Source organism: Pseudomonas plecoglossicida NBRC 103162 = DSM 15088 (assembly GCF_000730665.1).
Taxonomy (GTDB): domain Bacteria; phylum Pseudomonadota; class Gammaproteobacteria; order Pseudomonadales; family Pseudomonadaceae; genus Aquipseudomonas; species Aquipseudomonas plecoglossicida.
Window position 1 is genome coordinate 1 of sequence record NZ_BBIV01000025.1, and the last position, 85,488, is coordinate 85,488.

The window sequence follows — 85,488 nt, forward strand, 5'->3', positions numbered from 1 at the left end:
GCTCGCGATGCGCCGCGGGCGGCGCTCGATCTCCCGGACAACCCAAAAACCGCGCCGAGCGCTTCGCGCGTCCACCCTCAAACCGGCAAGCTCTGATACGCCATCTCATCCCCGGGGCTGCGGGCGAACTCGCGCTTGTACTCGCGGCTGAACTGCGAGGTGCTCTGGTAACCCACCCGGTGCGCCGCCTGCGCCACACCCAGACCTTCGCCGATGAGCATCTGCTGCGCCTTGAGCAGCCGCAGGCGCTTGAGGTACTGCATCGGCGCCAGGTCGGTGCAGCGTTTGAAGTGCTCATGAAACGTCGACACGCTCATGTTGGCACGTGCCGCCAGCACCTCGACGCTCAGCGGCTGGCTGTAGTGTTCGCGCAGGTGGGTGAGGGCAGCGGCCGAAATGGTCGATGCCGATCACCGGCGTCACCTGCTGTGCGTCGATGCGTACTACCTGGCCCTTTTCGTGGGGCATGCCGATGCGCGCCAGGAGACTGCCGTCGTCCAGCAGCAGGACCGTGCAGATGCCTTGCCCGTGCTTGTCGAGCAGCGGCACCAAGGGCAGATGGGCGGGCGGCCAGGCCGCGCGGAAAGCCTGGCGTTGCCGATCGTCGACACCCGGGCTGTTGATGGCCTGCAGCGCCTCCTGCCAGGCATCCAGCAGGTGGTCGGTGTGAGGCGCCTGGGGTTCTTCGAGGTCGTCCCAGCCGTGTGCGCTCCCTTGCGCAACATAGCGATTGATGGCCTGGGCATAGGCGATGACAGCCTCCTGCCACTGCTGCTGGGGGTGTTGCTTGTCCATGGGCGGATCGCGCTCCTTGTTCCGCTTGCTGTTCACACAAAGCGCGCATGGTACCCGCAATCAGCCCGTGGTTGTGAGGCCAGGTATTGATGCGTACCATGCCGGCATCCCTTCCAATAACCAAACCGTGCTCAGCGCGGCCGATACTTGGCCTCCTGATGCGCGTCCTTTTGCCATGCCTGCGGAGAACGGAACTCAACCCATGAACGGATCCATCCCCACCGACCTGCCGCCGACCGCAGGAAGCGGCAGCTGGCTGAGCGTGATCGCGCTGGCGCTGGCCGCCTTCATCTTCAACACCACCGAGTTCGTGCCGGTGGCGCTGCTCAGCGACATCGGCCGCAGTTTCGACATGAGCACCGCCCAGGTGGGCCTGATGCTGACCATCTACGCCTGGGTGGTGGCACTGGCCTCGTTGCCGATGATGCTGTTCACGCGCAACGTCGAGCGGCGGCGCCTGCTGTTGTTCGTGTTCCTGGTGTTCATCCTCAGCCACCTGTTGTCGTGGCTGGCGCAGAGCTTCGCCATGCTGCTGCTCAGCCGCATCGGCATCGCCCTGGCGCATGCGGTGTTCTGGGCCATCACCGCCTCGCTGGCGGTACGCGTGGCGCCGCCGGGCCAGCAAGCGAAGGCACTGGGTTTGCTGGCGACCGGCACGACCCTGGCGATGGTGCTGGGTATCCCGCTGGGCCGGGTGGTGGGGGAGGCGCTGGGGTGGCGGGTGACGTTCCTCAGCATCGCCGGCGTGGCGCTGGCCACCATGCTGTGCCTGATGAAGTCGCTGCCGCTGCTGCCGAGCCAGAACTCCGGTTCGCTGCGCAGCCTGCCGATCCTGTTCAAGCGTCCGGCGCTGGTGATCACCTATGCGTTGGTGACTTTGGTGATTACTGCGCAGTTCACCGCCTACAGCTACATCGAGCCGTTCGCCCTGCACGTGGCGCAGATCGGCGGCGAGCGCACCACGCTGGTGCTGCTGCTGTTCGGTGGCGCCGGGGTGTTCGGCTCGCTGTTGTTCAGCCGCTACAGCGAGCGCTTCCCCCATGGTTTCCTGGTGGGCTCGATCGGTTTGTTGGCTGCCTGCATGCTGTTGCTGCTGCCGTTGTCCGGCAACTTCTACGCGTTTGCCGCATTGAGCATGTTCTGGGGGATCGCGATCCTGAGCTTCAGCCTGTCGCTGCAGTCCAAGACCCTGAAGCTGGCATCCGATGCCACGGATGTGGCCATGGCGCTGTTTTCCGGGATCTACAACATCGGGATCGGGGGAGGGGCGTTGCTGGGGAGTATCGTCAGCAGCCAGATGGATGTGGCCAATATCGGCCTGGTCGGCGGCAGCGTGGCGGTGGCCGGGTTGCTGCTGGCAGTGGCCAGTAGCCGGCGCTTTCGTGAGGCGCTGGGTCGTTGACCGACCTCAGCCCAGCAACGCTGCCCAGGCCGACACCAGCAACAGCCCCGCCAAACGCCGGTTGAACCACAGCAACCGCCCCGGCGCCTGCAACCAGCGCGCACTGCCCACCCCAAGCAACGCCCAGGCCGTCATGCACGGCAGTGCGATCAGCAGGAACACCAGCGCCAATTGCCACACCGGCAGCGAGGGCGCGGCGAACACGCCGATCACCGCCACGGCCATCATCCACACTTTCGGGTTCACCACTTGCAGCGACGCCGCGCTGAAGGCATCGAACGGCTTGCCTGCGTCGACATCCAGCGGCTGCCCGGCGCTACGCAGGATGCGCCACGCCAGCCAGCTCAACCACAGCACGCCGGCCCAGCTCATCAACTGCTGGGCCAGCGGATGGCGCAGCAACAACTCGCCAAGGCCGAGCCCGACCAGCAGCACCACCGCTGCCGCTGCCGCTGCGCCACAGCCCAGTCCCTGGCCTGCTGTGCAGTCAGCGGCAGGCGCGGGTCGGGGTTGAGGCGCTTGCGCCAGTGCAGGTGGCGAGTCAGACAACTGATCAAGTCATCGGTGGTGGTTTGCCGGACGATGCGCAATTCCTCGCCATGCACGGCCTGGAAAGCGCGGGCGGTGGCACCGGCCAGTTGCGGGTCATGGTGCAGCGGGTCGGCGATGCTGGGCAGGCTGTCGCTCGGCGCCTGCTCGAACAGCGCGCGCAGTTCGGCCTCCAGTCAGTGTGGCTGCAGATAGAGCGTCGAGTAGGTGAAGCCCTCTTCGGTGGGCGCATGGCCGTCGTGAATGTCACCCGGTTCGAGCGGGAACACATGCCCCGGCGTGCTGCGGTGGCGGACCCGGCGGCAATCGAACTGCTGCACGCCCTGTTCGGTGAAGCCGACCAGGAAGCTGTCGTGCCAGTGCGGGTCGTAGGCATGGCCGACGAAATGCGCACGCACCGACTCGATGCCGGTGACGGCGTCCTGCTTGAGGTCGATCCAGTTGCTCATGACGGCGGGGCTGCAGTTGTACAGGGCAGTTCACCTTACCGCAGAGGGCGCGGTCGGTTTAGTACATTTGTGCAGGCTGCAGGGCGGCAAAGCGTTCGCGCAGCCACAGGTGCAATTGCGAGACTGCAGGCGACAGCTGCTTGCGATGCGGGCAGACCAAGGTCACCGGCGTGAGTTCGCCAGGTTGATCGGCCAGCACCACCTCCAGTTCCCCGGCTGCCACGTTGGCGCTGACATCCAGCCACGACTTGTAGGCGATGCCTTCGCCCAGCAGGGCCCAGCGCCGGACCACATCGGCATCGTCGCTGAACAGCGGGCCGCTGACCTGTACCGTGCGGTTGCCCAGCCGCCATTTGTCATAGATTCGCCCCAACTGCAGGTACAGCAGGCAGGCATGCTGCTGCAGGTCATCCACGTGTTGCGGACGGCCATGGCGCGCCAGGTAGCCGGGCGAGGCCACCAGCACCCGGCGATTCCAGGGGGCCAAGGGCAGGGCGATGTAGTTGGCTTCTTCGTTGAGGCCGTAGCGTATGGCGACATCCACCGGGTCGCGGAACAGGTCGGCCACCTGGTCGGAGAGAAAGAAACGTAACGTCAGGTCAGGGTGCTCTCGGCGAAAATCGCTCAACCACGGCAGCAGGATGTTGCGCCCCAGGTCCGATGGCGCCGACACCTGCAGCGCGCCGCGCAGGGTGCTGTGCGCACCGTGCAGGTTGTCGCGGCCCTGGCGCAGGCTTTCCAGTACGTTCAGCGCAGTCGGCAGGTACAGCTCGCCCTCGGCGGTCAGGCGCAGGCTGCGGGTGGTGCGGGCGAACAGGCGCACATCCAGGTCGCGTTCCAGGCGTTTGATCGCGGCGGCGACTTGCCCGGGCAGCAGGTCAGCCTCGTGGGCCGCGGCGGTGAAACTGCCCAGAGCACTGCTGCGCACGAACAGTTCAAGGTCGGTGATACGGAGCATTTTCACTCCAAGGGTGAAAGTGTTCCTGCATTCTGCCGGTTTTTCTTATTTGCAGGAAAGATACTATGCGGCACAAATCCGTATCGTCCCGTTCATTGGAGTTACCTGCATGGATACCGTTTCCCTGGCCAAGCGCCGCTATACCACCAAGGCTTACGATGCCGCCCGCAAGATTCCCCAGGCCACCATCGATGCCTTGCTCGAGCAGCTGCGCCACAGCCCGTCCTCGGTCAATTCGCAGCCCTGGCACTTCATCGTTGCCGACAGCCCGGAAGGCAAGGCGCGCCTGGCCAAGAGCACGGTCGAAGGGTATGGCTACAACACGCCGAAGATCCTCGATGCGTCCCACGTCATCGTGTTCTGCACCCGCACCGAGATGACCGAGGCACATCTGGATGCCGTGCTGCAGCAGGAAGCGGCCGATGGACGTTTCCGTGACGAGCAGGCCCGCGCCGGGCAGAACCAGAGCCGTCGCCATTATGTGAACCTGCACCGCTTCGACCAGAAGGACTTGCAGCACTGGATGGAGAAGCAGACCTACCTGGCCCTTGGCACCGCGCTGCTTGGCGCCGCCGCCCACGGCCTGGATGCCACGCCGATCGAAGGGTTCGACAGCAAGATCATGGACGCCGAGCTGGGATTGCGTGAGCAGGGTTATACCAGCGTGGTGGTGTTGAGCCTGGGGTATCGCAGCGAGGCAGATTTCAATGCCGGGCTGAACAAGTCGCGTCTGCCGGCTGCGAAGGTGTTCACCTTCCTTTGATTGGGGAGGGCGTGATGGTGCATGTCGTGATTGTAATGTTGTGATTGAGATCGAGCGCCGCCCGCGCGGCGCATCGCGAGCTGCGCTCGCTCCTACGTTTGTTTTCTGGCCAGTAACGCCTGCTGCACGCGCGCGCGACCGCCTTGTTTGTACGACGCCATATCGCGCCATGCGCCAAGGCGTTCGCGCGCAAATCCAACAGGCATAATTGGCCAACAACAAACGTAGGAGCGAGCGTAGCTCGCGATGCGCCGCGCGGGCGGCGCTCGATCTCAAAACCACAATAAATCCAGCGACAAGCCCTTTCACCACAAGGCAACAGAACCCGCCGCAACCACCCGCCCGAACACCTCGATCGCCTTGTCTACCTCCGCCTCGCTGGTAAACCGGCCGATACTGATGCGCACGCTCTTGCGCGCCCGCTGCTCCTCCAAACCCATCGCCAACAGCACGTGCGAGGCTGCGTTGCTCGCCGAATTGCACGCCGAAGTCGTCGACAACGCCAACTCGCTGGCCAGCGCCATGCTGTTGAACCCCGGCGCCTCGATGCACAGGTTGAGGGTATGGGGAATGCGCTGCCGCGGACAGCCATTGAGGCTGACCCCAGGCAATGCCAGCAGACCTTCACGCAGCCTTCTGGCCAACTGCTCCAGCCGCTGGTGTTCGCTATCACCCGGCTGGCCGGCGAGGGCGAAAGCGCTGCCCATGCCGACGATCTGGTGGGTGGGCAGGGTACCGGAGCGCAGGCCGCGCTCATGGCCGCCACCGTGCATCTGCGCGCACATCAGCTCACACGCACGTGGCCCGACGTACAACGCCCCGATGCCCTTGGGGCCATACACCTTGTGCGCCGAGAACGACATCAGGTCGACGGCCGTGCTCTGCAGGTCGATGGCCAGCTTGCCCACGGCCTGGGCCGCGTCCACGTGCATCAGGGCGCCGTGGGCGCGCACTCGCTCACCGATGGTGGCGAAATCGGTGACGGTACCCAGTTCGTTGTTGACCGCCATCAGCGACACCAGGCGGGTATCGGCACGCAATGCCGCCTGCACCGCATAGGGCTGGATCAGGCCGGCAGCGTCCGGTGCCAGGCGGGTGACTGCCCAGCCTTGGCGTTCCAGTTCGTTGACGGTATCGAGCACGGCCTTGTGTTCCAGCTGGCTGGTGATCAGGTGGCCCGGCTGGCCAATGCCCTGGGCGATGCCCTTGAGCGCGAGGTTGTTGGATTCGGTAGCGCCCGATGTCCATACCAGCTCATCGGCATGCGCGCCGACACGCTCGGCCACCTGGCGGCGCGCCTGCTCGACCGAATCGCGGGCCGACTGGCCGTAGACGTGGCCACTGGAGGCAGGGTTGCCGAAGTTCACTTGGCGCCCCAGGCAGGTGAGCATGGTCTCGATGACCCGGTCGTCGACCGGAGTGGTGGCGGCGTAGTCGAAATAGAGCGGGGCGTTTGGCATCGGGGCGGGTCCGTGGCTGTCGCCGTGGAGTCGGCGATCGTTGCAGCAAGCGTACCCGCCAGGGGGGAGATGATTTTGCCTTTCGTTCGGCTGAATGCCGCTGTTTGGAGAAAAAATTACTAACCAAAGACTAGCTTGTAGAAATATTTTTCATTTCTGTCGTCATGCCGGTGTCAATGCCCGCTCTTCCTCTGCCACCACTCGCTCGCACAATTCGATGATCTGCTCGCGCATCCAGCGGTTGGCAGGGTCCTGGTCGGTGCTTTCGTGCCAGTAGAGGTGGGTTTCCAACGGCGGCACGTCCACCGGCAGCGGTTGATAGCGCAATTGATGACGGCGGGCGAAGCGTTCCGGCACGGTCATCGCCATGTCGGTCTGTTGCAGCACCTGGGAGGCCATCAGGTAATGCTGCGAACGCAAGGCGACCTTGCGCTGCACGCCCATCTTGCCCAGGGCCAGATCGACATAGCCCAGGCCGTTGCGGCGGCTGGAGATATGGATGTGGGTCATGCCCAGGTAGTTGTCGAGGGTGAGCCTGGCGTCGGCCAGCGGGTGGCCTTGGCGCACGGCGCAGACGTAGCGGTCCTGCATCAGCTTGACGTGACGCACCTGCGGGTCGGTGTTCAGTGGCGCATCCACGGCGAAGTCCAGGCGGCCGGCGGCCAGTTCCTTGGTGGTTTCCCGACGCTTGCACAGGAAGCTTTCGATCAGCACCGCCGGGGCCAGGCGGCGCAGGCGCTGGAACAGCGGCGGGAGGATCACCGCCTCGGTGAGGTCGGTCATGCTGATGCGGAAGGTCTTGTTGGCCTGCTGCGGGTTGAAGATGCGGCTTTCCTGAACCGAGGTGCGCAGCAGCGTCAGGGCATTGCGCACCGGGCCGATGATGTTCTGCGCCATGGGCGTGGGCACCATGCCTTGCGCCGTGCGCACGAACAGCGGGTCGTTGAAGGTTTCGCGCAGTCGCGACAGTGCGTTGGAGACCGCAGGCTGGGTGATGCCGACGATTTGCCCGGCGCGGGTCAAATTGGCTTCGGTGTAGATCGCGTCGAAAACGATGAACAGGTTGAGGTCGACCTTGCTGAGGTTCATGGCGCCGCTCTTTGTTGGAATTATTCGCCGATCATATATCGGTTATGAATGTTTATACACGCGGAAAATAGACTAGGTGGATTGAGCGCGTCTGCTCTAGGCTCTGCCCATGTACTTCGAACCGTGAAGGTAGCCCCGATGGATTTCGCCTATTCGCCCAAGGTCCAGGCACTGCGCGAGCGTGTGACCGCGTTCATGGACACCTATGTCTATCCCGCAGAGGCGGTGTTCGAGCGCCAGGTCGCCGAAGGGGACCGCTGGCAGCCCACTGCGATCATGGAGGAACTCAAGGCCAAGGCCCGCGCCGAGGGCCTGTGGAACCTGTTCTTGCCCGAGTCGGAATACGGCGCCGGCCTGAGCAACCTGGAATACGCACCACTGGCCGAAATCATGGGCCGCTCGCTGCTGGGGCCGGAGCCGTTCAACTGCTCGGCGCCGGACACCGGCAACATGGAGGTGCTGGTGCGCTATGGCAGCGAGGCGCAGAAGCGCCAGTGGCTGGAGCCGCTGCTGCGCGGCGAGATCCGCTCGGCCTTCGCCATGACCGAGCCGGATGTCGCTTCTTCGGACGCCACCAACATGGCCGCCACCGCCGTGCGCGACGGTGACGAGTGGGTCATCAATGGCCGCAAGTGGTGGACATCCGGTGCCTGCGACCCGCGCTGCAAAGTGATGATCTTCATGGGTCTGTCCGATCCCGAAGGCCCGCGTCACCAGCAGCACTCGATGGTGCTGGTGCCCACCGATGCACCGGGTGTGAAGATCGTCCGGCCGCTGCCGGTGTTCGGTTACGACGATGCACCCCACGGCCACGCCGAAGTGCTGTTCGAGAATGTACGGGTACCCTACGAGAAGGTGATCCTCGGCGAAGGCCGCGGCTTCGAGATCGCCCAGGGCCGCCTGGGACCAGGCCGCATCCACCACTGCATGCGTTCGATCGGCATGGCCGAACGGGCCCTTGAGCTGATGTGCAAGCGCTCGGTCGAGCGTACCGCCTTCGGCCGCCCGCTGGCGCGGCTGGGTGGCAACGTCGACAAGATCGCCGACTCGCGCATGGAGATCGACATGGCCCGCCTGCTGACCCTAAAAGCGGCGTACATGATGGACACCGTCGGCAACAAGGTGGCACGCAGCGAGATCGCACAGATCAAGGTGGTGGCCCCGAACGTGGCCTTGAGAGTGATCGACCGGGCGATCCAGATGCATGGCGGGGCAGGGGTGAGCGGGGACTTCCCGTTGGCTTACATGTATGCCATGCAACGGACCTTGCGTTTGGCCGACGGGCCGGATGAAGTGCATCGGGCGGCGATCGGCAAGTATGAGATTGGCAAGTATGTGCCGGCGGAAATGATGCGTAGCGGGCGGTAGTTTCTGCTGGCGCTGTTGCGGGACGGTGCAATGCCTGGCTCGCCAACCGCGACTCAACCACCCTCTGTGTCTGCTGGAAAACCGGCTTTCACAGAGGGCGCAGCGTTTACGGTGTCTTCAGGTCAACCACCAAATCCGTAGCCGCCTTGGCCGCCAACACGCTCATGAGCTTGCTCATCTCATCCTGCCTCCCAACCCCCGTCTCAGCACCACCCCCCATCATCACACTGGGCACCGGTGCCCGCGCTGCCGCTGTTGCCCAGGCCCGATTGATCTGGACCAACGCATCGAGCTTGGTCTGCAGCGCCCCATCCGCCTTGATCGCTGCCTCCCTGGCATACGCCTCCGCATCGGCCGTGATCTTGGTGGCTTCGGCGTTGACCCGGGCCTGGTCGCGCAGCAGCTCGGCGGTCTGCTTGTCGATCTCGGCGCGGCGCTTTTCGCGTTCGGCGTTGATCAGCGTGAGCTGCTTCTCGGTTTCGGCCTGGGTCGTGCGTTCGATCTGCTGGCGCAGGCTTTCCTGGCGCTTGGCCTCGACATCCTTGGCACCTCGCGCTGACACCAGTTCCTTTTCCTCTTCCTCCTTGAGCCGGTTCTGCCGTGCCACGGCAAGCTCGGCCAGCGCCTGCTGCACCCTGACCATGCGTTGCTGGTACTGCGGATTGGGGTCGATATGGGTGACCCTGGCATCCACGACTTCGACGCCGAACAGGCGAAACTGCTGCTGTTTGCGCAGCTCCTGGCCGTCTTTGTCGCGCTTCTTCTCGATGATGAAGCGGGTCGCAGAGTTGTCACCGAAACTGCCTTGATCGGTGCCGGACTGAAGGATCGCCGTCTGCGCAGGGTAGTTGTCACGGTGCACGCGGATTTCCTTGCGGCTGGTCAGGTACAGGCCGTTGCGCAGCTGGTTCTCGAACTCGGCGCCGAAGTGGCTGCGGTTGCCGGCGTAGTAGTCGTCGGCGCTCATCAGGGAGGCGGTCGCTTGCAGGGTTTCCTTGACCGCGGGCAGCAGGGCGCGCTGCAGGAAATTGTCCGGCGTGCGGTATTCCTGGGCAATCTTCCTGAAGGCATCACCCGAGGGCAGGCGGAACTGAGTGCTGAATTCGGCCTTGGCATCCACGTTGCCCAGGAACACGATGGGCAGGTTGTCGAGGGTTACCGAGGGATGACCGCTGCGGGCATCGTCCGCGCTGTCGGCTTGCAAGGACGATTGCACGCCGATGGTTCGGCGCCAGGCCGTGCTGCGGCCGAACCATTTGGTGGCGTAGCCGACGTCTTCGACGATTTTCTCTTCGCCGAACAGTGTGCGCACGTGGGTCATCTGACCGGCTTCGTTGTAGAAGTAGACGCCGTTGAACAACACCGCCAAGGCACCCACGGCAAGAACCGGAATGCCGATGGCGGCGATGCGTTTGCGGTTGACGCGAAGTTGGGAGAAATCAGGGATCGACAGTTTTTGCATGGAGGCACTCCTTGTGCAGGGAGCGCGAATGCTGACTAAGAGGGAAGCAGTGCCGCAATCAGTCGATTCCTCTGGATTTTGTGGGAGAGTTCGACTGTGAGTGTGCCTGTTTGGCATTCAGTGCCGGATTCTCCCCGCGCGTCTTGATCAACGACACCACCACCCCACCCAGCAACAACCCGAACGTCACCCCCAGCGACAGCAACGCCGGCACCTTGCCGACCATGCCGTGGTAGAAGATCTTGCAGCCGATGAAGATCAGCACCAGCGCCAGCGCGTACTTGAGGTACACGAACCGGTGCATCAGCGCCGACAGGGCGAAGTACAACGAACGCAGGCCCAGGATGGCGAAGATGTTCGAGGTGTAGACGATGAACGGATCCTGGGTGATGGCGAAGACCGCCGGCACGCTGTCGACGGCGAACACCAGGTCGGCCAGCTCGATCAGCACCAGTGCAAGAAACAGCGGCGTGGCGTAGCGCAATGCCTTGTTCTGCCCGGCAGGCGTCAGGCGGACGAAGAAATGCGAGCCGTGGATCTGGTCGGTCACGCGCATGTGCCGCCTGACGAACTTGAGCACCGGGTTGTTGGCCAGGTCCGGGTGGCTGTCTTCCTTCGACAGCGCCATCTTCACCCCGGTGAACAGCAGGAACGCACCGAAGATGTAGAGCACCCATTCGAAGTTCTGCACCAGCGTCGCGCCCACGCCGATCATGATCGCGCGCAGGAACACCACCCCGAGGATGCCCCAGAACAGCACGCGGTGCTGGTAGCGGCGGGGGATGGCGAAGAAGCCGAAGATCATCGCCATGACGAACACGTTGTCCATCGACAGCGACTGCTCGACCAGGAAGCCGGTGTAGAACTCCAGCGCCGATTGCGCGCCCAGCTCGTACCAGACCCACGCACCGAACAGCACGCCCACGCTGAAATAGCCTGAATACAGCAACAGGCTCTCGCGCATTTCGATCTCGCGGTCCTGGCGGTGCAGCACACCCAGGTCGAGTACCAGCAAACCGATGACGATGGCCATGAACACCAGCCACAACCAGGTGCTGGTGCCGAGGAATGGTGTAGTGAGAAATACCTGCAGAGCTGTCATGAGCCCCTCCTTGAATGTCGACGTTGCATGGCAACAGTGATCCGACATGGCGGCGCGGTCGCCGTCAGAGGGGCCCGGTATCACATGATTTTGAGCCTAGACCCATTCAGCGTGGGTGCCGAATGGTGTGCTGTTACAAATCTTTGCCTTGCGCAGCCGGTGGTCAATCCACCCACTGCGCTCAATCGGCAATTGCCCGCGCCCGTTGCAACAGGTCCGGGGCAGGGGCTCCAACGGTCACCGCCAGGCGCAGCTTGCCCAACGCTCGGCCCTGTATGCGCTCGATCGACCCTTCAAGCAGGCGCAGCTGCGAGCCCAGGGTGTCGGCGAGCAGCCCGAGGTCAGGCTCCACGCCTTTCACACCGGTGAAATGCAGCTCCAGCTGCGCGTGCCCAGGCGTCTGCTCCTTGGCCTGACCTGGCTGCTCATGGCTGGCGAGGAGCAATCGGCTGACAGCGTGCTGCGGCGCACCGAACACCTGCCATACCTCGCCTTGTTCGACGACGCTGCCGCGCTCCAGCACGGCGACGCGGTCACACAGGTCACGGATCACCTCCATCTCATGGGTGATGAGGACGATGGTCAGGCCCAGCCGCTGGTTGATGTCGCGCAGCAGCGCAAGGATGGCGCGGGTGCTTTGCGGGTCGAGCGCCGAGGTGGCTTCGTCGCACAGCAGGATGTCCGGTTGCAGCACTAGCGCCCGTGCAATGCCCACACGTTGTTTCTGGCCGCCCGACAGCTGCGCCGGATAGGCGTTGGCCCGCTCGGCAAGCCCGACAAGTTGCAGCAGTTCACTGACCCTGCGCGCGCGTTGCGCCACCGGCACGCCAGCCATCTGCATCGGTAGCGCCACGTTCTCGGCCACCGTGCGGCTGGCCAGCAGGTTGAAGTGCTGGAAGATCATCGCCACCTTGCGCCGCAGCTGGCGAAGCCCGTTGGTGCCGAGCGTGGCGATGTCCTTGCCATCGACCAGCACCTGCCCGGCGCTGGGTGTTTCCAGCCGGTTGATCAGCCGCAGCAGGGTCGACTTGCCTGCACCGCTGCGGCCAATGATCCCGAACACCTCGCCCCGGCGGATGTGCAGGTCGATACCGTCCAGCGCAGGCACCTCGCCGTAGCGCTTGTGGATGCCGCGCAGTTGCAATTGCGCGGTTGCAGCCAGGACTTTTTGTGGGAAACGGGTCATGGATGGCGTTCTCGCTGATCAGAAGCCCGGGGCGATCTGCCCTTTGTAGCGGGTCAGGATGAAGTTGCGGACCTCGGGCGAATTCAACGCCTTGGCGAGTTTCTGGATGCCGTCGTCCTGAAGGTTGTCCGGGCGCGCGACCAGGTACTCGACGTACAGGTCCTTGCCTTTTTCGACGATCAGCGCGCTGTTGGTGTCGATGCCGGCCTCCAGGGCGTAGTTGGCGAACACGAAGGCCAGGTCGACCTGTTTCACCGAGCGCGCCAGCATCGCGCCTTCCAGCTCGCGGATCTTCAGGTGGCGGGGGTTGGCGGTGATGTCGCGCGGGGTCGACTGCGGATTGCCTGGGTCCTTGAGGCTGATCAGCCCGGCGTCGGCCAGCAGCACCAGGGCGCGACCGGTATTGACCGGGTCGTTGGGGATGGCCACGCTGGCGCCGTCGGGCAGTTCGGCAAGGGTCTTGTACTTGGCCGAATAGGCACCGAAGGGCTCGATATGCACACCCACCACCGGTACCAGGTCGGTATGGCGGGTCTTGTTGAAGTCATCCAGGAACGGGCGGTACTGGTAATAGTTGGCGTCCAGATTCTTCTGCGCCAGCTGCAGGTTGGGCTGGATGAAGTCGTTGAACACCTTGATGTCCAGGTCGACCCCTTGCTTGGCCAGGGCAGGTTTGACGAATTCGAGGATCTCGGCGTGCGGCACCGGCGTGGCACCGACCACCAGGTGCTCGGCCGCCTGTGTGGCGAAGCTGTTGGCGGCGATCAGTGTGGCGAGGGCTGCGAGGGTCTTTTTCATGAGGGTGTTCCTGAAGGGAGTTTGAAGTCAGCGGCGGGTGAAGTGCCGAACGAGGCGGTCGCCGCCCATCTGCAGCGCCTGTACCAGCACGATCAGCAGCAGCACGGTGACCACCATCACGTCGGTCTGAAAACGTTGATAGCCAAAGCGGATGGCCAGATCACCCAGGCCGCCGCCACCGATCACCCCGGCCATGGCGGTGTAGTCCACCAGCACGATGGCGGTCACGGTGACGGCTGCCAGCAGCCCGGTGCGGGCTTCGGGCAGCAAGGTGTGCCAGATGATCTGGCGGATGCTGCCGCCCATGGCCTGGCTGGCCTCGACCAGGCCCCGGTCGACTTCACGCAGGGCGGTTTCCACCAGCCGCGCGAAGAACGGCGTGCAGCCCACCACCAACGGTGGGATGGTGCCGCGCACGCCCAGCGAGGTGCCGGTGATCAGCGTGGTGAGCGGAATCAGCACGATCAGCAGGATGATGAACGGCAGCGAGCGCAACACGTTCACCACCATCGACAGCAAGCGATACAGCGGCGCATGGGCCAGCAGTTGACGCTGCCCGGTGAGGTACAGCAGCACCCCCAGCGGCAGCCCGAACAGCACCGTGAAGCCCAGGGCTGCGCCCAGCATGCTCAGCGTGTCGATGCAGGCCTGGAGGATTTCCGACCAGTCCAGGTTCGCCAGCAGCGTGTTCATCGCCGCGCCTCCTGACGCAGCGTCGCCACCGGGTGCGGCGCGCGCAGACGGTCGCCCTGGCCGAACAGTTTGTTGCGCAGAGTGCCCTTGGCGTACTCGCGCTTGAACAGCCCGCGTGCCTGTAGCTCGGGCACCAGCAGGTCGACGATCGCGGTGAAGGTTTCCGGGGCGACCACGCTGGCCAGGTTGAAACCATCGACGTCGGTTTCCTCGACCCACTGTTGCAACTGGTCAGCCACGGTCTGTGCCGAGCCCACCAGCACCGGCCCATCGCCGCCGATGGCGCAGTAGTCGGCGATTTCGGCGGTGGTCCAGGTGCGTGTGGGGTCGGCCCGGGTGAACGCCTCGACGGCGGACTGGATGGCCTCGCTGGGCACTTCGCGCAGCACCTGGTCCGGCGCCAGCTGGGCGAAGTCGATGCCTGTCCAGCCCGACATCAGGGTCAGAGCCCCCGTGGCACTGGCGTACTCGCGATACTCGCGCAGCAAGCCGAGGGCGGCTTCGTCGGTGGCCGCGACGATCACGGTCAGCTGTTCGAAGACCAGGATGCTGTCGGCGGCACGGCCGGCCGCGACCGCTGCGGCGCGAAGGTTGGCCACCTGCTTTTTCAAGACGGTCTTGCTCGGCGCGGCAACGAACACACATTCGGCATTGGCGGCGGCGAACGCACGGCCACGGCTGGACGCACCAGCCTGGTAGATCACCGGCGTGCGCTGCGGCGAAGGCTCGCTCAGGTGAAAGCCCGGGACCTTGAAGTAGGTGCCCTCATGCGCGATGCCATGCACCTTGCGCGGGTCGGCGTAGACCCCGCTGGCTCGGTCGGCACCTACCGCATCGTCTTCCCAGCTGGTTTCCCAGAGCTTGTAGCAGACCTGCAGGTACTCCTCGGCCAAGGCATAGCGCTGGTCATGGCTTAACTGGTCGCGCTGGCCGAGGTTGCGTGCACCGCTGGCAAGGTACGAAGTGACGATGTTCCAGCCGGCGCGTCCCCGGGTCAGGTGGTCGAGGGTGCTCATGCGCCGGGCGAACGGAAACGGGTGCTCGAACGACACTGAAGCGGTCACGCCGAAGCCCAGGTGGTGCGTGGCGGCAGCCATGGCCGGCACCAGTTGCAGCGGGTCGTTGACCGGCACCTGGGCGGCGCTGCTCAAGGCGGCGCCGGCGCTGGCGCCATACACGTCGTATACCCCCAGTACATCGGCGATGAACAAGCCGTCGATGCAGCCGCGCTCCAGGGTTTTGGCCAGTTCGACCCAGTAGTGGATATCGGTGTAGCGCGTGGCCTGGTCGCGCGGGTGGCGCCACAAACCGGGCGAGAGGTGGCCGACGGTGTTCATGGCGAAGGCGTTGAGGCGAATCTGCTTGGTCATGGCGCGGGCCTCAGTTCCAGTCGTGACGGGCCGGCTTGATGCCGTTCAAGGCCCAGTTGCCGACCAGGTGGTATTTCCAGCGCACCGGGTCGTGCAGGGTGTGCACACGGGCATTGCGCCAGTGGCGGTCGAAGTTGTGGCGGGTCAGCGAGGAGCGCGTGCCGCCGAGCTCGAACAGCCGATTGCTGGCCTCGATGGCGGCCTCGGTGGTCAGCACCTTGGCCTTGGCCACGGCCAGCGAGGCCGCAGCGACGTTGTCTTCGTCCGGTGCCGGTTTGGCGGCGTCCAGCACGCGCCCGGCACGCTCCAGCAAGGCCTCGGCGGCTTCCTGGCGAATCTCAAGGGCGCCGACCTGGATGATGGTCAGCGGGTCTTCGCTGGCTCGCACGACCTTGGCGTCGATCCACGGGCGGGCGTGCTCGCGCACGAAGGCAATGGTGTCATCCAGCGCCGCACGGCCAATGCCGGCATCGATTGCGGCGGTGGTCAACTGGGCAAACGGCCCGGCCAGCGTCGGTCGTTCATACGAGCGGTAGCTGGGGAACAGGTTGAAGGCCGGCACGCGCAAACCATCGAGCAGTACCGTGCCGCTGGAGGTCGTGCGCTGGCCCATGCTGCTCCAGTCATCGACGATGACCAGCCCGGGGGTGCCGCGCGCAACGAACGCAAGCTGGGCACGACCCTGTTCATCCAGGGCGAGCACACCGATCCAGTGAGCGTACAGGGAGCCTGTGCAATAGCCTTTGCGGCCGTCGATGCGATAGCCGTCAGCTTCGGCGACCAGGCGGGTACTGATGTCCTGCACGGTCTTGCCGCCGGTCTCCGAGAGCGCGTTGGCGAAGCGGTTGCCCTTCAGGGCCAGGTCGAAGAAATGGCGCTTTTGTTCGTCGGTGCCCTGCAGGCGGATGTCCTCGAGCAGGCAATAGTGGTTCTGCGGGATCTGGCCGAGCGAGGGGTCGGCCGCCGAGACGATGGCGATGACCTGCGCCAAGGTGGCGAAGGACACCTCGGCGCCACCGTATGCGCGAGGGACGGTAATGCCCCACAGGCCGCTGTTGGAGTAGGCATCGACCACATCCGCGGGCACCTCCCGGCGACGGTCACGCTCTGCGGCGCCTTCACGCAGCAAGGCGGCAATACGGTGGGCGGTGCTGATCGCTTCAGCGTCATCGACGATGGCATGAGCGTGCGGTTGGCGGATGTCGTAGACAGCGGTTTCAGTCGGCATGTTGACCTCGGAGACTGGATCTTTGAATCCTTGTCTGCAGGGGCCATGCCAGAGTCAAAAGCCTTTGAAATCAGGTGATTGGAGGGAAATATCAGGGTTTGTCTGTTGCGCCGGACAAACAAGTGCTGAACAGCTGTTGCCTGGCCGACAGTTGCCCCGGCAGCACAACCTCTGGCCTGTGGCGTGTCAATACACCCACACCTCCACCCGCCGGTTGCGCAAGCGCCCTTGCTCCAGGTCGTTGTCCGCCACCGGCAGCTCGTCGCCCATGCCGGCGACTTCCATCACCTCGACCCCATCGCGCGCCAGCTCACGGCGCACCGCCTGGGCCCGCAGGCGAGAGAGCAGGGCGGCGCGGCCGGGCGTCGCCTTGGGGTCGCCGAAACCGACCAACACCGCCTTGCCGTGCAGTTTGCCGGCCTGGCGCAAGTACTCGGCCACCCGCTGCACATCGCGCAGGGCCTTGTTGTCCAGGCTGGCGCTGCCTTCCTGGAAGCGGAAGTTGACGTTCAGCCGCTGGGCCTGCTGGGCCAGGCTGCGATAGCGCGGCGGCATGTCGGCCTGTGCGGGCACCGGCTGCGCAGCGACCTGCTGGGACACGAACCCTTGCTGGGCGACGATGGCCTGGCCTGCCGGGCTTTGGGCGAAGTCAGCCAGGGCCTTGGCCTGGGGTTTGGCATTGGCCGGCAAGTACAGGTACAGGCGCCGTGACAGGGGGTAGTCCTCACTGGCCACCAGCGGGCGTTCCGGCAGCATGGCCGGGGCATCGCCTTCGGCAATCGCCAGCACCTTGGCACCGTGCACCGCCGCCAGGCTGCTGAAGCCGATGGCCTGGCGGTCGGCAGTCACCCGGGCGGCCAGCTCGTCGCTTGCCTCGAAGCGCCGCACCTGGGCCGCCAGCTCGGCGTGATTGGGCTCCAGCACCAGCGCCTTGAACGTCTCGAAGGTGCCGGAGCGGTCGTCCCGGGCATACAGATGGATGGCCCCGCCTGCCACGCCCAATTGTTCCCAACGCTGGATCTGCCCGGCATAGATCTGTGCCAGTTGCTGGGTGCTCAATTGAGGCAGCGGGTTGTCGGGATGGACGATCACCGCCACGCCATCCAGGCCGATGACCTGCTCGGCGCGGGGCGCACGCAGGTCACCCAATGCCTTGAGCTGGCGCACCTCGGTGTCGCTGATGGGGCGTGAAGACGCCGCCAGGTCTGCGTCGCCACGGCCCAGCGCGGCGAAGCCGGTGCTCGAACCGTGCGCGGCGATGTCGATGCGCAGCGGCTGGCCGTGGGCATCGCGGGCTTTGATCACGGTCTCGTTGGGTTGCGCGCCAGGGCGCTGCTCGATGTCCGTCGCCTGCTGGGCGCGCAGTTGTCCCTGGACCAGCGCAGGCAGCAGGGCGGCACCAATGGTGTTGGAACCTTGCACGCGCAGGTGCGCAGGCTCGGCAACAGCAATCAGAGGCAGCAGGGGAAGGAGCAGAAGCAGCGGGCGGAGCATGCCGGATAACCTTTGGCATAAAGTTGCCCGGCAGATTACGACAGCGGCGTGTCTGAACTGTGACAGCGGGGTAGGTGAGATCTGCGTTGAGTACTTTGCCGGCTTGACGACCAGGCGTAGGACATTTCTGAACTTGAAACTAAATGCTTCATGGTTCGCGCCTTTGGGAATTATCCTACGCGCGCTGCTGGAGTTTCGCTGTTGTGGGGGAAACCCCTCAGGGATAACGTTTCCGGGCTGCCTCAATCGGTGGCCGGGCGTGAGAACCCGTTGTGAAACTTCCAGCAGCAGTACCGTTATGGTGGCTGTGCGCGGGCAGGCTTTTGCCTGGCCGGGTTTTGCTAAGTTTCTCCGGTTTCTCACCCCGCGCACAGCTGCCACCTCAACCCGTGAGAAGGTTGAGAGGGCAGATCTCGTCCACGAAACTTAGAGATGTGTCATGAAAAAGATTGTTCCTGACCCACCCCGCCCGAAAACCCCCAATACGCCTTTCTTCACCGTCCAATCCGACATGTACCCACCCGATGCCCTGGCCCACGTCAGTGAGCTACTACGCGGCGTCATCGAAACCATCGACGAACATTGCCGAACGCGCGTCGGCGAACCTGGCCTGAACATGCTGGGCAATGCCATGCATGCCAGCGAGATCGCATATGCGTTGGTGGAGCACGTACACACGCGGCTCTATGGCCAACAGGCGGGGGAGTGAGCACATGGCGGACGATCCCAAGATCCTCACCACCGCAGGCGTGGCGACCTTTCTCGATGCGGGCAACCCACCGGTCGATCTCCTGCGTGTGCAGCCCGGCGTCCCGATAGACGATGTCTACCAGCAAGTGTCCGTGCTGCTGGGCTATATCAGGCATCTTGTGCGAGAGGGCGATATGGAAGACGACCACAAGTTGCTTGGCGCTGCGGATTACCTGAGTGCCTTGGCCAAGGCACTGATGAATGATATCGAGATAGCCAAGAACCGGTTGCATTAGCGGAGGTCTGTGGGGCTTGTCCTGCGGAGTTCGTGTTCGCGTCACAAGCCCCGCACTCTCGCTACGATGTTCGGGCTATTTAACATCAGTGCGCTCGTAGATGAGATAGCTGGACCTCATGGGCGGGCTCCCAGCTGTGAATGTAGTGCTCCTCTCCTAGGTCGTCGCAATTGCTGGTTGCTCATGCGCTGCCTAAATCTGGCTTTGCCCTGTGACCACCATAGTCGTTTCTGCCTGCGGCAACGCCAAGGCGGGCAGTACTGAAGGCAAATTCAACTGCCGCAATAGCGGCGTGTCGTAGCCATAAATGTCGGGCTTGAACGTCACCCGCCCCTCGCTGCTCAAGTCGACCGTCCAATAGGCCAACAACACCGGTACCTTGACCGGAAGCTTGATGCTCTTGGTCCTGCCATTGGCCAACTGCTTTTGAATCCCCTCGCTGTTCCAGCGCACCGGGTCGTTGAACAACAACTCGACCAACTGCAGTGGATTCTCCACCCGAATACATCCGGAGCTGGTGGTACGCACGGGCTTGGCGAACAACTCGCGATGCGGCGTGTCGTGCAGGTAGATCGCATAGTCGTTGGGGAAACGAATGACCACCTGCCCTAACGAGTTGGTAGGGCCGGCATCCTGGCGCAGCGTGAGGCCGCGCGCGTTGTTCCAGTCGACGTTCGCCGGATCGAGTTCGTTGCCAGCACGATCAAGGACCCTGATCCGGCTGGCCGCAAGGTAACCCGGGTTCTGCTGAATCTTGGGCAGCATATCCTTGGCCAGAATCGTCGGCGGCACAGTCCAGGTGGGGTTGAAGGTGATGTAGGTGATCTCGGACTGAAACACCGGGGTGCTGCGCACAGGCTTGCCGACCTGCACCCGGGAACGCCAGATGGGTTCGCCGTCGCGGTAGAACGCCACTTTGTAGCCGGCGATATCGACAACGACAAAAGTGCCATGGAGTTTGTAGAGCAGCCAGCGCGCCCGTTCCATGTTCACCCGGACCTGATCAATCCGTGCCTCGACAGGCACATTCAGCGCCGCCAGGGTCGCCGCCCCAGCCACGCCATCCACGCCAAGATACTGATCGACCTGATACTTCTTCACCGCAGCAATGACTTTATCGTCGTAAGCACTGCGCTTGCCCATATGCGGCTCCAGATAACCACCGGCCACCAGACGGGCACGCAACTGTGCGACCACAGCGCCGTCCATCCCCGGCTTGAGTGACTGCCCTTCGGCGACTTTCGGCCAACCACCGGCATCGCGAACCTGACGCAACTGCGCCAATGCCTCACGCATGCTGCTATAAACCGCCTCTTGCGGCGGCGCCTGGGCGAACGCACGGGCCACATCGTGAGCATCCAGGGCAGCAAAGAAACTGTTCACCTCTTCACGGGGATCAACACCGATCGGGTCGAAGTTCCAATGAAAATCCAGCCGCGACGGATTGACCTTGCCGCGCCGCAATTGCAGGAGTGCGGTGATGTAGGTGCGGGTCAGCGCGATGTCAAAAGCCGCCGTTTGCGCTGGCGTCGGCGCGGAGGCCTGCAAAAACGATTGAGCCTCGGCCAACTCGTCGCCTCGGAAGTCTGCAGGGTTCAGGCCGTCAGCTTGTATGTCATTCAGGCTCTTGAGCAACTGGGTGATATCGCGCCCGTCTGTCCAGGCAGCGCGATAGTTGCGATGGGAATAGAAATCGAGAACAACGCGATTGATATCCGCGCGTTGATGCTTGCGAGAGGTAATCAAGGGAGGAAATGACGATATCAGGGGTTCAAGCGCGGCCTGGATCCCTTGTCCAACGATGTCGTCAGGCGCTGCAGTCGCCGGGCTGACCTGCGCAGATACCGACAACACGATCTGCGGCGTCTCACCCAGCGCAGTGCCGCTGATCAAAAAGACCATAAACACAGCACGGCTGATGACGAGTACCCTTGATGACTGCACCTTGGATCATCCTTAAATCTCTCTCAAATCAGAAAGCTAGCCTCCAAACCGCTGCTAATCTCGACATATTCTTGATGAGATTAACATATGGCAGGAAAGCTATCGTGGCCAAAACGGCTATCCCTTGCGCGTGAAAGGCCTGGAACCGGGCTTCAACGATAACGCTTTTGATCGGGCAATCGTCATCCACGGCGCACCGTACGTCAGTTCGGTGCCGTTCCTATCCGTTCCGAACGCAAGATTGCGAAGCAGTCACTGACGCAGAATGAGAGGTCGGGCGCAAAAATGACGAACCGGCAAAAGCGATGCTGGTGGCGCTGGAAAAACTCGAGCCGATCCACGGCGAGCTCGCTAACTACGCTGACTCCAAAGGTTACCTGAGCGACGGCGGCCAGAAGGGCAAGGAGATGGAGCCGGCCCTGGATGCGGCGCTCGAGGGCGTTGCTATCGAGCAGGCCAAGTTCTACGACGGTCTGACCAAGCGAGACGAGATCAACACCCAGCAAGCGTTCGAAGAGGCCGAAAAGGACTCGCTGGATTACTACCGCGCCGGCATCGTGCTGTACGCCAAGCAGTCGGTGCGCTTGTCCACGGACTTCTTCCAGTCGGCAGGGGCCGATGCGTCGGCCAAGCCGTTTGAAGAAAGTCTGGGCAAAACCGCGCAGATGATCGAAGTATTTATATTCAAGCCATTGAATTTGCCGCGTGAAAAAAACATTGGCTTCCTATTTGCAGAAAAATCCTGATTGTAAGAGGTCTGGGAAAGTTCTGTGCTATCAATGCCAATCTTCGAATATTTGGATGAAGCAGAGGTATGCTTCGCCGCGCGGGGTCATTCACTCACATATATGCAGGCAATGCGGTGTAGAGCTGTACCGCAGTATTCTGAAGAATGCCTAGGTCTGCCAATCGGTTACGCGAGTCAATTTTGACAGGTGTCTGACGACTCCCACCGGCTGCTTTCGACCCAGGCTGTGTGAAAACACCTGCGATTGTCTAACCTTCTGATTGTCGAGATCGTGGCGGGGACGATCATGAAGTGGTTCATTGAGGGTGAGGCCCGGACGCAAGTCACGCTGCTGCCGGAGTGCCTGGATGATTACATCACCGAAGAAAACCCTGTTCGGGTGGTTGACGTTTTCGTCGATGAACTCGACCTCGGAGCGCTCGGGTTCGAGGGTGTCGATCCGGCTGCAACGGGTCGTCCGGCCTACCATCCAGCAGTCCTGCTGAAAATCTACATCTATGGCTACCTCAACCGGATTCAGTCCAGCCGCCGGCTTGAGCGCGAGGCAGAGCGCAATGTCGAGCTGATCTGGTTAACGGGCCGATTGGCTCCTGACTTCAAAACGATTGCCGACTTTCGCCGAGACAACGGCAAAGCCATTCGCAGCGTCTGCCGGCAATTCGTGGTGCTTTACCGCAACCTCAATCTTTTCTCCCAGTCGATCATTGCCATCGACGGCAGCAAATTCAAAGCCGTAAATAACCGCGACCGCAACTTTACCCAGGGCAAGATCAAGGCGCGCATGCAGAGCAATATGGCGAACCAGGCACGCGCCGATTGGAGCATGACCCAGGAAAGATGAAGGTTCGCCGGCAGACGGTGGAGCATCCCTTCGGAACGCTCAAATACTGGATGGGAAGCACTCACTTCCTGACCAAAACCCTACCGAGGGTAAGCACCGAAATGAGCCTTCACGTGCTTGCCTACAATCTCAAACGAATGATGAGCATCTTTGGTATCGCTGGGCTGATTGAAGCGATCAGGACTTGAGGCCAAGCATTTTTTTGCATCCGTATACGGCTATTCGGGCCGCTGCCGCGGCCCAAATAGCGCGGGCCGCGTCCGGTGCCAGACTGAGGTAGATCAGCACTTAGATCTGCTGAATTGACAGGGTGCCCCAGCTTCTTTCGCTACTCGACGTACTTACTTGCGTTTTCACACAGCCTGGACCCAAAGTGGACATCTGGATGTTGGGGCCTTATCGCTCAGGTACAGGCAACACCGCTTCGCTGTTCCATTCACTCACTGGCCGGCTGAACAGGTTCTCGGTCTGGAAGTGCGCCATGCGCCATTGTCCTTCTTCAAGGGCGAAGCGCACCGTCAGCCTTGCTGCGTTCAAGTGCGAGGCGCCATCGGCAAAGGTGCTGGTCTGCAGCATCACCCAGCGGCCCAGGCCCTGGTCAGCCTCTGCCTCGATCACTTCGCTGGTCAGGAAGTGCACATTCAAGGCGAAGTGCGCCGGGGTCTTCATGTAAGTGGCGAACATCGCGCGGATCGCCTCGCGGCTGCGGTAGCCGCCGAAGCTGGCGGCATACTTGGCGCCTTTGCCTTCCCACACGGCGTCTTGGGTGAACAGTGCGGCCAGCTCGTCGAGCGGGGTGCTGGCGTCGAGCTGGTCGCACAGTTCCATGTAGCGGTTGATGCACACACGGATAGCCTGCTGGTTTTCGAAGCGTTGCAGGCGAGCTTGCAGGTCTTGGATATCGGGCATGGGTATCAGATCTCTGTGTGTGTAGGAGCGGCCTTGTGTCGCGAAAGGCCGCTCCTACAGGGCGCAAGTGGCCGACAGGTTCAGTGGGTCGAATAGAGGTTCAGTAACAGCCGCTCGGCCACGGCCAGCAGCTTTTCGTCAGCGCCCTTGGCGGCGACCAGTTGCAGGCCGACCGGCAAGCCGGCGCTGCTGCCCAGGGGAATGCTCAAGGCCGGGTGCCCCGACAGGTTGAACGGCCGCACCAGCGAGGTCATGCCCAGCACCGCTCGGGTGTCGGCGGCTTCTTCGAGGCGCAGCGGGAAGTCGGGCATGGTCGGCAGCGCCAGCACGTCGAAGCTGGCCAGGGCCTGGTCGACTTCCGCGGTGAAGCGGCGACGCACTTCTTCCGCCTCGGCCAGTGCGCTGTCGCTGGTCTGGCCCGCGGCGGCCAGGCGCCCGGCGATGTCGGCACCGACCTTGCCGGTTTCCAGCAAGTGGCCGCAGCCCTCGAAGGTCTCGCGGTTGATCACCACCATGCCCGCTTCATAGGCCGCGCCGAAGTGCTTGAGTTCGACATTGCCCAACGGCAGGCCGCTGGCTGTCAGGGCGCCGTGCACCACCTTGTGGATGGCAGCCTCGGCGGTGACCCGCAGCACGCCGATGCGGGCCTTGGCCGGGACCTGGGCGGGGACGAAGGTGGGGTCGATCATGCTCATGGCCCGTACCAGCATCGGCAGGCTGGCGGCAAACGGCCCGACGCAGTCCAGGCTGCTGCGCGCCGGCATCACACCTTTGCGGCTGACCCGGCCAAAGGTCGGCTTGAGGCCGAACACGCCGCAGCAGCAGGCCGGAATACGCACCGAGCCGCCGGTGTCGGTGCCCAGGCTGAAATCGGCCAGGCCCGCCGCCACGGCGGCCGCCGAACCACTGGACGAGCCGCCGGGAATGCGCCCGGGGAAGCGCGGGTTGGCCGCGGTGCCGGTGTAGTGGTTGATGCCGGTGGTGCCGAACGCCAGCTCGTGCAGGCTGACCTTGCCGGTCAGGCGCGCACCGTTGGCCAGCAGGTGGCTGACCACCTCGGCATGCCGTTCGGCCAGCGGTGCATGCTCCAGCGCCTGGCTGCAAGCGCGGGTCGCGGTACCGGCGACATCGATGGTGTCCTTGACCACGACACGGGGGCCGGCGCCGCCCAGGTCGAGGGTTTCAACTATGATTGTCATTGTTATCAAGCCTGTTCAGGAGGGGATGCCAGACCACGGTCCAGCGCTTAAAATGCGCGGCAATTACGTGAAATGTCAACTGAATATTCCAGTATTGTTTGACCTGCACCGGTAGCCAAATGCGCGGAAACGTCTATGATGGCGCCGACTATTTCCGCACAAGTAGTGAATCGATGAGCAACTCGAAGAACACAGGCCCTAGCCACCACGACCCGGCCAGCGAAGCGTTTCGCAAGGAAGATTTCCCTTTCTACTGGCGCATGGGCGCTACACCCAGAACATGGAACGTCTGCTCAAGAAGATCGACCTCGACGTGCCCCGTTGGCGCGTGCTGTGGATCCTCAACGAGAACGGTGAGTCGAGCATTTCGGAAATTTCCACCCATGCCATCGCCAAGCTGTCGACCATCACCAAGATCGTCTACCGCATGAAGGACGACGGCCTGGTGGAAACCTCGCCAAGCCCCGAGGACGGGCGGGTGACCCAGGTGCGTATCACCGAGGTCGGCCTGCAGAACATCGAGCGCATGCAGGACGTCACCCGCGAGCTGTTCCAGCGCAGCTTCAAGGGGCTGACCGAAGCCCAGGTGCAACGGCTCAACCGCATGCTGGAAGTGGTGTTCCACAACCTGGAAACGCTCTGACTGCAAAGGGGCGCGTCGCGCCCCCGCCGATCAGAAGGTGCTGACGAAGACCACCTGGGTGTACAGGTTGTTGTTGTCGTTGCCCAGTTGCGTGCCGCCTTGTTCGAAGCTGCGATCGGGTTGATACAGGCCCACCAGCGGCACCACCATCAAGTGGTCGTTGATCGTCCATTCGGCATACAGGTCCAGCTCGCGGCCGTCCGCGTTGCCCAGGCTGCGGTCGATGGTGTCGAACTTGAACCACAGGGCGCCGAGGTTCAGCGACGGGGTCGGGCTGACCGTCAGGCCGACCTTCTGGATCCGCGCATTGCTGTTGAACGGGCTGGCATAGTTGCCGGCCACTTCGCCCTGGAACCAGGTGCCCAGGCCGCGGCCGAGCCCGTAGAACAGGGTGTCGTACTGCTCCGAGAAGCGGCTGTAGCGGTAGCTGATGTTCGGCTGCCACGGCAGGTCGGCGAAGGTCCAGCCGGCTTCCAGGTACCAGGCATCCTCGGTGCTGGTGTGGGGTTTGTCCTGGGTGGCGTACTCGCCAGACAGGAACAGGTTCTCCACCCCGGCATTGCCCTGGCCGCGCAGGCTGTAGGTCTTCATGCCGTCACGTTCCAGCTGCTGCGGCGAAGCAAACTCTTCGTCGACATGGGTGGTGCCGATGTAGGTCAGGCCGACGGTGCCGGGCTCTGCCACGTGTTCCAGGGTAGCCACGTGCATTTCGGTCTTGGCCTGGGCGCGGTTGTCCGATTGCAGCCACATCAGGTCGCCGCGCCAGCCCTGGCTGCCGCCCAGGCGCAGCACGGCGGTCTTGTCGAAGCTCTTGCGCGCCGCCAGATAGTAGGCGCCGCCACGGTTGAACTCGCCGTCGGCCAGGCCCTTGCCGACGTTGAGCGAGTCGCCCTGGATCAGGAAGCCGTCACCCACTGCCACCATCTGCTTGCCGAAGGACAGGTCGATGCCGTCCTCGCCCAGCATGGGCACCAGGTTGCCGGACTTCCAGCCGAGGTAGGCGTCCTCGATCTTGGTGGTGCGTTCGCTGCCGTCGCTGAAGCCTGCTGCGTCGCCATCGCCCCAGGTGCCGGAGCTGAGCAGGGCGAAGGCGCCGTACGTCGAGCCGGCGTCGCCCAGGCGCTGGTCGCCGCTCAGGCCGTACTTGATGTAGCCCTCGCGCCACGACGTGGAGCCTTCCTGGTCACGGGCGATGGCGTAGCTTTCCTCACTGTGGAACGCACCGAACACGGCCTCGATATTGGCGTTGAGGTGACGCTCGGCGTCGCCGTAGAGCTCCAGGGCGGACGCCTGCAGCGAGACCCCGGCGAGCACGGCGGCCAGGGTGAGACGGAACGGGCGGTGCAGCATGGTCTGGCTTCCTTTGTTATGGGTTTGGCAGAAGTTCCGAAGACATGCCACGGATCATGCAGGAAGCCCCGACGCAGGTTTTTGCCCTGGCTGCCAGTTGCCTTTGGCAGCGTGCCAAAACGCCAAAGGCCCCGTTGCGGGGCCTTTGGCGGACAAGTACAGGGTTACTTGAGGCTGGCGAGGAAGCAGGTCACGGCCTGGCGTTCGACGGCGTCGTGCAAGCCGGCGTAAGGCATGTAGGTACCCGGCACGGCGGCCTGCGGCTGCTCGATGAAGGCGCTGATGCCCTGGGCGGTCCAGGCGGCCTGGCGCGACTTCATGGCCTGCGAATAGTTGGCGCCCGCCACGGTCCCTGGGGTACGGCCCAGCACATCGTGCAGGTTCGGGCCCATCATGGTCGGGCCGTTCTTCTGCGAGGAGTGGCACGCCGCGCAGTCACGGGCGAATACCTGTTCGCCTTGCTGGGCCTGCGGGGCGGCGCATTCTTCGGCCAGCGCCAGGGGGCTGGCCAGGGTGGCGAGCAGGAAAGGGATGGCGAATTTGCTGGGGATGAAGGTCGACATCAGTACGGTTCCAGGGTTGTTTCTTGTTGGTTTATGGCTGGATTGTGCGCCAGCCTGGCGCGTTGGGTTTTGCTGTGCCTGCCAGGCCGTTTGCCGGGGGTGCCAGGTGGTCACGAAAGCCTGAGTCGAACCTTGTGGTGTGGGAGCCGGCTTGCCGGCGATGAGGCCAGAGCAGGCTGTTCGGGCCCTGTCGCCGGCAAGCCGGCTCCCACATCGGTTTCGCACCAGTCTTCAAGACCATGGGCAAGACAATTGCTCCCACAGAAGCCTGACAGGCGACCACTCAGTTGGCGTGGCGCTTGCGGTATTCCCCAGGCGTCATGCCGAAACGGGCCTTGAATGCGGTGCTGAAATAGCTCGAATCGGAGAAGCCCCAGGCATAGCCGAGCGACGAGACTTTCTGGTCCATGGCCGGGTTGCGCAGGCTTTCGGCGCAGAAGTCGAGGCGGCGGTTACGGATGTACTGGGCGATCACCAGCTCGTGCTTGGCAAAGATGCGGTACAGGCTGCGCATGGAAATCCCCACTTCGCCGGCGATGAACTCGGGGCTCAGGCCTTCGCAGGTGATGTTCTGGTCGATCAGCGCCAGGGCCTTGCGGAACATGCGCTCATGGCTGCCGGGCACGCTGTCGTGGCAGATGGCCGGGCGCAGCAGGGCGATCAGTGCGTCCAGCACCGCCAGGCTTTCATTGTTGGCCATGTGCTGGGTCCGTCCGGCTTCGAGCATCATCTGCCGCGCCATGCTGGCCAGCGGCATCTTCGCCTCGATGCGCTTGGCGCAGGTCACGCCGACGCCGCGGGTGCCGCTTTGCACCTGGGCCCGCGGCAAAATCAGCGACAGTTGCCGGGAGCGCTCATGAAAGTGCATGTCCAGCGGGGCGCTGGCATCGATCAGGGTCAGGTCGCCGGCCTGCAGCTCGATGCATGCCTGCTGGTGCTCGATGCGCGAAGTCCCGGCCAGTTGCAGCACCGCATAGTAGTTGTCGGCACCACTGGCACGGATTTCCCGCGGGCCGCGAAACAGGTTCACTTGGGTCATGTCGACGATGCTCATGGAAATCTGGCCTACCTGGCATTTTTCCAGTTGGCCGACGAAGCCTGGGTCGAGCTTGCGACCGTTGAAATGGCCACAGGCTTCATTGACCTGGTTGAGCCAGGCCTGGAAGTGGTCGTCGGTAACACGGCTTGCAGGGGTCATGGATGCCTCGCACGGTATGACGTGGAACGGCTCGCTTGGGCGAGCTCTTGGAATTTGGGTTATGCATTACTATTCACTTGAAAATTCAAGCAAAAATCGGGCCTGAATGAAGGCTTCGTTGCCTTGGATTAGACGCAAGTCATTGAAAGCAAAGAAGTTAAAGCAATGACAGGAATGTGCGTAGGAAGCAGCAGGGGATGGAAAATGCAGCGACACTGCCCGCAGTTGTAGCATTTTGAAACGTTAGTGTTTCCCTTGAGGGCAGGGCGTGGCCCATTTGCCGCGCCATGCTGGCTTCATCGCTTTTCCAGGACGTACCCGACGCCTCTGAGCGTGTGGATGAGCCTGGAGTCGAATGGGTCGTCTATCTTCGCGCGCAGCCTGCGAATCGAGACCTCGACGACGTTGGTGTCGCAGTCGAAGTTCATGTCCCAGACCTGGGAGATGATCTGCGTGCGGCTCAGCACCACACCAGCATGGCGCATCAGGTAATGCAGCAGGGCGAATTCGCCCTTGTCGTCGGTGCGCATGTAGACCTGGTTGGCGTTCGAGTAGTCGGCGTCAGAACCCCTGGCATAGCGGGTCATGAACGACAGGCCGGGGATGCCATAGTGCGTCATGTTCAAGTCGTAACGCAGCATCCACGAGCGTTCGTTCGGCGAGTTGAAGTCGCTGTACTGGATCGAGTTGTCGAGGAAGATCGAGTCCGACTGACGCAGGTAGTCGAAATCGTCGTCGCCGTTGTTGCGCTGGTGCGACAGCGCCAGGGTGTGCGCCCCGTACTGCACGCCCAGCTTGGCACTCCAGATGTCGTTGTCGAACTCGCCCAGGCGCTGCTTGCCCTCATCGACGGCCTTGTAGAGGTTGAAGCCTCATCAGCACGTTCAACTCCGGCTTCACGCCATGAGCCAGCCGGTCTCCAGCAACCTCGACGACAACTTCGAGACCTTCTGTGCCGGGCCGGTCAACTCGCCCTGGATCGGTTACGGCGGCGGTGATTACCAGGTCAACGGCAACTTCACCGTGAGCCTGTACGCCAGCCAGCTGAAAGACGTCTGGAATCAGTACTACGCGGGCACCAGCGTTGCCTATCCGCTGAGTGACGACCTGGCGCTGATCGGCCCGCGTGGGTCGATATGGCTGTTCAGTTGCCCCAGCCACTTCAACGGTTTCTAACGAAATTGTAATTTTCGCGCCACCGCGCTGATAGCTACCGCTGATTAGAGTGCCAGCACCTTTTCCAGTGGGGCTTGGCAGTGGTTGCGACGTTCTCGCCAAGCTTGATCGAAGTTTGCGCACGAGGACCGTGAAAGTGCCCGGGTATCACCGCAATGTCTTTTCAAAAAGCGCTACCTGGAAGATCGCCGCACTGTGTGCGGCCATCTGCGGGTTGATGACGCCGGCAGCATTTGCCCAAGGCATCAGCTTGCCCCAGGCGCTGTCGACGGCAATGGCTGGCAACCCCGACCTGGCGGCTGCCAGGCAGGAGATCGGTATCGCACAAGGTGCGCGCACGCAGGCTGGGGTCATTCCCAACCCCGAAATTTCCTATGAGATGGAAGACACCGACCGCGACAACAGCACCACCACCGTGACACTCAGCCAGCCCCTGGAGCTTGGCGGCAAACGCGGCGCCCGTATCGAGGTCGCCACCTTCGGCCAGTCCGTGGCGCAGCTGGAGCTTGACCGGCGCGTGAACGCCCTGCGTGCCGATGTCGTGCAGGCGTACTACGCAGCCCTGCGCGCCCAGACTGGCCTGGACCTGGCCAGGCAGTCCCTCGAGTTGACCGAGCGCGGCCTGCGCATTGTCGAGGTGCGCGTGCGTGCGGGTAAATCCTCCCCGGTGGAGGTCACCCGTGCCCAGGTGCAGCTGGCCGAAGCTCAGCTGCAGGTGCGCCGTGGCGAAACCGAGAAAACCACCGCCTACCAGCACCTGGCCCAGGTCACGGGAAGCCCGGTCACCGTGTTCGACCGCCTGGATTCACCGAGCCTGTCCCCCGGCAAGCCGCCAGGGACTGACGCGCTGCTGTCCAGGCTCGAGCAGACCGCAGAGATGCGCCAGGCGGTGGCACAGATCGACCAGAGCGATGCCGCGCTGGGCTCGGAGAAAGCCCAACGTATCCCCAACCTCACGGTGAGTGTGGGTAGCCAATATGACCGCTCCGTGCGCGAGCGGGTCAATGTCGTGGGTCTGTCCATGCCCCTGCCGCTGTTCGACCGTAACCAGGGCAACATCCTGTCCGCTTCGCGCCGTGCCGATCAGGCACGCGACCTGCGCAACGCGGTGGAACTGCGGCTGCGCAGCGAAACCCAGACCGCGCTGAACCAGTGGTCCACCGCCATGCAGGAGGTCGAGTCCTACGACAAGACCATCCTGCCGTCGGCCCAGCGGGCGGTGGACACCGCGACCCGCGGATTCGAGATGGGCAAGTTCGGCTTCATCGAGGTACTCGATGCCCAGCGCACCTTGATCGTCGCGCGGGGCCAGTACCTCGAGTCGCTGGCAGCGGCAACCGACGCGCGTGCGCAGGTGGAGCGGGTCTACGGCGACCTGGGTATGGCTGGCGACGTGCGCTGAAACGGCCCAGACACTTTCTTCGGCACGCGGCGCTGAACAGGCCGCTGTCAACGATTAGCAGGAGTAGCAATGGATAACAAACGCAGGATCGCCCTGGCGGTAGCCGCAGTGGCTGCCCTCGGCTTCGGTAGCCTCGCCTGGAACGCCGGTTCGGAGCAGGCAACCGGTCATGCCGAACACGGTGCAGACGATGACCACGGGCACGACAAGCCAGCCGCATCAACCAGCAGGGGGGAGGGTGAGGAGGGCCATGGTGAGGAAGGCCATGCAGAAGAAGGCCATGGCGAGGAGGGCAAGCTGACCCTCAGCGCCGAACAGATCAAGGCCGCTGGTGTCGTGCTGGAAACGGCAGCCGCGCGCGAGCTTGGCACTGTCGTGACCTTCCCTGGCGAGATCCGCTTCGACGAGGACCGAACCGCCCACGTGGTCCCTCGGGTCCCCGGCGTCGTCGAAAGCGTTCATGCCAACCTCGGCGAGGCGGTGAAGAAGGGGCAGATCCTTGCTGTGATCGCCAGCCAGCAGATCTCCGACCTGCGCAGCGAGCAACAGGCCGCCCAGCGGCGCGTGGAGCTGGCGCGGGTGACCTTCGCGCGTGAGAAGCAGCTGTGGCAGGACAAGATCTCTGCCGAGCAGGACTACCTCCAGGCGCGCCAGGCGCTGCAGGAGGCCGAGATCGCCCTGGCCAACGCCCGGCAGAAGGTCGGCGCGATCGGGGCGTCGGTCAACGCTGCCGGCGGTAACCGCTACGAGCTGCGCGCGCCCTTCGACGCGGTGATCGTGGAAAAGCACCTGACCGTCGGCGAGGTGGTCAGCGAGGCGACCAACGCGTTCATTCTGTCCGACCTCAACCAGGTGTGGGCGACCTTCGCGGTGCCACCGGCCGACCTGGGCAAGGTGGTGACCGGCCGCGCGGTGAAGGTGTCGTCCCCCGACATGAATGCCGAGGTCGACGGCAAGGTCGGCTACGTCGGCAGCCTGCTCGGTGAGCAGAACCGCGCGGCGACCGTCCGCGTCACCCTGACCAACCCCAATGGCGCCTGGCGCCCGGGCTTGTTCGTGAACATAGCGGTCACCTCGCGCAGCGATCAGGTTGCCGTGGCCGTCCCCGAGTCCGCTGTGCAGACCGTCGAGGAGCAACCTTCGGTGTTCGTGCGCACTGCCGAGGGCTTCGATACCCGACCGGTAAGGCTCGGCCGCCGTGACGGTGGCTATGTGGAGGTGACCGATGGCGTGAAATCCGGTGACCGGGTGGCAGCCAGTGGCAGCTTCACGCTCAAGTCCGAGCTGGGCAAGGCCACGGCCGAGCACAGTCACTGATGCGCACCGACAGGATGATTTGCCATGTTTGAACGTCTCATCAGATTCGCCATCGAGCAGCGCATCGTGGTCATGATCGCCGTACTGATCATGGCCGGCGTCGGCATCTACAGCTACCAGAAGCTGCCGATCGATGCGGTACCCGATATCACCAACGTGCAGGTCCAGATCAACGCGGCCGCCCCGGGCTATACGCCGCTGGAAACCGAGCAGCGGATCACCTTCGCGGTCGAAACGGCCATGGCCGGCCTGCCGGGCCTCAAGCAGACCCGTTCGCTGTCTCGCTCCGGCCTGTCGCAGGTCACCGTGATCTTCGAGGACGGCACCGACATCTTCTTTGCCCGCCAGCTGGTCAACGAGCGGCTGCAGGTTGCCAAGGCGCAGCTGCCAGAGGGCGTGGAGGCGGTCATGGGGCCCATCTCCACCGGGCTTGGCGAGATCTTCCTGTGGACGGTCGAGGCTGAAGACGGCGCAGTCAAGGAAGACGGCACGCCCTACACCCCCACCGACCTGCGGGTGATCCAGGACTGGATCATCAAGCCGCAGTTGCGCAACGTCCCCGGTGTGGCCGAGATCAACACCATCGGTGGCTATGCCAAGCAGTACCACATCGCGCCGGACCCCAAGCGCCTGGCGACCTACAAGCTGACCCTCAACGACCTGGTCGCGGCCCTGGAAAGCAACAATGCCAACGTCGGTGCCGGCTACGTGGAGCGCAGTGGCGAACAGTTGCTGATCCGTGCGCCTGGCCAGCTGGGCAGTGTCGAGGACATCGCCAACATCGTGATCACCAGCGTCGCTGGCGCGCCGATACGCATCAGCCATGTCGCCGAAGTCAGCATCGGCAAAGAGCTGCGTTCCGGCGCCGCTACCGAGAATGGCCGTGAGGTGGTGCTGGGGACCGTGTTCATGCTGATCGGCGAGAACAGCCGGAGCGTGTCCCAGGCGGTCGCCGCCAAGCTTGCAGAAATCAACCGCACGCTGCCCAAGGGGGTGGTCGCGATCACGGTCTACGACCGGACCAATCTGGTCGAGAAAGCCATTGCGACGGTCAAGAAGAACCTCATCGAAGGGGCGATCCTGGTCATCGCCATCCTGTTCCTGTTCCTGGGCAACATCCGTGCGGCGCTGATCACCGCGATGGTGATCCCGCTGTCCATGCTGTTCACCTTCACCGGCATGTTCCACAACAAGGTCAGTGCCAACCTGATGAGCCTGGGGGCGCTGGACTTCGGCATCATCGTCGACGGCGCCGTGGTGATCGTGGAGAACGCGATCCGCCGCCTGGCCCAGGCGCAGCACAAGCACGGGCGCATGCTCACCAGGGCCGAGCGCTTCCATGAGGTCTTCGCCGCGGCGCGTGAAGCGCGTCGGCCACTGATCTTTGGCCAGTTGATCATCATGGCGGTGTACCTGCCGATCTTCGCCCTCACCGGGGTCGAGGGCAAGATGTTCCACCCCATGGCCTTCACCGTAGTGATGGCGCTGCTGGGCGCGATGATCCTCTCCGTCACCTTCGTCCCGGCGGCGATCGCCATGTTCGTCACCGGCAAGGTCAAGGAAGAAGAAGGCGTGCTCATGCGCCATGCGCGCCTGCGCTACCAGCCTGTGCTGCAATGGGTGCTGGAACACCGCAACCTCGCATTCTCGGCGGCGGTCACCGTGGTGGTGCTCAGCGGTGTGCTCGCCAGCCGCATGGGCAGCGAGTTCATTCCGAGCCTGAGCGAGGGCGACTTCGCCCTGCAGGCCCTGCGGGTACCCGGTACCAGCCTGACCCAGTCGCTGGACATGCAGCAGCGCCTGGAAAAGGCGGTGATGGAAAAGGTGCCGGAGGTCGAGCGCGTGTTCGCCCGTACCGGTACTGCGGAAATCGCCTCCGACCCGATGCCACCGAACATTTCCGACGCTTACGTCATGCTCAAGCCCAAGGCGCAGTGGCCGGACCCGGACAGATCGCGTGAGGAACTGATCGAAGAGGTGCAGAAGGCCGCCGCCAGTGTGCCTGGCAGCAACTACGAGTTGTCCCAGCCGATCCAGCTGCGCTTCAACGAACTGATTTCCGGTGTGCGCAGTGACGTCGCGGTGAAGGTCTACGGCGACGACATGGACGTGCTGAACCGAACGGCCGCGAAGATCGCCACGGCGTTGCAGGGTGTCCAGGGGGCGTCCGAGGTGAAGGTCGAGCAGACCACCGGTCTGCCCGTGCTGACCATCAACATCGACCGTGAAAAAGCCGCGCGCTACGGCCTGAACATTGGCGCCGTACAAGATGCCGTGGCGATCGCGGTGGGGGGCCGTCAGGCCGGCACGCTGTATGAAGGCGACCGTCGCTTCGACCTGGTGGTGCGCCTGTCCGAGGCCCTGCGTACCGACGTCGCCGGGCTGTCGGGCCTGTTGATTCCGGTGCCCGCGAACCCGGCGCTCGGGGCCGAGCAGATCGGCTTCATTTCCTTGTCCCAGGTGGCCAGCCTGGACCTGGAACTGGGGCCCAACCAGATCAGCCGCGAGAACGGCAAGCGCGTGGTGGTGGTCAGCGCCAACGTGCGCGGCCGTGACCTGGGTTCGTTCGTCGACGAGGCGAGCGAGGCGCTGGCGTCCCGCGTGCAGATTCCTGCCGGTTACTGGACCACCTGGGGTGGCCAGTTCGAGCAACTGCAATCGGCGGCCAAACGCCTGCAGATCGTCGTGCCGGTGGCCTTGCTGCTGGTCATGACCCTGCTGTTCCTGATGTTCAACAACTTGAAGGACGGCATGCTGGTCTTCACCGGAATTCCGTTCGCGCTCACCGGTGGCGTCGTGGCGCTGTGGCTTCGCGACATCCCGCTGTCGATCTCGGCAGGCGTCGGCTTCATTGCGCTGTCCGGGGTGGCGGTACTCAACGGCCTGGTGATGATTTCCTTCATCCGTGGGCTGCGCGAGGAAGGGCGCACCCTCAGGCAGGCGGTGGACGAAGGTGCACTGGCCCGACTGCGCCCGGTGCTGATGACCGCCCTGGTGGCTTCCCTGGGCTTCATTCCGATGGCCCTGGCGACCGGTACCGGCGCGGAAGTCCAACGACCGCTGGCGACCGTGGTGATTGGCGGGATCCTGTCTTCCACCGCGCTGACCTTGCTGGTGCTGCCTGCCCTGTATCACTGGGCACACCGCAGGGACGACGATGGCGATGAAGCACTGAACGGATAGTCGATCGTCGAAGGGCCTGTGGCGTGGTCCAAGCCACAGGCCTCGGAATTGGCAATGGCGGAGCAGGGCGTCTCGATCAAGGTGATTGAGGTCAAACGTGTTTTGTTCAGTGGGCGAGCGCAAAGGCTGTGATAATGGAGGGCAATCACAAGGGCCGTGCCATGCTGACCATCTCCAACAACGTGCATCTGCTAGATGCCGACATCGAACTGACGTACATCCGCGCGCAAGGCGCGGGTGGGCAGAATGTCAACAAGGTGTCCAGTGCCGTGCACCTGCGCTTCGACATTCGGGCCTCGTCGCTGCCCGCGTTCTACAAGGAGCGGCTGCTGGCGCTGCGTGACAGTCGCATCACCGGCGACGGCGTGTTGATCATCAAGGCCCAGCAATACCGCACCCAGGAGCAGAACCGAACTGACGCACTGGCGCGTCTTGCCGAGTTGATCATCGCTGCCGGCAAGACCGAGAAGAAACGCCGTCCCACCAAGCCGACCCTCGGCTCGAAGACCCGCCGCCTTGAAGGAAAAGCCAGGCGCAGCACGGTCAAGGCGGGGCGGGGCAAGGTGGATTTCTAGACCCAATGAGCAAGGTTTGATTGATCTGCAAGCCTGGTGCATCAACAACGAATAGTGAAGGGGCTGAAGCGAAGAAAGCCAGGCAATGCCTGGCTTTCTTGTCGTGGAAGTTGCTTCATGTGAAGTCCTTGTGGCGCCGATCAGTTATCGGCTTGCTCCTGATCGCCCTTACGTACTTTCTGCTGTTCCTGGGCAACTTGCTGCTTGTTCTGATCGAACGAATCGTCGCTCCACAAACGCGCCTGTTCCGCCCGGAAGTTTTCATTGAATTGAACCGCGCGCTCATGACCGCCTTCGGCAAAGGCGCTACCCATGAGTGCAAACAGCACACTGCCAATCGCGAAAGATTTCAAATAGTTCATATCGAACCTCGGTGTCTACCAGGCCTGCCAAGTGCGCGGCCTTTGTTGTCTGGTAGTTTAGGAACGTGAAGCTAACGAGAAGGTGAGGCGATCATTACAATCCTGCAACTTTCGCCATTGGCAGGATGACTGCCCCAACTTCCTGGAGGCAGTCCATCTATCCTGTGGGAGCCGGCTTGCCGGCGATGGGCTGCCACGCAGCCCTAGGTATGCGGCACCCCTTTGGGCACCCCGGCATACTGCGGCTTCAGATGCCCCTGATCATCCAGCAGGTACGCGTCCATCACTTCCCGCACCACCGGCCCAGCGACCCGGCCACCGGCCTCGCCGTTCTCGATCATCACCGCCACCACAACGCTGGGGTGATCGGCCGGGGCGAAGCCGACGAACAGGGCGTTGTCGCGGTGCCGTTCGAGGGTCTTGTCGCGGTTGTAGCGCTCGCCCTGCTTGATCGCCACCACCTGCGCCGTGCCGCTCTTGCCGGCGATGCGGTACTGGGCGCCGGCGGCAGCGGCGCGGGCGATGCCGCGCGGGTCGTGCATGACCATCTGCATGCCCTGGTTGACCTGGTCCCAGGCATGGCGGTCATGCAGCACGATGTCGGGCATCGGGTTGGGGTCGACCGGGGTCTCGTTGCCCACCGTCATGGCCAGGTGCGGGCGGTGCCACGCGCCCTTGCTGGCCAGCAGGCTGGTGGCCTGGGCCAGCTGCAGTGGGGTGACCTGCATGTAGCCCTGGCCGATGCCGAGGATCAGCGTCTCGCCGGGGAACCAGGCCTGACGCCGGGTGGCCCGCTTCCATTGGGCCGAAGGCATCAGCCCTGCGGCCTCTTCGTTCATGTCCAGCGAGACCTTTTGCCCCAGGCCGAACTCGGCCATGTAGTCGTGCAGGCGGTCGATGCCCAGCTTGTGCGCCAGGTCGTAGAAGTAGGTGTCGTTGGACCGCATGATGGCGGTGTACATGTCCACCCAGCCATCGCCGCTGTGGTTCCAGTTGCGGTACTTGTGGTCGTAGTTGGGCAACTCGTAGTAGCCCGGGTCGAACACCCGGCTGCCGGGGGTGATCACGCCGCTGTCGAGGCCGGCGATGGCCACTTCCGGCTTGACCGTCGAGCCCGGCGCATACAGGCCGCGCAGCACCCGGTTGAACAGCGGCCGGTCGATCGAATCGCGCAGGGCGGCGTACTGCTTGAAGCTGATGCCCTTGACGAACAGGTTGGGGTCGAAGCTGGGGTTGCTGACCATCGCCAGCACATCGCCGTTGGCAGGGTCCAGCACCACCACCGCGCCACGGCGCTCGCCCAGGGCCTTCTCGGCGGCCACCTGCAGGTGCGCATCGAGGCTGAGGACGATGTCCTTGCCGGGAATCGGGTCTTGGTGGTTGAGCACGCGCATCACCCGGCCCTGGGCGTTGGTCTCGACTTCTTCGTAACCGACATGGCCGTGCAGCTGGCTTTCGTAGAAGTGCTCGATGCCGGTCTTGCCGATCGACTGGGTGCCCCGGTACTCGGTGCTGTCGAGGGTCTTGGCTTCCTTTTCGTTGATGCGCCCGACATAGCCGACCGAGTGGGCGAAGTGCTCGGCCAGGGGGTACTCGCGGATGAACTGCGGTTCCACCTCCAGGCCTGGCAGGCGGAACTGGTTGACCGCTACCAGGGCGATCTGCTCTTCGCTCAGGCCGACCATCAGGGTCACCGGCTCGAATGGCTTGCGGCCGCGACGCAGGTCCTTGTCGAACTGCTTGCGCTCATCCTCGCCAAGGCCCAGTACTGCTGCCAGGGTATCGAGCACCTTGGCCGAGTCGCCGGCGCGCTCGCGGGTCATGGTCAGGTCGAAGCTGGGTTTGTTGTCGGCCAGCACCACGCCGTTGCGGTCGTAGATCAGCCCACGCTCAGGGGCGATGGGCAGCACGTGCACGCGGTTGTTTTCCGATACCGCAGTCTGCTGGTCGTGCTGCAGCACCTGCAGCACGTAGAGCCGGCCAACGAGGACGGCGACCAGGCCGAAGACCAGGGCAGCGCAGGCCATCAGCCGGCGGTTGACCAGGTGCTTTTCCTTTTCGTGGTCCTTGAGGGGGATCGGTTGGGGCATGGGCGATGGTGGGTCGACTGAACGCGAAACCTGTGGGAGCTGGCTTGCCAGCGATTACGCCAGGCCAGCCAACATGGGTGCAAGCGAGTGCCAGGCACTCGCCTCGCTGGCAAGCCAGCTCCCACAAGGATGCGGGGCGGCGATGCTACGCGCACCGGCGCATGCCCTCAAGGCAAGCACCGGCGCCCATGCCAGGGCTTATGGCCCTTCACCCCGCGATCAGGGCGCTCACGGCCAATATGAAGATTTGTTCATGCACCTTCAGTTTGCCTGGTCTGCGGCCAACAGGTTGTCCCGGGTCTGCTGCTCCACGGTGCGCTGGATCTCCCGCGCCAGGGTTTTCACATCATGCTGTTCGATCTCCTTGGGCATCACCTGGAAGCCGATCGAGTTGTAAAGCCGTCCCCACGCCGCCTGGGCATCGGAATAGGCCGCCTCGCGCTGATAGCGCGACAGCAGCAGGCGTCCCTCGGCGCGGATCAGTTCCAGTTCGCTGCCCAGCGCAGCATTGCGCGAAGACTGGGCGTAGTTGAGCAGGCTCTGGTCCACCCGCAGGCTTTCATCGGCGAACTCCACCTCCTGGCGGGCCAACTGGTAGCGCAACAGGCCGACCCGGACCTGGGTGAGAATCGCCATGGACAGCGCGGTACGGCGCATGTCGTCGGTCTTTTCCTGGCTCTGCTCCGCAGCGGTGATGTCGGGGTACTGCAGCAGGCGCAGCAGGTTCATCGAGACATTGATGCCGGTCTGGTTCCAGTCGCTGTTGTACAGGTACTTGTTGGAGTCGTACTCGTAGCCGTAGTTGAAGCTCACGTTCGGCCACAACTGGGCCTTGGCGATCTTCAGGTCGTTCATGCTCACGCGCTTGCGGTACCACTCTTCCATGATTTCCGGGCGCCGCTCCAGGGACAGGCGCTCCAGCTGCTCGACATTGCCGGTCAACAACGGCAGCGGCTGCTCGGTACTGTCGGCCAGTTGCATGCGGGTGTTGGGCGGCAGCGACATCAGGGCGGCCAGCTCGGCACGGGCGAACTCCAGGTCCTGGCGGCGCACTGTGAGCATGTACACCGAGTCGAGCAGGGCGCGCTGGTAGGCAAGGATGTCCTGGCGTGGCAGCAGGCCCTTGCCCTCGGCTTCGCGGGCCGCGGTCAGGGCGCGGTGGGTGCGCATCAGCAGGCCGTCCACCTCCGGCAGCAGGCGCTGGGCAGCGAGGGCGCGCCAGTAGGCGTTGCGCACGTCCTGCAGAACGTTCTGCGCGACCTTTTCCCGGCGCTCCTCGGCCATCAGCATCTGGTCGTTCTTCTGCTGCGTGCGGAAGTACGCCACGCCGAAGTCCAGCAGGCTCCAGGACAGCCCGAGGCTGTACAGGGTGCGGTAGCGTTCTTCTGAGGTGGAAGGACGCAAGCTGACCTGGCGGTCCTCGATACCGATCGAGGTGCCGCCGGAGTCGTTGTTGCGCCCGGCGTAACCGGCCGAGGCGACCAGGCGCGGCAGCATCTCGTGGCTGGAGACATCGCGCAGGTCCGAGGCCAGCGCGCTTTCCAGCAGCTTCAGGCGGTAGTCGAGGTTGTACTTCAAGGCCCGCGCCGACGCTTCGTAGAAGGTGATGGGGCCGTTCACCGGCTCCTGCTCCTTGTACATGCGCGCCTGGTCGTCGATCACCCGCTGGCGCATTTCGCTTTCGCTGTAGGGCTTGGGCTCGAAGGCCGAGCAGGCGCTGAGCAGGACGCTGACGGCAGCGAAGCTGCTCAGGCTTTTCAATGGCAATGCTGGCATAGGCAATCCTTGGTCCATCCGTGAATAGGCATCAGCTTCATGGCGCGTTGCTGCCGCGGCGTTGCGCAGCCTCACGCAACTGCGCACGGAAGCCATGCGCAGGCTGTGGTTGGTTTTCCGGGGCCGGCACCATGTCGGTCGGGAAGGGCGCCCACACTGAAGGGTCTGGCAGCAGGCCGTCAGCGCTCAGGCTGATGACGCCGTGACGGCCGTCGACCCAGTCCTTGTCCTCGGCGCTCTCGCGCCGGCTATCGCCCACCGCACGGGCAACGAACTGGCCATTGACCAGGCCAAGCTGGCTGCCGAGCGACTGGCTTTCGATCTCGGGGGTGGCGAACAGGTGCACATTGCTGCCGTCCGCACCCCAGGCGGACAGGGTCAGGTTCTGGTTGACCCGCTCCACCACCGGGGCGACGAAGATGGCCGGGGATACATCCGGCAAGGGCAGTGTCGTGGTGCCTGTGTGGGCATCGCGGTCGAAGTAGGGCCCTGGTGGGATGTACGGCGTCGAGATATCCAGGGTGATGGTCAGCAGGGCCTGGTCGGTGGCCCCGGCAAGGTCGCTGATGGTGTAGGTGAAGAAGTCCTTGAGCACCTGGCCCAGGCCCGCCGCCGCCAGTACGTCGGGGTTGCTCAGGTCGATGGTGTAGGTGTAGCTGCCATCGGCGTTGAGCACCAGGGTGCCGTACTGGCCAAGGATCGGTTGGCCGATGACCCCGAGGGTGCCGGTGCCGCCCTCCTGGCCGGTGCGAATGCCGGTCACGGTCAGCCCGTCGCCGCCATCCACATCGCTGTCGTTGGGCAGCACGTTGCCACTGGTGTGCGGTGCGGGCACCTGGTCGCTGGCGGTGTTGCTATCGTCGCGGGCAACGGGGTTGTCGTTGGCACCCTGGATGGTCACGGTCAGGCGCGCATCGGACGTGATGCCGGCGGTGTCGCGCATGCGGTAGGTGAACACCTCGCGCAGCGATTCGCCGGCACTGCGCATGGCCTGCACGGTGGGGTTGCTGTTGTCGACGACATACTGGTAACTGCCGTCGGCATTGATCAGCAGCGTGCCGTAGAGGCCCTGCAGCAATTGACCTGCGCTGGCGGTGCGGCCATTTTCGCCGATGTACTGCACCACGGTCCTGGTCTCGCCGTACTGCACGCCATCGATGTCGGTGTCGTTGTCGAGCACATTGCCCCGTGGGTCGACCCCTGCGGTGCCGTTGTTCACGCCGCCGGCTTCCACCGCCGCAGCGGTGTCGTCATGGGCCTGCGGGTAGTCGTTGCGCCCGTCGATGGTGATGCTCAGCACACCGTTGGCGGTGCCGCCCCAGATATCGCTCAGCAGGTAGGTGAAGTTGTCGACCAGGGTCTGGCCGCTCACGCGCAGGGCCTGGACGGCTTGCAGGCTGTTGTCGAGTTCATAGTTCCAGGTGCCGTCGGCGTTCAGCGTGAGGTCGCCGTACTGGCCGCGCAGGGTTTGCCCGACCTGGCTGGCATTGCCGGGCAGGGGGCCGTTGCCGGTCCAGAACGCCAGCACTTCCAGGGTTTCCGGGAACAGGATGTTGACCGTGTCCGGGTCGCTGTCGTTGTCCATCACGTTGCCGCTGGGGTTGCTGCCCGGGATGTTGTTGTTGACGCCGCCGGCTTCCACGGCCATGCCCTGGTCGGGGCCGGCGACCGGGGGCTGGTTTTCGCCGCGGATGAAGATGGTCAGGGTGGCGGTGTCGCTCAGCCCGCCGCCGTCGGTGACCTGGTAGGTGTAGTTCTGGATGACGAAGCCCAACGGGCCCAGGGCGATGATGTCCGGGTCGTTGGAGTTGACCACGAAGCGGTAGCTGCCGTCGGCATTGAGGGTCAGGGTGCCGTAGTTGGTGGTGACGGTGGTGCTGCCGGTGACGGGGTCGAGGGTCGGGTTGCTGCTTTCAGCGCCCACGCCCACGGCGGTGACCACCTTGGTGTCACCGGCATCCACGTCGGTGTCGTTGTTCAGCACATTGCCGGTGGGGTTGCGCCCGCCGTTGCCGTCGTCGTCCACGGCCACGGCGAAGGCGAAATCGTCGCGCGCCACAGGCGTGTCGTAGCGGCCCTCGATGGTGATGTTGATCTGCGCCTGGGCGCTTGCACCGGCGGTGTCGTGCATGCGGTAGGTGAAGGTTTCGCGCAGCTGTTCGCCGGCCTTGAGGGCCTGCACGGCCGCCAGGCTGTCGTTGACGGTGTACACGTAGTTGCCGTTGGCATCGATGCTCAGCGTGCCGTAGGTGCCGGCCACCACGGTGGCACCGGCAGTGACCTGGACGAAGGTGCCGCCTGCGGCCAGGGTGCCCAGATAGATGCCATCGACCGTCTTGCTGTCGCCGGCATCCACATCGCGGTCGTTGACCAGCGCGTTGCCGCTGCCTGGCTGGCCTGCGGTGCCATTGTTGACGCCACCGGCCTCGATGGCGATGGCGCCGTCATTGGTAGCGATGGGCGTGTCGTTGCGGCCATGGATGACCACGGTGAAGGTGGCGGTGACCACCTTGCCGTTGCCATCGCTGACGCTGTACTGGAACACTTCGGTGAGCCGGTCGGCATCGGTGCGCAGCGCCTGCACTGCACTGTTGCTGTTGTTGACCACATAGCGGTAGTTGCCCTGGGCATCGAGCACCAGGCTGCCGTAGTTGCCGGCCAGCGCCTGGCCGGGGGTTGCCGTGGTGCCGTTGGGGCTGACCACCGCGCTGATGGTCAGGGTGTCGCCGTCCGGGTCGCTGTACGCCGTGCGGATGCTGCCGCTGGGGTTCAGGCCGGGGGTGGCGTTGTTCAATCCGCCGGCCTCGATGGCGTCGACGCGGACCGGGTTGACCACGGGCGGGTCATTGACCCCGGTGACAGTGATGACCAGTTGCGCCTGATCGGTGAGCCCGCCGCTGTCGTGGATCCGGTAGGTGAAGACCACGTCCAGGCTCTGCCCGGCCTTGAGCGCGCGAATGGCCGGGTCGGCGCTGTTGACCACGAAGCTGTAGGTGCCGTCCTGGTTGAGGATCAGCTGGCCGAAGTTGCCGCTGATCAGGCTGTTGTCGGCCAGGCGAGCGACGCTACCGATGATGCTCGCCGGCGCGCCGTTGGCCACTGGGGTCAACGTGCCCCCGGCGCTTTCCAGGCCACTGCGCACGCCGTCCACCTTGAGCTGGGTGGCGGTCGGCTGGTCGAGACGGTCGACGTCGGTATCGGCACCGACGCCCGCGTTACCGGTGATCACGTTGCCGCTGGCATTGACCGGCGCCGGGCTACCATCGCTGGCACCGGCGCTGGCCGTGCCGCGGTCGTCCACGGCCACCGGCGCATCGTTGGCACCCTGGATGGTGATCACCAGCACGGTCACCGAGCTCAGGCCGCCGGCGTCGACCATCTGGTAGGTGAACTGCTCGACCAGCGAGTCGCCGGGCGACAGCGCTTGCACGGCGGGGTTGCTGTTGTCGACGACATACCGGTAACTGCCGTCGGCATTGATCGTCAGTGTGCCGAAGTTCGCCAGCACGCTGGCCGCCTGGCCGCTGACGACCGGGAAGATCCGGCCGCCACCCGGGCCGTCGAAGCGGACCGAGTTGACCTGCTTGGTCTCGCCCAGCGCCACCGAGTCCACGTCGGTGTCATTGGTCAGCACGTTGCCGATGGCGTCCCGGCCCGGCGTGCCATTGCGGGTACCGCCGGCCTCGATGGCGGTGCCGACATCACCATTGGCGATCGGGGTGTCGTTGGCCCCGTGGATGTTGATCTGCAGCACCGCGCTGCTGGTCAGGCCGCCGCTGTCGACGATGTCGTAGCCGAAGGTGTCGGTGATGAAATTGCCAGCGGTGCGCAGCGCCTGCACCGCCGGGTTGCTGTTGTCGACGATGTACTGGAAGCCCCCGTTGGGCCTGATGATCAGGGTGCCGTACAGCCCCTGTATCACGGTGACGATGTTGCCACCCACCGGCTTGCCGGTCAGGTCGGCGTTGCTGGCGATGTGGGTGACGGTGAGTACGTCGTTGTTGGTCTGGATATCGACGTCGGTGTCATTGGTCAGCACGTTGCCGGTGGGGTTCACCCCGGGGTCGGCGTTGTTGAAGCCGCCGGCCTCGACGGCGATGGCCAGGTCCGCGTGGGCCACCGGGGCGTCGTTGACCGGGTCGATGACGATGTTCATCACATCGGTGTCGGTCAGTGCATCGGCCGGGTTCTGGCCGGGTATGCCGTCGCCGTTGAGCGGCGCATCGCCGAAGTTGCCCTGGTCGTTGGTGACCATGGTCAGGGTTTCGGGGTTGCGGAAGGTGTTGAAGTCCTGGTCGCCTTTGTAATACAGCTGGCTCAGCAACACATTCAACTGGGCCAGGGTGCCGGTCAGCACCAGGCTGCGGCCGGCCCCTGCGGGCGGCGTGGCATTGGCGGCAGGCGGCGTGGCGGTTTGCCAGAGGACACCGTGGACCACGCTCAGGGTGATGGTCAGCACGCCATTGGCATTGCCGGCGTTCGCGTCCACGTCACTGACGGTCAGGCCCCCGATATGCAGCACGGTGTCTTCCTGGCCATGCTGGTCGGAGACGGTGTTGACCGGCGCCTCGTTGATGTGCACGTAGCCGGCATCGGCGGTGCCGGTGGTACCTTCGCCCAGGCTCAGGCTGATGCTGCCCAGGCCGGCGGCCGCTGCGGCGGTATCGGTATCGATACGCACGCGGAAGTTGTTGCCGGCGCTGGCCTGGTGGGTCTGGTCCACGGCGATCAGGTAGTTGCCGGATGGCAACAGGGCGAACTGGTACTGGCCGCCGTTGGCGGTGGTGGTGGTGAAGGTGCGGTCGTCGGCGGTGTTGAACAGGCCGTCGTCACCCGCCCAGGTCAGGGTGACGCCGATGCCGTCCAGGCCGGGACCGTCGGGGCTGGTGTTGTTGGTGGCGCTGCGGGTGTCGTCCCACAGCGTGCCCTGGATCACGCCCATGCCGGCGCCGTCGCTGAGGATGTAGTTGTTCAGGCCGCTGACGCCGTCCTGGCCGTTGCGCTCGCCGGTGGCACCTCCCGCGGTGGCCGGCAGCGAGCCGCCCCAGCCGCTGCTTTCGAAGTCGCTGGGCAGGCTGGTCCAGGTCAGCACGGCGGCGCTGGCGGCGTTGTCGGCGAAGGTGACGTTGGGCAGGGTGACGGTGTAGATCACCTGCACCGAGTCGTTGGGCGCCAGCCGGGCGAAGTCCACGGTGATCCCGCTGCCATCGCTGAAGCTGATGCCGCTGGGCAGGTTGGCAAGGTCCAGCGCCACGCCGTTGAGCAGGATGCTCTGCACCTGGTAGTTGCTGCCGCTGGGGAACTGGTCGACCAGATGGGTCTCGTAGGCGGGTACGCCACCGTTCTGAGTGAAACTCACCGACACCGTGGCGTCGGTGGTGCCGCTGACGCTACCGGGCGCGACGTTGATGACCGACTTGTCCATGCCGGTGAAGCTGGGCTCGACCACGCGTTCGAAGATCGTGTCGCTGCGGCCCCGGTCGACGCCGCCGTTGGGGCCTACATGTTCGAACACGGTCATGCCCAACTGGGGCGCGGTGTCCTGGTTGCCGGCCACGTTGCTGACACGCACGTTGAACTCGAGGATCACCCCTTCGATATCGCTGTCGTTGATTTCGGTGTTGGTCAGGTTGCCGAGGCTGAAGGTGATGGTCTGGCTGCCGTCGTCGTGGGTAATGATCTCCAGGCGGCCGTTGCCGATGTCGAAGATCCCGGAGGGCACGGTGCCGCCAAGGTCGGGGTGGATCGGCAGGGCCACGTCGCTGTTCTGGTTGCCGGTCATGAACAAGGCATTGTTGCTGACCAGGTCGGTGGCGTCGGTGGTAAGGCCGCCGAGATTGCTCGACACCATCGCGATCAGGATGTTGTTGAGGTTGGCGGGGATGAACTCCAGCCCTGCGGCCAGCTCGATGCGGATCTGGTAATCGGGGTTGTCGCCGGTCGGTACCAGCACCGCCACCCGGTAGCGGATGATTTCGCCAACCGCCACGGTTTCCACCAGGCCGCTGGTGTCGGTTGCGCCGCTGGCATTGCTGGCGGGCGGGGTATCGGACACGCCGCCGACGCGCGACACCTGGATGCCGTTGGTGACCGGGATCAGCAAGGCACTGAGCACGCGGTAGTCGTTGAGCACCCCGCTGTTGAGCAAGCCGTCGTCGCCACTGCGCTCGCCATTGACGGTGTCGGTGGTGCTGTTGCTGCCGTCCAGGCTGCTCCAGCGCACCTGGACATTGTTGGGGATCGCCGCTTCGCCCGCGGCGGTGGCATTGACCACGCCGGTCAGGGTGATGACGATGCTGCCGCCATTGGCGATGTCGATGTTGGCACCGTTTTCGGTCACCAGCTGGCCGTTGCGAATGACGAAGTCGACGCCGCCGCTTTTGGTGGCGCCGCCGAGGTACTGGATGGTGCCGCTGATCACCAGGTTGTCGATCTCGGTCGGCAGCACGTCGAGCAGGCTGATGTCGAACGCGTTGGTGCCGGAGTTGTTGGCCACCGTGATGGTGAAGGTCACGGTATCGCCCTGGTCGAAGCCGCCGAACGCCGGTGTCGAGGTGATCTGCTGGGTCACCGTCAGGGTCGGCTCGACGATGGTCACACCGGGCTGCTGGGCGCTGTTGACACTGCGGTCCACCGCGACCGTGCCGTTGGGGGTATCGCCGTCGGGGTCGCTGTGGACCAGCTGCGCACCATTGTTCAGCGTGGTGCCTTGCTGGTTGCCGGTGACGTTGCTGGCCACCAGCACCAGGCGGATGACGAAGCTGTTGTTGCCGGTGACGTTGTCAGCGTTCGCGCCTGCCGAGCTGAATACCAGCAGCAGGTCGGCGCCGTCGCTGCCGTCGGGGGTGACCGGGTTGACGTTCAGGGTGCCGTTGAAGTCCGCGCCCAGGGCCGCACTGCCGGCCACAGTGGTGATGATCTGGAAACCCAGGTTACCGTTGAAGCGCGGGTCCAGGCGCAGGCCGGGCGGAATCAGGTCGTTGATGCGCAGGCTGCCGGTGAAGCCTTCCGGCAGGTTGACCACGATGTCGTAGGTCATGCTCTCGCCGATCACCAGGTTGCTGCCGGTGGTGTGGCTGGCGCTGGAATCGTCGTTGCTGAGGCTGCCGTCCTTGTAAGTCTTGGAGATGGTCGGCGCGGCGACTTGCTGGTTGGCCACCTCCACCAGGTCGGTGGGGGTGAAGTCCTGGCCGCCGTCGACGCTGGCGTAGTTGGTCAGTGCTGCGCTGCTCTGCAGGGTACTGGAGGCGAGGATGGCATTGCTTACCGTGACATCGTAGGTGATCACCACCACGTTGGCGCCGGACAGGTCGGCGGCGCTGCCGCTGCGCCCGGCCAGCAAGGTGGCCTGGCCATTGGCGTCGAGGAAGGTGATGGTGTTGCCGGTGACCCTGTAGTCGGTGCCGGCCACCAGCAGGGTGCCGTCGCCGCGGTAGATCTGCAGGTTCGCCGCCGCCAGGCTGCCGTTGACGAACGACAGGCCGGCGGGCAGGGTGATGCTGGTACTGACATCGAAGGCTCCGCCGCCACCGCTGTTCTTCAGCGCGGTGGCCAGGCGCAGGGTGTCGGCACCGTCGATGCCGCTGACGTTGCCGTCCACGGCGGCCAGGCTGGTGACATTGCCGGCGAAGGGTACGCCGCTGGTGCCGGGGGCGGTCCAGCTGCCGGTGGTGCCGGTGACCGTGCCGTGGCTGCTGGATACCACGCCATGCTTGATATCCAGCACGGGCTCTGCGACCGATTCGATCACCGCCACGTCGGAGGAAGTCAGCACGGTCTTGTCGACCGTTGTCGTCTGGCTCGATTGCGCCAGTACGTCGAGCTCGCGCTGGTCGGCGAACGGCTGGTCGCCGACCCGCATGGTGAAGCGCACCTGCACGGTGCCGCCGGCAAGTCCGCCCGAGACGAAGTTGCCAAAGTCGAAGATGATCGAGTTGCCAGGGCCGGTGGTGACGCTGTCGGGCACATCGAGGATGGTGTTGCCACTGCCGAAGCTCCATTGGCCGACACCGGTGCCGAAGCTCCAGGTGATGCCGTTGGCGTCGAGCAAGGGCAGTGGCAGGTAGGCGGTGAGCTTGAAGTTCTCGTAGTCGGCCACCAGCAGGTCGTAGCTGATGGTGAAGGTCACCACATCGCCCGGGCGCAGTTCGCCGTTGCTCGGCGGGTTGCCGCCGTTGACCTGGGTCAGCTCGATATCGACCGTCGAGGTATCGATGGTGCTGGAGGTGCTGGAACCATCGCTCTGGGTGCCGCCCAGGTTGACCGCATCACGCAGCACGGTGGCATTCACCGTGGCGTTGTTACCGACGCTGTCGCCTTCGTTGAGCTGGTCGTGGGGCGGGTGGTCGGTGGTGTAGGTGGCGTCGATCAGCGCGTCGTAGACGATGCTCAGGCGCGTGGCACCTTCGCGCACGTCATCTGCATAGAGGTCGCCGAACAGCGCGGCGACGCCCGGGCCGGCAACGGCCCGGCGGATCGATTCGGCAATGTCGAATACCAGCGTGGTACTGCCGTCGGCGTTCACCGTCTGGGTGTAGACCAGGGTGATGGTCTGGGAGGTGCCCCCCTGCTGGATGACCAGCGTGGGCGGGTTGCTCGGGTTGAAGGTCTGGCCGTCGCTGAGCAGGTCGGTCACGGTGAACTGACCTTGCTCGAGGATGTTCTCGCCGAAGGCGAAGAAGTCGGAGATGGCCACGTCCATGGTGTAGCGTAGGGTATCGCCGGGTGTAAGGCCAGGGGTGCCGACGTCGTTCTGCAGGTTGACCTGCTTGAGCAGGGTGATCGACTTGGCGACGAAGGTCACGCCCTGGCCGTCGCCGGTTTCGCTGAACGGGTAGCCGTTCGGGTCGACCGGGCGGTCGCGTGGGTCCAGCGGGTTCCAGTTGCCGGTGACACTGGCGGTGCCGAAGTTGATGGTCACCGGGTTGCCGGTGGCGGGGTCGATCACCGGGCGGCCGTTGGCGTCGATTTCCGGCACGTAGAAGCTGACCTGGGTCGCGCTGGCGCCAGTCAGGCTGTCGTAGTGGATGTCGTAGCTGGCGACGAAGGCATTGGGGTTGGCCAGCGCCAGGGCGATCTCGGCGGGGTTGGTGAGCACCGTGCCATCGTGCAGGGTGACCGAGGCCAGGGTGCCGCCGGGGCCCGGGGTGATCGCGCTGACATGCACCTGGTCGGGCACGGTCTGGGTCACGGTGACGTTGCTCAGGGTCTGGCCGGGGGCCGGTGTCACGGTGACGGTCTGGGTGCGCGTGAAGTTCGGCCCGGTGACGGTTTCGCCTTCAGGCATGTTGACGGTCTGCGTGACCTGCAACAGCGTCGGCGTCACGACAAAACTGTGCAGCGCGCTTTCCACCAGGCTCGGGTCCTGGACCGGGTTGTTCACCGAATCGTTGCCGTACTCGAAGCCGGCGCGGGTATTGATGGTGAGGTTGGGCGCGCCGTCGGAGTAGCTGGTGTCGGCCAGGTTGCTCAGCTGCGCGGTGATCAGGATGTCGATGCTCGGCTGGCCGTTGGTGACGCTGGCGTAGGGTAGTTGCAGGACCACCATCTGGTCGCCGGGCTTCATGCCGACGCTGGCGGCGTTGATCACCAGGGCCTTGCCGCTGGCATCCTTGGCCAGCGGATGGGTGGCATTGCCGTTGGCATCGAAGGTGATGACGAAGCTGTTGACCGCCTGGCCCAGGTAGGTGGCGGACACGAAGCTCGCGCCATCATTGCCGTCCCGACCGGTGGCTGGCATGAACACATCGATGAACGGGGCGTAACCTTCCTGGGTCGAGGGGTTGCTGAAACTGACGGTGAAGTTGAACTGGGTGCCCAGTTGCACCTCGGCGCCGCCGCTGCCCAGGCTGGCGGTGGGGCTGGCATCGGCCAGCAGGCCCTGGAAGCTGTCGAGTGTGGTGGCGGCCAGGGCGATGGTCTTGTCCACATCGCCACTGCGCACTTCAAGGCGCCAGTCGCCGCCGGCCAGCTGGCTGCCGGTGGCATTGCTCGAGGCGCCGACGTCGGCGCCGGTCCAGCGCGCCAGTTCGGCGACCAGCGCCTGGCCGGCACTGCCGGCACCGACATCGCAGCCATACAGCTGGATGTCCGCACCCGCGTTGAGTTCGCCGCGCCAGGCGCTCAGACGGTCGCCCAGTTGTTCGACGCTCTGGCGGGTGAACACCTGGTTGCCCAGGGTGAACTGGCCGGAGGCACCGTGGGAGAACACCTGGATGGAGTCGACCTTGCCCAGTTGCGCCAGGGCGTTGCTGATGGCTGCGACGGCATCCTGGCCGGGGTCGACCACCAGCGCGGTGGTGCCTGCCGGCAGGTTGGCGGCGAGCTGGTCGCGGTTTTCCAGGCGCGCATCGATGACCACCAGGTTGCGCGGCGCGGGGGCCGGCGCGGCGGTCTGCGCTTCGCTGGCGGTGGGCGCTGGGTGGCTGCTGTCCTTGGCGTCTGCACTGCCGGGGTCGCTGTGGTGCTGCTGGTCGACCGCGGCGGCAGCGGCGCCGTCGAACAGGATGCGCTGTTCAAGGGCAACCGTTTGCGACCGTGGGCGCAAGGCAGTGGCGAAGCCGGCTTTGTGGTGGGTATCCATGTCCATACCTGCTGGGTAATTCGACTGCGAATTTGTCGGATCTACCAAGCCTAGACGGATTTTTCAAAGGAGAATGAGTAGCCGCCGAGAGGCACTATCAGAACCCGCTTTCGCGCAAGCCAACGCCCAGCAACCATTTGCCCAGCTCACCCAGCACGCTGCGCCGTTCCCCTTCGATCTGCAGCTTGCCGCGGGTTTCGCGCACGCTGGGCAGTGGCTCGTCCAGGGCGACCAACATCTGGAACAAGGCCGCATTGGGGGTGAGTGACTGGCCGCTGGTCGGCACCGGGCCGCCGAAGTGCGATGACAACATGCGGTGGGCCAATTGGCTGGCGCGGGTACTGCCGATGGCCAGGACCTTGCCATGCAATGCCGTGGCCTGGCCTTCGGGGTAGAACTTCACGGGGTTGCCCACCGCCAGGTGGTGCACCTGGTCCTGGGCCACGTAGGCGTCGACCTGCCAGTGGCTGGGGTCGATCAGGATGCCCAGCGGTTCCTGGCGATTGAGCCACTGGCCGGGCTGCAAGTCGCGGTCCACGTCCAGCCAACTGCCGGCGAACGGTGCCTGCAGGTTGAGGCGGGCGATCTCCCTGCGCGCGGAACGGGCTTCCTCGTTCTGCACCTGCAGGCGTTGCTGGGTGGCGGCATCCTCGGCCAGCCCGGCGGGGTCGGCCAGCAGCCCCGAGAGCCGTGCCTGGTAGCTGCGCGCAGTGGCTTCGCTGCTGCGCATGCGCGAATCCAGGTCTGGCTCTTCCAGCACCGCGAGCACTTCGCCGGCCTTGACCTGGCCTTGCCCATGCAGGCGCTTGAGCTGTGCAGGGTAGGGCGTATAGACGCGCAACTGGTGTTCGGCCCGCGCCACGCCCACGGCATCCACCTGGCTGTGCCAAGGTACGGCCAGGGCCAGCACCAGCAGCCCCAGGCTCAGGTAGAACAGCCGCTTGCGCTGCCCGGGAATGGACGCGCGCTGCTGCCACCAGTGGCTGAGCTCGCGCTTGACCGGCAAGGCGATGAACCACGCCAACTCGACCATGAACAATACGATCCCCAGCAGTTTGAAGAAGAACAGGTACACCGCCACGGCGATGCCCAGGAACAGCACCAGGCGGTACAGCCAGGTGGCGAAGGCGAACGCCACCAGCAGGCGCCGCTGGCTGCTGGGAAACGGCTCTGGCCAGGCCTCGCTCAGCCCCAGCAGGTTGCGCCGCAACGCCACCCGCGCCATGGCCGAGGCGCGCTCGTGCAGGTTGGGAAAGTCGAGCAGATCACTGAGGATGAAGTAGCCGTCGAAGCGCATGAACGGGCTTGCGTTGAGCGCCAGCGACAGCACCCAGCTGGTGGTCGCCAGGTACAGCAGGGCATTGCGCAGTGCGCCGTCATCGCACAAGGCCCAGCCGAGGGTGGCCAGGCCCGCCAGCGACAGTTCGGTGACGATGCCCGCCGAGGCGATTGCCAGGCGCTGGTGGGCACGCTTGAGTTTCCAGCTTTCGCCGGTGTCGGTGTACAGCATCGGCCACAGCACCAGGAACGCCACACCCATGTGCCCGACTCGCAGGCCCAGCCGCGTGGCCACCAGCGCGTGGCCAAGCTCGTGCAAGGTCTTGGCCACCACCAGTGCCAGGGCGAAGCTCAACAACCCTTCGGTGGAGAACGACTCCACCACCGCATGGGTGAAGCTGTCCCATTGCTGCATCACCAGAATCACCCCCAGCAAGGTCAGGGTGAGCACCAGCACGCCGGTGAGCGGGTGGAACAGCCAGCCCAGGGCCGAGGCCAAGCGCTGCAACCCGGCTTGCGGGCGCAGCAGCGGGATGCGGAAGAACAGGTAGTGGTGCAGCCACCAGCGCCAGCTCGACCAGGTGCGCGCAGCGAAGGCGTTCTGCAGCCTGGCCAACTGCTCGGGGCCCGGGCGCAACAGGTTGTGCTGCTCGAGAAACGCCCGCAGCGCCAGCACCTGCTCGACATCGGGCTTGAGCGCGCTGTCACGCGACACCTGTTCGCTGACCTGGCGCGGGGTCTGGCCCCAGCGCAGCAGGCACTCGAACTCCAGCCACCCGATGCGGTAGAAGCGGTTGAGCACCGTGTCGTGGATCATCCACGCCGGTTCCCCCTCACGGTTGTCGGCGGCTTCGCACAGGCGTAGGTCCTCGCGCAGCGGCGGCAGTGGCAGGTCGCTGAGGTCGAGCATCACCAGCCACTCCAGGCGCGCACGGTGGCCAGCGGGCGACGCAGCAGGTAATAGCCGAGCATCACCCGGCCGCCGTAGAGCTTGGCAGTGCCGTGCAGGCCCAGGCGGGCGTGCTCGGACTGCTCGTCGATGCTTGCCAGCAAGCGGTAGGCGACCACACCGTCGTCGCCGGCCTTGGCCTGATAGCTGGTCTCGAGGATTTTCCCCCGCAGCGGGCTGAGTGGGTAGGCGGTGAGAAACAGCGTGACCTCGGCGCCCGGCTCCAGGGCGATGGCGTCGGCCACGGCCAGCTGGATCTGCATCGCCGGTTGTGCAGGGTCAGCCACGTGCAGGATGCGCTCGCCAGTCGACACCGGCTTGCCGATCCAGTCGTTGGGGTCGCTGAACACCGCGACGCCGGCCCGTGGCGACACCACCTGGGTGCGCCGCAGCTGGGCCTGCACCGCTGCCAGTTCGGCCCGGCGTTGCTGGGCACGGCCTTGCAGCAAGGTCAGTTCGTTCTTGCTTTGCGGGTTGTCGAACGCCCGCTGGCTGGCGGCCAGCAGTTCGGCGTCGGCCACCGCGACCTCCTTGCCGAGCACCTCGGCGCGACTGCGCAAGGTGGTCTCATCGAGGGTGAACAACGGCGTGCCGGCTTCCACCGGCTGGTTGGGGCGTACCAGCACCTGGGCGATCACGCCGTCGATGGGCGAGCTGATGATCTGCGCCTGGCGCGAGACGATCTGCGCCGGGGCCAGTGCCGTCTGCCGCACCGGCACCAGCAACAGCCCGGCGGCCACCAGCAGGGTCAGCAGCACCTGGCGGCGGCTGGGGCGCCAGCGGGCGATCCGTCGACGTCGGCTCAGCGCCCGCCAGCAATAGGCCCAGGTGCCGGTCAGGCCGTCCAGTTGCTGGTGCAGCATCGGCGGCGGCTCGGCGTCCAGCAGCAACACCAGCACGCCGAGGCGTTCGTGGTCAGGGCCGTGCAGCGGTATGCACCACAGCCCCAACGGCCACCACTCGGCCCAGCCCTGGGCGATGTCTTCCGGTGGCGCGGCAGTGGCCTGGGTCAGCCAGGTGGGCTGCGGTTCGACCAGGTGCTGGGCCAGCCAGCGGCTGGCGCGCGTGAGCCAGACCAGATACGGCGAATCCTCGCTGGGCCGCGCCAGCCCGGAGACGCACAGCAGGTCGAGGCTGGCCTTGCCTTGCTCGAACACCAGTGCCTGGTGGAAGGGCAGCAGCGGGTAGAGGTCGTTGGCCATGCTGAACGCCAGGGCGCCCAGGGTCTGGGCAGCCATGGCCTTGTCGCGCAGGGCGTCCAGTTGCAGCAGCAACTGCGGATGGGGGAGCGGCCTATTCACGGTCATGGTCGAACCGCGCCGTGCCGCTCATGCCGGCCATCAGTTCAGGGAAGCGCTGGTCGAAGCGTGCCTCGAGCTCCACGGTCTGCGCCACGGCATCGACGCGGGCGTTGATGACGCTGACCTTGGCCGGATAGGTCTTGCCCGTTTCGTGCACGCTCACTTGCAGCGGTTGGCCGGGGCTGAGGTCCTTCAACTGGCTCGATGGCACATTCAGGCGCACTTTCAAGGCGCCGTCGCTGACCAGGTCGAACAGCGGCGTACCGGCGCTGACGGTCTGGTACGGTTTGACGTAGACCTTGGCGACATGCCCGGAAAACGGTGCCAGCACCTGGCAGTAGCTCATCTGCGCCTCGCCCATGGCACGCGCGCCATCGGCCTTTTGCACTTCGGTATTGGCCGCGGCCACCTCGATATCGCCCACCGCATCGAGCTTGCGCAACTGCTTCTTGGCGTTCAGGTTCTGCCGCGCCATGGCCAGTTCGGCCACCGCGACCTTGCCCCGCGCCTGCGCCTCGCTGCAGTTGAAACGTGCCAGGGTGGCGCCCTTGGCCACGTGTTCGCCGAAGCTGGTCTTGAGCTCGCCCAAGGTGCCGCTCATCTGGCTGGACAAGGTGGTTTCCAGCTCGGCGGCGAGCAGCACGCGGATCAGTTGCGGGTCTTCGCCAGTGGGTTCTGGTTCGGCATGTACGGCAATGCTGGCCAGGACCAGCAACAAAGGCAGGTAACGGCGTTCAACGACGGGCAAAGTCATCCTCGACTCCTTTCTGAGAAACTTCGAAAAAGCGCAGCGCAAACGTTTCGAATTCTCATACTAGGAAGGAAAGTCGCACTTTGCCCGGTCGTGACGGATTTCAGGGTTTCACCACCTCGATCGGCGGGAATTTGTAGCTGCCTTGCTGCACCGCTTTGCTAGGGCCGTACAGGCGCATCACGATGCACGCGTCCTTTTCCGGAATGGGGCAGGTAGTTGAGGTTGCTCTCATCACCCTTGGCGCTCAGTTCGAGGGTGTAGTTGCCATCGGCATCCGGCTTCAACGTGCGGTCGCCACGGCTGTTGGTGCAACGTTCGGTTCGCACTGCAGCCCTTGCAGCGGAGCCTGTCGCAGTGTAGTAGAGCTTTTCCAGAGTGATGCGCATGGGCCGATTCGCAGGTGCCAGTGCCTTGTACTAGGGTGAAGCGTTGCTGTGGGTGTATACATCCAATAGAACAGCCTGCAAAAAGGCGAACAGAACTGACCGTGGAGTTGACCGATGGGGTGGTGTGCACAGGTAGTGCAATGGATGTCGGCGGTGGTCAGGGCAAGTGTGCTGGTGTTGGCGCTCTGCAGTGCCGGCCTCGGCGGGGTTGCGTTTGGCGACGGGCAGTTGCCTGTCCAGGCCAAGGACCGTGAGGGCTATGCCGATGCCGGCAGTTGCCAGTCCTGCCATGCCGAACAGGCCGCGCAGTGGCAGCATTCCGACCATGCCTGGGCGCTGCGCGATGCCAGCGTTGGCAACGTGCTGGGCAACTTCAATGACGTGCGCTACGACCAGGATGGGGTCAAGGCACGCTTCTATCGAAAGGGCGACAGCTTTTTCGTCAATATCGACGGCGAGGATGGCAAGCCAGCCGACTTCAAGGTGCTCTACACCTTTGGCTACGCGCCCTTGCAACAGTACCTGGTGGCGCTGTCACGGGGGCGTTTGCAGGCCTTGACCATCGCCTGGGACAGTCGGCCGGCGGAGCAGGGGGGGCAGCGCTGGTTCTCGCTGTACCCCGGCCAGCGCTTCACCCCGGACGACCCGCTGCACTGGACAGGGCGTTACCAGAACTGGAACGGCATGTGCGCCGATTGCCATTCGACCGGGCTGGCCAAGCACTACGACGATGCCAAGGACAGTTTCGCCAGCACCTGGCAGGAAAAGACCGTGGGTTGCCAAGGGTGTCATGGCCCGAGCCAGGCGCATGTCGACTGGGCAACCCGCAACCCGGGCGCATCGCCTGCCCAGGGTCTGGCCGTGAACTTCAAGGCGCTGGGCAGCAAGGGCCTGGTGGAGCAGTGCGCCTATTGCCACAGCCGGCGGCAGGGGCTGGGCAGCGGCCAGATGCCAGGGCACCCGCAGCTCGATCAGAGCCTGCCGGCCACCTTGCGCACCGGCCTGTACCATGCCGATGGGCAGATCGACGGGGAGGTCTACGAGTTCGGCTCGTTCGCCCAGAGCAAGATGTACGCGGCGGGTGTCGGCTGCACCGACTGCCACAACCCGCACACCACCAAGGTGCGCATCGAAGGCAACGGCCTGTGCCTGCAATGCCACAACACCCAGCCCAACACCGCGCGCTTCGCCGGCCTGCAGGCCAAGGACTACGACAGCCCCGAGCACCATCACCATGCCGCCGGCTCGCCCGGGGCGCAGTGCGTGAACTGCCACATGCCGAGCAAGGACTACATGGTCGTCGACCCACGGCGCGACCACAGCCTGCGCATACCCCGGCCTGACCTTGCGGCCCAGGGCATTGGCCCGGACGCCTGCACAGCCTGCCACAAGGACCGTCAGCCGGCCTGGGCTGCCAGCGCGATCGACAGCTGGTTCGCCACGCCCAAGCGCCCGGCCCATTACGGCCAGAGCTTCCACGCCGTTGCCGAAGACCCAAGCACCACCCTCAGTCGCCTGGGGTATGTGCTGGCGGACAAGAGCAACCCTGCCATCGTCAGGGCGACCGCTGCGGACCAGTTGGCGGACCTCGGGCCTGCTGCCAGCAGTAACCTGCGCTGGGCCTTGCAGGACAAGGACGCGGTGGTGCGTGCCTATGCGGTGGGCGGTTTCAGTCGCTTGCCGGCTGAGCAGCGCGTTGCGCCCCTGCTGCCGCTGTTGCAGGACCCGACCCTGGCGGTGCGCGACGAAGCCGTGCGCGCCCTGGCCGATGTGCCGGCCGAGCAACTGCCCGAGGCCAGCCGCCAGTCGTTCGCGGCCATGCTCGGTGAATACGAACAGCGCTTGCGCGGCAACGCCGACCTGCCTGGCGGGCGGCTCAACCTGGCGGTACTGATGGAGCGCCAGGGCCGCACCGAGCAGGCGATGGAGCAGTATCGCCAGGCATTGCGCCTGGACCCGTATTTCGTCCCGGCCAGGGTCAACCTGGTCACCCTCGCCAGCAGCCGTCAGCGCCTGGACGAGGCCGAGCAGCTGCTGCGCGAAGGGGTGGCGCTGGAGAAGATGCCGGCGCCTGACCGCGGCAACCTGGCCTACATGCTCGCCTTGCTGCTGGTGGAGCGCGGCAAGTCTGAAGAGGCGCTGGGCTGGATGGAACAGGCCGCGGTGGCGTTGCCGGGCAATACACGCATTCGCTACAACCAGGGCTTGCTGCTGTCGCGCATGGACCGCCGTGACGATGCGCTGCAGGCCTTGCGCAGCGGCTTGCAGCAGGCGCCGGAGGATGCGGACTTGTTGTATTCGTTGATCTACCTGCATGCCCTGGCCGGGGAGCGGGAACAGGCCTGGCCGTATGTGCAGAAGATGCGTGAAGTGGCACCGGACGATCAACGGCTGCGGGCGATCGAGCCGTATTGGCAGAAGCAGCCTTGAGGTTTATTGGGGCCTGGCTTGGGACTTGGGGTGGGACGTAGATCGAGCGCCGCCCGCGCGGCGCTCGATCTACGTCGCATCCGAAAACCATCGCCATACCCGTCTGCCCCACCATGTTCTCTTCACGACACCCCATTGCACCCCAGCCGTGCCCAGCTAGATTTACCGGACCAACCCCCACCAGGATCCATTGCCCCGTGAACACCCATGAACACGTCCAGGCCCTGGAAGCCTCGGTCGCGCAGAAGGTCCTTGGTCAGGCCGAAACCATTCGCCATGTGCTGCTGGGCCTGCTCGCCAACGGCCATGTGCTGCTCGAAAGCCTCCCGGGCCTGGCCAAGACGCGCACGGTAAAAGCCCTTGCCACGCACCTGGAAGCGCAGATGCGGCGCATCCAGTTCACCCCCGACCTGTTGCCGTCGGACATCACCGGCGGCGAGATCCTGCAGCAGACGGCCGAAGGCAGCAGCATCCGTTTCCAGCCCGGCCCGCTGTTCGGCAATGTCATCCTCGCCGACGAAATCAACCGCGCCCCGGCCAAGGTCCAGGCGGCCTTGCTCGAGGCCATGGAGGAACGGCAGATCACCGTGGCCGGGCAAAGCTACCCGATGCCCGGCCTGTTCATGGTACTGGCGACCCAGAACCCCATCGAGCAGGAGGGCACCTACCCGTTGCCCGAAGCGCAGATGGACCGCTTCCTGATGAAGGTGCAGCTCGACTACCCCAACCCGGAAGACGAAACTCAGGTGCTGCGCCTGGTGCGCGAAGAGGACCAGGCCAGCCATGAAGGTTCGACCGAGCCCGCGCGCCTGGCCCAGCAGGTGATCTTCGATGCCCGCCGCGAGGTGGCTCAGGTGCATGTCGCGCAGGCCATCGACCGCTACCTCATCGACCTGGTCAACGCCACCCGCCATCCCGCCGACTACGACGCCGACCTGGCGCGCTGGATCAGCATCGGTGCCAGCCCGCGCGGTGGCATCAGCCTTGACCGGGTGGCCCGGGCGCATGCCTGGCTCAACGGCCAGGATTTCGTCTCGCCGGACAATGTGCGTGCCGTGGTGCACCCGGTACTGCGCCACCGCCTGCAACTGTCCTACGACGCGGTCACCGACGGCGTGGGCGCCGACCAGGTCATCGACCGGCTGTTGGACAAGGTGGCCATTCCCGCCTGACGGAGAGGCCCATGCCTGTGAACAGCATTGCCGCCGACGGCTTCGTGTATGCCTCGCTCGCTGAACTGATGGCGCTGGAGGGGCGTGCCCGAGGCTTGAGCTTCATCGCCCGCCAGCCGCTGTCGAGCATCCTGTCCGGCAACCATGCCTCGCGGTTGCGCGGGCGTGGCCTGAGTTTCGACGAATTGCGCCACTACACCCCCGGGGATGACCTGCGCCACCTCGACTGGCGGGCCTCGCTGCGCTATGGCAAGCCCTTCGTGCGCACCTTCACCGAAGAGCGTGACCGGCCCACCCTGGTGCTGGTCGACCAGCGCATGAACATGTACTTCGGCTCGCAGCGCTACTTCAAGTCGGTCAGTGCCGCGCAGGTCGCGGCGATCTGTGCGTGGATGGCGTTCCATGCCGGGGACCGGGTCGGCGGCATGGTCTTTGGCAACCAGCAGGTGGATTACGTGCGCCCGCTGCGCAGCCGGGCGCGGGTCGAGGCGTTGTGCAGTGCGGTGGTCAAGGCCAACCAGCGGTTGTCGGCGTTTGCCGCCGACGCTGAAAACGATGCGCAACTGGACAAGGTGCTGCGCAGCTGCGTGGCCTCGGCCGGCCACGACCACCTGATCTGCATCATCAGCGACTTTGCCGGCATTGGTCCGGACACCCTGCCGTTGTTGCGCCAGTTGCAACAGCACAACGACGTGATCGCCATCCAGGTCTACGACCCGATTGCCCTGCAACTGCCGGACAAGGGCCGGCTGAACGTGACCCAGGGCGCACAGCAGGTGGAACTGGAGGTCGGCCAGCGGCGCATCAACCGCCCGTTGGGCGAGTTCCTCGCCGGGCGCCTGCGCGATGTCGCCGAGCTGCTGCGTCGCAGCCAGGTGCCGCTGCTGCTGGTGAGCACCGGCGATGACAGCCTGGAGCAATTGCGCCGGGAGCTGGGCCGTCTGGCCCAGGTCCCGCGATGAGTGCGCCGATTCCGGCCATCGACCAGTTGCACGAACTGACGCCCGGCTCGCCGCCGTTCAGCTACCTGCCGCAGACCTGGGCCTGGCTGGTGCTGGCCGTATTGCTGCTGGGCGCGGTGTTGCTGTGGGGCGTGCTGCGCTGGCGGCGTTGGCAGCGTGACCGCTACCGGCGCGAGGCCTTGGCGCGGCTCGAGCAACTGGCCCGTGCCAAGGGTGAATCGCGCCTGGCCGGCCTGCGCGAGCTGCCCGTGCTGCTGAAGCGGGTGGCCTTGTCGATGCCGGATGCACCGCCCGTGGCCAGCCTGGGCGGCGAGCCCTGGCAGGCGTTTCTCGCCAGCCGTTCGCCTCATCCGTTGCCCGAGGATTTCGCCGATACCCTGCACCGGCTTGCCTACGCCCCGGATGACGACCTGCTCGCCCTGCCGGCGCAGCAGGTGAACGCCGTGTTCAGCGCCAGCCGAAGCTGGATCGAGGGGCACCATGTGGCAGTTTGATTACCCCTGGGTGTTCCTGTTGCTGCCCCTGGCCTGGCTGGCCTACCGCATGCTGGGTGTCTACCAGGAGAGTCGCAGCGCAGTACGGGTGCCATTCTTCTCGGCGATGAGCCGTGCCGTGGGCAAGCAGCCGGGCGATGCGAGCGCCAGTGGCGGGCGAGGGCAGTTGCTGCTCAACCTGCTGGTCTGGGCGCTGGTGGTGGCCGCCTGCGCCAGGCCGGTGCTGGTGGAGCGGCCGATCCAGCGCGAACAACCCATGCGCGACATCATGCTGGCCATCGATATTTCACAGTCCATGGAGGCCACCGACTACACCAACGCCAAGGGCGAGCGCACCGACCGCCTGAGTGCGGTAAAGGCGGTGGTGCGCGACTTCATCGCCCAGCGCAAGGACGACCGCATCGGCCTGATCGTGTTCGGCACCGGCGCCTACCCGCAGGCGCCATTGACCCTGGACCACGCCAGCCTGCTGATGCTGCTGGATGAGGTCGGCATCGGCATGGCCGGGCCCAACACCGCACTGGGTGATGCGATCGGCCTGACCATCAAGACCCTCGTCGCCGACAAGACCCCGGAGAAGGTGCTGATCTTGTTGACCGACGGCAACGACACCGGCAGCGCCATCACGCCCGACCACGCAGCGCGCCTGGCCCGGGACAACCGTATCGTGGTGCATACCATCGGCATCGGCGACCCGCAGGCGACCGGTGATGCCAAGGTCGACCTGGCCACCCTGCAGGCGATCGCGCGCACCACCGGCGGGCAGTTCTTCCGCGCCGACGACCGCCAGGCACTGCAGCAGGTGTATGCCACCCTCGACCGTCTGACCCCGCACCAGGTCAAGACCTTCAGCCATCAGCCCAAACGCGACCTGTTCGTCTGGCCACTGGGCGCAGGCCTGACCTTGTTGCTGGCCGGCCAGTTGCTGGCGTTGCTCCGGGCAAGGCTGGCAGGCCGTCAGCCAGCACCGGTGGAGACGCAATCATGACCTTCGACCTCGGTGCGTTCCACTTCCTGCGGCCGCTGTGGCTGTTGCTCATGCTGCCCGGTGTGCTGCTGCCGCTGCTGTGGCTGCGTCGGCATGACCTGCGCCGCCAACTCGACGGCATCATCGCCCCGCACCTGGTGGCGCACTTGCTGATCACCCCGCAGGAAAAGCGCCGGCTGCGGCCCGTGCACCTGCTGGGCGCGATTCTGATATTCGGCGCCCTGGCAGCCGCTGGGCCCACCTGGGAACAGGACCTGCCCGATTTCCTCGACGACCGCGCGCCGCTGATCCTTGCCGTGGACCTGTCACCCTCGATGGACGCCGATGACGTGCCCCCCAGCCGCCTGGCAGCCGTGCGGCATACCCTACACGACCTGGTGATGCGCCGTGGCGGTGCGCGGACCGCGCTGGTCGCCTATGCCGGCAGCGCGCACCTGGTGTTGCCGGCCACCGACGATCCGGCCTTGCTCGACACCTTTATCCAGGCGCTGGCCACCGACCTGATGGGCAAGCCCGGCAAGGATGCCCTGGGGGCTATCGACCAGGCGCTCAGGCTGCTGGATGCGGAAAAAGCCCCGGGCAGCCTGGTGCTGCTGACCGATGGCGCCGATGCCAGCCAGTTCGACGCGATTGCCAAGCGCCTGGCCGGCAGCCCGCTGCAGGTGCTGGTGCTGGCGGTCGGCAGCCAGTCCAGCGGTCCGTTGCGCGATGCCCAGGGCCTGCCCAGGCTCGACGCCCAGGGCCGGCCGGTACAAGGCGATTTCGATAGCCAAGGCCTGCAAGGGTTGGCCAAGGCGGCGGGTGCGCCGCTGGGCAGCCTGTCGCTGAACGACGATGACCTGGACTGGATCGAGCTGCATGCCCAGCGACATTTCAAGGCGGCCAGTGGCCTGGATGCCCAGTTGCACTGGAAGGATGCCGGCTACTGGCTGTGCTGGCCGCTGTTGCTGCTGGTGCTGTTCAGCGTGCGCCGAGGCTGGCGGGTGAACTGGCTGCCAGGCCTGTTGCTGGCGCTGCTGCTGGGGGGGGCGGCAGAGCCTGCGCGGGCCGGGGCACTGGCCGATGCGTTTTTCACCGCCGACCAGCAAGGACGTTGGGCGTTCGACCACGAGCACTATCCGCAGGCGGCGGCGCGCTTCCACGACCCCTACTGGAAAGGTGTCGCCGCCTACCAGGCAGCCGATTTCCAGGCGGCGCTGACCAGCCTGGGCAAGGTCGACACGGCACCGGCCTGGTTCTACCAGGGCAACAGCTACGTGCGGCTGTTCAAGTTCGAGCAGGCCATCGCCGCCTACCAGCAGGCCCTGCGCCTGCAGCCGCAGTTTGCCGAAGCCAAGGCCAACCTGGCGCTGGCCGAGGCACTGCTCAAGGACTACGAGGACCAGCAAGAAGCCAGCCCGCCCAATGAAAAACCCGACAAGGTGGTGGAAGACCAGACGCCCGCCGCAGGCGGTCAACAACAGCAGCAACAGACCCCGCAGGCGGCCTCCGACCAGCTCTGGCTGAACAACCTGACCACTTCGCCGGCGCAGTTTCTCAAACGCAAGTTCGCGTTGCAGGATGCCGCGAAGGAGGCACCATGATCCGTTGCGCCTTGTTCATGTTGTGTTGCCTCACCGGCTTTGTGCATGCGGCCGAGCCTGAAGTGCGGGTGCAGGCACGGCTGGTGCCGGCGACGCCGATCATGACCGGGGCCACGGTCAGCCTGGAGGTCGACCTGCTGGTCGACACCTGGTTCACCGACGCGCCGGTGCTGCCGGCCCTGCAACTGGCGGGTGCGGTGGTGACGCCGCCCAGTGGCGAGGCCCAGCACTTGAACCAGCGACTCGACGGCAAGGCCTTCTTCGGCTTGCGCTATCGCTACCAGATCACTCCCACCACGGCGCAGCGTTTCAGCATTCCGGCATTGGCTTTTGTCGTCCAGCCCGGCCAGGCGAGCGCGGCGCTGACCGTCCACAGCCAGCCCCTGTCGTTCGAGGCCAAAGGCACCGCCAGCACGGCAGGCGAGCAGCGCCTGGTCGCACAGACGCTGGAACTGACCCAGAGCATCGAGCCGTCGCACAGCCCGTTGCGGGCCGGTGACAGCATCACTCGACGCCTGCATGTCGTCGCCCCCGGTGCCCAGGCGATGTTGATCCCACCGCCGCACTTTGCCGAGGTCGATGGCCTCAAGCGCTATGTGCAGACGCCCAGCGTCACGCCGCTGAGCGATGGTCGCGGTGGCATCCTCGGGGGGCAGCGCGAGGACAGTGTCAGCTACGTGGCCAACTCCGCCGGGCACTACCGCCTGCCGGCCATCGAGGTGCAATGGTGGGATGCCGCCACGGGCGAGCCGCACACGGCCTCGGTGCCCGCGGTGGAGGTGGTGGCCGAGGCAGGCAGCTACCAGGCGCCGTTCTCCCTCGCTGAAGACCTACGCGCACTGGGCCAGGGCACCCAGGTCAGGATCGCCAGCCACTGGCTGTTGCTGCTGGTACTGCTGCTGGTGCTGGGCGCCGTGGCTTGGGGCGGCCGCGAATGGGGGCGGGCAAGCTGGCAGTGGTTGCGACGCTGGCAGACCAGGCGGCGGCAGGCCTGGCTCGACTCCTCCGGCTACGCCTGGCGCCGGGCGCGGCAGCAATGCGCCAGCCAGCCGGCGCGGCTGGACGGCCTGTACCTGTGGGTGCGGCGCAGCGCGGGGCGGCGCACCCTGTCGTCAAGTGAACATCCCTCGGCCGAGCATTCGGAGCACGATTTGCTAGCCTTTTTCGAGGCTGGCTATGGTGCCCAAGCTGAGCACGGGCTCAGCTCGGGTGAGCGCAGGAAACTGATGCAGCGCCTGCGCCAGGGGCCAGCAACGGGCCAGGCCACTGCTTCGAAAAGACACGGGCTTCATGATCTGAATCCCTGAGACTGCTCATTCAGGTAAGGACAGCACAGCATGCGCGAATCAAAGGCCCACATTGCCCAGCGTGGCCTGCTTTACCTGTTGTTGTTGCTGCTGCCGGCGCTGGCCCAGGCGGCGGACCCTCTGCCGTCCTGGCGCGAAGGGTCTTCGCGCAGCGCCATCGTGGCCTTCGTCGAAGCGGTCACTCAAGAAGGCGGCCCGGACTATGTTGTGCCGGGCCAGCGCATCGCCGTGTTCGACAACGACGGCACCCTGTGGAGCGAGCAACCGCTGTATTTCGAGGTGCTGTTCGCCATGGACGAGGTCAGGCGCCTGGCCCCCGAGCATCCCCAATGGCGCACGCAGCAACCGTTCAAGGCGGTGCTCGAGAACGACCACCAGGCACTGGCAGCCCAGGGCATGGACGGCATGCTCAAGATCGTCGCCGCGACCCATTCGGGCATGAGCACTGCAGACTTCATCGCCCGCAGCCGTAGCTGGCTGGCCAGTGCCCGCCACCCGCGCACGGGCAAGCCCTACACCGAAATGGTGTTCCAGCCGATGCTGGAACTGCTGGCTTACCTGCGCGAGCACGGTTTCAAGACCTACATCGTTTCCGGTGGCGAGGTGGCCTTCATGCGGGCCTTTGCCGAAGAGGTGTACGGCATTCCCCCCGAGCAGGTGATTGGCACCACGCTGGGTGCCACCTACCAGGACCAGCAGGGCAAACCGAGCGTTCAACGCCTGCCCAAGGTCGTGCACAACGACGATGGGCCGGGCAAGCCTGTGAGCATCGACTCGATCATCGGTCGCCGGCCGCTGCTGGCGTTCGGCAACTCCGATGGCGACCTGCAGATGCTGCAGTGGACCATGGCGGGCGAGGGCAGGCGTTTTGCCGGCCTGGTGCACCACACCGACGCCCATCGCGAATGGGCCTATGACCGCACCAGCAAGGTCGGGCGCCTGGACAAGGCCCTCGACCAGGCGCAGGCCAAGGGCTGGACGGTGGTGGACATGGCCAGTGAGTGGCGTCGTGTGTACCCCTTCGAGGCGCCATGAGGATTCAAAAACCAACCGCAGGCGTACGGGGCCGGGCGAACCGCCAGCAACCCTGGTACACGCAGTCGTGGACGACAGCAGTGACATGAAACGGAGAGCGTAGCTATGAAGTCCAGTAGAGCATGGTTGTCGATGGCTGCCCTCGCAGCCACGGCAACGTTAGCGGCAGGGCTGGCCAATGCGGCGGACAAGCCGAACATCCTGGTGATTTTCGGTGACGATATCGGCCAGACCAACATCAGTGCCTATGGCAAGGGCGTGGTCGGTTACCAGACGCCGAACATCGACCGCATCGCCAGGGAAGGCATGTTGTTCACCGACTACTATGCCGAGAACAGTTGTACGGCAGGGCGGTCGACCTTCATCACCGGCCAGTCGGCGCTGCGCACCGGCTTGTCCAAGGTCGGCATGCCCGGCGTACCGGTCGGGCTGCAGGCGCGGGACGTGACCATTGCTCAGGCGCTCAAGGCCGAAGGCTATGCTACGGGACAGTTCGGCAAGAACCATTTGGGCGACCGTGACGAATACCTGCCCACCAACCATGGCTTCGACGAGTTCTTCGGCAATCTCTACCACTTGAACGCCGAAGAAGAGCCGGAGCGCCCTTATTGGCCGAAAGACGACACAGAGTTCGTCAAGGCGGCGTCACCACGCGGTGTGATCAAGTCCAGCGCCGATGGCAAGATCGAAGACACCGGTGCCCTGACCAAGAAACGCATGGAAACCATCGACGACGAGACCACCCAGGCCGCGATCAACTTCATCGACAAGCAGGTCAAGGCCAACAAGCCGTTCTTCGTCTGGATGAACACCACCCGCATGCACGCCTTCACCCACGTGCGCGAGTCGATGCAAGGGCAGAGCGGCATGGTCGGCAACGACTATGCCGACGGCATGCTGGAACATGATGGCGATGTCGGCAAGCTGCTCAAGACCCTGGACGACCTGAAGGTCGCAGACAATACCATCGTCGTCTACACCACCGACAATGGCCCGAACCAGTGGTCCTGGCCAGATGCGGCGACTACCCCGTTCCGCAATGAAAAGAACTCCAACTGGGAGGGTGCCTTCAGGGTGCCGGCAATGGTGCGCTGGCCAGGCAAGATCAAGCCTGACACGATCAATACGCAGATGATGTCCGGGCTCGACTGGTTCCCGACCCTGCTGGCGGCAACCGGCGATACCGATATCAAGGACCGCTTGCTCAAGGGCGCCGATGTGGGGGGCAAGAACTTCAAGGTCCACCTGGACGGCTTCAACCAACTCGACATGCTCACGGGCAAGACCGACAAGAGCGCTCGCTCCGAGTTCTACTATTTCAACGATGATGGCGAACTCGTGTCGATGCGTTATGGCGACTGGAAAATCGTCTTCTGCGAGCAACGTGCGCCCGGTGGCTTCGCAGTCTGGAGCGAACCGTTCACGTGTCTGCGGGTTCCGAAGATGTTCAACCTGCGCATGGACCCGTACGAGCGCGCCGATGTGGTCTCTGACCAGTACAACGACTGGCTGACCAAGAACGACTACCTTGTCTTCAACGGCATCAAGAAGGCCGCCGCTTTCCTGCAGACATTCGTCGACTATCCTCCCAGCCAGCGGCCTGCAAGCTTCAGCATCGACCAGATCCGTGCCGATGTGGACAAGAAGATCGAGGAGAAGATGAACAAGCAGTGACCCGCTGAACGCTTGCACGATCCCTGCGGGAGCCGGCTTGCCGGCGATAGGGCCAGCCTGTTCGGGCCCTGTCGCCGGCAAGCCGGTTCCCACAAGGCAAAGGGCTTTTGCAGTGCTCAACCTTCACCTGACAAGGGCTTCGTGCATGGCATCACCAGCAGTATCCTCCGCAGTCACCGACTCACCGCGAGCCAAGGCACATCTTTCGGTGCTGGTGCCGGCAGCGTTGCTCTTCCTCTCCGGCGCCGCCGGCCTGGTCTATCAAGTCCTCTGGATCAAACAACTGTCGCTGGTGGTCGGCGTGGAAGTGCACGCCGTGGCCACCGGCATCAGTGCCTTCTTCGCAGGCCTGGCCCTGGGCGGCCTGTTGTTCGGGCGCTGGGCGGACCGCTTGCAGCGCCCGGTGATGCTCTATGTGTGCCTGGAACTGGCCGTGGCCCTGCTGGGTATCGGCGCCACGCTGGCCCTGGCCAATGCCGCGGGGCCGTTTGCGCGCCTTGAAGGCAGCGCCGGCCTGTTCGCCTGGGCGCTGCCGTTCACCTTGGTCGGGCTGCCTGCCTTGCTCATGGGCGGGACCTTGCCTGTGCTGGTACGCGCGCTGGCACCCGCCACGGGGCAGTTGGCAGAGGCGGGCGGCCGGCTGTACGCGGCCAACACCGCAGGCGCCATCGCCGGCACCTTGCTGGCAGCGTTTGTGCTGCTGCCCCACCTGGGCGTCACCGGCAGCGCCTGCGCAGCGGCTGCACTCAACCTGCTGGCCGCCCTGGGTGCCTGGTTCGCGCGGCGCCGCGATGCTGCGCTGCCTTTACCAGCCACGCCGTCGTCGACCCCACGCAGTGCGCAGGCGCGGCTCGCCATTGGCCTGTACTGCATCGCCGGTGGCGTCGCCTTGGGTTACGAAGTGGTGTGGAGCCAGTCGATCGTCCCGTTCATGAGCACCCGGGCGTTCGCCTTCGCCGTGGTACTGGCCACCTACCTGGGTGGCCTGCTCGCTGGCAGCGCCGTGTATGCCCGGCGCGCCGACCGTATCCGCGATCCCTGGGGCCTGTTCGGCCTGCTGATCGCGTTGGCCGGTTTGCTGGCCCTACTGCAGCTGGCCGGGCTCGGGCGCTGGCTGGTGCTGGCGCAGACCCAGGCGGAAATGCTCGCCTTGCAGCTGTTCGGCAGCGAACTGGTCGGCATGTGTGCGCGTTTCGCGACAGCTGCGCTGTGCATGGTGCTGCTCCCGACCACCCTGCTGGGCGCCGCCTTCCCGCTGGCCCTGCGCCTGGTGGTGGACAGTGGCCATGTGGGGCGTGATGTGGGTGCGGTGGTGGCGCTCAATACCTTGGGTGGCATCGTCGGTGTGCTGCTCACCGGCTTCGTGCTGGTGCCGCAGTTGGGTCTGGTGCGCGCCTTGGGCGTGCTGGCCGGCCTGGCGGCGCTGGTCGGCCTGCTGGCGGTGTGGCGGGGTCACGGGGTGGGGCGCCCGGCAACCCTCGGCGTGATCGCCACGGCGGCGGCCACGTTGTTGGTGACCTTCCTCACACCACCCCAGCGCCTGGCCGAACTGCTGCCCGGCGCGCGCAACGGGCAGCTCACTTACTACCACGAGGGCAAGGGCGGTACCGTCGCCGTGGTCAAGCAGGGGCGCCCGGGTCAGACTTTCAGCCGGCTGTACATCCAGGGCGTGTCCAACACCGGCGATGCCATGCCATCGCTGCGCTACATGCGCCTGCAGGCCTTGTTGCCGTTGCTGATCCACCGTGGCGAGCCGCGTTCGGCGCTGGTCATCGGCTTCGGCACCGGCATCACCGCCGGGGCGATGCTGCGCTACCCAGGGCTGGAGCGCCCGGTGGTGGCGGAACTGCTGCCCGAGGTGCTGCAAGCGGCGCCGCACTTCGCCGGAAACTTCGCCGCCGTGACCGACCCGCGCCTGGATATCCGCCTGCGCGATGGCCGCCGCGAACTGCTGCGCAGCGAGGAGCGCTACGACCTGGTGACCCTGGAGCCGCCGCCACCCTCGGCCGCCGGCGTGGTCAACCTGTATTCGCGCGACTTCTACCAGCTGGCCGCCTCGCGCCTGCAACCCGGCGGGCTGGTGGCGCAGTGGCTGCCCTTGCCGACCCAGAACGAAGAGGACAGCCGCGCCCTGGTGCGCAGCTTCATCGAGGTATTCCCCCATGCGTCACTGTGGTCGACCGAGTTCCACGAAATGCTCCTGATCGGTTCGCTGCAGCCCATGGAGCTGGATGTGCCGCGGATTCGCCAACGCCTGGCGCAAGCACCGGTGGCCTCGGCCCTGGCCGAGGTCGGGGTGGATTCGGTGCAGGCGCTGCTGGCGACCTGGATCACCGATCGCGCCGGCCTCGAGCGTTTCGCCGCCAATGCCTTGCCGGTGACCGATGACCAGCCGCGCATCGAGTACGCCGGCTGGGCACGGCCACGGGAAATCACCCGGGTGCTGCCGACCTTGCTGGCGCTCAGGGGGGCGCCGCCATTGCAGGGCGCCGAGCCTGCGTTCGCCAGCGCGGTGAACGACCGCTGGCGGGCCCTCGAGCGCTTCTACAGCCTCAGCCTGCATGCCTACAACGGCAACCGCCAGGCCTGGGCGGTGGAGGCCCGCGAGCTGGCCCGCAGCGACGGCGACAACCCCTATTTCCGCTGGTTCCTGGGGCCGGGCTCACGCCAGTGAACCCTGTGCTATCACTAGAGGAATGCCGTTCGTCCGTGTGCCCAGGGAGTGTGCAATGAACCACCTTTTTCGCCTGCTGCTGGTGTGGCTGCTGCTGTTGCCCGCGGTGGGGCAGGGCAGTGACACAGCCGGCAGCAACGCTGATGGCGTACCCGCCGATCCGGCCGAGCTGGTCATCGCCAATCGCAGCATCTTCACGTTCAATGCCACGCTGCTTGGCGAAACCCCGGCAGCACGCGTGCAGCGAGCCAAGGCGGTGATCGAGGAGGCCCTGCGCGGCAACGACGACCTGCAGGTCAGTGTCGACAAGATTCTCAACAGCCACATGGTGCTGCTCGGCGGCCATCGTGCCTTCATCGTCGCGCCGCTGGACCTGGGCGTGAATGGCGGTGACACGCGCCTGGCCGCCGAGCAGGCCGCCGCAGAACTGCGCCAGGTGGTGGAAGAAACCGGGGAAGCGCGCAGCCTACGGTTTTTGCTCAAGGCGCTGGGCTGGTCGGCACTGGTGACCGTGATCTTCGTGGGGCTGATCAAGGCCGCCAACTGGGGCCGACGCAAGCTGCGCGGGGTGCTGACGCAGTTGATGCGCGAACGCGCCAAGCAGATTCGCGTCGGCCAGTTGCCGCTGTTCGACATGCAATACGTGTATTACCTGACCGATCGCCTGCTGCGGCTGGTGTACTGGGTGGTGGTCTTCCTGTTCAGCTACCAGTGGCTGAGCTTCGTGCTGTCGCAGTTCCCCTATACCCGGCCGTGGGGTGAAAGTCTCAACGTGCACCTGCTCGATCTGCTGCGCTACTTGCTGCACGGCATCCTGCAGGCCATCCCCGGCATTGCCGTGGCGGTGATGATTTTCTTCATCGCCCGGGGTATCAGCGGTTTCAGCCGGCGCATGCTGGAACGTATCGCCCGCCCGGGCACAGTCAAGTGGCTGACCGAGGAAACCCTGCAGCCGACCACCCGCCTGACTTCGCTGGCGATCTGGCTGTTCGCCCTGGTGATGGCCTACCCGTACTTGCCAGGCTCGGGCACCGATGCCTTCAAGGGCCTGTCGGTACTGCTCGGCCTGATGATCTCCCTGGGGGCTTCCAGCGTGGTCGGGCAGGCCGCGGCGGGGCTGATCCTGACCTACTCGCGCACCTTGAAGGCCGGCGAGTACGTGCGGGTGGGCGACAACGAAGGCACGGTGACCGAAGTCGGCATGTTCAACACCACCATCCGTACCGGGCTGGGCGAGGTGCTGACCTTGCCCAACTCGATGATCACAGGCTCGGTGACGCGCAACTATTCGCGCGTGGTCCAGGGCCAGGGCTATATCGTCGATACCGTGGTCACCATCGGCTATGACACGCCGTGGCGCCAGGTCGAGGCGATGCTGGTGGAGGCGGCCGAACGTACCGAAGGTATTGTCGCCAAGCCCAGGCCGCAGGTGTTCCAGACCGGGCTGTCGGACTTCTACCCGGAGTACCGCCTGGTGGCCCAGGCCGTGCCCAGCGAGCCGCGGCCAAGAGCGGAGCTGCTGAGCCTGCTGCATGCCAACATCCAGGATGTGTTCAACGAGTACGGCGTGCAGATCATGTCGCCGCATTACCTGGGTGATCCGGCGCAGGAGAAGCGGGTACCACGGGAAAAATGGTTCGCCGCTCCGGCCCGCGATCCTTCCACGAAGCCGGACGACCAGCCGGGCTAGAGGTTGGCGATCTGCAAGTCGCCGTACTGCCGGCGGTGCTCCAGCGGCGTCAGGTCGAACCAGCGCAGGTGCGCGCGGCAGAACGAGGTGGTGCGGCGATAGCCCAGTTCGCTGGCGATCTGCCCCACGGTCAGGCTGGTCTTGCGCAGCATCTGCTGCGCCTGGCGGCGGCGGATGGCGTCCAGACAGTCCTCGAACTCGATGTCGTCGCAGGCCAAGTGGCGTTGCAGGGTGCGCGGGTTCATGTCCAGGGCCATCGCCACCTGTTCCAGGGTGCAGCGTTGAGCAGGCAGCAGCATCTGGATCTTGCGCTCTACCGAGGCCAGCAGGCTGTCGCACGGCAGGGCCTGGTTCTCCAGGAAATGGCGGACGATGGCGTGCAGGTCGGGGTCATGGTGCACGCAGGTCTCCTCCAGCACGTCTGCCGCCAGCACCAGGCTGTTGTGGGTGTGGCCGAACAGTACCGGGCAGTCGAAGTAGCGCAGGTAGCCCGCCGCATCGCCCAGCGCCTGGTGGCGGAAGGTCACGGCGCGGGGGCGCAGGGGCGTGCCACGCAGTTCGTTGATCAGCAACCTGGCGCCCATGACCGACTTTTCGACGATCTGTGGCGTCTGCTCGGAGCCGGGCAGGCCGTTGTCGAAGTACAGCAGGGCCTGGCCGGCGCGATGTTCCAGGCGAAATTGAATGGCCGGGCTGTAGTGGCGCATGTAGCGGATCACGGCCACCAGGGCGTGGCCGACAGTGGGTGCCGAGACCGCCAGGTGGCGCAGCGGGCCGACCAGTGTCGTGCCCTGGCGCAAGGCGAGTTCAAGGCCGAAGCGCGGCAGGCTGAGGGCCTGTGCGCTGCCTTCGAGTAATTGCACGACGCTGATATAGGGCAGGGTCTTGCCATAATTGCCGACCACATCCAGGCCGATCTGCAGCGGGGCCAGAAAGTCCTGCTGCAGTGCGCCGTGCTCGGCCAGTAGCTGATCGAAATGCAGCAGAGCGCTGCCGCGAATGCTGTCCATGATATCGCGCCTCGATGGCCGAGCGTGGAAGTGCTACGCCCCACTGCAGGCTCGGCCCTGCAGTGGGGTGGGGCGGTTTACTTTCTCAGAGACTGGAACGAGCTGACCATGTCCTTGGCCCAGCCATCGAGCACAGCCTTGGCGTCCTTGGCCTGCATGACCTGGGACGAGTTCTCGAGCTCCGTGCCGGCGCCTTTGCGCACCACTTCGGCCACCACCTGGTTGGTCTCGCCGTCGAGGAATGCGGCTTCGGTGGCGATGCTGGTGTCCTGGTCGCGGATACCGGTGGCGGTGCTGATACCGGCGGCGATCAGCGCGATCGGGATGACTTCATACGGGCGCAGGCTCTTGGTCTGGGCACTGACGGCGGTGATCGCCGGGCGCACTACCAGGACGCGCGGGCCTGGGCTCTTGGCCAGCGGCAGTACCTGGGAGAAGTGGTTCTTGAGGGTCTGGTCGTAGTAGTTGGTGATGCCCTGCAGGGTGGCTTGCGGCACCTTCTCGGTCGGTTGCGGTTTCGGGTAGAGCTGGCTCGGTTCGATGTAGACGCTGCTGTAGCGCTTGGCGTCGATCCCGGGCTTGATCCAGCGCATCACCGGTGCTCCGGAAGGCGACTCGCCTTCCTTGAGAATGCTGTAGTCCTTGAGGAAGCCCGAATACTGGTCGGACTCCACGTACTTGCTGGCACAGCCTTGCAGCATGAGCGTTGCAAGGCACAGCGATGCAGCTAACGACTTGGTATTCATGCAGCTTCTCCTTCTTACGATGATCGATGTCCTGCAGCCGCGAAGCGTGCCTCAGAAACGCCAGGTCGCGCCAGCCCCCAGGATGTGCAGCGCACTGTTTTCAGTATTGCCCGAAAGGGTTTTGCCAGAGCGTGCCTTGGTCTGCTCGATGTCCATGTCGCCGAGCCAGACCAGGGTGTAGGCCATGTGCAGGTCCAGGCCTTCTTCGAGCTGGTAATTGACCCCGGCCGCCAGCCGCCAGGCTTCGCCCATGGGGTTGTCGACGGTGCGGTCCTTGTCGTCCACGGCCGAGCTGTCGTAGCCAAGGCCAAGGCTCCAGCGCCATTGCCGGGTGGCCTGGTACTGTGCGCCCACCGAGGCGTGCCAGGTGTCCTTGTACTGGCGGTCGACCGTGCGGCTGGTGCCGCCGGCGTTGCTGTCGACTTCCACGCCGACGTCGCCGAACTCGCTCCAGTCCTGCCAGTTGAGGCTGCCGAGCAGGGTCCATTGGTCGTCCAGTTCATGGGCGACGCTGAAGGTCACCGTCTGCGGCACGTTGAGGTCGAGCTCCAGCGAGTCCACGTCCAGGCGACGCAGGGCGGCGTTGAGCAGCGGGTTGTCGATGTCCTTGAGGTGCGGTTTGTCTTCGAACTCAAGCTTGACCTTGCTGGTGTAGGCCAGGCCCACGCGGGTGCGCGCATCGACCTGATAGAGCAGGCCGAGGTTGACGCCGGTGCCGACATCGGTGTCCTTGTATTCCAGCTGTCCGTCAGGCCGGTCGGCCAGGCCCAGCAGGTTGTTGTTGATGGCCATTTCGGTGCGGTAGTAGCCGAGCATGATCCGCGGGCCGATGCCAATGGAAAGGTCGTCGGTGAACTTGTAGGCCAAGGTCGGTTGAAAGGACACACCGATGATTGCGGCCTCTTGCGTGAAGTAGCGGCCAGCCCAGTCGTCGTCGTAATCCAGGGCCAGGCCGAAGTTGCCGTACATGCCAAAGCCGATGGCCGAACGCTCGTCGATCTGGTGGCTGACGAACAGGCTCGCGCCGGGCAGGTATTGCAGCGAATTGCCGCCCTCGTTGCCGTCGAACTGGTTGTTGCTGTCGCGGGAGAAACGCAGGTCGCCGAGGATTACCTGGGCGTTGGCACTGAGCTGGGTGCCCTTGAGCCGGGTGATGCCCGCCGGGTTGCTCATCAGCACGCTGGGGTCGTTGGCCAGCGCGGCGGAGCCGGCGTTGGCCAGGCCGTTGCCTTCCTGGCCGGCTTCATAGATGAGGATACCGCCGGCCCAGGCGGGGTTGCCCAGGCACAGGGTGATCAGGGCCACGGCCGACGCGAGCCTGGCAGGCGACCCCGCATTGGCGCCCTGTGCCGAGGCGTTTGGATAAAGGTTCATGTCGGTTACTCCGCTGCCCATGCCGTCGCTGTCGATGTCCATTCGCCTCGGTGGCACAGCGGCAGGGCCGAGGCCCTGCCGCTGTTGGATCACACATCAAGGCGTGACGATCGGCCCAGTCGCCACAGGCGTGAAGGTTTTTCCAGGTGGCGGTCACGGTTCAACGATTTAGCACTCAATTTCATCACAAACTCCTTTTGGACTAACGTGCTGTACCGTGCGGTAGCTACCAGCAAAATCTTGAAGCGACCCAGGCAGATTAGCTGCGTTCAACTTCATGCCCTGCTTGCGCGTATGCTCTTTTCGCGACATCCGAACGAAATTGAATAAGAAGCAAACCGTGGGCTTGGAATAAGTACTTTAGACGACACCTGACAACCGGCAAGTTTGTCCAGGTTGTCCAGCAATGAACTGTTGTGGAAGTTTTCCGCTTATACCTTTCAGCAGTCAGGCAAAGGCGATGATGATAGGCCCGCAAACGGCCAGCAATACGTTGGAAACCGCATAACAGACGGTAAAACCGATGACCGGCGTATTGCTGCCGGCCTGTTCGATGATCATGCCGATGTGGGTGGACAGCAGACCCACCAGCGAGCCCAGCACCAGCCCCAGGGCATGCAGGGCAATGTCGCTGCGGTAGCTCGCTTGGCGGATGCGCCCTATCTGCGCGGCCAGGGCTTCGACGCTGGCGGCGCGCCCGGTCAGGCTGATGACATCGCCACGGCGCAGTACCGTTTCCGGCAGCAGCGGCAGGGGCAGGCCCTGGCGGGTGATGCCGGTCAGGAAGCAACCCATGCGCTCGGCACCGGTCAGCGCTGCCTTGACCTGGTGCAGGGTACGACCGGCCAGGTGCCGGTTGGTCAGCACGATGTCCGCGCTGCGGGTGGGGAACGACAGGCTGTCGGGGTGATCGACCTCCGGGCCGATCCAGTCGTGAAGGTCGCTGACGGCCTCGCGCAGGGCGTAGATGCCGAGGATGTCGCCACATTCCAGGACTTGCGCGGGGTCGCGTTCGAACGCTTGCCCGCCACGGGTGATGCGCTCGACGCTCAGTGACGGGTGCCGCGCCTCGATGTCGGCAATGCTCAGCCCGATGGCCGTGGCAGCACCCAGGCGATGGGCGCGCACCACGATGCGCGTGTAGGGAATGCTGATGGCGTCTTCGTTGCGCTCGATGCCCAGTTCACGCTCCAGTTCCTGGGCACTGGCGCGCAGGTCGACGCCGAGCAGGCGCGGCGCCAGGCTGCCGACGAAGACGATCAGGCCGACGGTACCGAACACATAGGTGATGGCGTAGGCCACGGCCATGTGGCTGTTGAGGGTGGTCTTGGCCGCCTCGTCCATCGGCAACTGGGCGATGGCACTGCTGGCGGTGCCCATGATCGCGGTGTCGGTGAGGGCCCCGGCGCCCAGGCCGGCGGTAAAGCCTGCATCGAAACCATAGACGGCGTTCATCGTCAGGATCACCGCCAGTGCGGTGGCGCACAGCACCACCGACAGCAGCACCAGCTTGAGGGTGCCGCGATTGAGGCTGCCGAAGAATTCCGGGCCGCTCTTGAACCCGACCGCGTAGATGAACAGGGCAAAGAACACCGACTTGAGTTCGTGTGGCACCTGCAGGCCGACCTGGCCGATCAGCAGACCCATCAGCAGCGCCCCGGCCACCGAGCCGAGGTGGAAGCTGCCCAGCTTTACCCGGCCCAGCAAGATACCCAGGGCAATGGCGAGAAATACCGCTATTTCCGGGTTGGTGCGCAACGCTCTCAGGGCCAGGTCGATCATCGAACGCTCCTTCGGTCCAGACCTGCTTGAGTATGCGCACAAACGCAAAGGCGGCCACGCCTGTCAGCAAATGTTCAGGCCGGGCGCTATCGCAACCGCAGCAAACGATCCAGCGACAGTGCCCCGGCACCCCGCCCAATCAGCAGCAGGAGCAGGCCGGCCCAGGACACGTGAGTGGGCCAGGCATCGGGGTAGACGAACACTTCGATCACCGTAGTCATGCCGAGCAAGGCCAGGGCCGATAGCCGAGTGAACAGGCCGAGTACCAGCAGGAGCGGGAACAGGTGCTCGGCGTAGGTTGCCAGGTGCGCGGCTACCCAGGGTGACACCAGCGGCAGTGCATATTCGGTCTGGAACAGATCGTAGGTGCTTGGCGTGATGCTCAACAGCCCCTCGACCTTGGTGCGGCCGGACATGAAGAAGACCGAGGCGATGCCCAGCCGCGCCACCAGGCTCAACAGGCTGTCGCTCAGCCAGCCTTGCAGGTGGTCGGCCAGGCTGTTCCAGCGCTGGCGCAGGGTGTGGGTGGGGGCGTTGGAACGGATTGTGTCCATGGACGTTACCTTCAGACGAATGTGAGGGGGCACAAGGCCTTGGCCTGCAGCAGCCGGCCAAGCAGGTCGCTGAAGTCAAGGTCGGATTGGCATTGCTGGGCGAGTTGCGAGGCGTCTTGTAGCGAATGACCTGCCGCGCAGGCGTCGAGAAAGGCGCAGGCACCGATCTCCAGGGGCTGATGGCTGACACCTTCGCCGTCGCCACTCAACAGGGCGCCTTCGGCTACCCAGGGTTGTTCCGGCGGCCACGGCAACCCCTCGCGGCTGACGCGCCACAGGCTGTACGCCGGGTGCGCGTCGAACCACTGCCAGCGCACGCTGCGCCGAGGTTTCAGGTGCCCGCGGGCAAGGTCGGTGGCGGTCATGCCGGCCAAATCGGTCAGGGTCAGGCACGGGTCTTCTTCGGCACTGAACACGTCGCACCAGTGCCAGTCCAGGCGCGCGACATCGGCCAGGTAAAGCAAGCCGTGACTGTCCTGCAGTGCTTGCAGGAGCGCTGGGAAGGCCGCGCCATAGTGGATCAGCCGGGGGTCTTCAGGCGGCGTTTGTTGCGCGTATGTGCTGGCTGCCTGGTGCATCCAGTGGGGGCCGACCAGTGTCTCGATGCTTGGGAAGTTGGCCCGTAGCGCCTCGACACAGCCGGACAGTACGGTATTGCGGTAGACCGCGAAGGCCGCCTGCTCGCTGAGGCAGGTCAGTGCCGGGGCAGGGCGCTGGTACAGCGCGTCAAGAAAAGCATCCTGGAACTGGCCAAGGGACAGGTTCATGGCAAGGCTCCTGCGCTGGCAAGGGTCGCTTGGGCGATGGTGCGTTCGCGCAGCAGTTCAGCGAACGCGGGGACGTTGCCGTCACGCTCGATCAGCGTCGGACGTGGGCCTGTACGGGTGATCAAGTGGCGATACAACGCCCAGACCGGCTCGGCAATGGCCGCGTCGTGGGAGTCGATCAGCAGGCCAGCCTGTTGGTCCTGGCTGTACCCGGCAAGGTGTACTTCGCTGATCGCTTGGGACGGGAAGCGGTCGAGATAGCGCGCCGCATCGAAGCCCAGGTTATGGGCGCTGACATGCACGTTGTTGACGTCCAGCAGCAGCGTGCAATCGGTGCGGCGGACCAGCTCGGTGAGAAATTCGATTTCGTCCCAGTCGTGACCTTCGAGGTGCAGGTAGTGGCTGGGATTTTCCAGGGCAATGTTGCGTCCCAGCGCATCCTGGGTGCGCAGGATGTTTTCGCTGATGCGGTTCAACGCTTCATTACTGCGCGGAAACGGCAGCAGGTCGGGATGATACTGGCCACGCCAGGTGGACCAGGCCAGGTGTTCGGACACCAGCACCGGCCTGACCCGCTCGATCAGCGCGCGCAGGCGGCGCAGGTGACTGGCATCCGGTTCGGCGTCGGCTGCCAGCGACAGCGCTACGCCGTGCAGCGACAGCGCATGGCGTTCGGCCATGCGCTCCAGCCAGGCCAGGCGCGGTCCGCCGACCATGTAGTTTTCCGGGTGTACCTCGTACCACAGGCCCTCGGCGTCACACGCCAGGGCCTGGGCATAGTGCTCGGCCTTGAGCCCGAGCCCAGCGCCGAGGGGCGCATTCCGGTTCATGGTCGGCAGCCTCCACTCAGGACTTGACCGGGGTGAGCGAGCCCATGCCGTTAGGGGTCTTGATCGAGGTGCAGGTGCCGGCCGGGACGTTCTTCCAGTGCATGCCGTCGTAGTCTTTTTTCGCACTGCCGGCGCAGGTGGTGCCGGCACCGGCCTTGCAGTCGTTCTTGCCGGCCATGGCGACGCCGTAGCATTTTTCCATGGCGGCGCCAGTACTCGGGGCATCACCTGCCATGGCGACATTGGCCAGCGAGGCGAGGGCGAGGGCGGCGGTGGTGAGGGCGAGGGTTTTCATGGTGTTCTCTCCAAAGGGTTGGGCCGTGGCGAATTACCGGCGGCTCATCGAGTAATTCGCGTCGATCAGCGCTGCGGTTACAGCACGGGGAAATTAATTTTCGCGACCTGACCGATCACTCAGGGGAACGCTGAAGAAGACGTCCAGATTTGGCAGAATGCGTGTCTTGTTAAGTGGCTATTTCAGGCCATCCTTAGTGCGCTCACGGGAGCGTTTGTGGTTCGATTGAAAGAAACTCTTTCCCGGTGTAACCATGGCGCTCTATGCAACGAACTAATCCACAGGAACTGCTCACAGCCCGCGAGGGGCAACTGCAAGCGTTGTTGCTGCAGGGCCTGGAGGGGGATGCACGGGCTTACCGCGAGTTTCTCGCGGCGTTGGCGTCGCACCTGCGTGGGTTTCTGCGGCGGCGCCTGGCGCATCGCCCTGCCGAGGCCGAAGACCTGCTGCAAGAGGTGCTGCTGGCCGTCCATAACGCCCGCCACACCTATCAGCCGCAACAGCCACTGACGGCTTGGGTGCAGGCGATTGCCCGCTACAAGCTGGTCGACTACCTGCGCCGGTATGGTCAGCGCGAGGCGAGGCACGTGTCCCTGGAAGACGACAGCGACCTGTTCGCTGCCAATGAAGAAGCACCCGCCGAGGCCCGCCGCGACCTTGGCAAATTGCTGGAACAGTTGCCCGAGCGTCAGCGTGCGCCAATCGTCCACGTCAAGCTCGAAGGCTTGTCGGTGGACGAAACAGCGCGTATCACTGGGTTATCCAGCTCGGCGGTCAAGGTGGGCATCCATCGTGGGCTCAAGGCCTTGGCCAGGCTGATTCGAGGTAGTGACGACGATGAAAACCGATGAACTGATTACCCTGCTGGCCAGCGGGGAAGGGCCAGTGGGCCATCATGCGCTGGCACGACGCTTCGGCCAGGCGCTGCTGGTCGGCATGCTCGGCGCGGTGTTGTTGACGGCGACGGTCTATGGGGTGCGCAGCGACCTCGCCGAAGTAGCGCGTACGCCATTGTTCTGGGCAAAGCTGGCCTTGCCTGGCAGCCTGGCGTTGCTCGGGCTGTGGCTGACGCAGCGCCTGGCCAGGCCAGGCGTCAGGGGCGGAATTGTCTGGGGGCTGCTTGGCGTGCCGCTGCTGATGGTCTGGCTGGGAGCGGCGATCAGCCTGTCCGGGGCTCCGGTCGAAGCACGTGCCGAGCTGATCTTCGGGAGAACCTGGCGCACCTGTGCGTTGAACATCGCACTGCTCTCGGCGCCGGTTTTCATCGCCGTGTTCTGGGCGTTGCGCGGCCTCGCCCCAACGCGCCTGTGTCAGGCCGGTGCAGCCGGTGGCCTGCTGGCTGGCGCGACGGCGACGCTTGCCTACTGCCTGCATTGCCCCGAAATGCAGGTGCCGTTCTGGGGCGTGTGGTATGTGCTGGGCATGTCGCTGCCGACCGCGCTCGGCGCGGCATTGGGGCCGCGTCTGCTACGGTGGTAGGGGACGACCGGCAAGTTTTCCGCTAGAATGGCCGCCGGGTGCTAGCTGCATGATGCAGTGAAGCAGGTTAAACAGCTACGCAGGTCGGGCCGCCTTGCGGGAGTACTTGCGCCCATGCAAAAACATGTAATGCCCCGTGCCCAGCGAATCGCCCAGCGCGCATTCGCCAATCTGGAGCGCTTCCTGCACATCGAGGCCGTCAGCGGCATCGTCCTGTTGATCGCCGCCGTGGTCGCGCTGGTCTGGGCGAACTCGCCCGCAGCGTCCAGCTACGAGGCCCTTTGGCATGCGCCGGTGACCTTCGGTGTCGGCTCGCTGGTGTTCTCCCAATCCCTGCACTTCTGGGTCAACGACGGCCTGATGACCATCTTCTTCCTGGTCGTCGGCATGGAAATTCGCCGCGAGATCCATGAAGGTGCGTTGTCCAGTCTGCGCCAGGCCACGCTGCCCATGGCGGCGGCAGTTGGCGGGGTGGCCGTGCCCGCGCTGATCTACCTGGCGTTCAGCCATGCACCTGCCGAACAGCAAGGCTGGGCGGTACCCACCGCCACCGACATCGCCTTCGCGGTCGGCGTGCTGGCCCTGCTCGGCAAGTCGATCCCTTCCAACGTGCGGGTGTTCCTGCTGGCGTTGGCGATCATCGACGACATCATTGCCGTGCTGATCATTGCCATCTTCTACACCGGCGGCCTCGACTACGCCGGCTTCGCGGTGGCTGCGCTGGGCCTGATGCTGGTGATCGGCCTGCAGAAGATCGGTGTCGGTTCGGCCTATGCCTATGTGGTGCCCGGTGCCATCGTCTGGCTGGGCGTGCTGATGACTGGCGCCCATCCGACCTTGGCGGGTGTGATTCTGGGCCTGATGACCCCGGTCAGGTCCATGCCCCTGGGCCAGCGCCCGGTGGACGCCATTTCCCGCGTGACCGACGACCTGCTCGGCCGTGCCAAGGCACCGGAAGGTGACAGCAGCAGGCTGATCAGCCCGCTGAAGCAGCTGCGCCTGGCCCAGCGCGAACTGGTGCCGCCGGTGACCCGCGTGCAGGGCAGTCTGCACCCCTGGGTGGCCTACGGCATCATGCCGGTATTCGCCCTGGCCAACGCCGGCGTGAGCCTGTCGGGGATCGACCTGTCTGCCGCCGGGCCTTACTGGGTGATGATCGCCGTGGCAGCGGCGCTGGTGGTGGGCAAGCCCTTGGGCATCGTCCTGGTCAGCTGGCTGATGGTGCGCCTGGGTTGGTGTGCGCTGCCGGCGGGGGTGACCTGGCGCAGCATTACCCTGATCGGGCTGTTGGCGGGTATCGGTTTCACCATGTCGATCTTCATCGCCAACCTGGCCTTCGCCGACCCGGGCGCCCTGGGTGCGGCCAAGCTGGGTGTGCTGTCGGGTTCGGTGATTGCTGCCGTGCTGGGGCTGGCGTGGGGCATGTGGAGCCTGCGCAAGGCTGCCAAGGTCGTTCACGCTGAAGCGAGCTGACGGCTAGCTGTGACGGGGGCTGCGCAGCAGCCCCAATCACTCAGTGCGCCTGTTCCAGGCGCCGCTTGCGCGGGGCAGGCACGTCCCCGTGATGATCGCCCTCCGCCAACACCGGCACCTCATTACCATCACAGTCGAACAGCTTGCCGTCGCGGAAGAAATCACCGTCGTTCAGCCCGGCGATGTCGCGGTAGCGCAGGGTGCGTTCGCTGGCGGCGACGAACACCGACTGCTGGTCGGAGTTGCCGGCGCGCAAGTGGTTGAACAGCAGGTTGAGCAGGATGGCCATGATCGCGGCCGAGCTGATCCCGGAGTGGAAGATGGTTTCGAACCAGGCCGGGAAGTGGTGGTAGAACCCGGGCGCGGCAATCGGGATCATGCCGAAGCCGATCGAGGTGGCGACGATGATCAGGTTCATGTTGTTGCGGTAGTCCACCTGGGCCAGGGTGCGGATGCCACTGGCCGCGACGGTGCCGAACAGCACCACGCCGGCGCCCCCGAGTACTGCGGTAGGCACGGCGGCGATCAACCGACCCATCACCGGCAGCAGTCCCAGCGTCACCAGGATCAGCCCCGTGGTGGCCACGACATAGCGGCTCTTCACGCCGGTCACCGCCACCAGGCCGACGTTCTGCGCGAAGGCGCTCTGGGTGAACGAGCCGAACAGCGGTGCGAAGGCGCTGGAGATCATGTCGGCGCGCAGGCCGTTGCCCAGGCGCTTCGAGTCGACCTTGGTGTCGATGATCTCGCCGACGGCCAGGATGTCGGCGGACGTCTCGACCATGGTCACCACGATCACGATCAGCATTGACAGGATCGCCGCCACCTGAAACTCCGGCGCACCCAGCGGCAGCACCTGCGGCAGTGCAACGATCGAGCCTTGCAGTACCTGGGAGAAGTCGGCCATGCCGAAGGCCACGGCCACCAGTGTGCCGATGACCATGGCCAGCAGGATCGACAAGCGCGAGATGCTGGCGCTGCCGAGCTTGCTGAGCAGCAGCACGGTGGCCAGGGTGAACGCCGCCAGGGCGATGTTCGAGATGCTGCCGAAGTCGGCGGCCTGGCTGTTGCCGCCCATGGCCCAGCGCGCCGTCACCGGCATCAGCGTCAGGCCGATGGTGGTGATGACGATGCCCGTTACCAGCGGCGGGAAGAATTTCGTGATACGCGAGAACAGCGGTGTTATCACCAGGCCGATCAACGACGCGGCGATCACGGCTCCGAATACCACAGCAAGACCGCCCTGGCCGTCGTTGCCGATGATCGCGATCATGGTCGCCACACCCGCGAAGGAGACGCCCTGTACCAACGGCAACTGGCAACCGAAGAACGGAATGCCCAAGGTCTGCAGCAAGGTGGCCAGGCCACCGGCGAACAGCGACGCGGCGATCAGCAGGCCGACGTCGGCAGGGGCCAGGCCCGCGGCCTGACCGATGATCAGCGGAACGGCAACAATGCCACCATACATCGTCAGCACATGTTGAAGCCCGTAGGCCACGTTGGCGCCGACGCCGAGGTTCTCGTCTTCCGGACGAGGTGTAGCGGGAGAAGTCATGGTGAGTAGCTCGCTTTTGTTATTTTGATGCGTCTAACAGCACGGTCTCAGTCGCGGTGGGTGAAGCGGTGTAGCAGAGAGGGGCAGGCCGTTGCCTCAAGGCGACGGGCAACGGCCTGGGTGGATCACTCGCCGATCACCAGTTGGCGTGCCAGCTGGTTGTGGCGCTCGAGCACGCGTGGCAGGTCGACGGTGGTGATGCGACCGTCCTTGACCACCACGCGGCCGTTGATCACGCTGGTGTCGACATGGGTCGGGGTGCAGAACACCAGAGCCGCCAGCGGGTCGTGCAGGGCACCGGCATAGGCCACGTGGTTCAGGTTGAAGGCGACCAGGTCGGCGACCATGCCCGGGGCGAGGGCGCCGATGTCATTGCGGTTGAGCACCTTGGCACCGCCCAGGGTGGCGATTTCCAGGGCTTCGCGCGCGGTCATCGCGTCGGGGCCGAAGCCGACCCGCTGCAGCAGCAGCGCCTGGCGCACTTCGCCGATCATGCTGGCACCGTCGTTGGAGGCCGAACCGTCCACGCCCAGGCCCACCGGCACGCCGTGGTCGCGCATCTTGCGGATCGGCGCGATGCCCGAGGCCAGGCGCATGTTCGAGCACGGGCAGTGGGCCACGCCGGTGCCGGTGCGTGCAAACAGCTCGATACCGTGCTGGTCGAGTTGCACGCAGTGGGCGTGCCACACATCGTGACCGACCCAGCCCAGGTCCTCGGCGTACTCGGCCGGGGTCATGCCGAATTTCTCGCGGCTGTAGGCGATGTCGTTGACGTTTTCGGCCAGGTGGGTGTGCAGCGACACGCCATACCCGCGCGCCAGTACCGCCGCTTCGCGCATCAGGTCGCGGCTGACCGAGAATGGCGAGCAGGGTGCTACCACCACGCGCAGCATCGAGCCGTGGCTGGCGTCGTGGTAGTCCTCGATCAGGCGCTGGGACTCCTTGAGAATATCACTTTCCTTCTCCACCACCGAATCCGGCGGCAGGCCGCCCTGGCTGCGGCCCACACTCATGCTGCCGCGCGCGGCATGGAAGCGCATGCCGATTTCCTCGGCGGCGTGGATGCTGTCGTCGAGCTTGCAGCCGTTGGGGTAGATGTACAGGTGATCGCTGGAGGTGGTGCAGCCGGACAGGATCAGCTCGGCCATGGCGGTCTGGGTCGAGACCGAGATCATTTCCGGAGTCAGCCGGGCCCAGATCGGGTACAGGTTGGTCAGCCAGTTGAACAGCTCGCCGTCCTGCGCCGCCGGCACCACGCGGGTGAGGCTCTGGTACATGTGGTGGTGGGTGTTGACCAGGCCGGGGATGACCACCTTGCCGGTCATGTCGAGAATTTCGTCGGCGTGCTGGGGCAGTTCGTCGCTGGGACCGACCTGTTTGATCACGTTGTCTTCGATGTACAGGCCGCCGCGTTTGATCTCGCGGCGTGCGCCGTCCATCGTCACCAGCAGTTCGGCGTTCTTGATCAGCAATGTCTTGGGCATAGGTGTTCCTTTCCCCTCAGGGATTGGTTGCAATTCGTCTGTGCGGACACCCGGTTTTCGATTAGAGCCAGACCCTAGAAACCAGGCGTTGTGTTGGGGGCGGTCAGATCAGCGGCGCACGCGTCGACGCCGCCGGGGAGCATCGGCTTGGCGTAGGGCGCAGGGTGAACCGGGGTGACGCAATAGCGGCGAATGCGTCGATTCGCGCAGCGGGCTCGGAGGAGGCGAGCAGGTAGGGGTAATGCATGGCTTTAGCCTGTCGCAATACGCAGCGGCGATTACCGATGTCGTAGGCGTGGCTTAATGTAATCAGAATTGTGTTTTTTTGTATACGAAAAATTCAGGGGTTGCTGGGGTTGGAATGGCCTGTCTTGGTTTTTGCGGTGGGGCGTAAATCGAGCGCCGCCCGCGCGGCGCATCGCGAGCTGCGCTCGCTCCTACGTTTGTTTCGG

60 protein-coding genes and 10 pseudogenes are annotated in these 85,488 nt (G+C 64.8%); 29 read left to right on the forward strand and 41 right to left on the reverse strand.

The features are described from left to right. Positions 1-77: 77 nt before the first annotated feature. Positions 78-389 (reverse strand): annotated as a pseudogene (locus PPL01S_RS15600) (helix-turn-helix domain-containing protein); the annotation flags it as partial. After that, positions 382-795, reverse strand: a pseudogene (locus PPL01S_RS15605) (hypothetical protein); the annotation flags it as partial. The pseudogenes PPL01S_RS15600 and PPL01S_RS15605, both read right to left, overlap by 8 nt. 202 nt (positions 796-997) lie before the next feature. Here PPL01S_RS15605 and PPL01S_RS15610 point away from each other — a divergent pair. Then, positions 998-2,197 carry a sugar transporter gene (locus tag PPL01S_RS15610; protein ID WP_016393696.1) on the forward strand — a complete coding sequence of 400 codons (1,200 nt, stop codon included), beginning with the start codon at positions 998-1,000 and terminating at the stop codon, positions 2,195-2,197. 6 nt (positions 2,198-2,203) lie between these two features. Here the strand turns inward: PPL01S_RS15610 and PPL01S_RS15615 are convergent, their stop codons facing one another. From PPL01S_RS15615 to PPL01S_RS15625, 3 genes and pseudogenes are all read right to left on the reverse strand, one after another. Beyond that, the gene (locus PPL01S_RS15615; RefSeq protein ID WP_248694054.1) at positions 2,204-2,746 is read right to left on the reverse strand and encodes a LysE family translocator; all 543 of its coding nucleotides are present in this window, start codon (positions 2,744-2,746) and stop codon (positions 2,204-2,206) included. After that, positions 2,662-3,195 (reverse strand): annotated as a pseudogene (locus PPL01S_RS15620) (AraC family ligand binding domain-containing protein); the annotation flags it as partial. The pseudogene PPL01S_RS15620 and the gene PPL01S_RS15615, both read right to left, overlap by 85 nt. Positions 3,196-3,253: 58 nt before the next feature. Further along, complete coding sequence (locus PPL01S_RS15625; RefSeq protein ID WP_016393698.1) at positions 3,254-4,153, reverse strand: LysR family transcriptional regulator; 900 nt, start codon at positions 4,151-4,153, stop codon at positions 3,254-3,256. A 109-nt stretch (positions 4,154-4,262) separates the two neighbouring features. On the opposite strand from PPL01S_RS15625, the gene nfsB reads away from it, so the two are divergent. Further along, positions 4,263-4,916 carry an oxygen-insensitive NAD(P)H nitroreductase gene (gene nfsB, locus PPL01S_RS15630; protein WP_016393699.1) on the forward strand — a complete coding sequence of 218 codons (654 nt, stop codon included), beginning with the start codon at positions 4,263-4,265 and terminating at the stop codon, positions 4,914-4,916. 305 nt (positions 4,917-5,221) lie between these two features. Here the strand turns inward: nfsB and PPL01S_RS15635 are convergent, their stop codons facing one another. Together PPL01S_RS15635 and PPL01S_RS15640 are read right to left on the reverse strand one after the other, a co-directional pair. Next, the gene (locus PPL01S_RS15635) at positions 5,222-6,376 is read right to left on the reverse strand and encodes a cysteine desulfurase family protein (RefSeq protein ID WP_016393700.1); all 1,155 of its coding nucleotides are present in this window, start codon (positions 6,374-6,376) and stop codon (positions 5,222-5,224) included. Between the two features lie 162 nt (positions 6,377-6,538). Continuing rightward, a complete protein-coding gene (locus PPL01S_RS15640; RefSeq protein WP_016393701.1) occupies positions 6,539-7,465 on the reverse strand; it encodes a LysR family transcriptional regulator in 927 nt (308 codons plus the stop codon). A 138-nt stretch (positions 7,466-7,603) separates the two neighbouring features. On the opposite strand from PPL01S_RS15640, the gene PPL01S_RS15645 reads away from it, so the two are divergent. Beyond that, positions 7,604-8,833, forward strand: coding sequence for an acyl-CoA dehydrogenase (locus PPL01S_RS15645; protein ID WP_016393702.1), 1,230 nt, complete (start codon positions 7,604-7,606; stop codon positions 8,831-8,833). A gap of 106 nt (positions 8,834-8,939) precedes the next feature. On the opposite strand, the gene PPL01S_RS15650 is transcribed toward PPL01S_RS15645, so the two are convergent. The 8 genes from PPL01S_RS15650 to PPL01S_RS15685 all read right to left on the reverse strand — a co-directional run bounded on the left by PPL01S_RS15650 (position 8,940) and on the right by PPL01S_RS15685 (position 18,166). Then, the gene (locus PPL01S_RS15650; protein WP_028624943.1) at positions 8,940-10,295 is read right to left on the reverse strand and encodes an SPFH domain-containing protein; all 1,356 of its coding nucleotides are present in this window, start codon (positions 10,293-10,295) and stop codon (positions 8,940-8,942) included. 58 nt (positions 10,296-10,353) lie between these two features. Beyond that, positions 10,354-11,397 (reverse strand): TerC family protein, encoded by a 1,044-nt coding sequence (locus PPL01S_RS15655; protein ID WP_033743023.1) that lies wholly within the window; start codon positions 11,395-11,397, stop codon positions 10,354-10,356. 181 nt (positions 11,398-11,578) lie between these two features. Beyond that, complete coding sequence (locus tag PPL01S_RS15660; RefSeq protein WP_028624942.1) at positions 11,579-12,583, reverse strand: methionine ABC transporter ATP-binding protein; 1,005 nt, start codon at positions 12,581-12,583, stop codon at positions 11,579-11,581. An 18-nt stretch (positions 12,584-12,601) separates the two neighbouring features. Further along, the gene (locus PPL01S_RS15665; RefSeq protein ID WP_016393706.1) at positions 12,602-13,381 is read right to left on the reverse strand and encodes a MetQ/NlpA family ABC transporter substrate-binding protein; all 780 of its coding nucleotides are present in this window, start codon (positions 13,379-13,381) and stop codon (positions 12,602-12,604) included. 27 nt (positions 13,382-13,408) lie between these two features. Continuing rightward, positions 13,409-14,074, reverse strand: coding sequence for a methionine ABC transporter permease (locus PPL01S_RS15670; RefSeq protein WP_028624941.1), 666 nt, complete (start codon positions 14,072-14,074; stop codon positions 13,409-13,411). Further along, the gene (locus PPL01S_RS15675; protein ID WP_028624940.1) at positions 14,071-15,444 is read right to left on the reverse strand and encodes an LLM class flavin-dependent oxidoreductase; all 1,374 of its coding nucleotides are present in this window, start codon (positions 15,442-15,444) and stop codon (positions 14,071-14,073) included. Before PPL01S_RS15675 ends, PPL01S_RS15670 begins: the two co-directional genes overlap by 4 nt. A gap of 10 nt (positions 15,445-15,454) precedes the next feature. Then, a complete protein-coding gene (locus tag PPL01S_RS15680) occupies positions 15,455-16,672 on the reverse strand; it encodes an SfnB family sulfur acquisition oxidoreductase (RefSeq protein ID WP_016393709.1) in 1,218 nt (405 codons plus the stop codon). A 186-nt stretch (positions 16,673-16,858) separates the two neighbouring features. Continuing rightward, complete coding sequence (locus tag PPL01S_RS15685; protein ID WP_028624939.1) at positions 16,859-18,166, reverse strand: substrate-binding domain-containing protein; 1,308 nt, start codon at positions 18,164-18,166, stop codon at positions 16,859-16,861. A 439-nt stretch (positions 18,167-18,605) separates the two neighbouring features. Between PPL01S_RS15685 and PPL01S_RS15690 the strand changes: the two genes are divergently transcribed. Then, the gene (locus PPL01S_RS15690) at positions 18,606-18,875 is read left to right on the forward strand and encodes a hypothetical protein (protein WP_016393711.1); all 270 of its coding nucleotides are present in this window, start codon (positions 18,606-18,608) and stop codon (positions 18,873-18,875) included. 4 nt (positions 18,876-18,879) lie between these two features. Further along, positions 18,880-19,152: a DUF3077 domain-containing protein gene (locus PPL01S_RS15695; RefSeq protein ID WP_016393712.1), complete on the forward strand. Its 273-nt coding sequence runs from the start codon at positions 18,880-18,882 to the stop codon at positions 19,150-19,152. 192 nt (positions 19,153-19,344) lie between these two features. Here PPL01S_RS15695 and PPL01S_RS15700 read toward each other — a convergent pair whose 3' ends face one another. Next, on the reverse strand, positions 19,345-21,054 hold the full coding sequence (locus PPL01S_RS15700) for a L,D-transpeptidase family protein (protein ID WP_042156212.1): 1,710 nt from the start codon (positions 21,052-21,054) through the stop codon (positions 19,345-19,347). Between the two features lie 133 nt (positions 21,055-21,187). On the opposite strand from PPL01S_RS15700, the pseudogene PPL01S_RS24710 reads away from it, so the two are divergent. The 4 genes and pseudogenes from PPL01S_RS24710 to PPL01S_RS26045 all read left to right on the forward strand — a co-directional run. Continuing rightward, positions 21,188-21,349, forward strand: a pseudogene (locus PPL01S_RS24710) (murein L,D-transpeptidase catalytic domain-containing protein); the annotation flags it as partial. Positions 21,350-21,383: 34 nt separating this feature from the next. After that, positions 21,384-21,770: pseudogene (locus PPL01S_RS15705) on the forward strand (DUF3829 domain-containing protein); the annotation flags it as partial. A 360-nt stretch (positions 21,771-22,130) separates the two neighbouring features. Further along, positions 22,131-22,646: pseudogene (locus tag PPL01S_RS15710) on the forward strand (transposase); the annotation flags it as partial. An 89-nt stretch (positions 22,647-22,735) separates the two neighbouring features. After that, positions 22,736-22,873, forward strand: a complete 138-nt coding sequence (locus PPL01S_RS26045; protein WP_439709719.1) for a hypothetical protein — start codon at positions 22,736-22,738, stop codon at positions 22,871-22,873. A gap of 208 nt (positions 22,874-23,081) precedes the next feature. Here the strand turns inward: PPL01S_RS26045 and PPL01S_RS15715 are convergent, their stop codons facing one another. Both PPL01S_RS15715 and PPL01S_RS15720 read right to left on the reverse strand, forming a co-directional pair. Beyond that, entirely contained in the window at positions 23,082-23,594 is a 513-nt protein-coding gene (locus tag PPL01S_RS15715; RefSeq protein ID WP_028624935.1) for a nuclear transport factor 2 family protein, read from the reverse strand. Positions 23,595-23,674: 80 nt separating this feature from the next. Then, positions 23,675-24,793, reverse strand: a complete 1,119-nt coding sequence (locus PPL01S_RS15720; protein WP_016393716.1) for an amidase — start codon at positions 24,791-24,793, stop codon at positions 23,675-23,677. A 173-nt stretch (positions 24,794-24,966) separates the two neighbouring features. Here PPL01S_RS15720 and PPL01S_RS15725 point away from each other — a divergent pair. Beyond that, a pseudogene (locus PPL01S_RS15725) lies at positions 24,967-25,436 on the forward strand (MarR family winged helix-turn-helix transcriptional regulator). 30 nt (positions 25,437-25,466) lie between these two features. On the opposite strand, the gene PPL01S_RS15730 reads toward PPL01S_RS15725, so the two are convergent. The 5 genes and pseudogenes from PPL01S_RS15730 to PPL01S_RS25725 form a co-directional block, all read right to left on the reverse strand. Continuing rightward, the gene (locus tag PPL01S_RS15730; RefSeq protein ID WP_028624934.1) at positions 25,467-26,786 is read right to left on the reverse strand and encodes an alginate export family protein; all 1,320 of its coding nucleotides are present in this window, start codon (positions 26,784-26,786) and stop codon (positions 25,467-25,469) included. 164 nt (positions 26,787-26,950) lie between these two features. Continuing rightward, positions 26,951-27,349 carry a c-type cytochrome gene (locus PPL01S_RS15735; RefSeq protein WP_016393719.1) on the reverse strand — a complete coding sequence of 133 codons (399 nt, stop codon included), beginning with the start codon at positions 27,347-27,349 and terminating at the stop codon, positions 26,951-26,953. A gap of 283 nt (positions 27,350-27,632) precedes the next feature. Beyond that, entirely contained in the window at positions 27,633-28,547 is a 915-nt protein-coding gene (gene feaR, locus PPL01S_RS15740) for a transcriptional regulator FeaR (RefSeq protein ID WP_016393720.1), read from the reverse strand. A 296-nt stretch (positions 28,548-28,843) separates the two neighbouring features. Then, positions 28,844-29,056, reverse strand: a pseudogene (locus tag PPL01S_RS25720) (winged helix-turn-helix domain-containing protein); the annotation flags it as partial. Beyond that, positions 29,057-29,419: pseudogene (locus PPL01S_RS25725) on the reverse strand (OprD family outer membrane porin); the annotation flags it as partial. A 19-nt stretch (positions 29,420-29,438) separates the two neighbouring features. Between PPL01S_RS25725 and PPL01S_RS15750 the strand changes: the two are divergent. The 5 genes and pseudogenes from PPL01S_RS15750 to arfB all read left to right on the forward strand — a co-directional run. After that, a pseudogene (locus PPL01S_RS15750) lies at positions 29,439-29,669 on the forward strand (OprD family outer membrane porin); the annotation flags it as partial. A 190-nt stretch (positions 29,670-29,859) separates the two neighbouring features. Then, the gene (locus PPL01S_RS15755; RefSeq protein ID WP_028624932.1) at positions 29,860-31,125 is read left to right on the forward strand and encodes a TolC family protein; all 1,266 of its coding nucleotides are present in this window, start codon (positions 29,860-29,862) and stop codon (positions 31,123-31,125) included. A 69-nt stretch (positions 31,126-31,194) separates the two neighbouring features. Further along, positions 31,195-32,442, forward strand: coding sequence for an efflux RND transporter periplasmic adaptor subunit (locus PPL01S_RS15760; protein ID WP_016393724.1), 1,248 nt, complete (start codon positions 31,195-31,197; stop codon positions 32,440-32,442). Between the two features lie 24 nt (positions 32,443-32,466). Continuing rightward, a complete protein-coding gene (locus PPL01S_RS15765) occupies positions 32,467-35,625 on the forward strand; it encodes a CusA/CzcA family heavy metal efflux RND transporter (RefSeq protein ID WP_028624931.1) in 3,159 nt (1,052 codons plus the stop codon). A 161-nt stretch (positions 35,626-35,786) separates the two neighbouring features. Further along, positions 35,787-36,200: an alternative ribosome rescue aminoacyl-tRNA hydrolase ArfB gene (arfB, locus tag PPL01S_RS15770; protein WP_028624930.1), complete on the forward strand. Its 414-nt coding sequence runs from the start codon at positions 35,787-35,789 to the stop codon at positions 36,198-36,200. A 140-nt stretch (positions 36,201-36,340) separates the two neighbouring features. On the opposite strand, the gene PPL01S_RS15775 is transcribed toward arfB, so the two are convergent. From PPL01S_RS15775 to PPL01S_RS25730, 8 genes are all read right to left on the reverse strand, one after another. Further along, a complete protein-coding gene (locus PPL01S_RS15775) occupies positions 36,341-36,562 on the reverse strand; it encodes a hypothetical protein (protein ID WP_016393727.1) in 222 nt (73 codons plus the stop codon). Positions 36,563-36,765: 203 nt separating this feature from the next. Beyond that, positions 36,766-38,652, reverse strand: a complete 1,887-nt coding sequence (gene mrdA, locus PPL01S_RS15780; protein WP_028624929.1) for a penicillin-binding protein 2 — start codon at positions 38,650-38,652, stop codon at positions 36,766-36,768. Between the two features lie 261 nt (positions 38,653-38,913). After that, positions 38,914-40,428: a TolC family protein gene (locus PPL01S_RS15785; RefSeq protein WP_028624928.1), complete on the reverse strand. Its 1,515-nt coding sequence runs from the start codon at positions 40,426-40,428 to the stop codon at positions 38,914-38,916. Positions 40,429-40,465: 37 nt separating this feature from the next. After that, positions 40,466-51,010 carry a cadherin-like domain-containing protein gene (locus PPL01S_RS15790; RefSeq protein ID WP_028624927.1) on the reverse strand — a complete coding sequence of 3,515 codons (10,545 nt, stop codon included), beginning with the start codon at positions 51,008-51,010 and terminating at the stop codon, positions 40,466-40,468. Positions 51,011-51,107: 97 nt separating this feature from the next. Then, the gene (locus PPL01S_RS15795) at positions 51,108-53,198 is read right to left on the reverse strand and encodes a site-2 protease family protein (protein ID WP_016395135.1); all 2,091 of its coding nucleotides are present in this window, start codon (positions 53,196-53,198) and stop codon (positions 51,108-51,110) included. After that, positions 53,198-54,544: an efflux RND transporter periplasmic adaptor subunit gene (locus tag PPL01S_RS15800; protein WP_016395134.1), complete on the reverse strand. Its 1,347-nt coding sequence runs from the start codon at positions 54,542-54,544 to the stop codon at positions 53,198-53,200. Before PPL01S_RS15800 ends, PPL01S_RS15795 begins: the two co-directional genes overlap by 1 nt. Beyond that, positions 54,531-55,292 (reverse strand): efflux RND transporter periplasmic adaptor subunit, encoded by a 762-nt coding sequence (locus tag PPL01S_RS15805; RefSeq protein WP_016395133.1) that lies wholly within the window; start codon positions 55,290-55,292, stop codon positions 54,531-54,533. Before PPL01S_RS15805 ends, PPL01S_RS15800 begins: the two co-directional genes overlap by 14 nt. A gap of 158 nt (positions 55,293-55,450) precedes the next feature. Beyond that, on the reverse strand, positions 55,451-55,678 hold the full coding sequence (locus tag PPL01S_RS25730) for a hypothetical protein (RefSeq protein ID WP_028624926.1): 228 nt from the start codon (positions 55,676-55,678) through the stop codon (positions 55,451-55,453). A 114-nt stretch (positions 55,679-55,792) separates the two neighbouring features. Here PPL01S_RS25730 and PPL01S_RS15815 point away from each other — a divergent pair, with 114 nt between their 5' ends. The 11 genes from PPL01S_RS15815 (at position 55,793) to PPL01S_RS15865 (ending at position 71,687) form a co-directional block, all read left to right on the forward strand. After that, positions 55,793-58,108 carry a tetratricopeptide repeat protein gene (locus tag PPL01S_RS15815; protein ID WP_100933462.1) on the forward strand — a complete coding sequence of 772 codons (2,316 nt, stop codon included), beginning with the start codon at positions 55,793-55,795 and terminating at the stop codon, positions 58,106-58,108. Between the two features lie 197 nt (positions 58,109-58,305). After that, complete coding sequence (locus PPL01S_RS15820; RefSeq protein WP_016395129.1) at positions 58,306-59,280, forward strand: AAA family ATPase; 975 nt, start codon at positions 58,306-58,308, stop codon at positions 59,278-59,280. Between the two features lie 11 nt (positions 59,281-59,291). Next, positions 59,292-60,242 carry a DUF58 domain-containing protein gene (locus tag PPL01S_RS15825; protein ID WP_016395128.1) on the forward strand — a complete coding sequence of 317 codons (951 nt, stop codon included), beginning with the start codon at positions 59,292-59,294 and terminating at the stop codon, positions 60,240-60,242. After that, positions 60,239-60,736, forward strand: coding sequence for a DUF4381 domain-containing protein (locus PPL01S_RS15830; protein ID WP_028624925.1), 498 nt, complete (start codon positions 60,239-60,241; stop codon positions 60,734-60,736). Before PPL01S_RS15825 ends, PPL01S_RS15830 begins: the two co-directional genes overlap by 4 nt. Next, positions 60,723-61,724 carry a vWA domain-containing protein gene (locus PPL01S_RS15835; RefSeq protein WP_028624924.1) on the forward strand — a complete coding sequence of 334 codons (1,002 nt, stop codon included), beginning with the start codon at positions 60,723-60,725 and terminating at the stop codon, positions 61,722-61,724. The genes PPL01S_RS15830 and PPL01S_RS15835 overlap by 14 nt, the downstream gene beginning before the upstream one ends. Beyond that, entirely contained in the window at positions 61,721-63,307 is a 1,587-nt protein-coding gene (locus PPL01S_RS15840) for a VWA domain-containing protein (protein WP_028624923.1), read from the forward strand. The genes PPL01S_RS15835 and PPL01S_RS15840 overlap by 4 nt, the downstream gene beginning before the upstream one ends. Then, positions 63,304-64,614, forward strand: a complete 1,311-nt coding sequence (locus PPL01S_RS15845) for a BatD family protein (RefSeq protein ID WP_028624922.1) — start codon at positions 63,304-63,306, stop codon at positions 64,612-64,614. The genes PPL01S_RS15840 and PPL01S_RS15845 overlap by 4 nt, the downstream gene beginning before the upstream one ends. A 30-nt stretch (positions 64,615-64,644) precedes the next feature. Continuing rightward, positions 64,645-65,649, forward strand: a complete 1,005-nt coding sequence (locus tag PPL01S_RS15850; RefSeq protein WP_028624921.1) for an HAD family hydrolase — start codon at positions 64,645-64,647, stop codon at positions 65,647-65,649. A 105-nt stretch (positions 65,650-65,754) separates the two neighbouring features. Continuing rightward, positions 65,755-67,323 carry an arylsulfatase gene (locus tag PPL01S_RS15855; protein ID WP_028624920.1) on the forward strand — a complete coding sequence of 523 codons (1,569 nt, stop codon included), beginning with the start codon at positions 65,755-65,757 and terminating at the stop codon, positions 67,321-67,323. Positions 67,324-67,468: 145 nt separating this feature from the next. After that, positions 67,469-69,997, forward strand: a complete 2,529-nt coding sequence (locus PPL01S_RS15860) for a fused MFS/spermidine synthase (RefSeq protein WP_028624919.1) — start codon at positions 67,469-67,471, stop codon at positions 69,995-69,997. Between the two features lie 55 nt (positions 69,998-70,052). Further along, a complete protein-coding gene (locus PPL01S_RS15865) occupies positions 70,053-71,687 on the forward strand; it encodes a mechanosensitive ion channel family protein (RefSeq protein WP_028624918.1) in 1,635 nt (544 codons plus the stop codon). Here PPL01S_RS15865 and PPL01S_RS15870 read toward each other — a convergent pair. The 8 genes from PPL01S_RS15870 to PPL01S_RS15905 form a co-directional block, all read right to left on the reverse strand. Further along, a complete protein-coding gene (locus PPL01S_RS15870) occupies positions 71,684-72,697 on the reverse strand; it encodes an AraC family transcriptional regulator ligand-binding domain-containing protein (protein ID WP_016395119.1) in 1,014 nt (337 codons plus the stop codon). The two genes, PPL01S_RS15865 and PPL01S_RS15870, sit on opposite strands and share 4 nt — an antisense overlap. Before the next feature lie 77 nt (positions 72,698-72,774). Beyond that, positions 72,775-73,443 carry a DUF3313 domain-containing protein gene (locus tag PPL01S_RS15875; RefSeq protein WP_016395118.1) on the reverse strand — a complete coding sequence of 223 codons (669 nt, stop codon included), beginning with the start codon at positions 73,441-73,443 and terminating at the stop codon, positions 72,775-72,777. A 51-nt stretch (positions 73,444-73,494) separates the two neighbouring features. Next, positions 73,495-74,817: an OmpP1/FadL family transporter gene (locus tag PPL01S_RS15880; RefSeq protein WP_042156226.1), complete on the reverse strand. Its 1,323-nt coding sequence runs from the start codon at positions 74,815-74,817 to the stop codon at positions 73,495-73,497. A 447-nt stretch (positions 74,818-75,264) separates the two neighbouring features. Continuing rightward, entirely contained in the window at positions 75,265-76,599 is a 1,335-nt protein-coding gene (locus PPL01S_RS15885; protein WP_028624916.1) for an aspartate-alanine antiporter-like transporter, read from the reverse strand. An 86-nt stretch (positions 76,600-76,685) separates the two neighbouring features. Further along, the gene (locus PPL01S_RS15890; protein WP_016395115.1) at positions 76,686-77,153 is read right to left on the reverse strand and encodes a DoxX family protein; all 468 of its coding nucleotides are present in this window, start codon (positions 77,151-77,153) and stop codon (positions 76,686-76,688) included. An 11-nt stretch (positions 77,154-77,164) separates the two neighbouring features. After that, positions 77,165-77,920 carry an HvfC/BufC N-terminal domain-containing protein gene (locus tag PPL01S_RS15895; protein WP_016395114.1) on the reverse strand — a complete coding sequence of 252 codons (756 nt, stop codon included), beginning with the start codon at positions 77,918-77,920 and terminating at the stop codon, positions 77,165-77,167. Then, positions 77,917-78,750: an MNIO family bufferin maturase gene (bufB, locus tag PPL01S_RS15900; RefSeq protein WP_016395113.1), complete on the reverse strand. Its 834-nt coding sequence runs from the start codon at positions 78,748-78,750 to the stop codon at positions 77,917-77,919. Before bufB ends, PPL01S_RS15895 begins: the two co-directional genes overlap by 4 nt. Positions 78,751-78,766: 16 nt before the next feature. After that, the gene (locus PPL01S_RS15905; protein WP_028624915.1) at positions 78,767-79,045 is read right to left on the reverse strand and encodes a BufA1 family periplasmic bufferin-type metallophore; all 279 of its coding nucleotides are present in this window, start codon (positions 79,043-79,045) and stop codon (positions 78,767-78,769) included. Between the two features lie 263 nt (positions 79,046-79,308). Between PPL01S_RS15905 and PPL01S_RS15910 the strand changes: the two genes are divergently transcribed. The 3 genes from PPL01S_RS15910 to nhaA all read left to right on the forward strand — a co-directional run bounded on the left by PPL01S_RS15910 (position 79,309) and on the right by nhaA (position 81,997). Further along, the gene (locus PPL01S_RS15910; protein WP_028624914.1) at positions 79,309-79,896 is read left to right on the forward strand and encodes a sigma-70 family RNA polymerase sigma factor; all 588 of its coding nucleotides are present in this window, start codon (positions 79,309-79,311) and stop codon (positions 79,894-79,896) included. Next, positions 79,883-80,524 (forward strand): DUF1109 domain-containing protein, encoded by a 642-nt coding sequence (locus tag PPL01S_RS15915; RefSeq protein ID WP_016395110.1) that lies wholly within the window; start codon positions 79,883-79,885, stop codon positions 80,522-80,524. The genes PPL01S_RS15910 and PPL01S_RS15915 overlap by 14 nt, the downstream gene beginning before the upstream one ends. 114 nt (positions 80,525-80,638) lie before the next feature. Next, complete coding sequence (gene nhaA / locus PPL01S_RS15920) at positions 80,639-81,997, forward strand: Na+/H+ antiporter NhaA (protein ID WP_028624913.1); 1,359 nt, start codon at positions 80,639-80,641, stop codon at positions 81,995-81,997. 40 nt (positions 81,998-82,037) lie between these two features. Here the strand turns inward: nhaA and PPL01S_RS15925 are convergent, their stop codons facing one another. Together PPL01S_RS15925 and PPL01S_RS15930 are read right to left on the reverse strand one after the other, a co-directional pair. Further along, on the reverse strand, positions 82,038-83,552 hold the full coding sequence (locus PPL01S_RS15925) for a nucleobase:cation symporter-2 family protein (RefSeq protein WP_028624912.1): 1,515 nt from the start codon (positions 83,550-83,552) through the stop codon (positions 82,038-82,040). 125 nt (positions 83,553-83,677) lie between these two features. Further along, positions 83,678-85,036: an 8-oxoguanine deaminase gene (locus PPL01S_RS15930; protein ID WP_016395107.1), complete on the reverse strand. Its 1,359-nt coding sequence runs from the start codon at positions 85,034-85,036 to the stop codon at positions 83,678-83,680. Positions 85,037-85,488: the final 452 nt, after the last annotated feature.

Coding starts and splice junctions, on each gene's coding strand:
- PPL01S_RS15610 (WP_016393696.1), top strand. CDS start 998: ATGAACGGATCCATCCCCACCGACCTGCCGCCGACCGCAGGAAGCGGC.
- PPL01S_RS15625 (WP_016393698.1), bottom strand. CDS start 4,153: ATGCTCCGTATCACCGACCTTGAACTGTTCGTGCGCAGCAGTGCTCTG.
- nfsB (WP_016393699.1), top strand. CDS start 4,263: ATGGATACCGTTTCCCTGGCCAAGCGCCGCTATACCACCAAGGCTTAC.
- PPL01S_RS15635 (WP_016393700.1), bottom strand. CDS start 6,376: ATGCCAAACGCCCCGCTCTATTTCGACTACGCCGCCACCACTCCGGTC.
- PPL01S_RS15640 (WP_016393701.1), bottom strand. CDS start 7,465: ATGAACCTCAGCAAGGTCGACCTCAACCTGTTCATCGTTTTCGACGCG.
- PPL01S_RS15645 (WP_016393702.1), top strand. CDS start 7,604: ATGGATTTCGCCTATTCGCCCAAGGTCCAGGCACTGCGCGAGCGTGTG.
- PPL01S_RS15650 (WP_028624943.1), bottom strand. CDS start 10,295: ATGCAAAAACTGTCGATCCCTGATTTCTCCCAACTTCGCGTCAACCGC.
- PPL01S_RS15655 (WP_033743023.1), bottom strand. CDS start 11,397: ATGACAGCTCTGCAGGTATTTCTCACTACACCATTCCTCGGCACCAGC.
- PPL01S_RS15660 (WP_028624942.1), bottom strand. CDS start 12,583: ATGACCCGTTTCCCACAAAAAGTCCTGGCTGCAACCGCGCAATTGCAA.
- PPL01S_RS15665 (WP_016393706.1), bottom strand. CDS start 13,381: ATGAAAAAGACCCTCGCAGCCCTCGCCACACTGATCGCCGCCAACAGC.
- PPL01S_RS15670 (WP_028624941.1), bottom strand. CDS start 14,074: ATGAACACGCTGCTGGCGAACCTGGACTGGTCGGAAATCCTCCAGGCC.
- PPL01S_RS15675 (WP_028624940.1), bottom strand. CDS start 15,444: ATGACCAAGCAGATTCGCCTCAACGCCTTCGCCATGAACACCGTCGGC.
- PPL01S_RS15680 (WP_016393709.1), bottom strand. CDS start 16,672: ATGCCGACTGAAACCGCTGTCTACGACATCCGCCAACCGCACGCTCAT.
- PPL01S_RS15685 (WP_028624939.1), bottom strand. CDS start 18,166: ATGCTCCGCCCGCTGCTTCTGCTCCTTCCCCTGCTGCCTCTGATTGCT.
- PPL01S_RS15690 (WP_016393711.1), top strand. CDS start 18,606: ATGAAAAAGATTGTTCCTGACCCACCCCGCCCGAAAACCCCCAATACG.
- PPL01S_RS15695 (WP_016393712.1), top strand. CDS start 18,880: ATGGCGGACGATCCCAAGATCCTCACCACCGCAGGCGTGGCGACCTTT.
- PPL01S_RS15700 (WP_042156212.1), bottom strand. CDS start 21,054: ATGGTCTTTTTGATCAGCGGCACTGCGCTGGGTGAGACGCCGCAGATC.
- PPL01S_RS26045 (WP_439709719.1), top strand. CDS start 22,736: ATGGGAAGCACTCACTTCCTGACCAAAACCCTACCGAGGGTAAGCACC.
- PPL01S_RS15715 (WP_028624935.1), bottom strand. CDS start 23,594: ATGCCCGATATCCAAGACCTGCAAGCTCGCCTGCAACGCTTCGAAAAC.
- PPL01S_RS15720 (WP_016393716.1), bottom strand. CDS start 24,793: ATGACAATCATAGTTGAAACCCTCGACCTGGGCGGCGCCGGCCCCCGT.
- PPL01S_RS15730 (WP_028624934.1), bottom strand. CDS start 26,786: ATGCTGCACCGCCCGTTCCGTCTCACCCTGGCCGCCGTGCTCGCCGGG.
- PPL01S_RS15735 (WP_016393719.1), bottom strand. CDS start 27,349: ATGTCGACCTTCATCCCCAGCAAATTCGCCATCCCTTTCCTGCTCGCC.
- feaR (WP_016393720.1), bottom strand. CDS start 28,547: ATGACCCCTGCAAGCCGTGTTACCGACGACCACTTCCAGGCCTGGCTC.
- PPL01S_RS15760 (WP_016393724.1), top strand. CDS start 31,195: ATGGATAACAAACGCAGGATCGCCCTGGCGGTAGCCGCAGTGGCTGCC.
- PPL01S_RS15765 (WP_028624931.1), top strand. CDS start 32,467: ATGTTTGAACGTCTCATCAGATTCGCCATCGAGCAGCGCATCGTGGTC.
- arfB (WP_028624930.1), top strand. CDS start 35,787: ATGCTGACCATCTCCAACAACGTGCATCTGCTAGATGCCGACATCGAA.
- PPL01S_RS15775 (WP_016393727.1), bottom strand. CDS start 36,562: ATGAACTATTTGAAATCTTTCGCGATTGGCAGTGTGCTGTTTGCACTC.
- mrdA (WP_028624929.1), bottom strand. CDS start 38,652: ATGCCCCAACCGATCCCCCTCAAGGACCACGAAAAGGAAAAGCACCTG.
- PPL01S_RS15785 (WP_028624928.1), bottom strand. CDS start 40,428: ATGCCAGCATTGCCATTGAAAAGCCTGAGCAGCTTCGCTGCCGTCAGC.
- PPL01S_RS15790 (WP_028624927.1), bottom strand. CDS start 51,010: ATGGATACCCACCACAAAGCCGGCTTCGCCACTGCCTTGCGCCCACGG.
- PPL01S_RS15795 (WP_016395135.1), bottom strand. CDS start 53,198: ATGCTCGACCTCAGCGACCTGCCACTGCCGCCGCTGCGCGAGGACCTA.
- PPL01S_RS15800 (WP_016395134.1), bottom strand. CDS start 54,544: ATGACCGTGAATAGGCCGCTCCCCCATCCGCAGTTGCTGCTGCAACTG.
- PPL01S_RS15805 (WP_016395133.1), bottom strand. CDS start 55,292: ATGACTTTGCCCGTCGTTGAACGCCGTTACCTGCCTTTGTTGCTGGTC.
- PPL01S_RS25730 (WP_028624926.1), bottom strand. CDS start 55,678: ATGCGCATCACTCTGGAAAAGCTCTACTACACTGCGACAGGCTCCGCT.
- PPL01S_RS15815 (WP_100933462.1), top strand. CDS start 55,793: ATGGGGTGGTGTGCACAGGTAGTGCAATGGATGTCGGCGGTGGTCAGG.
- PPL01S_RS15825 (WP_016395128.1), top strand. CDS start 59,292: ATGCCTGTGAACAGCATTGCCGCCGACGGCTTCGTGTATGCCTCGCTC.
- PPL01S_RS15830 (WP_028624925.1), top strand. CDS start 60,239: ATGAGTGCGCCGATTCCGGCCATCGACCAGTTGCACGAACTGACGCCC.
- PPL01S_RS15835 (WP_028624924.1), top strand. CDS start 60,723: ATGTGGCAGTTTGATTACCCCTGGGTGTTCCTGTTGCTGCCCCTGGCC.
- PPL01S_RS15840 (WP_028624923.1), top strand. CDS start 61,721: ATGACCTTCGACCTCGGTGCGTTCCACTTCCTGCGGCCGCTGTGGCTG.
- PPL01S_RS15845 (WP_028624922.1), top strand. CDS start 63,304: ATGATCCGTTGCGCCTTGTTCATGTTGTGTTGCCTCACCGGCTTTGTG.
- PPL01S_RS15850 (WP_028624921.1), top strand. CDS start 64,645: ATGCGCGAATCAAAGGCCCACATTGCCCAGCGTGGCCTGCTTTACCTG.
- PPL01S_RS15855 (WP_028624920.1), top strand. CDS start 65,755: ATGAAGTCCAGTAGAGCATGGTTGTCGATGGCTGCCCTCGCAGCCACG.
- PPL01S_RS15860 (WP_028624919.1), top strand. CDS start 67,469: ATGGCATCACCAGCAGTATCCTCCGCAGTCACCGACTCACCGCGAGCC.
- PPL01S_RS15865 (WP_028624918.1), top strand. CDS start 70,053: ATGAACCACCTTTTTCGCCTGCTGCTGGTGTGGCTGCTGCTGTTGCCC.
- PPL01S_RS15870 (WP_016395119.1), bottom strand. CDS start 72,697: ATGGACAGCATTCGCGGCAGCGCTCTGCTGCATTTCGATCAGCTACTG.
- PPL01S_RS15875 (WP_016395118.1), bottom strand. CDS start 73,443: ATGAATACCAAGTCGTTAGCTGCATCGCTGTGCCTTGCAACGCTCATG.
- PPL01S_RS15880 (WP_042156226.1), bottom strand. CDS start 74,817: ATGAACCTTTATCCAAACGCCTCGGCACAGGGCGCCAATGCGGGGTCG.
- PPL01S_RS15885 (WP_028624916.1), bottom strand. CDS start 76,599: ATGATCGACCTGGCCCTGAGAGCGTTGCGCACCAACCCGGAAATAGCG.
- PPL01S_RS15890 (WP_016395115.1), bottom strand. CDS start 77,153: ATGGACACAATCCGTTCCAACGCCCCCACCCACACCCTGCGCCAGCGC.
- PPL01S_RS15895 (WP_016395114.1), bottom strand. CDS start 77,920: ATGAACCTGTCCCTTGGCCAGTTCCAGGATGCTTTTCTTGACGCGCTG.
- bufB (WP_016395113.1), bottom strand. CDS start 78,750: ATGAACCGGAATGCGCCCCTCGGCGCTGGGCTCGGGCTCAAGGCCGAG.
- PPL01S_RS15905 (WP_028624915.1), bottom strand. CDS start 79,045: ATGAAAACCCTCGCCCTCACCACCGCCGCCCTCGCCCTCGCCTCGCTG.
- PPL01S_RS15910 (WP_028624914.1), top strand. CDS start 79,309: ATGCAACGAACTAATCCACAGGAACTGCTCACAGCCCGCGAGGGGCAA.
- PPL01S_RS15915 (WP_016395110.1), top strand. CDS start 79,883: ATGAAAACCGATGAACTGATTACCCTGCTGGCCAGCGGGGAAGGGCCA.
- nhaA (WP_028624913.1), top strand. CDS start 80,639: ATGCAAAAACATGTAATGCCCCGTGCCCAGCGAATCGCCCAGCGCGCA.
- PPL01S_RS15925 (WP_028624912.1), bottom strand. CDS start 83,552: ATGACTTCTCCCGCTACACCTCGTCCGGAAGACGAGAACCTCGGCGTC.
- PPL01S_RS15930 (WP_016395107.1), bottom strand. CDS start 85,036: ATGCCCAAGACATTGCTGATCAAGAACGCCGAACTGCTGGTGACGATG.